Origin of the sequence: Paractinoplanes toevensis, from assembly GCF_018332695.1 — a bacterium.
GTDB classification, from domain to species: Bacteria; Actinomycetota; Actinomycetes; order Mycobacteriales; family Micromonosporaceae; genus Actinoplanes; species Actinoplanes toevensis.
In genome coordinates this window covers 1-99285 of record NZ_BOQN01000016.1, presented here as the reverse complement: position 1 = coordinate 99285, position 99285 = coordinate 1, and the positions used below count along the sequence as shown (strand labels likewise).

The 99285-nt window shown below is 70.0% G+C and carries 83 protein-coding genes and 1 pseudogene; 44 read left to right on the top strand and 40 right to left on the bottom strand.

The features are described 5' to 3' along the window. Positions 1-26 precede the first annotated feature (26 nt). The gene (locus Ato02nite_RS07115) at positions 27-5471 is read right to left on the bottom strand and encodes an ATP-binding protein (RefSeq protein WP_213005580.1); all 5445 of its coding nucleotides are present in this window, start codon (positions 5469-5471) and stop codon (positions 27-29) included. Between the two features lie 254 nt (positions 5472-5725). Between Ato02nite_RS07115 and Ato02nite_RS07110 the strand changes: the two genes are divergently transcribed. The 4 genes from Ato02nite_RS07110 to Ato02nite_RS07095 are packed head-to-tail and all read left to right on the top strand — an operon-like array spanning position 5726 to position 10163. Then, complete coding sequence (locus tag Ato02nite_RS07110) at positions 5726-6301, top strand: DUF4956 domain-containing protein (RefSeq protein WP_213005579.1); 576 nt, start codon at positions 5726-5728, stop codon at positions 6299-6301. After that, positions 6298-7038 (top strand): polyphosphate polymerase domain-containing protein, encoded by a 741-nt coding sequence (locus tag Ato02nite_RS07105; protein WP_246606223.1) that lies wholly within the window; start codon positions 6298-6300, stop codon positions 7036-7038. Before Ato02nite_RS07110 ends, Ato02nite_RS07105 begins: the two co-directional genes overlap by 4 nt. Then, positions 7023-8924: a CotH kinase family protein gene (locus tag Ato02nite_RS07100; protein ID WP_246606220.1), complete on the top strand. Its 1902-nt coding sequence runs from the start codon at positions 7023-7025 to the stop codon at positions 8922-8924. Before Ato02nite_RS07105 ends, Ato02nite_RS07100 begins: the two co-directional genes overlap by 16 nt. 45 nt (positions 8925-8969) lie before the next feature. Next, positions 8970-10163, top strand: a complete 1194-nt coding sequence (locus Ato02nite_RS07095) for an MFS transporter (protein ID WP_213005578.1) — start codon at positions 8970-8972, stop codon at positions 10161-10163. Between the two features lie 858 nt (positions 10164-11021). Here Ato02nite_RS07095 and Ato02nite_RS07090 read toward each other — a convergent pair. Together Ato02nite_RS07090 and Ato02nite_RS07085 are read right to left on the bottom strand one after the other, a co-directional pair. Beyond that, the gene (locus Ato02nite_RS07090) at positions 11022-13205 is read right to left on the bottom strand and encodes a M4 family metallopeptidase (protein WP_213005577.1); all 2184 of its coding nucleotides are present in this window, start codon (positions 13203-13205) and stop codon (positions 11022-11024) included. Positions 13206-13310: 105 nt separating this feature from the next. Next, positions 13311-14012: a GntR family transcriptional regulator gene (locus Ato02nite_RS07085; protein WP_213005576.1), complete on the bottom strand. Its 702-nt coding sequence runs from the start codon at positions 14010-14012 to the stop codon at positions 13311-13313. A gap of 58 nt (positions 14013-14070) precedes the next feature. On the opposite strand from Ato02nite_RS07085, the gene deoC reads away from it, so the two are divergent. Further along, the gene (gene deoC, locus Ato02nite_RS07080) at positions 14071-14772 is read left to right on the top strand and encodes a deoxyribose-phosphate aldolase (protein WP_213005575.1); all 702 of its coding nucleotides are present in this window, start codon (positions 14071-14073) and stop codon (positions 14770-14772) included. 34 nt (positions 14773-14806) lie between these two features. After that, positions 14807-17596, top strand: a complete 2790-nt coding sequence (locus Ato02nite_RS07075; protein WP_213005574.1) for an FAD-binding and (Fe-S)-binding domain-containing protein — start codon at positions 14807-14809, stop codon at positions 17594-17596. 116 nt (positions 17597-17712) lie between these two features. Here the strand turns inward: Ato02nite_RS07075 and Ato02nite_RS07070 are convergent, their stop codons facing one another. Then, positions 17713-17922: a hypothetical protein gene (locus Ato02nite_RS07070; protein ID WP_213005573.1), complete on the bottom strand. Its 210-nt coding sequence runs from the start codon at positions 17920-17922 to the stop codon at positions 17713-17715. Between the two features lie 690 nt (positions 17923-18612). On the opposite strand from Ato02nite_RS07070, the gene Ato02nite_RS07065 reads away from it, so the two are divergent. Further along, a complete protein-coding gene (locus Ato02nite_RS07065; protein WP_213005572.1) occupies positions 18613-19134 on the top strand; it encodes a hypothetical protein in 522 nt (173 codons plus the stop codon). Positions 19135-19241: 107 nt separating this feature from the next. On the opposite strand, the gene Ato02nite_RS07060 is transcribed toward Ato02nite_RS07065, so the two are convergent. Continuing rightward, complete coding sequence (locus Ato02nite_RS07060; RefSeq protein ID WP_246606217.1) at positions 19242-20915, bottom strand: 2-isopropylmalate synthase; 1674 nt, start codon at positions 20913-20915, stop codon at positions 19242-19244. 50 nt (positions 20916-20965) lie between these two features. On the opposite strand from Ato02nite_RS07060, the gene Ato02nite_RS07055 reads away from it, so the two are divergent. Then, positions 20966-21640, top strand: coding sequence for a FadR/GntR family transcriptional regulator (locus tag Ato02nite_RS07055; RefSeq protein WP_213005571.1), 675 nt, complete (start codon positions 20966-20968; stop codon positions 21638-21640). Between the two features lie 19 nt (positions 21641-21659). On the opposite strand, the gene Ato02nite_RS07050 is transcribed toward Ato02nite_RS07055, so the two are convergent. After that, on the bottom strand, positions 21660-22037 hold the full coding sequence (locus tag Ato02nite_RS07050; RefSeq protein WP_213005570.1) for a DUF1304 domain-containing protein: 378 nt from the start codon (positions 22035-22037) through the stop codon (positions 21660-21662). An 80-nt stretch (positions 22038-22117) separates the two neighbouring features. Between Ato02nite_RS07050 and Ato02nite_RS07045 the strand changes: the two genes are divergently transcribed. Both Ato02nite_RS07045 and Ato02nite_RS07040 read left to right on the top strand, forming a co-directional pair. Next, on the top strand, positions 22118-23902 hold the full coding sequence (locus Ato02nite_RS07045) for a Xaa-Pro dipeptidyl-peptidase (RefSeq protein WP_213005569.1): 1785 nt from the start codon (positions 22118-22120) through the stop codon (positions 23900-23902). 12 nt (positions 23903-23914) lie between these two features. Beyond that, the gene (locus Ato02nite_RS07040; RefSeq protein ID WP_213005568.1) at positions 23915-24382 is read left to right on the top strand and encodes a MaoC family dehydratase; all 468 of its coding nucleotides are present in this window, start codon (positions 23915-23917) and stop codon (positions 24380-24382) included. Positions 24383-24422: 40 nt separating this feature from the next. Here Ato02nite_RS07040 and Ato02nite_RS07035 read toward each other — a convergent pair whose 3' ends face one another. Continuing rightward, positions 24423-24977, bottom strand: coding sequence for a carboxymuconolactone decarboxylase family protein (locus Ato02nite_RS07035; protein ID WP_213005567.1), 555 nt, complete (start codon positions 24975-24977; stop codon positions 24423-24425). A 172-nt stretch (positions 24978-25149) separates the two neighbouring features. On the opposite strand from Ato02nite_RS07035, the gene Ato02nite_RS07030 reads away from it, so the two are divergent. After that, a complete protein-coding gene (locus Ato02nite_RS07030) occupies positions 25150-28647 on the top strand; it encodes a choice-of-anchor D domain-containing protein (RefSeq protein ID WP_213005566.1) in 3498 nt (1165 codons plus the stop codon). Between the two features lie 95 nt (positions 28648-28742). Here Ato02nite_RS07030 and Ato02nite_RS07025 read toward each other — a convergent pair whose 3' ends face one another. Next, positions 28743-29990, bottom strand: coding sequence for a DUF3500 domain-containing protein (locus tag Ato02nite_RS07025; protein WP_213005565.1), 1248 nt, complete (start codon positions 29988-29990; stop codon positions 28743-28745). Between the two features lie 2 nt (positions 29991-29992). Beyond that, positions 29993-30235, bottom strand: a complete 243-nt coding sequence (locus tag Ato02nite_RS07020) for a hypothetical protein (protein WP_438873022.1) — start codon at positions 30233-30235, stop codon at positions 29993-29995. Between Ato02nite_RS07020 and Ato02nite_RS07015 the strand changes: the two genes are divergently transcribed. Further along, entirely contained in the window at positions 30221-30391 is a 171-nt protein-coding gene (locus Ato02nite_RS07015; protein ID WP_213005563.1) for a hypothetical protein, read from the top strand. The genes Ato02nite_RS07020 and Ato02nite_RS07015 overlap by 15 nt on opposite strands. A gap of 237 nt (positions 30392-30628) precedes the next feature. On the opposite strand, the gene Ato02nite_RS07010 is transcribed toward Ato02nite_RS07015, so the two are convergent. Then, complete coding sequence (locus Ato02nite_RS07010; protein WP_213005562.1) at positions 30629-31633, bottom strand: metallophosphoesterase family protein; 1005 nt, start codon at positions 31631-31633, stop codon at positions 30629-30631. Positions 31634-31965: 332 nt separating this feature from the next. Here Ato02nite_RS07010 and Ato02nite_RS07005 point away from each other — a divergent pair, with 332 nt between their 5' ends. Further along, the gene (locus Ato02nite_RS07005) at positions 31966-35241 is read left to right on the top strand and encodes a hypothetical protein (protein WP_213005588.1); all 3276 of its coding nucleotides are present in this window, start codon (positions 31966-31968) and stop codon (positions 35239-35241) included. A 338-nt stretch (positions 35242-35579) separates the two neighbouring features. Here the strand turns inward: Ato02nite_RS07005 and Ato02nite_RS07000 are convergent, their stop codons facing one another. From Ato02nite_RS07000 to Ato02nite_RS06990, 3 genes are all read right to left on the bottom strand, one after another. Beyond that, entirely contained in the window at positions 35580-36044 is a 465-nt protein-coding gene (locus Ato02nite_RS07000) for a cytidine deaminase (RefSeq protein ID WP_213005561.1), read from the bottom strand. Positions 36045-36141: 97 nt separating this feature from the next. Next, positions 36142-36969: a hypothetical protein gene (locus Ato02nite_RS06995; protein ID WP_213005560.1), complete on the bottom strand. Its 828-nt coding sequence runs from the start codon at positions 36967-36969 to the stop codon at positions 36142-36144. Positions 36970-37091: 122 nt separating this feature from the next. Then, positions 37092-38090, bottom strand: a complete 999-nt coding sequence (locus tag Ato02nite_RS06990) for an AraC family transcriptional regulator (RefSeq protein ID WP_213005559.1) — start codon at positions 38088-38090, stop codon at positions 37092-37094. A 275-nt stretch (positions 38091-38365) separates the two neighbouring features. Here Ato02nite_RS06990 and Ato02nite_RS06985 point away from each other — a divergent pair, with 275 nt between their 5' ends. Next, positions 38366-38755, top strand: coding sequence for an FAD-dependent oxidoreductase (locus tag Ato02nite_RS06985; RefSeq protein ID WP_246606213.1), 390 nt, complete (start codon positions 38366-38368; stop codon positions 38753-38755). Between the two features lie 23 nt (positions 38756-38778). Here the strand turns inward: Ato02nite_RS06985 and Ato02nite_RS06980 are convergent, their stop codons facing one another. Then, positions 38779-41124, bottom strand: coding sequence for a putative bifunctional diguanylate cyclase/phosphodiesterase (locus tag Ato02nite_RS06980; protein ID WP_246606209.1), 2346 nt, complete (start codon positions 41122-41124; stop codon positions 38779-38781). A 451-nt stretch (positions 41125-41575) separates the two neighbouring features. Next, a complete protein-coding gene (locus tag Ato02nite_RS06975) occupies positions 41576-41803 on the bottom strand; it encodes a hypothetical protein (protein ID WP_213005558.1) in 228 nt (75 codons plus the stop codon). 252 nt (positions 41804-42055) lie between these two features. On the opposite strand from Ato02nite_RS06975, the gene Ato02nite_RS52820 reads away from it, so the two are divergent. From Ato02nite_RS52820 to Ato02nite_RS06950, 6 genes are all read left to right on the top strand, one after another. Continuing rightward, positions 42056-42682, top strand: a complete 627-nt coding sequence (locus Ato02nite_RS52820) for an MCP four helix bundle domain-containing protein (RefSeq protein WP_307853593.1) — start codon at positions 42056-42058, stop codon at positions 42680-42682. Beyond that, positions 42670-43611: a methyl-accepting chemotaxis protein gene (locus tag Ato02nite_RS52815; RefSeq protein WP_307853591.1), complete on the top strand. Its 942-nt coding sequence runs from the start codon at positions 42670-42672 to the stop codon at positions 43609-43611. Before Ato02nite_RS52820 ends, Ato02nite_RS52815 begins: the two co-directional genes overlap by 13 nt. A 226-nt stretch (positions 43612-43837) precedes the next feature. After that, entirely contained in the window at positions 43838-44164 is a 327-nt protein-coding gene (locus tag Ato02nite_RS06965; RefSeq protein WP_281419703.1) for an STAS domain-containing protein, read from the top strand. 518 nt (positions 44165-44682) lie between these two features. Continuing rightward, positions 44683-45384, top strand: coding sequence for a hypothetical protein (locus Ato02nite_RS06960; protein ID WP_213005556.1), 702 nt, complete (start codon positions 44683-44685; stop codon positions 45382-45384). Between the two features lie 393 nt (positions 45385-45777). Next, the gene (locus Ato02nite_RS06955; RefSeq protein WP_213005555.1) at positions 45778-46770 is read left to right on the top strand and encodes a hypothetical protein; all 993 of its coding nucleotides are present in this window, start codon (positions 45778-45780) and stop codon (positions 46768-46770) included. A gap of 365 nt (positions 46771-47135) precedes the next feature. Then, complete coding sequence (locus Ato02nite_RS06950) at positions 47136-47468, top strand: hypothetical protein (RefSeq protein WP_213005554.1); 333 nt, start codon at positions 47136-47138, stop codon at positions 47466-47468. Between the two features lie 726 nt (positions 47469-48194). Here Ato02nite_RS06950 and Ato02nite_RS06945 read toward each other — a convergent pair. Continuing rightward, positions 48195-48389 (bottom strand): hypothetical protein, encoded by a 195-nt coding sequence (locus tag Ato02nite_RS06945; protein ID WP_213005553.1) that lies wholly within the window; start codon positions 48387-48389, stop codon positions 48195-48197. 41 nt (positions 48390-48430) lie between these two features. On the opposite strand from Ato02nite_RS06945, the gene Ato02nite_RS06940 reads away from it, so the two are divergent. Together Ato02nite_RS06940 and Ato02nite_RS06935 are read left to right on the top strand one after the other, a co-directional pair. Further along, positions 48431-48781, top strand: a complete 351-nt coding sequence (locus tag Ato02nite_RS06940) for a MerR family DNA-binding protein (protein WP_438873021.1) — start codon at positions 48431-48433, stop codon at positions 48779-48781. A gap of 90 nt (positions 48782-48871) precedes the next feature. Then, positions 48872-50179 (top strand): LPXTG cell wall anchor domain-containing protein, encoded by a 1308-nt coding sequence (locus Ato02nite_RS06935; protein WP_213005552.1) that lies wholly within the window; start codon positions 48872-48874, stop codon positions 50177-50179. 150 nt (positions 50180-50329) lie between these two features. On the opposite strand, the gene Ato02nite_RS06930 is transcribed toward Ato02nite_RS06935, so the two are convergent. After that, positions 50330-51184 carry an aldo/keto reductase gene (locus Ato02nite_RS06930; RefSeq protein WP_213005551.1) on the bottom strand — a complete coding sequence of 285 codons (855 nt, stop codon included), beginning with the start codon at positions 51182-51184 and terminating at the stop codon, positions 50330-50332. Between the two features lie 159 nt (positions 51185-51343). Between Ato02nite_RS06930 and Ato02nite_RS06925 the strand changes: the two are divergent. After that, positions 51344-51634: pseudogene (locus Ato02nite_RS06925) on the top strand (MerR family transcriptional regulator); the annotation flags it as partial. On the opposite strand, the gene Ato02nite_RS06920 reads toward Ato02nite_RS06925, so the two are convergent. Both Ato02nite_RS06920 and Ato02nite_RS06915 read right to left on the bottom strand, forming a co-directional pair. After that, entirely contained in the window at positions 51564-51806 is a 243-nt protein-coding gene (locus Ato02nite_RS06920; protein ID WP_213005550.1) for a ZIP family metal transporter, read from the bottom strand. The pseudogene Ato02nite_RS06925 and the gene Ato02nite_RS06920 overlap by 71 nt on opposite strands. Continuing rightward, on the bottom strand, positions 51806-52282 hold the full coding sequence (locus Ato02nite_RS06915; RefSeq protein WP_213005549.1) for a ZIP family metal transporter: 477 nt from the start codon (positions 52280-52282) through the stop codon (positions 51806-51808). The genes Ato02nite_RS06920 and Ato02nite_RS06915 overlap by 1 nt, the downstream gene beginning before the upstream one ends. Before the next feature lie 234 nt (positions 52283-52516). Here Ato02nite_RS06915 and Ato02nite_RS06910 point away from each other — a divergent pair, with 234 nt between their 5' ends. Both Ato02nite_RS06910 and Ato02nite_RS06905 read left to right on the top strand, forming a co-directional pair. Next, the gene (locus tag Ato02nite_RS06910) at positions 52517-53272 is read left to right on the top strand and encodes an alpha/beta fold hydrolase (protein WP_281419702.1); all 756 of its coding nucleotides are present in this window, start codon (positions 52517-52519) and stop codon (positions 53270-53272) included. 89 nt (positions 53273-53361) lie between these two features. Then, positions 53362-53781: an SHOCT domain-containing protein gene (locus Ato02nite_RS06905; protein ID WP_213005547.1), complete on the top strand. Its 420-nt coding sequence runs from the start codon at positions 53362-53364 to the stop codon at positions 53779-53781. A gap of 223 nt (positions 53782-54004) precedes the next feature. On the opposite strand, the gene Ato02nite_RS06900 is transcribed toward Ato02nite_RS06905, so the two are convergent. Further along, positions 54005-54760: a SigB/SigF/SigG family RNA polymerase sigma factor gene (locus Ato02nite_RS06900; RefSeq protein ID WP_213005546.1), complete on the bottom strand. Its 756-nt coding sequence runs from the start codon at positions 54758-54760 to the stop codon at positions 54005-54007. A 209-nt stretch (positions 54761-54969) separates the two neighbouring features. On the opposite strand from Ato02nite_RS06900, the gene Ato02nite_RS06895 reads away from it, so the two are divergent. Both Ato02nite_RS06895 and Ato02nite_RS06890 read left to right on the top strand, forming a co-directional pair. After that, on the top strand, positions 54970-55281 hold the full coding sequence (locus tag Ato02nite_RS06895; protein WP_246606207.1) for a PadR family transcriptional regulator: 312 nt from the start codon (positions 54970-54972) through the stop codon (positions 55279-55281). A 135-nt stretch (positions 55282-55416) separates the two neighbouring features. Then, a complete protein-coding gene (locus Ato02nite_RS06890; protein ID WP_213005545.1) occupies positions 55417-55575 on the top strand; it encodes a hypothetical protein in 159 nt (52 codons plus the stop codon). 41 nt (positions 55576-55616) lie between these two features. On the opposite strand, the gene Ato02nite_RS06885 is transcribed toward Ato02nite_RS06890, so the two are convergent. Then, a complete protein-coding gene (locus Ato02nite_RS06885; protein ID WP_213005544.1) occupies positions 55617-56282 on the bottom strand; it encodes a siderophore-interacting protein in 666 nt (221 codons plus the stop codon). Positions 56283-56464: 182 nt separating this feature from the next. Between Ato02nite_RS06885 and Ato02nite_RS06880 the strand changes: the two genes are divergently transcribed. Next, on the top strand, positions 56465-57208 hold the full coding sequence (locus tag Ato02nite_RS06880) for a DinB family protein (RefSeq protein WP_213005543.1): 744 nt from the start codon (positions 56465-56467) through the stop codon (positions 57206-57208). Between the two features lie 22 nt (positions 57209-57230). Here Ato02nite_RS06880 and Ato02nite_RS06875 read toward each other — a convergent pair whose 3' ends face one another. Further along, positions 57231-57932: a hypothetical protein gene (locus Ato02nite_RS06875; protein WP_213005542.1), complete on the bottom strand. Its 702-nt coding sequence runs from the start codon at positions 57930-57932 to the stop codon at positions 57231-57233. A 226-nt stretch (positions 57933-58158) separates the two neighbouring features. On the opposite strand from Ato02nite_RS06875, the gene Ato02nite_RS06870 reads away from it, so the two are divergent. The 4 genes from Ato02nite_RS06870 to Ato02nite_RS06855 are packed head-to-tail and all read left to right on the top strand — an operon-like array spanning position 58159 to position 61967. Next, positions 58159-59067 carry an ATP-binding cassette domain-containing protein gene (locus Ato02nite_RS06870; protein WP_213005583.1) on the top strand — a complete coding sequence of 303 codons (909 nt, stop codon included), beginning with the start codon at positions 58159-58161 and terminating at the stop codon, positions 59065-59067. Further along, entirely contained in the window at positions 59064-59819 is a 756-nt protein-coding gene (locus tag Ato02nite_RS06865; protein ID WP_213005541.1) for an ABC transporter permease, read from the top strand. Before Ato02nite_RS06870 ends, Ato02nite_RS06865 begins: the two co-directional genes overlap by 4 nt. 13 nt (positions 59820-59832) lie before the next feature. Continuing rightward, on the top strand, positions 59833-60522 hold the full coding sequence (locus Ato02nite_RS06860) for a response regulator transcription factor (RefSeq protein WP_213005540.1): 690 nt from the start codon (positions 59833-59835) through the stop codon (positions 60520-60522). Further along, entirely contained in the window at positions 60519-61967 is a 1449-nt protein-coding gene (locus Ato02nite_RS06855; protein ID WP_213005539.1) for a sensor histidine kinase, read from the top strand. The genes Ato02nite_RS06860 and Ato02nite_RS06855 overlap by 4 nt, the downstream gene beginning before the upstream one ends. Before the next feature lie 67 nt (positions 61968-62034). Here Ato02nite_RS06855 and Ato02nite_RS06850 read toward each other — a convergent pair whose 3' ends face one another. Next, on the bottom strand, positions 62035-62604 hold the full coding sequence (locus Ato02nite_RS06850) for a CGNR zinc finger domain-containing protein (protein ID WP_213005538.1): 570 nt from the start codon (positions 62602-62604) through the stop codon (positions 62035-62037). A gap of 89 nt (positions 62605-62693) precedes the next feature. On the opposite strand from Ato02nite_RS06850, the gene Ato02nite_RS06845 reads away from it, so the two are divergent. Beyond that, positions 62694-63629, top strand: coding sequence for a LacI family DNA-binding transcriptional regulator (locus Ato02nite_RS06845; protein WP_307853596.1), 936 nt, complete (start codon positions 62694-62696; stop codon positions 63627-63629). A 17-nt stretch (positions 63630-63646) separates the two neighbouring features. On the opposite strand, the gene Ato02nite_RS06840 is transcribed toward Ato02nite_RS06845, so the two are convergent. Both Ato02nite_RS06840 and Ato02nite_RS06835 read right to left on the bottom strand, forming a co-directional pair. Then, entirely contained in the window at positions 63647-64720 is a 1074-nt protein-coding gene (locus Ato02nite_RS06840) for a carboxypeptidase-like regulatory domain-containing protein (protein ID WP_213005536.1), read from the bottom strand. 91 nt (positions 64721-64811) lie between these two features. Further along, the gene (locus Ato02nite_RS06835; RefSeq protein WP_213005535.1) at positions 64812-65438 is read right to left on the bottom strand and encodes an NAD(P)-dependent oxidoreductase; all 627 of its coding nucleotides are present in this window, start codon (positions 65436-65438) and stop codon (positions 64812-64814) included. 76 nt (positions 65439-65514) lie between these two features. Here Ato02nite_RS06835 and Ato02nite_RS06830 point away from each other — a divergent pair, with 76 nt between their 5' ends. Beyond that, positions 65515-66258 carry a TetR/AcrR family transcriptional regulator gene (locus tag Ato02nite_RS06830; protein WP_213005534.1) on the top strand — a complete coding sequence of 248 codons (744 nt, stop codon included), beginning with the start codon at positions 65515-65517 and terminating at the stop codon, positions 66256-66258. A gap of 7 nt (positions 66259-66265) precedes the next feature. On the opposite strand, the gene Ato02nite_RS06825 is transcribed toward Ato02nite_RS06830, so the two are convergent. From Ato02nite_RS06825 to Ato02nite_RS06815, 3 genes are all read right to left on the bottom strand, one after another. Continuing rightward, positions 66266-68383 (bottom strand): acyltransferase family protein, encoded by a 2118-nt coding sequence (locus Ato02nite_RS06825; protein ID WP_213005533.1) that lies wholly within the window; start codon positions 68381-68383, stop codon positions 66266-66268. A 93-nt stretch (positions 68384-68476) separates the two neighbouring features. Then, positions 68477-71611, bottom strand: coding sequence for an ATP-binding protein (locus tag Ato02nite_RS06820; protein WP_213005532.1), 3135 nt, complete (start codon positions 71609-71611; stop codon positions 68477-68479). Next, entirely contained in the window at positions 71608-72489 is an 882-nt protein-coding gene (locus Ato02nite_RS06815; protein ID WP_246606204.1) for a hypothetical protein, read from the bottom strand. The genes Ato02nite_RS06820 and Ato02nite_RS06815 overlap by 4 nt, the downstream gene beginning before the upstream one ends. 69 nt (positions 72490-72558) lie before the next feature. Between Ato02nite_RS06815 and Ato02nite_RS06810 the strand changes: the two genes are divergently transcribed. After that, the gene (locus Ato02nite_RS06810; RefSeq protein WP_246606202.1) at positions 72559-72882 is read left to right on the top strand and encodes a CU044_2847 family protein; all 324 of its coding nucleotides are present in this window, start codon (positions 72559-72561) and stop codon (positions 72880-72882) included. A gap of 10 nt (positions 72883-72892) precedes the next feature. Next, positions 72893-76930 carry an NACHT and WD repeat domain-containing protein gene (locus tag Ato02nite_RS06805; protein WP_213005531.1) on the top strand — a complete coding sequence of 1346 codons (4038 nt, stop codon included), beginning with the start codon at positions 72893-72895 and terminating at the stop codon, positions 76928-76930. On the opposite strand, the gene Ato02nite_RS06800 is transcribed toward Ato02nite_RS06805, so the two are convergent. The 5 genes from Ato02nite_RS06800 to Ato02nite_RS06780 are packed head-to-tail and all read right to left on the bottom strand — an operon-like array spanning position 76931 to position 81553. Further along, positions 76931-77758 (bottom strand): hypothetical protein, encoded by an 828-nt coding sequence (locus Ato02nite_RS06800; RefSeq protein WP_213005530.1) that lies wholly within the window; start codon positions 77756-77758, stop codon positions 76931-76933. Continuing rightward, positions 77755-78441 (bottom strand): FadR/GntR family transcriptional regulator, encoded by a 687-nt coding sequence (locus tag Ato02nite_RS06795; RefSeq protein WP_213005529.1) that lies wholly within the window; start codon positions 78439-78441, stop codon positions 77755-77757. The genes Ato02nite_RS06800 and Ato02nite_RS06795 overlap by 4 nt, the downstream gene beginning before the upstream one ends. A gap of 9 nt (positions 78442-78450) precedes the next feature. Next, positions 78451-79290 (bottom strand): amidohydrolase family protein, encoded by an 840-nt coding sequence (locus Ato02nite_RS06790; RefSeq protein ID WP_213005528.1) that lies wholly within the window; start codon positions 79288-79290, stop codon positions 78451-78453. Further along, positions 79287-80261: an aldo/keto reductase gene (locus Ato02nite_RS06785; RefSeq protein ID WP_213005527.1), complete on the bottom strand. Its 975-nt coding sequence runs from the start codon at positions 80259-80261 to the stop codon at positions 79287-79289. The genes Ato02nite_RS06790 and Ato02nite_RS06785 overlap by 4 nt, the downstream gene beginning before the upstream one ends. Beyond that, positions 80258-81553, bottom strand: coding sequence for an enolase C-terminal domain-like protein (locus Ato02nite_RS06780; protein WP_213005526.1), 1296 nt, complete (start codon positions 81551-81553; stop codon positions 80258-80260). Before Ato02nite_RS06780 ends, Ato02nite_RS06785 begins: the two co-directional genes overlap by 4 nt. 177 nt (positions 81554-81730) lie before the next feature. Here Ato02nite_RS06780 and Ato02nite_RS06775 point away from each other — a divergent pair, with 177 nt between their 5' ends. Continuing rightward, positions 81731-83080 (top strand): NAD(P)/FAD-dependent oxidoreductase, encoded by a 1350-nt coding sequence (locus Ato02nite_RS06775; protein WP_213005525.1) that lies wholly within the window; start codon positions 81731-81733, stop codon positions 83078-83080. Positions 83081-83445: 365 nt separating this feature from the next. Beyond that, entirely contained in the window at positions 83446-84834 is a 1389-nt protein-coding gene (locus Ato02nite_RS06770; RefSeq protein WP_438873020.1) for a glycoside hydrolase family 6 protein, read from the top strand. A gap of 124 nt (positions 84835-84958) precedes the next feature. Here Ato02nite_RS06770 and Ato02nite_RS06765 read toward each other — a convergent pair whose 3' ends face one another. Next, positions 84959-85825 carry an SMP-30/gluconolactonase/LRE family protein gene (locus tag Ato02nite_RS06765; protein WP_213005523.1) on the bottom strand — a complete coding sequence of 289 codons (867 nt, stop codon included), beginning with the start codon at positions 85823-85825 and terminating at the stop codon, positions 84959-84961. A gap of 129 nt (positions 85826-85954) precedes the next feature. On the opposite strand from Ato02nite_RS06765, the gene Ato02nite_RS06760 reads away from it, so the two are divergent. Then, positions 85955-86431, top strand: a complete 477-nt coding sequence (locus Ato02nite_RS06760; RefSeq protein WP_213005522.1) for a hypothetical protein — start codon at positions 85955-85957, stop codon at positions 86429-86431. Positions 86432-86474: 43 nt separating this feature from the next. Here the strand turns inward: Ato02nite_RS06760 and Ato02nite_RS06755 are convergent, their stop codons facing one another. The 5 genes from Ato02nite_RS06755 to Ato02nite_RS06735 are packed head-to-tail and all read right to left on the bottom strand — an operon-like array spanning position 86475 to position 92387. Continuing rightward, positions 86475-87875, bottom strand: a complete 1401-nt coding sequence (locus Ato02nite_RS06755) for an RICIN domain-containing protein (RefSeq protein ID WP_213005521.1) — start codon at positions 87873-87875, stop codon at positions 86475-86477. Beyond that, entirely contained in the window at positions 87872-89284 is a 1413-nt protein-coding gene (locus Ato02nite_RS06750) for a pectinesterase family protein (protein ID WP_213005520.1), read from the bottom strand. Before Ato02nite_RS06750 ends, Ato02nite_RS06755 begins: the two co-directional genes overlap by 4 nt. Before the next feature lie 52 nt (positions 89285-89336). After that, the gene (locus Ato02nite_RS06745; protein WP_213005519.1) at positions 89337-90209 is read right to left on the bottom strand and encodes a carbohydrate ABC transporter permease; all 873 of its coding nucleotides are present in this window, start codon (positions 90207-90209) and stop codon (positions 89337-89339) included. A gap of 7 nt (positions 90210-90216) precedes the next feature. After that, positions 90217-91083, bottom strand: a complete 867-nt coding sequence (locus tag Ato02nite_RS06740; protein ID WP_213005518.1) for a carbohydrate ABC transporter permease — start codon at positions 91081-91083, stop codon at positions 90217-90219. Then, a complete protein-coding gene (locus Ato02nite_RS06735) occupies positions 91080-92387 on the bottom strand; it encodes an ABC transporter substrate-binding protein (RefSeq protein WP_213005517.1) in 1308 nt (435 codons plus the stop codon). The genes Ato02nite_RS06740 and Ato02nite_RS06735 overlap by 4 nt, the downstream gene beginning before the upstream one ends. 146 nt (positions 92388-92533) lie before the next feature. Here Ato02nite_RS06735 and Ato02nite_RS06730 point away from each other — a divergent pair, with 146 nt between their 5' ends. From Ato02nite_RS06730 to Ato02nite_RS06710, 5 genes are read left to right on the top strand one after another with little or no spacing between them, the layout of a single operon-like run. Next, entirely contained in the window at positions 92534-93352 is an 819-nt protein-coding gene (locus tag Ato02nite_RS06730) for a DUF6807 domain-containing protein (protein WP_213005516.1), read from the top strand. Further along, positions 93349-94872, top strand: a complete 1524-nt coding sequence (locus tag Ato02nite_RS06725; RefSeq protein WP_213005515.1) for a glycoside hydrolase family 43 protein — start codon at positions 93349-93351, stop codon at positions 94870-94872. The genes Ato02nite_RS06730 and Ato02nite_RS06725 overlap by 4 nt, the downstream gene beginning before the upstream one ends. After that, entirely contained in the window at positions 94872-96602 is a 1731-nt protein-coding gene (locus tag Ato02nite_RS06720) for a pectinesterase family protein (protein WP_213005514.1), read from the top strand. Before Ato02nite_RS06725 ends, Ato02nite_RS06720 begins: the two co-directional genes overlap by 1 nt. Positions 96603-96647: 45 nt before the next feature. Further along, positions 96648-97469, top strand: coding sequence for a DUF6807 domain-containing protein (locus Ato02nite_RS06715; RefSeq protein ID WP_213005513.1), 822 nt, complete (start codon positions 96648-96650; stop codon positions 97467-97469). 17 nt (positions 97470-97486) lie between these two features. Further along, complete coding sequence (locus Ato02nite_RS06710; RefSeq protein ID WP_246606201.1) at positions 97487-98668, top strand: ROK family transcriptional regulator; 1182 nt, start codon at positions 97487-97489, stop codon at positions 98666-98668. Positions 98669-98672: 4 nt separating this feature from the next. Here Ato02nite_RS06710 and Ato02nite_RS06705 read toward each other — a convergent pair whose 3' ends face one another. Next, positions 98673-98894 (bottom strand): GNAT family N-acetyltransferase, encoded by a 222-nt coding sequence (locus Ato02nite_RS06705; RefSeq protein WP_213005511.1) that lies wholly within the window; start codon positions 98892-98894, stop codon positions 98673-98675. Between the last annotated feature and the right edge of the window lie 391 nt (positions 98895-99285).

The following is a 99285-nucleotide window of genomic DNA, read 5'->3' as shown; positions in this document are numbered from 1 at the left end:
TGGCGGGATGATCCGAGCCGGCGCGCTCAGCGCTTGCGCAGGTGGGTGTCGATCGCCTCGATGATGCGGGGGCGCAGCTCGGACGCCTTGATGACGGCGTCGACCGAGCCGACCTCCACGGCTCGCTGGATCGAGTGGATGCGGTCGAACTCCGCGGCCACCTCGTTCAGCTTTTCCGCGCGTACTGAAGCTCGCAGCTCGTCCAGCTCCGCGGCCAGCGCGCCCTTCTCCCGGCCGGACGCCGCGCCCACCCGGGCCTCGGCCGCGCGGACCCGCGGGTCGGCCGCCGTGCGGGCGTTGACGTCGCCGGCGAAGACGGCGGCCGCGGCGGGGGCGCCGCCCAGCACCGACGCGAACGAGCCCTCGATGGCCAGGACCGTCATGTTCGGGTTGAGGCGCTTGGAGAAGACCACGAACGCGCCGCCGTGGTAGCGGGAGATCACGCAGAAGACGATCGGGCCGTTGAAGTTGACGATGGCCCGGCCGATCTCGGCGCCGTACTCGAGCTGGATCTTTCGCATCGACTCGGGGGAGCCGTCGAAACCGGACAGGTTGGCCAGGACGACCAGGGGGCGGTTGTCGCTGGCCGCGTTGATCGCGCGGGCCGCCTTCTTCGACGAGCGGGGGAACAGCGTCCCGGCCGTGTAGGTGTCGGGGCCGTCGGTGGGCGGGAAACCGCGCCTCGGCACCGAGCGGGACTCGATGCCGAGCAGACACACGGGCACGCCGCCGAGGTGGACGTCCTGGACCACCGCGGTCTCGGCGTCGGCCATGCCGGCCCAGCGCTCCAGGACCGGGTGATCCTGGTCGGACAGCGCGCGCATCACCGTGCGGATGTCGAACGGCTTCTTGCGGTCCGGGTTGGCGGTGGACGAGAAGATCTCGCCGACCGTGGTGAAGTCGCTGCCCTCGATCTGGTGCGGGAAGCTGGAGACGTCGCGGTCGACCGGGTCGGTGGTGGCCGCGCGGCGGGGGGCGTTCTCGCCGGGGGCGATGTACGTGTGGTCGTAGTGCGACATGAGCACGTCGCGGGCCGCGGTCAGGTTCGGCGCCCAATATTGCGCCTGGCCGTTGGGGCCCATCACCCGGTCGTAGCCGCCGATGCCGAAGTTGTCCTCGGCCGACACGCCGCCGGAGAAGTCCAGGGCCTGCTTGCCGGTCAGCACCATGGCCGAGTCGGGCGTCATGACCAGGATGCCCTTGGTGTGCATGAGCATGGTGGCTTCGGCGTTCCAGTACGGCTGGGCGCCGACGTTGATGCCCGCGACGACGATGTTGATCTCGCCGCCGGCCTGGGTGAACTCGACGATCCGCTTGAGCGCCTCGGCGACCCAGTCCATGTTCTCGGTGCCGGACTCCATCGAGATCCGGGCGCCGGAGGACAGTGCGTACCACTCCAGCGGCACCCGCAGCTCGGTGGCCAGGTCGAGGGCGGCGATGACCCGGCGGCATTCGGGCTCGGACAGCGCGCCCAGCGACTTGGTCGGGTCGCCGAGCAGGACCACCCGGGTGACGCCCTCCGGATAGAGCGGGGTGGCCGTGGTGACCACGCCGGCGACCAGCGCCGCGGTGTTCTTGCCCTTGGGCCGGTCGACGGGCACCAGGGCCGTGTCGACCAGGTCGTACTCGACAAAACTTCCCAGCAGACCCGTCAACTCGTACGGATAGACGGTGTTGCGGGTCGCGGCCCGGAGCACCTTCTGCCGGTAGCCGTCGAGCGGCTCGACCGGGTCGGTGGACGGCTCGCCGATGGTCAGCGCGGTCTCGCCGGTGGCGTCCAGCGCGATCCGCACCGCGACCTTCTGCAGCCGGCCGTCCCGGTTCTGCCGGGCGATGAACAGGATCTCCTCGAGGCCGGCCCCGACCGCGGTCGGCGTGACCCGGCGGGCGATCGTCTCGATCTCGTCGCGGGTGACCGCGAACGCCGGCCACACGTAGACGACGATCCGGTTGGTGTTGAACCGCTTGTCGCTGGGCCGCTGCTGCTGGGCCCGGCGCAGCGAGTCGAGGCAGGTGGCGATGGTGTCCTCGGCGGTGGGCAGGGCGACCAACCGGCCGTCGTGCTCCCGCAGCTCGGTGAGGTCGCGCACCTGGGCGAACGCCACCAGGCGGTCGTCGGCCGGGTTTTCCCGGGCCACCGCGCGGAACAGGTAGATCTCCTCGTCCGAGGAGGGCACCCGGGTGAGGTCGAACTTGCGCAGGCGTTCCATCTGCATGCGCTGCGCGATGTACGGGTGCAGGCCGCGGATCAGCCGTTCCTCCATCATCCCGGTGGTGGCCGGGCGGAAGGTGAAGTGGTTGTGCACGACGGCACCGCCCCGGCCGGCGACCGCGACGGTGACCCGGCGGATCCGGTCGGGCAGCGGGTGCCGGCAGATGATCTCGTGCAGCTCGGCGGCCATCGCGTCGGGCGATGCCGGCTGGCCCTCCCAGGACAGGTAGATGTCGGCGTCGATCGACATGTCGCCGGTGGCCAGCGTGGCCAGACCGTCGAGCACGCTGCCGAGCTTGTCGAACTTCTCGGCGGCCGAAACCAGCCGCGCCCCGGCCTTCTCGGCGACCAGGAAGGAGCAGCCGTCGGCGTCCACGGTGCGTACCCCGGTGAGGCCCTTGTTGCCGTAGTAGCGGCGGGTCAGCACCTCCAGCATCACCGAGTTGTCCAGGTTGTCCCGGACGAGGCGCTGCCCGAGGAGGCGCATCAGCGGCTCGGTGCTGCGCACCATCTCGGCGATGCGCTCGCCGCGGTCCGGCGCGGACGGGTTGGTGTCCAGGTAGCGCAGGTGCTGGCGGACGCCGGCGTAGACGAGCGCCCGGTTGCGGCGCAGCAGCGGCTGGCCGAACCAGGCGAACACCACGCCGCGGGCCAGGTCGGCGACCGCCGGGAAGCGCACCTGGGTGGCCGCGACCAGGCGTTCGAGGGCGAGGCCGGTCGGCTCGCGCAGCGTCTCGTCCGGCGGCGGCTCGGCCAGCCAGGAGCGCAGCAGCGTGGCGATCAGGGTGGCGTCGGCGGCGGCCCGCTGCTGGGCCAGGAAGATGCGGAAGACGGCGGCCTCGAGCGCGGGCGTTCGTTCCACGCCGGTGACGCCGTAGTGGCCGAGGGACTTCTTCAGCTTGGCCTGGAACGACTCGGGCAGCCCGGCCCGCTCGACGTCGAGGCTCTGCAGGTAGGTGTGGAAGTACTCCCGCGCGCTGTGCACGTGGGTGTCCTTGCCGCCCTCCTCGCCGGCCGGCCGGTTGCGGCTCAGCTCGGCCAGGTCGGCGAAGACCTCGATCAGCTCGACCTCGCCGGCCAGCGGCCGGTGACCCGCCTCGGCGGCGGCGCGGCGGGCGGTCAGGTAGTCGGCCAGGACCCGGCGATTGTCGTGCGGGTCGGCGTCGAAGCCGAGCAGCAGGCTACGCAGGTCCTCCTGCCGTTCCCGGGCGGACACCTCGGTGCGTTCGACGGGCAGGTCGATCTCGACCGCCGCGACCTGCGCCGTGGCCGCCTCGGAGCCGTCGCCGATGGGCTCCAAGCGCAGCAACGCCGCCCCGGACTCCACCTTGCTGCCGACGGTGACCAGCACCTCCTTGACGCGGGCCCGGAACGGCGCCCGGAGCACGGCCTCCATCTTCATGGCTTCCAGCACCAGCACCGGCGCGCCCGCCTCGACCTCGGCACCGGCCTGCAGCGGGGTGGCGACCACCAGCGCGGGCATCGGGGAGCGCAGCACGCCGCCCTCGTCCCGGCTGATCCGGTGGGTGACGCCGTCCACCTCGACCAGGTGGATCACGCCGTGGCTGCCGATGAGCAGGCGGTGCCGCTCGCCGTTGACGGTGATCCGGCCGGAGTACTTGTCGTAGCGTTCCAGCTCGACGTCGGCGGTGCGGACGTCGTCGCCGGCCTCGACGCCGACCCGGAACCGGTGGGCGCCGACCCGGGCGACCCGCACCTTGTAGGTGGCGCCGCGCAGCTTCAGGTCGAGCGGGGTGCCGCTGCGGTGCTGCACCTGGGGGCGGCCGCCGAACGCGGTGGAGAGCAGCCGCTGACGTTCGGCGATCTCCTCCTCCTCGTACGCCTCGATGGCCGCGGCGGCCAGCGCGACCGCGCTGTGCCGGTGCGAGACCAGGCGGCCCTGCTCGCGGACCCGGTCGATCCAGCCGGTGTCGGCGCTGCCGTCGATCACCTCGGGCTGGTCGAGCAGGTCGAGAACGAAGCTCTTGTTGGTGGCGCCACCCTCGATGATCACGATGGTGTCGGCCATGGCCCGGCGGAGCCGGCCCAGCGCCTCGTCACGGTCCTTCCCGTACGCGATGATCTTGGCGATCATCGAGTCGAAGTCGCCGGGGATCGAGTCGCCCTCGCTGACGCCGGTGTCGACCCGGATGCCGGGGCCGGCCGGCAGGTCGAGGTAGGCGATGCGGCCGGGGGAGGGTGCGAAGTCGCGGTCCGGGTCTTCCGCGTTGAGCCGGGCCTCGATGGCGTGGCCGCGCTCGACCGGCGGGGTGCCCTCCAACCGGCCGCCCGATGCGACGTGCAGCTGGGCCTTGACCAGGTCGAAGCCGGTGGTCGACTCGGTGATCGGGTGCTCGACCTGCAGCCGGGTGTTGACCTCGAGGAAGGCCAGCAGGTCGTCACCGGGGTGGTAGAGGAACTCGACGGTGGCCGCGCCGCGGTAGCCGACCGCGACGGCGAGCCGCTCGGCCGACTCCTTGAGCTCGGTGACCCGGGCCGGCGGCAGGACCGGCGAGGCCGACTCCTCGATGACCTTCTGGTTGCGCCGCTGCACCGAGCAGTCGCGCACGCCGAGCGCCCACGCGGTGCCCTGCCCGTCCGCGATGACCTGCACCTCGACGTGCCGGGCGCCGGTGACCAGGCGCTCCAGGAACACGATGCCACTGCCGAACGCGCGGGCCGCTTCCTGGCTGGTGCGCTCGTAGGCGTCCTCCAGGGCCGCCGGGTCGCGGACCACCCGGATGCCGCGCCCGCCGCCGCCGGCGGTGGCCTTCAGCATCAGCGGGTACCCGATGTTCGCGGCGGCCGACAGGGCGGCCTCGAGGGTCTCGACCGGGCCGCGGCTCCACGGCGCGATCGGCACGCCGACCTCCTCGGCGATCAGCTTCGAGCCGATCTTGTCGCCGAGCTTGCGCATGGCCTCCGGGCTGGGGCCGATGAACGTGACGCCGGTGCGCTCGCACAGCTCGGCGAAGGCCGGGTCCTCGGCGACGAAGCCCCAGCCGACCCAGGCCGCGTCGGCCCCGGAGTCGATCAGGGCGCGTTCCAGCGTCTTGAGGTCGAGGTAGGGCCGGGCCGCGGCCGGACCCAGGTCGTAGGTGATGTCGGCCTCGCGCACGAACGTGGCGGTGCGGTCGACATCGGTGAAGAAGGCGACGGTCTCGATCGGTGTGCCGGTCTCCGCGGCCAGCTCACGGACGGCGTGGATGAGCCGCATGGCGGCCTCACCACGATTGACGATGGCGATACGTCTGAACACCGGTCGAGCCCCTGCCTCGCAAGAATCTTTGCCAGGAGCCTACTGGCGTCCTCCCCGAGGCTTAAGTCCCGGCAGATACGTGTCGGTAACTTCCACCTAGTTCCGAAAGTTTCGATGCCCTACGAGCTGGCAGTTCGAGGACGCTTTCGTGGTGGGATGCGCCATCCGCAATCGCAGACATTGACATCTATCGAAACCTGCTCTTAACCTGCGATTCAAGTTTCGGACTCCTTCCGTAAGTTGCGAGGTGCCGCATGCCCGAAATCGCCCTCCTCGGCGTCGAGGTGGTGGCCGTCACGATCCTGGTCGCCGGGCTCTACCTGCCCCGGCACCGCCGCCGCGACCTGGTCGTCGCGTACTTCGGCGTCAACATCGGGGTGCTCGCCGTCGCCGACGCGCTGCAGTCCAGCAAGGCCGGGGCCGCCGGGCTGGGCGTGGGCCTGGCCCTGTTCGGAGTGCTGTCGATCATCCGGCTGCGCTCCACCGAGTTGGATCAGCACGAGGTCGCGTACTTCTTCTCGGCCCTGGCCCTGGGTTTGCTCGGCGCCCTGGAGACGTCCTCGGTCTGGCGCAACGTGGGGCTGATGGCCCTGATCCTCGTCGTCATGGCGGTGGTCGACCATCCGCGGCTGCTGCGCCGCTTCGAGCACCAGATCGTGGTGCTCGACACCGCCCTCACCGACCGGCGCGAGCTGGTCCGGCGGCTGGAGGACCTGCTCGGCGGCACCGTGCACTCGGCCCGGCTGCAACGCGTCGACCTGATCAACGACTCGACCGTGGTGGACGTGCGCTACACCGAGGGCCGGGTTCTGGCCGGGGTGCTCCGGTGAACCCGGCGCTGTGGCGGCTCCCCGCGATCGGCCTCGCCGAGCTGGAGGAACGCGCCGCCCTCCGCACCCGGATCGACCGTAAATACCTGATGACCGAGGCCTCGGCCGATCGGATGCTCGATCTGCCCGAGGCTCGCGCGCTGGAGATCGACGGGGTTCGGCACTTCACCTACGAATCGCTCTACTTCGACACCCCCGAGCTGGCCAGCTATCTGCGCACCGCCTATCGGCACCGGCGCAGATTCAAGATCAGGACGCGGACGTACGTCGATTCCGGCGCGATCTGGCTGGAGGTCAAGGTGCCCGGCCCGCGGGGCAGCACGGTCAAGTACCGGGAGCCGCACGGCAGTCCCGACGACGGCCGGGCGTTCATCGACGAGGTGTTCGCCCGGCACGGCCTCGGCGTCCGGGACGATCTCACTCCCACACTGCGGACCGCGTATCTGCGGTTCACGCTGGTGCTCCCGGACGACAGCCGGGTCACCGTCGACACCGATCTGCACTGGACCGCCGGTGACCGGGAGCTGCGGCTGCCCGGCATGGCCATCGTCGAGACCAAGACCGGCTCGGCGGCCTGCGCGGCCGACCGCGGGCTGTGGCAGCGCGGCCACCGCCCGATCGCCATCTCCAAGTACGCCACCGGGTTGGCCGCCCTGCGTACCGACCTGCCGGCCGCGCCCTGGCGACGGGTGCTGCGCCGGCACTTCTCCGGGAGCGTGTCATGCGTAAGTTCCTAGCCGTACTCCTGTTGATCGTGGGTTTGATCTCGGTACCGACGGCCGCGATGGCGGCCGACGACATCACCTTCTCCACCCCGAGCGGCACCTTCCAGGGCTCGGTGAGCGTCGGCCTGGCCACCGCGATCAGCGGCGCCGAGATCCGCTACACCACCGACGGCAAGGCGCCGGCCGCGACGTCCGCCCGATACACCGCGCCGCTCACCCTCACCGGCACCACCCAGTTGCGGGTCCAGGCGTACGTGAACGGAGCCGCCACCGGCACCGGCGCGACCGGCCTCTACGTGGCCCGCAACTTCGACGCCCAGCACGACCTGCCGATGGTGCTGATCGACGACTACGGCAAGGGCAAGCCCGGCCGGGACTACGTCGACGCCGCCGCGATGGTCCTCAACGGCCGGCTGTCCAGCACGCCCGCCGTCGCCACCCGGGCCGGGATCCACCTGCGCGGGCAGTCCTCGGCCACCTTCGACAAGGCGCCCTACCGGCTCGAACTGCGGGACAGCACCGACGACGACACCGACGTCGAACTGCTCGGCATGCCGGCCGACTCGGACTGGGTGCTGCGCGGGCCGTTCAGCGACAAGTCCCTCGTACGCGAAGCTCTGGTCTTTGATCTGGGTCGCGAGATGGGTTCGTCGGTGCCGCGTCACCGGTTCGTCGAGCTCTACCTCAACACCGACTCCGGGCCGGTGGCGTCCGCCGACTACCAGGGCGTCTACATGCTCGAGGAGACCATCAAGAACAGCAAGGACCGGCTCGACCTCAAGCAGCTCAAGGAGACCGACACGACGCTGCCGAAGATCACCGGCGGGTACATCTTCGCCTTCGAGTGGCTGGCCGCCGAGGAGCCGATCATCCCCTGCACCGGCTCCAGCTGTTTCAACTACCTGGAGGTCAAGGACCCGTCGCCGCTGAATGCCGAGCAGAAGGCCTGGCTGACTTCCTATCTGCAGCAGTTCCACGACATGTTGCACAGACCGGACTTCGGCGCCAACTATCGGAACTGGATCGACACCCGCTCGTGGATCGACCTGATCATCCTGAACGAGCTCAGCCGGGAGATGGATTCATATCTCCGCAGCACGTACTTCTACAAGGATCGCGACGGGCTGATCACCGCCGGCCCGCTCTGGGACTACGACCTCACCTTCGGCACCGGTGGCTACTTCGGCAACGAGCAGACCAGCGGCTGGCAGTACCAGCAGACCCGCAGCCCGCAGGCCAACGACTGGTTCCAGATCCTGCTCACCGATCCGGCCTTCCAGCGCGACCTCAAGGCCCGCTGGACCGAGCTGCGCCAGGGCGTGCTGGCTCCCGCCGCGCTCAACTCCCGGGTCGACACGCTCACCGCGCCGCTGACCGCCGCGGCCGCCCGCAATTTCCAGCGCTGGCCCAACCTGCCGACCCGGATGATCGGCCCGTTCATCACCGACACGTCGCCCACCTGGGCCGGGCAGGTGCAGGTCATGCGCAACTGGATGACCCAGCGCGCGGCCTGGCTGGACACCCAGTGGGCCTCGTCCTCCCCGCCGACCTCTACGCCGCCCACCTCCGCGCCGCCGACCTCCCCGCCGCCGGCTTCCGCCGGCTGCTCGGCGACCTACTCCAAGGTGAGCGAGTGGGCCGGCGGCTTCCAAGCAGATGTACGGGTGACCGCCGGCTCGACCGCCACCCGGACCTGGGCCGTCACCTTGACCTTCGCCAACGGCCAGAAGATCAGCCAAGGGTGGAACGCGGTCCTGTCCACCAGCGGTACTGTGGTGACCGCCCGTAACGAGACCTACAACGGAGCGTTGGCCGCGTCGGCCAGCACCACGTTCGGTTTCATCGGCACCTGGGCCGGCACGAACGCCGCGCCGACCCTGTCCTGCACGGCAACTTGAACGTGAGGTCTTTTCAAGAACGGGCCGCCCCGACATGATTCGCTGATGCCGCACGAAAAATCAGCCGCACGGCGCGCCACGTGGATCGGCGCCGGTTACGCCGCGCAAGGCTTCGGTTACGCGGCGGTCGTCACGGCCCTGCCGGCCTTCAAGGACCGGCAGGGCATCGACGACGGTTTCGTCTCGATCATCCTGCTGCTGGTGTGCGTGGCGGCGGCCGGCGGCTCGGTCATCGCCGACAAGGTGGCGGCCCGGTGGGGGAGTCGCTTCGCGCTCGGCGGCGGCCTCCTCGCGGTCGCCCTGGGGCTAGGCCTGACCACCTTCCACACGCCGACCGCCCTGTTCACCGCGATCCTCATCGCGTACGGCGTCGGTCTCGGCGCCGTCGACGCCAGCCTGAGCATGCAGGGTGTTCTGGTGCAGGCCCGGATCGGCCGCAGCGTGATGAGCCGGCTGTTCGCCGCCTACACGGCGGCCGCGATTCTCGCGGCCCTGCTGATGTCCGGCTTCGCGGCCTCCGGCGGCGGCGCCGCCCTCGCGGTCGGTGCCGCCGCACTGATCGCCGCGCTGGTCGTGGCCGGCGGCTTCAATTCCTTCGAACCCGGGCGTACGGCGATGCCGGACCTGGCCGGCGACAAACGGCACGACGGCACCCGGCACGTGGTGTGGGTGTGCGGCGCGTTCATCTTCACCGCGTTCCTTGCCGACTCCGCGGTCAGCACGTGGAGCTCGGTCTACCTGGACGACTCCCTGTCGGCATCGGCCGCGGTGGTCCCCCTCGGCTACGCCGCCTACCAGGCCGCGGTGCTGCTGTCCCGGCTGGCCGGCGACCACGTCGTACCCCGCATCGGCCGCATCCCCTCCGCCGCCGCCTGCCTGCTGATCTGCGCGGCCGGCTGTGCCGCGGTGGTGGCCGTGCCGTCGATCCCGGTGGCCATCGCCGGTTTCGCCCTGACCGGCATCGGCGTCGGCGTCCTGGTCCCACTGGCGTTCAGCGCGGCCGGCGAGGCGGCCCCCGGCCACAGCGACGAGGTGATCGCCCGGGTGAACCTCTTCAACTACGGCGGCGCCCTGGTCGGCGCGGTCCTGCTGGGCGCACTGTCCGAGCCGATCGGCCTGCGCATAGCCTTCCTGATCCCGGTGCTGGGCCTGCTGGCCACCATCCCGGTAGTGCGCTCCCTGCGCCGCCTCACCACCACCCCGGCAACCATGTCGCCGCCGGCAACCGCCCCGCGCTGAGCGGCGCTGCCGCCACCCGTGATCATCGCCCGCTGAGCTGCACTGGCCGCCGCCCGCAACCGCTTCGCGCTGCGCTGCCGCCACCCGCAGGCGCTTCGCGCAGCTGCATCTGCCTCGCCCGCTGGCAGGGTGGGTCGCTCGCGACGCCCTACATAGTGGGGCGGACTCTCACATGCCGCGCTGGAGTCCCGGCCGGCGAGTTCGCCTTCCACCTATTGGGCAGCGCTTCCCGCCATGTGGTCCGCGGCCGCTTCGGGATCCGGCATGCCGAATATATCGCCCGCGATTGGCTCGGATCTTCGCAAGAGTGTCGAGTTAGCGCTCGCTCCGAGCGCAAATCCCACAAGATCTGGCCATGTCGCCGTCTCGAGGCTGCCGGACCGGGTGACATCTCGGATAAGTCGGTCAGCGGCGAGTGCGCCCATGCTGCGGGCGGGGCGGAATGGGCGCGGGCCGATGGCCGGGCGTGGGGAGCTGTGAGCTTACGGTGAGTCCGATTCGGTGGCCGGGCCGTGCGCTGAGTGCGGGCCGCAGAGGTCGGATGGACTCGGTGCGGAACCGGGCTTTGGGTCGGGCGTGAGCGCAGGGCGGGCCGGGCGTGGGCTGAGTGCAGGGCTGGGCGTGAGCGTAGGGCTGGCTGGACTGGTCGCGCGTGGGTTGAGCGCGAGCGAACCCGCACCGGCCTGCGCATCCTTGGGCCGGGCGTGAGCGCGGGGCCGACCGTGAGGGCCGCGCGCCGGCCGGGTGTGGGCTGAGCGCGGGGCCGGGCTTGGCTGAGCGTGGGCTGGGTGTGGGACGGCGGCGGGGGTGTGGGCTGTGGCCGCCCCTGGGTGGAGGGGCGGCCACAGCGTGCGGTTGCTAGAGGGAAAGGGTCCAGCTGTCGATTTTGCCGGTGTCGGCGCTTGCCGCGTCTCGGACGCTCAGGGTCCAGGTGCCGTTCGGGGGCTCGGCGGACAGGTTGACCGTGTAGGTCTGGTTGATGTTGTCGGTGCTGCCGCCGGCCCGGTTGTGCAGGACGTAGGACGTGCCGTCCTCGGCGATCAGGGTGACCACCAGGTCGCCGATGTAGGTGTGCACGATGTGCACCTCTACCGAGCTGGTCGTCGACGGGGCCGCGGCGGTGCAGTCGGCGATCGTCAGGGTGCTGGTCACCGTGGTGTTGTCGGGGATCGCCACGTCGGTGCCGTTGGTGCCGGTGCAGGCGGCCGCGCTGTTCACGCTGACCGTCAGGGCCGCCGTTCGGGTGATCGACTCCGCGGTCGCGGTGATCGTGACCGGTGCGCTGGAGCGGGACGTTCCCTCGGCCGCGGTCACCGTGACCGTGGTGGGTTCGCCCGCGGTGACCGTCTCCGGGTCGAAGGTGACGGTGACGCCGGCGGGTGTGACGCCGGCTGAGAAGGTGATTTGCTCGGGGTCGCCGTTGACCGCCGTGGTGGACAGGGTGACCGTGCTGGACGTGCCGGGGTCCAGGGCGACCGACGACGCGTCCAGGGTGAGGGCGAAGTCGTTGCCGGTCGAGCAGAAGTCGTCGCCGGCCACGTTCACCGCGGTCCACGACGCCTGCACCGCCTTGTACTCGGTGCCGCAGAAGCCGTACAGGTCGGTGGCCGCCGACAGGGTGTAGGCGCGGGCCTGGGCGTACGTCGTACTGGAGATGAAGTAGTTGTCCAGGGCCCGGAACCAGATCGCCGCGGCCTTGTCGCGGCCGATCCCGGTGACCGGGGCGGCCGAGCCGCACAGCGGCGAGGTGCCGTAGGCGGTGACGCCGGAACCCTCGGCCAGGTCGAAGAAGAAGTGGTTGGCCACGCCGGACGAGTAGTGCACGTCGACGTTCTTCGTGGTGGTGGACCAGCAACCGTGCGAGGAGCCGTCGAGTGTCGGGTTGTACATGTAGCGCAGCGGGGCGCCCGTACCCCGAATGTCGATCTTCTCGCCGATGTCGTAGTCGCCCGCGTCGGCGGTGCTGTTCGCGTAGAACTCGACCATGCTGCCGAAGATGTCGCTGGTGGCCTCGTTCAGGCCGCCGGACTCACCGGAGTAGGTCAGGCCGCCCGGCACCACGTTCTCGGTGACGCCGTGCGACATCTCGTGGCCGGCCACGTCCAGCGCGACCAGGGGCTTCGCGTTGCCGGTGCCGTCGCCGTAGGTCATCTGCGCGCCGTCCCAGAACGCGTTGACGTAGGCGCTGCCGTAGTGGACCCGCGACGGTACGCCGGTGCCGTTGCCGAAGATGCCGTTGCGGCCGTGCACGTTCGTGAAGTAGTCGAACGTGGTGGCCGCGCCGAAGTGGGCGTCGATGGCGGCGGAGGCACGGTCGGCGTTGGTGCCCGTACCCCAGGTGTTGTCGTCGTCGGTGAGTACCGCGCAGGTTCCGCTGGTGCGGTTGCCCATGTCGCAGGTGTAGCCGCCGCCGCGCACCGGGTCGGTGAGGCTGAAGTTGCTCTCGCCGGCCGTCGTGTCGACCGCGACCGGTCCGGAGTAGAGGCTGTTGCCGGTGCCGGTCACGCTTTCGATCTCGTCGAACTTGCCCACGAAGGAGCCGGTCCGGGCGTCGGTGATGACGTGCAGGCGGGACGGGGTCTGTCCGTCCGGGAGCCAGCCGTTCACCACCGTCTCCCAGGCCAGTCTGCCGGTGCCGGTGCTCGCGTCGACGAACAGTTCCGGCTTGCCGGTGCTGGTGACAGTGCCGGAGAAGGCGGCCGTGGACGACGCGGCAGCGCGTGCCGCGGTCACCGACGGTTCGGTCGACAGCGACAGCGGCGCTTTGAGGCCGACCGAGGTTCCGGTGACGCGGCCATGGCGAAGGCGGACGATCAGGTCGCCGCCATAAACGCGGAGCCCGTCGTACGTGCGGGTGTAGCGGACTGCCTCACCGTTGCGGCTGTAGACCTGGTAGTTGTCCTTGGCCGATCCCTTGACGGCCGCGGTACCGGCCTCGGCGATCGGACTCGGCTTCGGGGCGGCGGACGCGCGGTCAGCGGTCGCCGTCACCCCTCCGGCAGCCAGCGCGATGGTGGCGGCCAGCGCGATTGTGTTTCTCAACAGCTTCCTCCCACGATTAAGGAAGTGACATCAATTGATGTAGATCCTTCTATGTGGAGACAGTTGTCGATGTAACAGTCTTGTTTACAGATTCTCAGAGCGAGATCAGAGCGGCTCGACGCCGAACGCTACGTCCAGGCGGTAGCGGTCGCCGGGGTAGCGGGACTCGCTCAGCTCCAGCGGCGCGTCCCGGTCGTCGAGGATCAGCCGCTGCTCGACCAGTAGCGCCGAGCCCTCCGGAACCAGCAGCTCGCGGGCGTCCTCGGCGGTGGCCTGCTGCGCGGTGAGGGTTGCGGTGCCCTTGGTCGGCACCCGGCCGAGCGCGGCCAGCGCCTCGTGCACGGAACCGGCCAGATCCACCTTGAGCAGGGCGGACAGGCTTCCCGGGTACAGCGCACGCTCGTACGCGATCGGCTCGGAATCGGCCAGTCGCACCCGGTGGATGGCCACCACGTCGCCGCGCCGCAGGCGCAGGCGGGTCGCCTCCTGTTTGGTCGGCGGCCGCAGGTGCGCGAGGACCACCCGCGACGACGGCCGGCGGCCCTGCTTGCGGATCTCCTCGCTGAGCCGGACCAGGTTGTCGGCCCGGCGCGGGCCGGTCGGCACCGCCACGAACGTGCCCCGGCCGGGCGCCCGGTAGACCAGGCCGTCGTTGACGAGCTGGGTGACCGCGGCGCGGGCGGTCATCCGGCTGACGCCGTGCTCGCGGGCCAGCTCGGGCTCGGACGGCAGGGGGTCGTGCGGGCGGGACCGGGCGATCCGGGCTCGCAGCGCCTGCTCGATGCGGAAGTAGAGCGGCTCGGGCATGGATCACACCCTAACCTGTCTAGACAGTTGCCTGTATAGACAGCTACCGTGCGGTTCCATGGACTTCACCGTGGCGCAGATCGCGAAGATGATCGATCACTCCATCCTCCGGCCGGAGTTCACGGCCGAGGATGTCCGCGCCGGGTGCGCGATCGCCGCGAAGTACGAGGTGGCCGCGGTCTGCGTGCGGCCGTGCGACGTGTCGCTCGCGGTGCAGTTGTTGCGCAACAGCAGTGTCGAGGTCGGCACGGTGGTCGGCTTCCCGCACGGTGACACCCACACCGTGATCAAGGTGGCCGAGACCGAGCTGGCCATCGCGCAGGGTGCCACCGAGATCGACATGGTGATCAACGTCGGGTGGCTGCGCTCCGGGCACATCGACGCGGTGGAGCGCGAGATCGTCGCCGTCATCGCCGCCGCGGCCGGCGCCCCGGTCAAGGTGATCCTGGAGAACGCGTACCTCACCAACGAGCAGAAACTCGCCGCCTGCTGGGCCGCCGAGCGGGCCGGCGCGGCGTTCGTGAAGTCGTCGACCGGCTTCGCGCCGACCGGCGCGACCATCGACGACCTGGCCCTGATGCGGTCGGCGGTGTCGGCCAAGGTGCGGGTCAAGGCGTCCGGCGGGGTGCGCTCGCTGGACCAGCTGGTGGCGATGGCGGCGGTCGGCGTCACCCGGTTCGGCTCGTCGGCGACCGAGGAGATCCTGGAGGATCTGGCCCGCCGGACCCGGATCGAGTTGGCCCACCTGGAGGCCGCTTAGTCGGCCCCGGCCGCTACCTGGAAAAATCCGGCCCATGAGTGACGTGGGAGATCGGCTACGCCGGGCCGGGGTAGCCGAAGTGTTCGATGACGCGACGAACCGCGCGATGTACGCGTCCGACGCCTCTCTCTACCGCGTGGTCCCGCAGGCGGTGGTCCGCCCACGCGCCGAGGACGAGGTTCTCACCGTCCTGAACGTGTGCCGTGACCTGGGCGTTCCGATCACCGCCCGGGGCGCCGGCACCTCGGTGGCGGGCAACGCCATCGGCCCCGGCGTGGTTCTCGACTTCAGCCGGCACCTGAACCGGATCCTCGACGTGGACGCCGCCGCCCGCACCGCCACGGTGCAGGCCGGCACCGTGCAGTCGGTGCTGCAGGCCGCCGCGAAACCGCACGGCCTGCGGTTCGGCCCCGACCCGTCCACGCACACCCGCTGCACCATCGGCGGCATGATCGGCAACAACTCCTGTGGAGCCCGCACCCTCGGCTACGGCCGCACCTCGGACAACGTGGTCGCCCTGCGCGCGCTGACGATCGACGGCCGGTCGCTGTTCGACGACGCACCCCAGCCGGCCGCGTTGCAGACGCTGATCGAGGCCAACCTGGCCGTGGCCCGCACCGAGTTCGGCACCTTCGGCCGGCAGGTCTCCGGTTACGCCGTCGAGCACCTGCTGCCCGAGCGCGGCTTCAACCTCACCGAGTTCCTGGTCGGCAGCGAAGGCACCCTCGCGGTGGTCACCGAAGCCACCGTCAAGCTGGTCGCCGACCCTCTGCACCGGGTGCTCGTCGTCCTCGGCTACCCCGACTTCGGCACCGCCGGCGACATCATCCCGGCGATCCTCGAGTTCCGGCCGACCGCCTGCGAGGGCATCGACTCGCGCATCTGCGACGTGGTGCGCTCCCGGCGCGGCCCCGGTGCCGTTCCGCCGCTGCCCGGCGGCTCGGCCTGGCTCATGGTGGAGATCGCCGGCGACGACCTCGGCGAGGTGCGCGACCGGGTGGCCGGACTGGTCAAGGCGGCCGAGGCGGTCGACTCGCTGGTCGTCGAGGACCCGGTGGCGGCCGCGCCGCTGTGGCGCATCCGGGAGGACGGCGCCGGCCTGGCCGGTCGCGCGCCCTCCGGCCGGCCCGCGCACGCCGGGTGGGAGGACTCGGCGGTGCCGCCCGCGAAGATCGGCGCCTACCTGCGGGACTTCGACGCACTCTGCGATCAGCACGGGCTCAGCAACATGCCGTACGGGCATCTCGGCGACGGCTGTGTCCACGTACGCCTCGATTTTCCGTTGTCCTCGCCCGGCGGGCCGGCGAAGTTCCGGGCCTTCCTGGAGGACGCCGCCGACCTGGTGGTCAGCTACGGCGGTTCGCTCTCCGGCGAGCACGGCGACGGCCGGGCCCGCAGCGAACTGCTGGCCCGGATGTACTCGCCGGCCGCGATGACCCTGTTCGGCCAGATCAAGCACATCTTCGACCCGAACAATCTGCTCAACCCGGGCAACCTCGTCGACCCCGATCCGGTCGACGCGAACATCCGGGTGGCGCAGGCCCGGCCGGTCCGCACGAAACTCGCCCTGGCCTACCACCAAGATCACGGCGACTTCGACCAGGCCGTGCACCGCTGCACCGGCGTCGGCAAATGCCGCGCCGACACCACCGTCCTCGGCGGCGTGATGTGCCCGTCCTACCTGGCGACCCGCGAGGAGAAGGACTCGACCCGAGGTCGCGCCCGAGTGCTGCAGGAAATGCTCGATGGAGACCTGGCCCCCTCCTGGCGCAGCCCCGCGGTCCACGAGGCGCTCGACCTGTGTCTGTCCTGCAAGGGTTGCGCATCGGACTGCCCGACCGGCATCGACATGGCCGCCTACAAGTCGGAGGTCCTGCACCAGAGCTACCAGCGCCGCCTGCGCCCGCGCTCGCACTATTCGCTGGGCTGGCTGCCCCGCTGGTCCCGGCTGGCCGCCCGCATGCCCCGCCTGGCCAACCGGATGACGACGCTGCCCGGCATCCGCGGCCTGGCCCTGCGCCTGGCCGGCGTCGACTCCCGCCGATCCATCCCCGCGTTCGCCCCGCAGACGTTCCGGCAGTGGTTCGCCGCCCGGGAGAAACCGACGACCGGCACCCCGGTCCTGCTGTTCATCGACAGCTTCACCGATCACTTCTCGCCCGAGGTCGGCAAGGCCGCGGTCGAGGTGCTGACCGCCGCCGGCTACGCCCCGTCGATCACCACGAAGGAGGCGTGCTGCGGCCTCACCTGGATCTCCACCGGCCAGCTGGACGCCGCCCGCCGCATCCTCGGCAAAACGGCCGACCAGCTCGCCGACGCCGTCGACCGGGGCATGCCGGTGGTCGGACTGGAGCCGTCCTGCACCGGCGTCCTCCGCAGCGACATCAACGAGTTGCTGGACAACGAGAAGGCCCACAAGGTGAGCGCCGCGACCGTCACGGTGGCCGAGCTGCTGGCCCGCACCCCCGGCTACGCGCCGCCGTCCCTGGAAGGCGTGCGGGTGATCGCCCAGCCGCACTGCCACCACCACGCGGTGATGGGCTGGGAGGCCGACGCCAAGCTGCTGAAATCGGCCGGCGCCACGGTCAAACGCCTGGGCGGTTGCTGCGGCCTGGCCGGCAACTTCGGCGTCGAACAGGGCCACTACGAGGTGTCGGTCAAGGTCGCCGAGCAGCAGCTGCTCCCCGCCCTGGACCAGGCCGAACCGGGCGACATCCTGCTGGCCGACGGTTTCTCCTGCCGCACCCAGGCCGCCGACCTGGCCGACACGGCCGGCGTCCACCTGGTGCAACTGCTGGCCGAGGCCCAAAAACCCAAGCCCTAGAAAGGTACGGGCGGCACCGCCCCCGCCGAATCCACCCCGTCCCGCCGAGGCGGCCGGGCCGTAGCAAACCGGGCCGTCCCGGCCATCCGGCCGGGCGGCCACTCACCCCCGGCGGGTCAATCCGACGACGAATCGTGACCGGGCGCGCCCGGGCCGTAGGAGCCGCCACCGGCCGAGCCGATCCGGGCGCGCTGCTCCTCGTCGGTCAGCGTCGGGTCGGCACCGTCGCGCGGCAACCGGCCCGACGGCTGCTCGGTCGTCGCCGGCGGCACGTCGACGGTCTTACGCTGGGCGCCGCTGTCGGCCGGGCTCTTCTCCGCATCCACCCCAAGATCCTTACCCCGGATCGCCGGCTCTAGTGCAAACCGGAGAAACACGCACGGCAACCAACCGGTGCGGTGACCCGCCGCACCGGCGCCACCGAACTGGCGCGACATTTCCAGGGAGCTTTCGGCTGAAGGTCGCGGCGCCGGCGCCGGCGCCCGGGCCGGGGCCGGCGCCAGGGGGATCCCAGATCGCGGGCCTAGACTCCCGCGCTGCGGGCGATGCTCCCGCCTTCCGGCCTCGGCACCCCGATATGGCGTTTATATCCGGCACCGACCGGACGAAGCGCCGCGAACTTGTCGAGTTGGCACCCCCGCTGAGTGCTGCACTCTTTCAAGATCTGGCCGGGAAACGCGCGGGGGGTGAAGCCACACAACCACTCGCGTGCCCACCCAGCCCGGCGCCATTGCGGATCTTGAGGACTTGCCGATCTGTCCGCTCTGTCCGCACGGCAAGTCCACAAGGTGAGCCTGTTCGGGTTGGGGTTGGGGTTGGGGTTGGGGGCTTGGGTCGGGCCCGCCCGCAGCGGGCGCGCGGAGGGTGAGGTGCACCTGCCGGGACCGTGTGCCACGGGACTGAGCCGGCCCGTACGGAAAAGGTTTGACCGAAGGCGCACCGCAGCTGAGGCCGGGGTTTCGTCCTTTGCGGACATTGGCGAGACCCCTACCCGAAAAGATCTCTAGACTGTGGCTGTGCGTACCGTGACTGTGCAGGCCTCGGATGGTGTCGCCTGGCGGGTCCGGGTCGTCTGGGAACCGCGGTGGCGCGCGCTCGCCCGCCGCTTCGGTGGCTGGCGCCGCAAGCGCAAGGACCGGGACGGCGGCGGCGACTTCCCGGACCCGGGCCTCGACCTGCCGAGCGGCGGGCATCACTCCGGCGGGGGCGGGTTCATGTCCGATCTCGCCGACGACCTGGTGGTCGGCATCGCCATCATCATCGGGCTGATCGTCTTCGGCTTCCTCTTCTGGTGGCTGCTGCTGCCGCTGCTGCTCCTGGTCCTCGACATCATCGTGGTCGTCCTGCTGGTGATCGCCGGCGTGGTGGGCCGGGTGCTGTTCCGCCGCCCCTGGATCGTGGAGGCGACCGGCCCGCAGAAGGTGACGGCCGAGGTGGTCGGCTGGCGCGCGGCCCTGCGCACCCGCGACGAGATGGCCGAGAAACTCCGCCTGGGCTACCGGCCGGAGGACGTCGCCGCCGCTTACGCGTCACCCTGACCGGCGGTGTGCCCGGTCGGCCGTCGCGGGTCGTCGCCGCCGGCGCGGCGGTTTCGTCCAGGCCGCGTGCCGGTCGACGGACCGCCCCGGAACTCGTCGGCCGGGCTTCAGATCGCTGCGCGGATTACCGCGGCCAGGCTTGCGGCCAGGACCGAGCGGTCTCGGCCGGCGGCCCAGCGGGTGGTTCCGTTCGTGCGGTATTCCAGCAGCGTCAGGGCCTCGCTGTCGTTGCCGGTGCCGGTGCTCGTCTGGTGCAGGCTCACCACGTCGACCGGGTGGCCGTGGGCCGCGAGCGCGCCGGTCAGGGCCTCGACCGGGCCGACGCCCTCGTGCACGCTGGTGTGGTCGGTGCCGTCCACCCGTACGGTGATGGTGGTCCGGGAGTTTGACGTTTGGTAACCGCTCAGCGTGACCGTCGTGGCCGGCCTCAGGTAGGCCTGCTCGAAGAGTTTCCACAGCTGGGGTGCGGTTACCTCGTCGCCCGAGGCGTCGGTGTGCCGCTGCACGTGCCGGGCGAAGTCGATCTGCAGGCGGCGGGGGAGTTCGATGCCGAACTCGGTCTCCAGCAGGTAGGCGATGCCGCCCTTGCCGGACTGCGAGTTGACCCGGATCACCGCGTCGTAGCTGCGGCCGAGGTCGGCGGGGTCGATCGGCAGGTACGGCACCCGCCACTCGGCGTCCGCGGAAGAGGCGCGGGTGCGGTGCTCGGCGAAGCCCTTGCGGATCGCGTCCTGGTGGGTGCCGCTGAAGGCGGTGTGCACGAGGTCGCCGGCGTACGGATGCCGGGGGTGGATGTCGAGGCGGGTGGCGTGCTCGACGGTGCGGCGGATCTGGTCGATGTCCGAGAAGTCGATCATCGGATCGATGCCCTGGGCGTGCAGGTTCAGCGCGAGGGTGGCGATGTCGACGTTGCCGGTGCGCTCGCCGTTGCCGAAGATGCAGCCCTCGACGCGCTCGGCGCCGGCCAGCACCGCCAGCTCGGCGCACGCGATGCCGGTGCCGCGGTCGTTGTGCGGGTGCACCGAGAGGATCACGCTGTCCCGGCGTGCGAGGTGCCGGTGCATGTACTCGATCTGGTCGGCGTACACGTTGGGGGTGGCGATCTCGACGGTCGCGGGCAGGTTGAGGACGACCGGCCGTTGCGGGCAGGCCTCCCACAGCTCGGTCATCGCGTCGCAGATCTCGAGCGCGTAGTCCGGCTCGGTCAGGTTGAACACCTCGGGCGAGAACTGGAACCGCACGTTCGACAGGTCCCCGGCGAGCTTCAGGATGTCCCGGCCGCCGTCGAGGATCAGCTCCTTCAGCGTTTCCCGGTCGTGCCCGAGGACCACGCCGCGCCAGACCGGGGCGGTCGCCGTGTACATGTGGATGACGACGTCGTTGCGGATTCCCTGGATCGAGGCGACGGTGCGCTCGATGAGCTCGCGGCGGGCCGGGGTGAAGACGACGATCGTCACGTCGTCCGGCGCGATGCCCTGCTCGGCGATCAGCCGCACGAAGTCGTAGTCGGTCTGCGACGCCGACGGGTAGCCGACCTCGATCTCCTTGTAGCCCATCGTGACCATGAGCTCGAAGAAGCGGCGTTTGCGGTCCGGGTCCATCGGCTCGGCGAGGGCCTGGTTGCCGTCGCGCAGGTCGACCGGCACCCACAGCGGTGCCGCGGTGAGCCGGCGGGTGGGCCACTGCCGCTCGGTGAGCGGGACCGCGACACGGGAGTAGACATCGCGGTATTTGTGCGACGGCATCGCGGAGGGCCGCTGCCGGTTCCAGGCGGGCGTCATGCCCCGACCGTAGCAACACCTCAGACAAGTAGACAAGCTAGGATGATGGGATGGACCAGGTCCGCCGGGAGCCGCTCGCCGATCAGGCCGCCCGCCTGCTGCTGGAACGCATCCGGGCGGGGGAGTGGAGCCTCGGCGCGAAACTGCCCGGCGAGACCACGCTCGCGCCGCAGCTGGGAGTGGGCCGGTCCACCGTGCGCGAGGCGATCCGGCAGCTCGCCGGCCGTGGGGTGCTCGCCTCCCGGCAGGGCGCGGGGGTGTTCGTCACCGCGCTCGACGCACCCGAGGACTGGGACGCGGTCCTGCGCCGGGCCGACATCGTCACGGTGGTCGAGGCGCGCATCGCGATCGAGGTGGAGGCGGCCGCGCTGGCCGCCGAGCGCCGCACCCCGGCCGAGCTGCGGGCGATCCGGCGGGCGCTGGACCTCCGCGGCGAGCGGCGGGCGAACATCGAGGAGCACGTCGACGCCGACACCGTGTTCCACCGCGCGGTCGTGGTCGCCGCGCACAACCCGATCCTCACCGAGCTGTTCGACGGCTTCACCCCGCGCAGCCGCGCCTCGATGATCGACATGCTGCGCCTGCGCGGCGGCTTCGGCGGCGATGCCGACCACGATGTGCACGCCCGGGTGCTGACCGCGATCGCCGACGGGGACGGCCGGGCCGCGGCCGACCTGAGCCGCACCCACCTGCTCGCCATGAAGAGATGGCTGAGCGCACCGTGACGCGGGCGGCCACTCCTGGTCAGGCGACGATCAGCAGGACGATCGCGATCAGTGGGGCCGCGCCCTGGACCGCGGCGGCGCGGATCATCCGGCGGTTGGTGGCCAGCAGGACCAGGGCGGCGGCGATCATGCTGCCGCAGCCGGCGACCACCAGCGCGCGGCCGCCCTGGGCGGTGCCGGTGTGCAGCAGGATCAGGCCGACGACGGTGACGATGGCCAGGAAGAGGTTGTAGAAGCCCTGGTTGAAGGCCCACGGGCGGACCGCGGGGACGTCCGATTCGGGCACGCCGAAGGTCTTGTGGCCGGCCGGGCGGGGGAACAGCACCGCCTCCAGGACGAAGATGTAGATGTGGATCAGTGCCGCTATCAGGGCGAAGACCTGGCCGACTGCATTCATGATCGGGGATTCTGCCGGACCGGCGTCGCGGGCCGGTGGACGGGACCACGATCATCGATATCCACCGATAAGGTCGGGCGATGCGACTGATACGGCTGATGGCCGTCACCCTGTGTGCCCTCACCGCTTCCGCGGCGGCCGTCGCACCCGCCACCGCGGCTGCGAAAGGCCCCACCCAGCCCGAATACGACTACACCCAGGCCGTTCGTGAACGTGTTTGGGTGCAGACCCCGGTGGACAGCGACGCCGACGGGAAACCCGACCGGGTCGCGGTCCGCATCATCCGGCCCGCCACGACCACGCGGGTGCCGGTGATCTTCCAGGCCAGCCCGTACTACGCCGGCCTCAACGACGTGCCCAACCACGACGACGTCGACCGGGACGGGGCTGCCCTGCGCGGTGGCGCCGGACTGAACCGGGCCGCCGAGACCATCACGTTCAGCGGGTACCTGGACAACTACTTCGTGCCGCGCGGCTACGCGGTCGTCTTCGCCGACAGTCTCGGCACCGGTGGCTCGGACGGCTGTCCCACCTCGGGCGGACGCAACGAGACCCTCGGCATGAAGGCCGTGATCGACTGGCTCAACGGGCGGGCGCCCGGCTTCGACGAGTCCGGGGCGGCGGTCGATGCCGGGTGGTCCACCGGGCGTACCGGAATGATCGGGGTCTCCTACAACGGCACCCTGCCTAACGCGGTCGCCGCCACCGGCGTGCGCGGCCTGGAGACGATCGTGCCGATCGCGGCGATCTCCAGCTGGTACGACTACTACCGCGCCAACGGCGGGGTGGTCGCGCCGGGTGGCTTCCAGGGTGAGGACACCGACGTGCTGGCCAAGGCGGTGCTGACCCGTTCCCATCCTGAGGTGTGCGCCGATGTGATGGCGCAACTGGAGAAGGACCAGGACCGGGAGTCCGGGGACTACAACGCCTTCTGGGCCGAACGGAACTACGTGCCCGACGCCGGCAAGGTGCGGGCCAGCGTGTTCGTGGTGCACGGGCTGCACGACGACAACGTGCGCACCCAGCAGTTCGGGCAGTGGTGGAACGCGCTGCGGGTGCCGAAGAAGATCTGGCTGCACCAGGCCGCGCACGCCGACCCGTTCAACGTGCGCCGGGACGTGTGGCTGGAGACGCTGCACCGGTGGTTCGACTTCTGGCTCTACCGCATCGACACCGGCATCATGCGCGATCCGGTCGCCGACGTCGAAACCGCACCCAACCAATGGCGTACGGCGTCGGCCTGGCCGATCCGGGCCGCCCGCTCCGTCACCACGACGCTCGGTAAGGGTCCACGGCAGACCTTCGTGGACGCTCCCGCCCGTACGCCCGAGGAACTGGCCGCCGACGAGACCGCGACCGATCCGAACCGGCTGATCTATCTCGGACCGGCCCTGACGCGTGCAACGCGTCTTTCCGGCACCGTGAAGGTGACCCTGCGGGCCGACCTGGCCGGGAAGTCGCCGTATCTGACCGCGATGCTGGTCGACTACGGCACCGCCGACCGCTGGGCCGGCACCCGCACCCTGCCGGATCAGCTGGACTGCATCGGCCCCGGCATCACCGGCGACCCGGGCTGCTTCGCCCGGCGGGAGCACGTGGTGGCCTCGACCCCCTACGAGATCGTCACCCGGGGTTGGCTGGACGTGCGCAACCGCTTCTCGCCGGCGATCACGACGCCGATCAGAGCCGGTCAGCCGGACACCTTCCGGTGGAGCCTGCAGCCCGAGGACCACGTGTTCGCCGCGGGCCACCGCATCGGCCTGGTGGTCATCTCCACCGACCGCGATCACACCCTCCGCTACCCGGCCGGCACTGTTGTCGGCGTCCGCCCGGCCCAGTCGAGCGTGGTCCTGCCGCTGGCCTGAGATGCTCGGTGCATGGACTTCGCGGTAGGGATCGACGAACGGTATTTCGAGGACTACGTGCCCGGCTCGGTCCACGAGTTCGGGCACGTGGTCGTCGACGAGGCCGAGATGCTGGCGTTCGCCCGGCAGTTCGATCCGCAGCCGATCCACGTCGACGCGGCGTTCGCGGCGGCCGGACCGTTCGGCGGGCTCATCGCCAGCGGGTGGCACACCGCGGCGATTTTCATGCGGATGTTCGCCGACCACTACCTGTCCCGGGTGGCCAGCCTGGCCTCGCCGGGGGTGGACGAGCTGCGCTGGCCGGCGCCGGTGCGCGCGGGCGATCGGCTGCGCCTGCGGGTGACCGTTGTATCGGCGCGGCCGTCCCGCTCGAAGCCGGACCGCGGCGTCGTGCAGACCCGCGGCGAGCTGTTCAATCAGGACGACCAGGTGGTGCTGTCCCTGGTCGCCGTCAACATGCTGCTCCGGCGCGCGGTCTAGCCCCGGTCTAGCCCCGGTCTAGCCCCGGTCTAGCCCCGGTCTAGCCCGCCGGGCGGCTGAGGTAGCCGGACGTCACGATGCGGTGGACGCCGTGCTGGTAGGCGGCCGGGTCGTCGGGGGCCAGGGTGGCCAGGCCGTCGACGTACCGGTTGAACATGCTGAACGCGGCCGCGATCAGCACGGTGTCGTGGATCTCCAGGTCGGTGGCGCCTTCGGTGCGGGCGGCGGTGACCAACTCGGTGGTCACGTCGCGGCCGTCCCGGCGTACGGCCTCGGCCACGGCCAAAAGCGCACGCATCTTTCCGGAGAGTGCCGCCGTCGCGGGGTTTGCCCGCACCTCCTCGACCAGCCGCGCACCTTCGGGCAGCTGCGCCGCCGCGAACGCCGAGTGCGAGCCGGCGCAATAGGTGCACTCGTTGAGACCGGACACGTAGGCGGCGATCAGTTCGCGCTCGCCGGGGCTGAGGGTGTGCGGGCCGCGCAGTAGCACCTCGGCCAGTTCCATCAGCGGCTTCGCGGTCTCCGGCCGGTATTGCAGAAGGCCCTGGATGCCGGGGGAGCGGGACTCGTCCACCCCGAGATCGATGTGCGCCATGCAGTTTTCCTGTCTTCGATCCAAGTCTTGCAAAGTTCTGTTCCAATATTGCGTGGCTGTGTCGCAGAGGTTACGTTGCCCGATAGATCCTCAGCAATCCCCGCCGCGACATCCCCGGTCGCACCGTCCCCCGGTCGCTTCGTCCCCGGTCGCTTCGAAAGCGAGCACGCACATGTCCAGAAGAAGGCTCGGCGCCGCACTCACCGGCGCCGCCCTGCTCGGCACGACGCTCTTCTACGCCGCCCCCGCGCAGGCCGCCGCCACCGGAGGCAGTGGCGCCACCCTGCCCTATGTAGAAGTGCAGGCGGAGAGTTCTACAACGAACGGCACCCTGATCGGCCCGTCCGCGGCCTACAACACGCTCGCTGCCGAGGCGTCCTACCGCAAAGCGGTCACTCTCCAGGGCGCCGGGAAGTATGTCGAGTTCACCACCCCGGTCGCCACCAACTCGATCGTGTTCCGTTACAGCATCCCGGACACCGGCGGTGGCTCGGTCTACACCGCGCCGCTGAGCTTCTACGTCAACGGTACGAAGTCCACCGACTTCAGTCTGACCAACGCGTACAGCTGGTACTACGGCAGTTATCCGTTCACGAACTCGCCGGGTGGCAACGCCCACCACTTCTACGACGAGGCGCACCGGCTGTTCCCGACCACCTATCCGGCCGGCACCAAGTTCCGGCTGCAGGTCGACGCCGGCAACTCCGCCTCGTCGTACACCATCGATTTCGCCGATTTCGAATCGGTGGCCGGCGCGCTGTCGCAGCCGGCCGGTTCGGTGTCGGTGACCTCGCGCGGCGCGGACGCGACCGGTGCGGCCGACTCGACGGCCGCGTTCAACTCGGCCATCCAGGCGGCCGGCGCCGGCGGGACGGTGTGGATCCCCTCCGGAACCTTCAAGATCCCCGGTCACATCGCCGTCAACAACGTGACGATCAAGGGGGCCGGTACCTGGTACTCGACGGTGGTCGGCGCCGCGCCCGGCTTCTACGGCAACGACGCGCCCAACCCGAGCACCAACGTGCACCTGGCCGACTTCGCGATCTTCGGTGATGTGCAGGAGCGTAACGACTCCGCCCAGGTCAACGCGGTCGGCGGGGCGATGAGCAACTCGACCGTCGACCGGCTGTGGATCGAGCACCTCAAGGTCGGCGCGTGGATGGACGGGCCGATGGACAACCTGGTCTTCTCCGGCCTGCGGATCCGCAACGTCACGGCCGACGGCGTCAACTTCCACAAGGGCGTGACCAACTCGAAGGTCACCAACTCGGACATCCGCAACACCGGTGACGACGCCCTGGCGACCTGGGCCGAGTCGGTGGCCGACGCGAACAACTCGTTCGACCACAACACCGTGCAATACCCGATCCTCGCCAACGGCATCGCCATCTACGGCGGTCACGACAACTTCGTCACCGACAACCGGGTGATCGACTCCGGCCTCACCCAGGGTGGCGGCATCCACGTCGCGCAGCGGTTCGCCTCCACCACGCTGGGCCGCACCGACGTGCTGCGCAACACCATCATCCGGTCCGGCGGGCTCGACCCGAACTGGCAGTTCGGCGTCGGCGCGCTCTGGTTCGACGCCCGCGACGGCGCGATGACCGGCCTCACCAACGTCGACAACATCCTGATCCAGCAGAGCCCGTTCGAGGCGATCCAGTTCGTGTCCGGCTCGCAGATCTCGAACGTTAAGATCAACAACGCAACCATTCAGAACACCGGCTCGTACGTCGTTCAGGAGCAGGTCGGCGGCTCGGCGACGATCTCCAACAGCACCGCCACGGGTACCCTGGGCCCGGCCGCGGTCTACAACTGTGGCGTCGGCTTCACGCTTACCGACGGCGGCGGCAATTCCGGGATTTTCGGGTCTACCGCCTGCACTCAGGTAACAAATCCGACATTTCCCCCTTATCTCCCGGATAATGGCTCGCTGATCTCGATCAGCCCGTCGACGCTCGGCTTCGGGACCGTCGCTACCGGCTCGACCAGCGCCGCCCAGACGGTGACCGTGACCAACTCGGGCTCGGCCGCCGCCCCGGTCTCCGCCGTCTCTCTCACCGGCGACTTCGCGCAGACCAACACCTGCGGTTCGTCCATCGCGGCCGGCGGCTCGTGTGCCGTGACCGTCCGCTTCGCACCCACCGCGACCGGCTCCCGCACCGGCAACCTGACGGTCACCGCGGCCGGCATCACCAACACGATCCCGCTCTCCGGCACCGGCGTGGCCCCCGGCCCGATCCTGACCGCATCACCGTCGTCGCTGACCTTCGCCGGCACCGTGGTGGGCGCCGCCTCGGCCACTCAGACGGTCACCATCTCCAACAGCGGCACCACGGCCGCGACCATCTCCGGCGTGACCGCGACCGGTGACTTCACGCAGACCAACAACTGCTCCTCGATCGCGGTGGGCGCCTCCTGCGCGGTCACGGTGACCTTCCGCCCGACCACGTCCGGAACGCGAACCGGCACCCTCACCGCCGGCAGCGTCACGGTCGCGCTCACCGGCAATGGCGTCGGCTCGACCACCAACGTCGCGGCCGGCCGGCCCGCTACCGCCAGCAGCCAGGTCAACGCCACCCAGGCCGCCGGCGTATCGACGGACGGCGACGCCAACACCTACTGGGAGAGCAACAACAACGCCTTCCCGCAGTGGCTGCAGGTCGACCTGGGCGCCGCGTACAGCGTCGGCAAGGTCACCCTGAAGCTGCCGCCGGCCACCGCCTGGGCCACCCGCACCCAGACACTGTCCGTCCAGACCAGCACCGACGGCTCCACCTTCGGCACCGCGGTCGCCTCGGCGAGCTACACGTTCAACCCGGCCACCGGCAACACGGCGTCGATCACCGTCCCCGGCACCAGCGCCCGCTACGTCCGGGTCAGCATCACCGCCAACTCGGGCTGGCCGGCCGGCCAGATAGCGGAGTTCGAGGTCTACCCCAGCGGCGGCGGCAGCGGTGGCCCAGCCGTGGCGGCGACACCCTCCACGCTCACCTTCGGCACGCAGGCGCTGAACACGACGAGCAGCGGCCAGGCGGTAACGGTGACCAACAGTGGCACCGCCGCCGCCACCTCGTTGACGGCCGCGATCACCGGCGACTACGCCCAGTCGAACAACTGCGGCACGTCCCTGGCGGCCGGCGCCTCCTGCACGGCCACCGTGACCTTCCGCCCGACCGCCTCCGGAACCCGAACCGGCGCCCTGACCATCGGCGGCGCCACCGTCGCCCTCACCGGCACCGGGGCCGGCACCACCAGCACCAACCTGGCCGCCGGCAAGCCGACCAGCGAATCCAGCCACGCCGACGTCTACGGTTCGGGCAACGTGACCGACGCCGACCAGAACACCTACTGGGAGAGCGCCAACAACGCGTTCCCGCAGTGGGTGCAGGTCGACCTGGGTTCGGCGCAGAGCGCCGGCCGAGCGGTACTGCAGATCCCGGCGGCCTGGGGCGCCCGCACCGAAACGCTGTCGCTGCAGGCCAGCACCGACGGCACGAACTGGACGACGGTGAAGGCGTCGGCCGCCTACAACTTCACCCCGTCCGCGGGCAACGCGGTGACGATCACCTTCACGGCGACGACGCAGCGCTACTTCCGCCTGAACGTCACCGCGAACACGGGCTGGCCGGCGGGCCAGATCTCCGGCTTCCAGATCTGGAACAGCTGACCTAGGCAGTCGGCGGACAACATCAGTGACCTCTCCGCTGACACCGGAGAGGTCACTGGTTCGATCCCAGCCTCGCCCACCATCGTTTCACCAGCTCAGTGGCGGGCATCGCGCCACTGCCGGATCCAGGCGCGGCCGTAGTCGTTGCCGTGCGGGGTGTGCAGCACGGTGTGTATGTGGAACGGCTTCGGGCTGTCGTAGTTCAGGAAGACGCCGCAGTGGTGGTCGAGTTCGGCGATCAGGACCGGCGACTGCATGCGGTAGTAGAAGACCTGCCCGTCGGACCAGCCGCCGATCCAGCTGAACCATGTCTCGTCCAGGTGCTGCCGGATCTCGCGCATGCGCGCCGCGCGGGGACCAACCGGCAGGAGCTTGGCGAAGTCCTCGGCGATGGCCAGGGCGAGCCGTTGCGCGTCGGCAGGCATCTCGGCGACGCGTACGCCTTCGCAGCGGATCGTCCGGTTGTCCTGGAACGCGCCGCCGAGGTGCCGTTCGTCGCCGGCGTGGACGCGGCCGGGCGGCATGGCCGGGTCCACCATCCGCTCGTACACGATGGCCTGGCGCCGCAGCTCGTCCGGCAGGGAGGCCATCAGCTGGATGCCGAACCCGATGCGGTCGGCGAAGGGACGCGCCAGGCCGGCGTGCGGGCCTTCGTCGATCTCGTCGGGTTCGGCGCCCAGGAAGACCGGTGAGAGGACCATTCGCCCTTCGACGATCAGACAGTTGAGAGCGCAGTGGTGTCCGAACAGCTGCCATCCCCATGGCGCGTGTTCGTCGGGCTCGCCGTAGACGGCGATGTGGTAGCTGTATTCGTTGAGAATGGTGGGAAGCCCGACCACCTCCCCGAGGAATCCGTTGATCAGCATCATGGCGCGGGTGAGCCGGTAACCCTCGGGCGAGAGTGAGGCGCGTATCAGGGCGAGCGCCTTGTCCCGTACGTCCATGGGCTGGAATTCCAAGCGCAGTCCGGTGTCGAACTGCATGAACTCGGGGTTGGCCCAGGTCTGCCACTGTGGTGCGTCGACCGGGTAGGCGATCCGTGCGCGGGCCTGCGGGTCCAGGCTGCCGAGCAGGTCTCGTGCGGCCGCGACCATCGCGGCCACCGGCGCACGTTCCCCGGCGGCGGCGGGTGTGAGCCGGTGCAGGCCGGGCCGGAGCTCGCCGTTATCGGTGATGCCGGTGAACGGGTTGAGATAGAGCGGCCGCCGGCCCTCGACGAGATTCCCGGTGAAGGTTCCGGGTTCGGCGGGCTTGTCCCGATAGGCGTACGGGTCGAGACCCCGCACGCCGGCCAGGCGCGGATGGTTCTCCGGGAAAAGGAATTCGCGGAATGCGGCCGCCATGCTCAGATCCTTGTCGGTTGGGGGACGGTGCCGGCCAGCGCCGAGGCCAGAGCGGCGAGTGCCCGGTGCACGAATCCGGGCTCGCCGTCGGGCACGATCGTGTCGACGAGTCCGGCCCGGTGCAGGGCCGGGGCGTCGATGTGCTGGGTGCGGGCGAGGTCGGCGGCCCGGCCGGGATCGCCGTGCACGATGACGCTCGCTCCTTCCGGTGGCAGGGGAGACAGCCACGCGTGGCGGGCGGCGATGACCCGCCGGGTGGCGGCGAGCGCGAGGGCGACACCGCCGCCGCCCTCGCCAGCGATCTCGTCGGTGACCTGTCCGCTCGCCGCGCGCAGGTGACCGGCTCCACCAGCCGGGCGATCACGGCGGTGATGCGGTGGCCGAACTGTTCGGCTACGTGACACAGCTATGCAGCCGCACCCACGGCCGTGGCACCGTCACCAGCCGCCCGGCCGGTTACCGCCCCGCGGCGTAACGGACACGGCGGGCCTGGCATCATGCCGGGCCCGCCGCTTCCCCCGAGCCCAGGCCTTGGTCATCCTTAGCCCGCCTCGGGGCGCAGAGCATCTGTCCGGGGCCCGTCCGAACCACCTGAGGAACTCCGGCGCACCCATCCGCAACAGGTCTCGGCGAGTCAGTCAGTCGGGCAGTTCCGGGGCGACGTGCCCGAACGCGTTGGCCAGGTCGATGGTTCGGCGCGGTGTGGGGCACTTGCGGGCGAGGCCGGCCTGGTCGAGCCGGCCGCTGCGGGCTTGGAAGAGCACGGGGGCGGCGGGATGCTGTTGCATCTGGTCAGTGGTGAGTCGGCCGGCGACACGGTTCGCCTCGGCGACCAGTGCGGGAAGGAGATTGCGCAGGTCCGCGGCCCACTCGTCCAGCCTGTTCAGCCACGCCCGGACGGCGGCGTCAGCGTTGCGGGCGTACTGGCTGGTTGCCTGCGCCAGTTCGGCCCAGGTGTAGTTGAGCCACGGCCGGGTCTTCAGGACCGGTAGCTGCCATTCGCGTTTGACGATCGACCAATGGTCGGCGCGGGCCGGAACCTGGTGGATGGTGAAGCCGGGCAGGCACAGCGCGGTCAAGTTCCCGCCGTGGCAGGCACCGGTGTCCAGGCCGAAGATCCGCCGGTCGCGGATCAGTGGGTCCGGGCCGGTCACGTGGTGGCCGAAGACGACCGGCTTGGTGTCGGTGTAGTGGTCGGCCCACCAGCCGTCCGGGAACATCGCTGCGAGTTCCTTCTCGCCGCTGGTCGTACCGCAGAGGATCTCCTGCTTCTGCTCGGCCAGGGGGATCCCGGACAGCATCGCGGCGTGCACCACCCGGACGTCGGCGGTCTCGACGTAGTAGGGGAGTGTCCGCATCCAGTCGACCGCCTCGGCGTAGGTGTCGCCGAGCTGCAGGCGGGTGATCTCCTGGGCGTACGAAAAGATCCCGCGCACGTGTTTACGCTCGTGATTACCCATCACCGCGATTGAGTTCGGACGCTCCCGGAACAACCGGATCACCTCACCGGGCGCGGGACCACGGTCGACGAGATCCCCCGCGCCGACCAGCAGATCGTCCGGCCGCAGGTCGACCCGGTCGAGGAGTTGGGCGAGTTCGTCGAAGCAGCCATGAATGTCGCCGATGATGACGGTGCGTCGCACCTGGCCGACGCTAGGCATGTGCGGCGGCGTGCGCAAAAGATTATCCGCATTCCGCGGCGCAGGCCGGAGCCCGTTCGGCTCGCAAGGCGTGCGGCCGAAAAGGGCTACAGGTGCGCACGTGCGTCACCACCGAGGTGTGGCTCGCAGATGCTCGGGCCGTGCCGTTGCTGGTCCGGTCACGCACGTTCTGCGTTCTCCAGTCCAGGCCGAATACACAACGCAGCGGGAGATGGCCGAGCCGTTTCGTCTTCGCCGAGGTATCTCGTGAACGTGCGCCTGAGGCTGTCGAGCGAAACGAAATTCGATCTCGTTCGGGGGTGCGTGCGGGCACAATGAACGCCGTGCTCGCCGCGACCCGTGCCCTGCTGACATCGCTTGATCCGCTGCCGTACGGCGAGCGAATGAGTGGCCTCGCGGCGTGGGCGCGTACGGATGCCGATCGTGCTCGGGTTTGTGCTGATCTTCGAGATCAGGGGCCTTACGAGCGGCGTCTTGCGCTGGTCGCGGCGATGGTGACCCAGGACCGCGACGGTATCGCCGCCGCGATGCGCGATGCGCAGCCGTCGATCAGAGGGGCCGCGCTGGGCGCGGCGGTGCGGGCCGGTATCCCTGTCGGCGATCTTGTCGATCGTCCGGTGGCGGAGCGGCGGCAGGTCTATCGGGTGCTGCGCCGCCGGCATTCGCCGGCCGTCGCGGACGTCCTGATCATCGAGGTCCGGGCCGCGTTCGGCGATGAGGAGGCGGCCGCGCTGCTGCCGGCCTGCGGCGCCGATACGGTACGGGCATTGCTGCCCGACCTCGAGCACGCGCTAGATGCGGAGCGGCTCGTCCGGTGGCATTCCGGCCCGCTGCTCGATCGGGTCCGGGAGCGACTGGCGGCGGCTTCGGCCCAGGCGCGTGGCCGGATTTGGGGCGAGGTCGGTGGCGCGGTGCTGCGCTGCGATCCGGCGCAGGCGCTGGACCTGCTCGAACGGTACGCGCCGGCGGAGTCGTTGCCCGGTTCGCTCAGCGCGTACGGAATTCTCGCAGCACATGACGCGAGTCGCGTCATCCGCCTGCTCACCGCGCCCGGCCGCGCCGCGTGGTTGCGGCGGACCATGCTGCCGCCGGCCTTGCTGCGTCGCTTCCCGGCGCTGCCCGACGACGAACTGGTGCTGCTCGCTGTGCGGATCCGGGAGCACAGCCGGGCGTTGGCGGCGCTGCTCGACGCGGTCGCCCCGGCCCGCCGCGGCCGGCTGTACGACCAGGCCGTCGCCGAGGCCGACACGACGTCGCTGATTCCGGCCACCGAGATCATGGAGGTCCTGCCGGCCACTGTCCGGATCCGCGAGGCGACCCGGGTGCTGGAGCTGGCGAAAGTCCGCGAGCGGGAGGCCCAGGTGCTCGCCTGGAGCGCGTACCTGGCCTGGCCGGACGCGTCTGCGGCGCTGGAGGTCGCGCTGGCCTCAGGGGACGCCGAGGAGCGGGCGGCCGGCTACGTGCTGCTGGTGCAGGCCGCCCGCCGGGCGCGCGACCCCCGAGTGGTTGCGCAGGTGATCGCCCGGTTGGGCCGGCTGCGTAACGAGCAGGATCCGGTACGCGCGGCAGCGCTCACCGCGCTGGCCAAGGTGACACCGCTGCTCTCCGCGGATACCGCCGCCGGGCTCACCCAGCTGACCACCGACGCGGTGGACGCCCGGGACGCATCCGCCGCCACCACGACCGCGCTGAGCAGCCTCGCCGCCGACGTGCTGCAGCACCACGTCGACGTGCCCCCGCTACGGGACTGGGCGCTGCTGACCATCGACCTGGTGAGCACCGGAGCGAACGAGCCGGTGCTGCGCCGTTTCGACGCGGTGCTGCGCCGCGGGCAGGAGGCGATGGTCTTCGACCGGCTGCGCGGCTGGGTCGAGGCCGGCATCGATCGCGGCCGGTACGGCCCGCTGTTCGCGCTCACCCACGCGCTGGGCAAACGGGCCTGGCAGCTCCCCGCGCTGCAGAGCCTGCTGCACCGGGCGATCGGCCCGAAGACACTGTCCTGGGTGGCCCGCACCGCCATCACACTGTGGCTCGACGACCCGCGGACCCGGTCAGCCCGGGTCGCGGAGGTCCTCGGGGCCGACGCGACGGCGGTGACCGTCCCGCCGGTATGGACGATCCTTTGCGCATCCCGCACCGACCTGCTCGACCGGGTACTGGAGCAGACCCCGCGCGGCCGGTTCGTGGAACCGGGGACGCGCTGGGTGCCGGCCCGGGCGGTTCGGGCCGAGCGCTGGCTGCCGCGCCAGCAGGCCCGGTTCGTGGAGCTGCAGGATCTCATCATCACCGACCCCCACCAGGAGGTCTGGCGGCGCGCAGCGGCGATCCGGGCCGCTGCCGCCGTGCCCGGCGCGGCCGGCCACGCGCTGGTGCTGCGGCACCTCGACGCCACCGAGGTGCCGATCGCCGAGGCGGCGCTCGGCGCGCTGGCCTGGACGGACCGGCCGGATGAGGCACTGCCGGTGCTGCTGCGCTACGCCGGCGGAGACCGGGCGCGGGTCGCGCTGTACTCAGCCGGCCGGGCGGCCCGCTATGTCCCACCGTCCCGGCTGACCGAGGTGCTCGGCGCCGTACTGACCGGGCCGGCGAAAATCACCAGCCGGAAGGAAGCAGCCCGGCTGCTCGGCCGCTACGGGCCACCATCGGTAATGGGTTTGCTGCTCGAGGCGTACACGAACCCGGACGCGCACCGCGACCTACGCGCGGCGATCGTCTCCGCCGCCCGGCAACGGCTGCAGGCCGACACGAGCTGGACCATCCTGCGGACCGCGATCGCCGGCAGCCGGGAAGAACGCCGCGCGGTGCTCAGCGCGCACCCGTACACGATCCCGGAACGGCACCGTAGCGGATACGGCGCCCTCATCGTGGATGCCTGCCACGCTACTGACCGAGAGGTCCGCCGCGCCGCGTTCGCCCAGCTCCGCGGCTGGTCACCGTGGCTGGCCGGCCTCGCCGGCCTGGTCGTGGACCGGCTCACCGACCTCGGCGAGACAATGTCCCGCATGGAGGTCGCCAACCTGCTGGAGGCCGGCGGCGACACGACGCTCGGCGCAGCTCTGGCCCGGCTCGTGGAACGCGACGTGGATGACGACCGTCCCGGCGAGCCGACCGCGGACCGCCCGGCCCGGCGCCGCATCGAACTCCTTGCCCTCGGCGCGATGACTCTGTCCGGCCGGCGTCCGGCCGATACAGGCCGGGCCGGCCTGGCCGAGTCGGCGCGGTGGCTCGCCGGTCGGCCCGGCTTCCCAGCGACCGCGGTCCGGTTGCTGGTCGAGGTGGGCCGGCTGACCAACCTCGACGAAGTCGCCGACCTCTGTGCGGGTCGGCCCGTACTCGCCACCCGCGCCGCGGAGTACGTCGGTGCACGCCTGCGAAGCCTGCACGAGTGGCCTGACCCGGAGATCCTCGCCGGGGCCCTCACGCGCCTGGCCGCCCGGGGGGACCTGGCCGGCGGATTGTTCGCGGTCGCGCTGGTACGGCACGGCGCCGGGTTTGGCTGGAAGGCGCCATGGCGAGACCAGTTGATCGCGCTCCGCCGGCACCCGGACCTCGACGTGCGCGAAGAGGCCTACGCCATCGACATGACCTGAACACCACCGGCGCGGAAACAGCAACCAGGCGGTGGTACGACTCAGGCTTCGACTGGTCATCGTTGCAGGCCGCGCAGGGGGCAGGCATCGACGCCGTTCCCAAGATGATCAACCATGCTCTGATGGTGCTGGCCGACCTGCTGGAAGAAGCCAACCATGCGTGCTCGCGACCGGTTCGTTGATCGAGGGGGACGTCGCGGAGTCGGTGAACGTGCTGCTTCCTAACCTCTGTCGCGTCCAAAGGCTGGAGTGGGTGCCGCGCTGGCGCACGCTGGTCGATGACGCGCTGCCCGGACTGTTCCTGCCCACGGGGCAGTAGCCGATGAGAGCGCCACTGATCAGGTGGTCCAGCCAGCGTCTATCTCGTCGGGGAATGCCGTCATCCAGTAGTCGGGTAGGACGTCCTTGAGGGCCTTCCACACCACGACGGTCGGGTCGCGGCGATCTGCCACGGCCACCAGGACGCCCGGGCCGTAGACCGCGAGGCGTTCCCTGCACACGCCGCAAGGACTCAGAACGACGGTGCGACCGCTCGGCTGTCGATGCAGGCAGACGGACGCGACGACGCGCTGGTTCAGGCGGAAAGCCCCGCAATAGGGCTCGATCTCGTGGCAGACCTCGACGGAGGCATTCATGGCGTCCGGCGAGGTACCGGTGAGGATGGACCCGTCGGCGAGCAGCATCGCTGCGGCGCCACGATCTTCGTCATCAGGAAAGCGCGACTTGATCAAGTCTATGCACGCCGCCACGGTTGCAGCGAGGTCGGCGGGCGGCGGAAATCTCACGACGGGAGATGTCGGCATCGACGACTCACAACAGCTCTTCTTCGATCACGCCCGAAGCTTAGGTCTATGGCTGTGACGCCCGAGCGCCGATCTCGAGAGACCCTGTCGTGGTTCGTCAGGGTCGGTCGTGCAGGAACCAGGCATCGGTATGGGGCAGTGCCAGTGCGAGCAGCCACTGGTCCATTTGCAGGCTGGTGCCGACCTTCTTCAGCTGGCCGGCGAGTTCCCATGCCTGCTCGCCGGGCTCGGGTTGGCGGCTGGTGAGGAATTGCAGCATCGTGCCCCATGAGGCGACCAGTTCGGCGCCCCATTGATGGTGCCAGTGCTGCTCGACGGCTGAGAGCCAGGTGCTGTCCTGGGTGCCCCAGTAGTCGAACCAGTAGGGCGTAAGCCACGGTAGTGGCGTGGGCAGCAGGACTAGTTGCACCGATGGGGGGACGAACCAGTACTGGGTGCCGGTCATGGCGTCGACCTGCGTTTGGAACGCGGCGGCGAGGGCCGGGTCGGCCAGTAGCCGGTCGTAGATCCACCGGCCCAGCACGGGTTCGGTGGTCGGCATGGCCAGTTCGCTGGTAGCCGCCTCGATCAGATCGGCGGGAAATCCGTGTAGACGGCTGTCCAAGTCTCTTGCTGGGATGAGCGGCTCGTCGTCGTTGACCACTCGCCAGGGCGGCATCCAGGGGTTGATCTTGCGTGCGGCACGGTCCAGATCGTCGAAGTCTGACGGGTCTTCGCCGTCGAGAATCTCGTCCTCGGCTGTGATCATGACCGGCCATCGGCCGGTGACCGGCACCACGGATCGCGCTGCCTGCCACGCCTCGAGGAGTCCGGCTGGGTCGATGTCCGGCACCACCAGCGTCCCGCCAGGCCCGTCGTCTACAGCAAAGCCGGTCAGAACGGTCTGGCTCAGCGCCTCAGCCATGCCGTCCGCGTCTTCGATCATGAGACCAGTGTCGGCCGGCTCTTCCGCGGAGGGGACCAAACGCCCGCAGACACCGACCAGAAACAGGTCGGCGCGTTTCTCCGGTGGTGCTGAGCGGAGGCGGCTCAGAAGCAGATATCTGGTCAGTCGTCTGTGCGTAGGGTTTGGCTGGGTGGTTTGCCGTATTGGGTGCGGTAGGCGGCGGCGAAGCGGCCCAGGTGCAGGAATCCCCACTGGTTGGCGATTTCGGTGACGGTCCGGCCGCCGCTGTCCGGGCTGCGCAGGTCTTCGTGAGCTTTCGTGAGCCGTAGTCGCCGTAGGTAGGTCATGGGAGACATGCCGATATGCTGCTGGAAGCCCTCTTGTAGCGAGCGCACGCTCACGCCTGCTGTTCGCGCGAGGTCGTGGACGGTGATGGCTCGTCCGGGGTCGGCTTCCATGGCGTCGATGGCGAGCTTGACGTGGCGTGGCCGGCTCGCCGTCACCGAGCCGGCCAACTCAGCGCGGTACTGGTGGTCGGTGGCCAGCAGTACACCGGTCAGTACGCAGCTCCATAACCGGCTGGCGATCAGTGGCTGGTGGATGAGTCCGTTGCGGTTGTCCAGTTCGGCGTGCAGGAAGCGCAGCATGCGCATGAGGCTGCGGCCCGGGCCGGTCGTGAAGTCGTTGCCGAGCGGGATACGCAGCGGTCCTTGGATGGGGTGTCCGAGGAGTTCGGCCAGCGTGACCTCGAGTGCCGATGCGTCGATCTTCGTGGCGATCTGATGGCAGCCGCCGCTGATCAGGGGTTGGTCGACGGCGCCGGTGGGTCGGAACAGCGTCGCCCAGCCGGGGCCGGCAGCGGTCTGCGTGCCGTGTTGGCGGGCTTGGACGTGCCCGGCGAGGGGCAGGTTGAGCTGGTAGGCGTCCAGGTATCCCAGCCCGGTCGACACGTCGACGCCGTAGGCCAGGTCCCCGATCGTCAGCGGGCCGAGCTGGACGACGGTCAGATCGAACGAGAAGGCGTCGGCCGCGCCGCGGGGCTGGACGGTCAGCGGGCAGTAGGACCAGTCGAACATCGCGTTCGTCTCGTCGACGCTGGACGCGTGGTAGCGCACCGGTGCAGTGGACAACTCGCCGTGCCTTTCCCCGTCCACAGACATAGCGCGATTATGAAACAGGAACCGGGCTCCGGACTATCGCCGGATCTGGCACAGGCCGACGAAAGCTACCGGTGTCCCCCGAACGATGTCGCCGTCGTGCCGTTGCGGGATGAGCGGCCCTTCACTGCTGAGATCGCCTACGGGAGTAGTGCCGAGATTTCGGGACGCGTGAGTTGTGCATCGGCTGTTCGGGATTCGCGTCAGCGCTGTCGGTCGCGGTGGACGGCGGCGGGGCGGCGCTGTCCGGCCCACTCGATGTCCAGTGGGGGAGGGAAGTGACGCAGGCGGTGCCGAGGGCCGGCGATGGCCCACTGGTTCTTTTTGCGGACGGGCGACAGAAGACGTTCGATCTGGTGGTAGGCGCGGACGGCGCCTGGTCCCGGGTCCGGCCAGCAGTCTCGCCGGTGACACCGCACTACACCGGCGTCACCACGGTCGAGACCTCCCTCGACGACGTCGACGACAGCTACCCTGAACTTGGCCGACCGATCGGCGACGGTTCGGTGTCCGTCTACGGCGTGAACCGATCACTGAGCGCCCAGCGCAACAGCGGCGGTCACGTCAAGGTCTGCGCGCCACTGGACTGGAATGCCGGCCTGGACCTCGCCGACGTCGAAGCCACCCGATCGAGCCGTTCTCTCCTCGCTCGTTGGCAGAGGATCTAATGACAGTCCCCTCCGACGCGTCGTCATGGTCGGGTGTGCGCCTTGGTGAGCATTTTGGTCAGCTCGGTTGCGGCTAGTGGTTTGGCGAATAGGTAGCCTTGGCCGGTGTCGCAGCCGAGTTGTTTGAGTTCGGTTGCTTGTTGTGGTGTTTCGATGCCTTCGGCGACGGTGCTCAGGTGCAGGACTTGGGCGAGCCGGATGATGGCTTCGGTGACCGAGGCGCCTTCGGGGGTGCCGTTGAGTTCGGCGACGAAGCTGCGGTCGATCTTCAGGATGTCGACCGGTAGGCGGGTGAGGTATTGCAGGGATGAATAGCCGGTGCCGAAGTCGTCGATCGCGATGCGGATGCCGTGTTCGCGCAGGGCTCGTAGGGCGGCGATGCCGCTGGTTTCGTCGACCAGAGCTGACTCGGTGACCTCCAGGACCAGGTGTCGCGGGTCGGTGCCGGTGCGTTCGAGGATGGCCAGGACGTCGTGGACGATCGTGGGTTCCTGCAGTTGTCGCGGTGAGAGGTTGACGCTGACGTGCATCGGCCGGCTGGCAGGTGCATGGCTTTGGAAGATCTGCAGTTGCTGGAGGGCTTGTTCCAGGACCCATAGCCCGATGCGGGTGATGGCCCCGGAGCGTTCGGCGATGGGGATGAACTGCGTGGGTGACAAGAGCCCCTTGGTTGGATGCTGCCAGCGGATCAGGGCTTCCGCGGCGGTGGGATACTCGTCGCTGAGGTCGACGAGGGGCTGATACAGCACGTGCAGTTCACCACGGTCCAGGGCGCCGTCGAGGCTGCCGGACAGGGCGGCGTCTTCACCACGGCGATCGACCATGGTGGGGTCGTACACGGTGTAGGCGTGGGTGCCGGCGCGTTTGCTGTGATACACGGCCACATCGGCGCGGCGCATCAGTGTGTCGGCGGTGTCGCCGGGCTGGGCGACCGCGATGCCGATGCTGATGCGGATGGGCACGAGGTCGTTGTCGAGCCGTACGGGGTTTGCGGCCGCGGCGGACACGATCCGCCGGGCGGCGGTGGTGGCGTTCTCGACGGTGCTGTCGGTGAGCACAACGGCGAACTCGTCGCCGCCGAGGCGCGCTGGTGTGTGGCCGGCACGAACGGCTGAGCGCAGGTGATGGGCGAACTCGGTCAGGACGATGTCGCCGGCGCCGTGGCCGTAGGCGTCGTTGATCAGTTTGAACCCGTCGACGTCGATGAGCAGTAAGGCAACGGGCCTAGCGCGTTTGAGGGCGCGGTCGACCGCCCATTCGAGGCCGGTCCGGCTGGCCAGCCCGGTCAGGGGATCGTGGACGAGCAGGTTGCGGCTCTCGCGCAGCGACATCATCTGCCGGGCGGCGACGGCGCCGGTCATCACGATGAGGCCGCCGACGAGGCCACCCCACGGCCTCATCTGATGCTCGATCACCGCGACCGTCATCATCAGCGTGCAGGCGACCGCCATCGCCGTGGTCGACAGATGCTCTGCCCACGCCGGCGGAGTACTGCGTCGTGGTCTACTCGGCCGGCTCGGGCGGTGGACCACCAGCATCGGGGCGAGGGTCAGCACCAGGCAGGCCGTCACGACGCTCACGGTGGCGAACAGCGAGGTCGCTGCCTGTTCGCCGTTGACGCCGGCAGTCGCCCAGGTCATGTCGGAGACCAGGTAACAGACCAGTCCGGCGGTCAACACGATGGCGGGAACGCCGAAACGGATCTCGGCGTTGCGCAGCAGCACGGTGGCGACCGCCGCGATGAGTAACAGATCGCCCAGCGGGATGCCGATCGTGGAGGTCCACACGTAGGACGGACGCTGGTTGTTGACGATCGGTTCCAGCACGAAGTACCAGATGAGCATGAACCCGGCGGCCAGGACGGTAACGGCCTCCGCGAGTACGGCGCGCCGGATGGGGTCACGCAGGTATTGCGTCGCGGCGAGCAGAACACCGGACGCGAGCAGCACGTACATCGACAACTGAGCCAGCGTTCCGATCCACCACCACCCCGTCACGCCGCTGAGCGCGGCGGCGGTCAACCCCACATTGGCGATCCCGGAGGCGGCCCGTCCGAAGGCGACCAGCCGCCACGGCGTCGCCTTGGCGACCGCCAGGCGGGCTGCCTTCCGGCTGTAGATGAAGCCCAGCACATCCAGCAGCAGTACGGAGGCGGCCAGAATCAACGGTCGCGTGTGCGGGGCGAGCACGGAGGTCGTCTGCCCCGCGGCGACCAGCACGACCACCGTCACCATCGGCCACACACGATGTGGTGACCCAGCGGGCACCACTGGCCCGGCCGTCCCCGGCTCCACGCCCATCAGCTCTACCCCTACAACGATGCGAGGTGGCCCAAGGTCCACCAGTGTCCTATCGGCGTCACGGCTCACCTGCTGAGCCGCGACACCGGCAGATCGTGCACACTGCGGGTGATTCGCGGCGACTACGAGCGCCGAACATCGGTCGGTTCGAGCGCCACGCAACAAGGTCAATATCGCTGAGTTCGAGCGCCACTGGACATCGACGGCAGCCAGGTGAGCTGCTAGGACGCGGGTGACCTGAACCTCAGTAGCACCATGCCGGGTCGGCGCGGGCTGCCGCCGGTGGTCAGCGACAGGTGGCTCTCGGTCTCACCGACAAGACCAGCGCGTGCCGTAGGACACTGAGGCTGAACGCCGGCCCCGTCCGTGCCACCTGCGCGCAACGACGGCTCGGTCTGTCCGCTGCAGGCGCCCGGCGGTCGGCTGAGGGGTAGTGAGCAGGGCCTGGGTACAGGCAGCCGGAGGCGATTCTTCTAAATGGAGTATTCCGAGACGCAACTGTTGTCGGTCGACAAGCGAGTCAGCATCGGGGCGGTGGCCCGGATTGCAAGGCGCGCCAGGTTTCGCGGGTGGCTGCCTCGAGTTGGTCAGCTGCGGCATCCACCCGCACGGCGCAACCGGCAGACGCTCCGTGCGCTTTAAGTCGCGCGGCGAGGTCCCGCAAGAGGACCACCTGCAGGTCGGCGAACGCCGCTGACGTTCTGGCCTGCAGGAATATCAGGGCATGCTCCTGTTTGGTGACCACCACGCCTTCACGGTAGGCGCGTCCTCTGACGGTCATGAGCGTTTCCCCGGACGGGTGCGGTGGAATCGATCGAAACGGGACACATCAGCTGCCAGATGCTCGGATAGTGAGGTGCGGTAAGAGGACGCCCGGCGGGGGCAGAAACTCTGGCTTGAGTCGAAAAGAGGGACTGTTATGGCAGCGATGACTCTTTCTGCACAGGCCGAGACCGAGGCAGGTTCACGGCGGCGATCTTTTGCTGATCTGAGTGTCAGCGTGAAGGTTGTCGCTGCGGTCGGCACCGCCGCGCTGGTCGCGTTGATCGTCGGGATCGTCGGCCTGTTGGCGTTGCGCGATGCCAGCAACTCGGCTCAGCTGATCTCGAACAGCACCGTCCCCAGCATCAAAGCCGTGGGGCAGCTGAAGGCGGTCGTGTTGCAGGCCCGGGTGGATGCCGCGAATCAGGCGTTGTCGGTGGATGCGGCCTCCACCGAGAAGTATGCCGAGTCCTTCACCGCCGACCTGCAGAATTTCACCACGGCGATGGCTGCTTACCGGGCCAGCCAGCCGGCGTCGGACGCCGCCCTGACCGACAAGCTGCAGACCGACTGGGACGCCTACGCCGACATCTCGACCACCAAACTCCTGCCGGCCGGCGCCCGCAACGCGCTGGTCGAGTGGGCCAGGATCCGCGACACCGAAGCCCTGCCGCTCGTGACAAGCCTCTTCGACACCCTCGCCACGGTGGACGGCGTCGAAACCGCGGACGCGGTGAAAAAGGCCGACGCCGCGAAGTCCGGGTATGAATCCAGCCTGACCACCTCGATCATCACCCTGACCGTCGGCTCGTTCTCGCACTGGCGATCGGTGTCATCGTCGCCCGCAAGATCGTGCAGTCGCTGAACAAGGTCACCTACGTGTGTGACGGGCTCGCCGACGGGGACCTGACCCGCCACACCGGCCTGGACACCCGCGACGAGCCCGGCCAGATGGGCCGTGCCCTCGACGGCGCGCTGAGCCGGCTGCGGCAGACGATCACCACGATCGAGGGGTCAGCTACCTCGCTGGCCGGGGCGTCCGAGCAGATGAGTAGCACCGCGGCGAACATCGCCGCGTCGGCGGAGCAAACCTCGGCGCAGGCCCTCGCGGTCTCGGCTGCCGCGGAAGAAGTTTCCCGTAGCGTCGAGACAGTGTCCTCGGGCAGTGAGCAGATGGGTGCCTCGATCCGGGAGATCTCCCAGAACGCCGCGGAAGCTGCCCGGGTCGCCTCGGAGGCGGTCACGATCACCGCGAACACGTCGGCCACGATGAACAAACTCGGTGATTCGTCCGCGGAGATCGGCAACGTCATCAAGGTGATCACCGCGATCGCCGAGCAGACGAACCTTCTCGCGCTCAACGCCACCATCGAAGCGGCTCGTGCCGGGGAGATGGGTAAAGGCTTCGCGGTAGTGGCGTCCGAGGTCAAGGATTTGGCGCAGGAGACCGCCCGGGCCACCGAAGACATCTCCCGCCGGGTCCAGGCGATCCAGCAAGATACCAGCGGCGCGGTGGCCGCGATCGATGAGATCTCGGTGGTGATCGAGCGGATCAGCGAGTTCCAGACCACGATCGCCTCGGCTGTGGAGGAACAGACGGCTACCACCGCGGAGATGAACCGCAGCGTCAGCGAAGCGGCCGGCGGGGCGGGGGAGATCGCCCAGAACATCACCGGGGTGGCCGAGGCCGCCCGGATGACCAGCCAGGGCGTCACCGAAACCCAGCAGGCCACCACCGAACTCGCTCGCATGTCCACCGAACTCAGCGGCCTGGTCGCCACCTTCCGCATCTGATCGAGAGTTTCCTGGTCTTGTTCCGGGCCGCTATCGCCTGGACGGCCCGGCTGCCAGCACCGGGAAAGCGGATCGCGGAGGGCAGGCACATTTCTGACCTGTTACGGCACCGTGGCTGGCGTCCCTCGGTCGGGTCGAGGCGATACCTTTTCGCCCACCGAGGCGATGCATTCCATATCCTCAACACCTATTCGGCATGCCGCCCACCACGTCGATGGGGAGATGAATGCTGACTATCAGCGCCCCAGTTCTCCATGACCGATTGATCAGCGTGACGGTTGTGGGCGAGATCGACATCGCCACTGTCGAGCCGCTGGACGCCGCCATGTACGAGGCGGTAACCCGCGACGGGGTCACCGCGGTCGTCGTCGATTTCCACGACGTGGCGTTCTGCGATCATTCCGGGCTTGACGCACTAGAACGCGCCCACGCCGCCGCGCATGCTCGCGGTGTGGCGTTCCAGCTCATCAACGTCGCTCCACCCGTGCGTCGGGTACTCGAGATCGTCGGCATGCTCGACCTGCTGCGCCCGCCAACACCTGGCACGTCCTGATTCGCCAAGCGAATCCTGGGGTGCCGACTACTGCCCGGTGGCGAGTCCAGCTTGCCTGCCTCGTATCTCGCCAGCCCAGGCCCTTGAACACCGGCGCCACGTGCCCCTCGCTCTGGTCTCGGACGGCGCGCCGACTGCTGCTCAGCGGCTTTTACCGGGACTATCAAGAAAACGGCTCTGGCGCAGAAACGGTGTCGTGTTGACCGGGCTATGCGAGCAGGATTCGTTGGCGTAGGAGAGCGAAGCCGGCGCGACCGTACATTTGTTCACCATTGAGTCGCCGCCGTCCTTCAGGTAGACGTAGACCCGGGTGGGCGCCGTGCCCGTCCGTGCGGGGCCGGGTGGGTGGTCACGGGAACAGCCCGTTAACCGGCAGTTGACGGTGAGTCGGTCGCAAGGCCGCAGTCCTCGCCAAGTGTGAGGATGTCGCGTTTGGCCGGCATTGGGTGGATGGGTGAGGGCGCAAAGCCGTTGGATTGGTCGACCGGCAGGTCGGGCGGCCCGGCTAGCCTGAAGTGGTGCGCGATGATCTGGACGCGGCCGTTGCCGGACTTTTCCAGGCGTTCCAGGACGCTCGGTTGAGCGAACATGTCGACTACTGCGATCACTGCGTCGACGCGGAGCAGGTCGACGCCTTGCGAGTTACTCCGTTGCGGCAGCTGACGCCGGAGCAGCTCGGGCCATTCTTGTTCAATGCTGTCACTACCTGGGGTGACGTGGCCTACTTCAGACACTTCCTTCCTCGACTGCTGGAGCTGGTGGCGAGTGGCGCCATGGAGGATTGGAGCTACAGCTCATTCCTGCCGGGTCCCTTGGCGCGGTGCTGGACCGATGGAACGGAGGAAGAGCGAGGCGCCCTGAGCCGCTTCCTGTCGGCATGGTGGTCAGCGACCGTCTCGCATCGGGACAGTCCATGCCGCCCGCAGGACGTCCTGGAGGTGATCGATGGCTGCGGGATGCCTGCGAAGCTCTACCTCGACGCGTGGTCAAATAACGCGGGAGCCGCCGCCGTTCGGCATATGGCGGACTTCATCGAGGACTGGATGCTCGGCAGTTCGGGGTCCGCTCGGTTTACGGCCGAAGTCGACCAATGGCTACGAAACGATGCATCCTCCGTCATTCGCGATCGCGTCACTAACCCGGCATTGTTTGACGAACTGGCCGAAGTGAGGGATTTGTTGTCCTTCCATCGAGATACACCAATGACAGAATTTCCATGATGTGCCTGTGACGGCTGAAGTCGGCGCGCTACCGGATCGAACTCATGCGCCGTGCTGGTTCAGGTTGTTAAGACGCCATCGAGGGCCTCAAGTACTACTTGCATCCGCGACGGGCACGCTGGTTGTGGCGCGTGAAGCGTCTGCTGGTTCGGCCCTGGACCTGGTTCTGAATCACGGGCGCGACGGCGTAGCACGTGCTAAGAGTCAGCTCGCTGCATCAGTTCGACACCGGGTTGTACCCGCTGATATCGGCACCGTGCGATAACCGGCCATCGGGTGGGCTGATCGGCTGATAATGGTGCGATGACGGTGACTACGCCGTGATCGAGCGGTGGACGTAAGTCCGGGATGAGCGTGGGAGCGCGAGTCTCTAGATGGCTGTGGCTGTTCCTGGTGGCCGCGCTGGTCCAGGTCGCACAGCTTCTGCAGGGCTGGGAGGCCGTCCCGTACGTCGGCACGCTGGCCCTCGTCGCGTTGCTCGGCCACGTCGTTTCCGGGGGTAGCGGGGTCTTGAACCCGCTTCCGGGCTTTGGTGAGCCGCAACTGGTCGGGCTCGGCGGCCTGGCGTTCCTCATGACAGCGGCGGCTGTGCTCGACCACCGTAACGGTGGTTACGGCTGGCCGGTCGCCTTCGGCCCCGCCGCGGGGGCGGAGGCGACCGTGCCGGCGGTGTGTGCTGCCGTACTGTTGCCGGTCTCGGTCATCGGCGCGATCCAGGGCGCCGTGGGTATGGCATCCGTACCGCGCCAGTTACCGCGTCCGGCGAAGGCCGCTGTCTGGTCCGGGTTTGTGCTCGCCGTCGGCCTGATCGGTGCGGCTGCCGGTATACCGATGCGAACCGCGGAAGCCCCTGTCGTGGTGTGCGTTTCGACGCGTACGCCGTGCGCCGTGCCCCCGTTGGCGGTGCTCGTTACCGGCCCCGCGCGGCCGGAGCCCCGGATGGACGACAGCTTGCGGCAGTTCGTCGCCACCGGCGACCGTACGAGGTTGTTGGATGACATGCGCTCGTTCGCCGAGCGAGCGGGAGGCAGCGAACGTCTGCGGGCGGCGGTCACCCGTTTCCTCGAAACCCCGGAGGGTCCGCCGCTGACCAGAAGCGGCGTCAAGGAGATCCTCCGCGCCATGGACGACGTGAGCGGCGAACTCGATATCCCGACGTCAAGCATGTGGAACGTTGACCTTTCCGTACCGTTCCTAACCGGGGATCGCTTCCCCGTCTGGACGTGGGCCGCCCCCGTCCCGGACTCGGCCGCCGTCTTCGACCTCAAAGTCACCTCGTACCTGTCCGCCGAAACCGTGTCGCTGGCCCGCGTCTCGGCCGGCCTCGAGGCCGCGCTCCTGCTGGTAGGGCTGGGAGCGGTCGTCAGGCGGGTCTTCCCCGCGTGAGCAGTGCCCCCCTTCTCGCGGCTACCGACGCCTGATGGTCATCACGCGCGGCCCGCCACGGCACATCCAGACTTGTCGCATCAAGGGCGTTGGCGCTCTTGGCGACAGTGACGCACCGTGAGTTATGACTAGCGAGCAGGGCACTGAGGTCGCAGCCACGGTGGTGTCGATGGAGCCGGGCAACCAGCAGACATTGACGTTTATCAGTAGAGTCGGGTTCTGTGACCCGACTGACGATCTCATCGGCCGTATGCGCGGTCGCCCTCGCGCTCCTCAGCGGGTGCTCCTCGGACGAATCCACCGAAGCGGGCACGGCCACGCCCGCAGCGTCCGCCGTGCCCAGCTCCGCCCCTACTGGTGGGCCTGTGGCGTCGGCTTCGGCCGCCGCGAAGGGAGGTGACGCGGCGCTGTGCGAGAAGGTGGCCGCAGCGAAAAGGGCATTGAATGAGGAGCTCAGACGGGTAGCCGGTCCCGACGGGAAAGTGCCGCCGGCCGAGGGAAAGAGGGTGATGACCGCCCTCGCCTCCGCGTTAAGCGATCTCGCCGCCTCCGGCGACGGCGAGCTACGCGACGCGCTCGACGCACTCGCGGCCGAGGCTTCGAAGGCAGCCAAGGCCGCCGACCCGGTGCGGGCAGCGACGAGTACCTCCTTCGACTCAGCGGGTCAGGAACTCGACAACGCCTGTACCAATGCCTGACCGAAGTCCCGACGCCCGTGCGCCATGTGGCACGCCGGGTCCGTCACCTCCGGCGGCCGCGGGAACCAGCGCAACCACCGTCGCAAAATGTCGACATCCATCCATCCGCGGTGAATCCAACTCATCTGCCCAGGCGCAGATCGAATCGCCATTCAAATCACGTGCACTGATCTGCCGCTGATAACGCGCGGTCGGATACCTGCTCGGCGAGGGGCGCAGGAACACACCGTCAGGGCGTAGGCGCGGTTCCGTCCAAGAGCACACCCGTTCGCCCGCATACCGAACATCTCTGCGCACCCCACCAAGCAGTGTCTTCGCCTTGGTCGACGTAGCAAGCGTCCTGGAAGTCGGCTCCGCACGAACATTCGGTGCCGCTCGGGCCTCGATGGAGGTGATGATCGAGGTGTCCTGGCCGGTCCTGCGTGAGCGGCTGATGCCGGCGCTTGATGAGCTCGTTGGCCCGCGCGTGAGCGCGGGCAGCCATCGACTCTTCCCAGGTGCCGCCCATCGCGCCACCGTAGCGTGCGGTTCACGAGGAGGCCGTGCACGGATCTGCCGCCGGCCTGCGGAGGGTGGTCACACGGCTTCATGCCCAAGGTGGGTTGCCGGCTGCGCACGCTGTAGCGATGAGAGGGAGGGCCATCGCTCCCGTTTAGCTCATCCTGTCCTCGATCGTGGCACCGCAGTCCCCGCTCAACATGCTCAGGCACGGTTGAGTACGGCGGCTCACGCGGCAGGCGATGGCCGGTTCATAGGTTGGTGCCTATGACTTCGACAGTTGAGCTCGAGCGCCTGGTCCAGCCGTCCGATCTGCGGGATCGCCAGGGTCGCCACAGCCGCGCCGGACGCTTCGGTCGTCGCCGCGGGCGGTTCGGCGCGTTCGCTGGTGCGGTCGTCGCCGCGATCTCTGTCCTTGTTCATCGATCCGAGAGTCATCGACTCGGTGGGCTAGTGAACAGTGGGTGAACCGTGCTGCCCGTCGCTTGTTGATCCGCTCGGCGAAGATCCGGTCGATCTGTCCGGCCGGGTCACCCGATCAGGGTGGCGACCACGATCTTGTCGCGGGACGTGCCGAGCTGCCGGAGAGCCGCACGCCGACGGAGGGGGACCGGGCCCGGTTGTCCGCGCACTGGCGGCACAAGCTTGACGAACGGATCGCGCTGACGGAGCGGTTGCGTGATCAGCTGACGGGCTGCATCGGCTGTGGCTGCCTGTCGCTCCAGCGTTGCAGGCTGATCAACCCGTCCGACCGGCTGGCGGGTCGTGGCGCGGGTGCCCGGATGATCACCAATCCTCCACCCGGGGCAGCCTGATTCGCGATCCCTCGATATGGTCTCGCAGCCACGAATCGGGGGGTTTGGATGAGGCTGTTTGTGCGTGTGCTCGGCGCCGCAATTCTTACGATGGGCGTGCTCGCGGTGCCATCGGTGGCCCACGCCGCCGCGGACACCGCCAAGCTGACGGCGCTGAACGAGCGGGACGCCGCCGGGCACCCCGTCAACTATCCGATCCATCAGGGCGAGACCGCGCCCCTGACATTCGGCGTGGTCAACCGGGGCACCGAGCCGGTCGACGGCGTGGTGCTCGAAGCCTTTGTCGGAAGACACCTCAGCCTGCCCAAAGAGTTCGCCAACTGCCGTTACACCAGCTATGGCGGGGCCGCCAGTCTGGCGTGGTGCGAGTTCGACCGGACGCTGGCGCCCGGCGAGACCTACGCGGTGGATTCGTTCCACGTGACCGCCAGCGCGGACGCCGCTTACCCAACCTTGGAGCCGCTGAGGATCCGGTGGTACTCGAAGGCCTGGGCGGACGCCCAAGGGGGCTTTGACGCGATCACCAAGGGGGACGAGCCCGGCGGTCCCGGCACCGTGTCTCTGGTGGCGAAGCAGCTCCCGGCTCCGTATGAAAACTCCTGGGGCGACGTCGGGCTGGACCTGATCGCGCCGCCCGACAACCTGCCACTCGTTCCGCTCGGCAAACTCGACGCCCAGGGCGATCCGGCGGTTATCCGCGTGCCGGCGTCGGAGATCGGTGAGTGGCGGCCCGTCGTGGTTGGCGTGGTCAACACGGGGTCGACCACGATCTCGAAGGCCGTCGTGCACGTCGAGGTGCGTGGCGGCAGAGGACGACTGTCCTCGAGCCCCTCGAAGAACTGTGTCTCCTACGAGAACACGTCACGGTGGTCGGGCGCCTGGTGCGAGATCAATGAGCCGATCCTGCCGAACAAGACCTACGCGATCGAGCCGTTGAAGCTAGCCGGATACGCCTCCACCGAGGCGACCAGCTTCACGGTGACGTGGCACGATCCGCACTGGACGGACTGGAGTGGAGGGCTGGAGACCCTCGCCCGCCCGTCGCGCGGCCCCGGCACCGCGGCGGGGCGGGGCGATGGATCCGGGCCGGATGTCCACCTCGTCGCCACCAGCCTGCCGACGCCGCGCGACCCCAAGCGGTCCTTCGTGACGACCATCGAGTTGGGGGAGGACGACGGGAGCTCGAGCCCGTCTCCGTCCGGCAGCGCGTCGCCGTCCCCGACCACGTCGATGCCCGCCGGTGACGACGGCAGCGGCGGCGAGGGTGGCACCGGCGGCGGTCTCCCGATCACCGGGCCCTCCGCCCTGTCGATCGGGGCCATCGGCGGCGGCCTGCTGCTCGCCGGCATGCTCGCTATCGTCCTGACCCGCCGGCGGCGGGCCGGCTCCGCCGCCTGATCACCTCGCCACGACGCCCCGCGGGCCCACATTCGTGCGGGACCGCGGGGCTCTGCTGGGTGGTCCGCCGGATAGGCCTGGTCAATCCGGGCGGTTCGGCCAGGTCGGAACGTTCAAGAAATTGGTCGGCCGGCCAAAGCGAGGCGATGGTCAGCTCTTGGCGCCGTAGTTCATGGTGTCCGGATTTGCTCCCGTACGTCCCTTGTCGCCGCGGTCGAGGGCGGTGATGCTGCCCATTGCGCCGCCGTCGAGCTCGAAGTCGAAGATCTCGAAGTTCTCGCGTACCCGCTCGGCCGTCTTCGACTTCGGGAAGATGATGTCGCCGCGCTGGATGTGCCAGCGCAGGACGACCTGCGCCGGAGTCTTGCCCGCCTGGCGGGCGATCTCGGTGATCACCGGGTCGGTGAGGACCTCGCCCTGGGCGATCGGGGAGTACGCCTCCGTCGCGATCTCGTTGTCCGCGTTGTAGGCACGCAGAGCGTCGTTGGTCAGGTACGGGTGCACCTCGATCTGGTTGACCGCCGGGCGGACCTGGGTTTCGGCGCGCAGCCGGCCCAGGTGGTGCTGGGTGAAGTTCGAGACGCCGATCGAGCGGGCCCGGCCCTCGCGGTAGAACTCCTCGAGGGTGTTCCAGGTTTGCACGAAGTCACCGCCGTAGCTGGCCGGCATCGGCCAGTGGATCAGGAACAGGTCGACGTAGTCGGTGCCGAGCGCCTTGAGGGTGTCGTCGAACGCGCTGCGGGCGTCGTCGGGCTCGTGGAAGCCGTTGTTGAGTTTGCTGGTGATGAAGAACTCGCTGCGGTCCAGGCCGGAGTTGTTCACGGCCTCGCCCACGCCGGCCTCGTTGCCGTACATCTGGGCGGTGTCGATATGCCGGTAACCGATCTCGATGGCCGTCTCGACCGCCGCACGGGTCTCCTCCGGCGGCACCTGGAAGACGCCGAAGCCCAGCTGCGGGATGGTACGGCCGTCGTTGAGCGAGATGGTCGGGATCGTGGAACTCATGGTTCTCCTCGTGCTCGGCAGGGGTGCCCTACCCGAGCCATACCCGCTGAGCGGGCCGATCCACCGGTTCGGCCGGATGCGTTGCTGTGATCGGCGAGACCCGGGAGATCCGCCGGCGGGTGCTGCCGCGGATCGCCGACGTGGCCCGGGGTCAACCGGCAAACCCTGCGCTACTACGAGTGCCGGGGCCTGCTGGCGGAACCGGACCGTAGCTTCGGCGGTCACCGGCTCTATCCGCCCGAAGCGGTGACGGTGCTGAAGGTGATCAAAGCAGCGCAGCGGCTCGGGTTCACTCTCGACGAGGTGGTCACCTGCGCCGGTCAGTCATGCTGGCGGCCGGGCGGCGTGAGGCGGGCCGTGCTTCCGTTCACGAGACCGGTCACGCCGCCAGTGGCAGGGAAGACAGCCACAGCGAGGTGGCGAAACCGGCCACCACCAACGGACCGGTGAGCGGCCCCTCCACCTCGTACGCCTCCGGCAGCAGTGTGTTGGAGAGCATGGCGAGCAGGGCGCCCGCCGCAAACGCCTGAACCAGCGCGCCGGTGCGGTCGTGGGCCGGGTCCAGCAGCGAATAGCCGGCGACGGCGGCCACCCCGGACACGACGATCACCACGAACCACATCAGCAGAACCCGACGTTCCCGCCATTTCGCAGCGCGGAGACCGCTGGAAGACGCCATACCTTCCGGGAAGTTGGAAAGCACGATCCCGGCCAGCAACGCGACGCTGAGCTGACCCTGCATGATGGTGAGGCCGAGCACGAACGACTCGGAATGCCGTCCAGCACGGAGCCGAGCACGATCGCCAGGGGCGAACCCGCCGCCTGCGCGCCGTCGCCGGCGCCACGGCGGCTCAGCAGCCAGTCGCCGACGGCGAAGACGCCCGCGCCGATCAGCACCAGCAGGCTGACTGCCGCCACCGTACGCGTGTTCAGCGCCTCGTCGATCAGCTCGAAGGAAACCGAGCCGAGGAGCAGACCGGTGCCGAACGCCATCGCCGACGCGATCAGCCGGCGTCCGGGGCGCAGCTGATACGCGACGATGGCACCCGCCAAAAGCGCCGAGGCGCTGACGGCACCCCAGAGGAACGCCTCTACCACGGAGCGGGCCCCGCACGTCGTCTCACCGTCAGATCCACGCCTACCAAGGTGCGCGGCGCGGGCGCGTACCGGCATCACCTGTCGCGGATGACGCGGTGCGTCCGCCGGCGCCGGTGTGCCGGTCGACGCCTGTCATCCGTACGGGATGGGTGCCGCACGCGGCGCCGGCAGGACGATGGCGAGGTGGTGCAGACGGGCTGGCGTGAGCTCCGGATAGCCGTCCAGGGACGTCCGGTGTTCGTCCGCATGGGTCCCGACGTGCCCGGCTCGATACCACTGGTACACGTGCACGGATTCGCGGTGTCCGGCCACTATCTGCTGCCGACCGCCAGGGCACTGGCCGCTCGCGCGACCACGGTGGTGCCGGACCTGCCGGGTTACGGCCGGAGCGCGGCCTGGGGACATGCACTCGGGATCCCGTCGCTGGCCTGGGCGCTGCTCGACGTTCTCGACGCTCTCGGTCTCGATCGGGTGTATCTGATCGGCAACTCGATGGGCGGACCGGTGTCGCTCGAAGTGGCGCACCGCGCGCCCGAGCGAGTGGCGGGAGTCGTCCTCACCTCGCCCGCTGGAGGCATGCACAACCAGCCGCTGTCGCGGGCTCTCGTGCAGCTCGCTCGCGACGTGCGCCGGGAGAGCCGTCACATGATTCCCGTCGTGCTTCCGGACTACGTACGCTTCGGGCCGATCAACGGCCTGCACCTGTTCGGTGAGCTCGTGCGGTTTCCGTCGCTCGAACGTCTGCTGCGCACGCCGGTGCCCACGCTCGCCGTGATCGGCGGCCGCGACCCGTTGATGCCGCCTCCGTGGCGGGTGCGGGAGCTCGAGCGGCTGGGGCCGTCGCATCTGACGGTCGCGGTGATCGACGGCGCTGCGCACGCGATGAACTACAGCCATCCGGCCGAACTCGCCCAGGTGATCGGCCGCTGGCTCGATGGCGAGGTCACCACCGGAGACCCGGACCAGCCGGGCGTCGTACCGGCTCAGTAACCCGTTGCGGATGAGGTCGGAAAGGCCGGCCCGCGATGTACTCACATCAAATGCCGTTGACATCGACCGCAGTCTGGAAGGACGTTCCCATGTTCGACGACAACGGGTCATTCCTCTTGGCGGTTTTCGAGTTCTTCATCTTCTGCGCCTGGTTCATGTGCCTTTTCTGGATCTTCGGGGATCTGTTCCGCAGCAGGGACATCGGTGGCTGGGGCAAGACGTTGTGGACAATTTTCCTGGTCTTTCTGCCGTTGCTCGGCATGCTCATCTACCTGATCGCGCGGGGATCCGGTATGAACGAGCGCGCCGCGGCCTCGGCGGCCGGCATGCAGAAGCGGCAGGAGGCCTACATACGCTCGGTCGCGGCGCCGAGCAACGGCAGGCGCACGCCCACCGAGGAGATCGCCTCGGCCAAGACGCTGCTCGACTCCGGTGCGATCAACGCCGCGGAGTTCGAGCGGTTGAAGGCCGACGCCTTGACATCCGGCGCAGCGTCGCCGGTCGCATAGCGACGCAGAGGTCGCCGACTTCGAGGCGAACAGCGTCAGTCCGAGCCGGTGGGAGAGCAGCCAGGCTGCCCGCTGACCCTTGACGCTGTTGCCGGACTCGCCGGAGGACCCTTGCCAGGCGAGACGACGAGGCCATCGCCGATGTCGCTCTTGCCCGGCATGCTGCGCCTCCGTCCAGCACACACCCACGCCGTTCGGGGCGCCGGTGTGGGCACCGCGACGGTCAGTCCGCCTCGAGCATGAAGTGGCGCAGCCGGCCCAGCGCGCCGGACAGCAGCCGGGACACCTGCATCTGGGAGGTGCCGAGGCGTACGCCGATCTGCCGTTGGGTGAGGTTTTCGTCAAAACGCAGGTGCAGGACGAACCGATCGCGCTCGCCGAGGCGGTCGAGGCTGTCACGCAGCGCCATGCGGAGCTCGACAAGCTCGTAGCCGCGATCGCAGGCGGCCAGAGCCTCACCGAATTCGAAGTCACGGCACCGGTCGGTCGGCGGGGACAGGCTGATCGCGCGGTAGGCGTGTGCGCTCAGCAAGCCCTGCCGTACATCGTCCTCACTCACCTGCAGCCGGGAGGCGATGTCCGGCAGGCGCGGCGATCGGGCGAGGTCCTGGGTGAGGGCGTCGTTGGTGGACAGGATCATCAGCCACAGCTCCTGCTGGCGCCGGGGGACACGGACCGCCCAGCAGCGGTCGCGGAAGTGTCTTTTGATCTCGCCCAGGACGGTCGGGATCGCGTAGGACGCGAACTCGGTGCCGCGGGCGGGCTCGAATCGGTCGACCGACTCGATCAGGCCCGCGATGGCAACCTGCGTGAGGTCATCGGGGTTCTCGCCCCGCCGGCGGTAGCGCCGGGCCAGATTCCGGGCGAGCGGCAGCCAGGCCGTGATGGCCCGTTCCCGCAGGGCCGGGCGGCCGGGATCGTCCGGCGGGCAGGCGGCGAGCGTGGTGACGAGCTGTTCCGGAGAAAGAGCGGCGATCATGCCTCGACGCTCCAGGTTCCGGGCGGCAGCGGCGTCATCCGCCGGGAATGAGCGACCGGTGCGGCGCACCGGAGCCCGCGGCGGGAGCTTCCGGCGCTGGCCGCAGCGGCCCCCGCTGCTTGGCTGAGGAGGCACCGCCTCGTTGACGGTGTGACAATAAGTGCCGGCGATTGACTTGATACGCCCTCAAGATCGCTTAGTCTCGATGGATGGCCGCGATACCCCGGATGACGGCACCGATGCAGGCAGTGCTGCGTGTCCTGCTCGATGCCTACCGGGTGGACCCGGCTCGGGAGGTCTATGGGCTTCAGCTGTGCGAACGGCTCGGTCTGGGGTTCGGGACCGTCTATCGCATTCTGGCCCGGCTGCACGACCAGGCTGGTTGGGTGAACAAGCGGGTCGAGACCCCGGACGCGGCCGGTGCCGGCCGGGCAACGCGAATCTATTACCGGCTCACCGACGAGGGAGCCGAATCCGCCCGGCTGGCTCTGGCCGAGGCAGCGGCCAGCCCTGCCGGTTGAGATAGCCGCTGTCCATGACGCGCTCGGCTTGCACCTTCGAGAGTCCGCTGGAGATGAGGATGCCCGGCTCGGGTTGTCAGCGGTAAGACGCAGGGCCTTCGGCCCTGACATACTCCGTCCGGATTCGAATGGAGGGTGCGTGTACGAGTCGGAAACCCGATGGTCCGCGGCGTCCGCCGGGTGCTGGAAGACATCGCCAAGGACCCGAGGCTGGAGGCGACCGCCCTGCAGACGGTGGGTTCGAAGGGCTGGAACGGCCTGGTGATCATCCGTCGCGTCCGGCAACCCGGATAAGCCCGGCCGTCGTTCACTGCCGCATCGTCGGCTTCGGCGGCTCAGTCGAGGCCGGTGCGGCCCTCGGCCCAATATGCCTTGCCCGTCACCCGGCGGGGGCTTCGCTCCCACCCCCGGTTGTCTCGCCGGACCGCGTGCACCGTCGCCGCATCACCGGTGACCAAGAGGGTGTACGGCGTCGGCGCAGCATCGTGACGGGCCTGGCGGAGCAGGTCGGCACGGTCGGTGGACTTCGCGACCACCGTGACCCGTTCGGCGATCCCCAACTGGGCGAGGACGCCGGTGAGTCCGGCCGGATCGCGCGCCTCGAAGACGTACGCCACGTCATCGGTGATGCCGTGCAGCGCGCAGGCGAGCGCAACGCTGGACTCGTCCCCGATGAAGAGCACCGGACCGGTGGCCTCGCGCAGGTCGATCGAGCGGCGCGGCCCGAAGACCTCGCACGCCTGGCCTTCGGTGACCTGCTCGAACCACTGCGCGGCCGGACCGGTCCCATGCGTGTACGCGATGAGTTCCGTCGCGCCCCGGCCGGCATCCCAGCTGATGGGCGTATAGGTGCGCAGACTCAATGAGCCGCGTCGTGGCCGGAGCTGCAATTTGGCCCCGGGCACCCACGTCGGCTTCCGGAACGCCTCGGCCGACAGCTCCAGCCGGACGAACTGGCGCGAGAGGCGGTCGCACCCGGTGACGCCGACAGTGTCGAACATTACGCCGCCGGCAAAGTCGGCCAGCCGTTCGGATAGTCCGGTAATTGTCTGACTCCAGGTTCTTCAGCCATAGCGTGCCGCTAACACCCTGATCTTTGTGCTTCCACCGGCCGGACGCCACCGCTCAACCGCCGACGGATACCGATAACCCGCCACGCCGAAGGCACCGTCACCATGGAGCGATGACGACCTATTCCGGCACGCAGGAGTTCGAAGGCGCGACCTTCGTCAAGGCCAGCTTCAAGGGTGCCACTCTGCGATTCTCCGATGTCAGTGGTGTCACGATGCGCGGTGTCGATGTGGACGGACTCGACATCGACAGCCACGACCTGCTCTTCGGCAGCCTCCTCGTCAACGGGGTCGACGTGGTGCCCCTGGTGGAAGCCGAGCTCAACCGGCAGTTCCCGGGCCGCGAGCTGCGGAAGGCGCGGACGCCCGAGGGGCTGCGCGGGGGCTGGGTGGCCGTGCAGACCGCGTGGCAGACGACGGTGGCGGGCACGCCGCCGGACCTGGTGGACGCTCACGTCGAGGACGAGTGGTCCTTGGCCCAGACCCTGCGGCACCTCATCCTGGCGACCGACGCCTGGCTTCGCGGCGCGATCCTGCGAACACAACAGCCGTTTCACGAGATCGGCCAGATCTTCACCGGTGCCGACGAGATGGGCTTCGACATGTCGATCTTCCGCGTGGACCCACCGGATTACGCCGAGATTCTCGCGGTGCGTGCCGAGCGGCAGCGGCTGGTGACCGACTTCCTGGCCACGGCCACGACGGAGCTGCTCGCCGAGGAACGCGAGAACCCGTGGGGCGGTGACTGGCGCCCCAGCGTCGGTGATTGCATTCGGGTGATCCTGGAGGAGGAATGGGCCCACCTGCGCTACATCCGACGGGATCTCGATCGTATGCGCGACGCGGGAACACGCTGAGGAATTCGCCAGGCGCCGCGCGTCAGGCCAGGAGTATTTCGCGCAACTCCCGGCCGGGGTTGATGCCGCCGACGATCCGGTGCGCGTCCGGTGCGTACACGTCAATGGTGTTGTTGCGGCGCATCAGCTCGCGGACCGGAGGCGGGAGGGGTGGCTCCTTGCTCATCGTCGTGCGCAGGTCGCGGGCGGTGCTGATCAGCAGGCCGGCCAGCGCCGCGCCGTCGGTGTCGACCCGGACCGAGCCGAACTCCCAGCCCGCGATGGTCAGATCGAGGATCTCGAAGAGATGGTCGTGCAGCCGATTCTGGTCGGTCGTGGACTTCACTTGGGCGCTGATCGCCTGGACGGCCCCGGCGACGTGGATGTAGGGGAACAACCCGCAGGGCAGGTCGAACAGCGGCCACCGCAGATCCGGCGTGGCCTCCCGCCACATCGGCCGGTAGTTGGCGCGGTCCACCACGAACTGGTAGCGGACCTGGCGGGAGAGCTCGGCGGCCAGCCGCTGAATCTCCGCATGCGCCGAATCGGCGAACTCGTGCACGATGCCGGCCGCCGCCGCGACGCCGTCCGGGCCGGTCAGCGCCTCGGCGACCGCAGCCGCCTGCTGGTGGAACGATCCCGGCCGACCGACACCGAAGCGCTGCCGGACGTCGTCGATCATCACCCGCCGGGCCACGTCCTGCTGGCCGAGCCGCTCGTCACGTGTCCGCCGGAACCATCGCATGTCGCCTCGTCTCGCTGTTGCCACAAACGCGGCCATGTTAGGCGATATCTGGCCGTCGCATGCATCCGCATCTACCGCGATCCGCGCGGCACTGCCGTTCGGTCGTCGCTGAGAGTTCCCGGTGAGGGCCGGCCGCCGGAGTGATCCGACCGGCGGATCTCACAGAGTTCTCCCAGAAGCTCTGCGAAACCGGCCAGCCCGGGCGACCAGCATCACCGGCATGGCAATGATTGATGTACGCGGACTGACCAAACGGTACGGGCCCGCCACCGTGGTGGACGACCTGTCGTTCACCGTCGAGGCCGGGCAGGTCACCGGCTTTCTCGGGCCGAACGGTGCCGGGAAGACCACCACCATGCGGATGATCGTCGGGCTGGCCGCGCCGGACCGGGGCTCGGTCACCGTCGACGGCCGCCGCTACGCCGACTTCCCGGTGCCGCTGACCGAGGTGGGCGCGCTCCTCGACGCCGGCGCGGTGCATCCCGGGCGGACGGCGTACGACCATCTTCGCGCGCTTGCCGCCAGCAACGGCCTGCCGCGCCGCCGGGTCGGCGAGGTCCTCGCCCGTACGGGAATGGATGCGGTTGCGGGCAAGCGGGCCGGTGGGTTCTCGCTCGGCATGCGGCAACGGCTCGGCATCGCGGCGACCCTGCTCGGCGATCCCCGGGTGCTGATCTTCGACGAGCCGGTGAACGGCCTCGACCCGGAGGGTATCCGCTGGGCGCGGGAGCTCATGCGCTCGCTGGCCGCCGAGGGCCGTGCGGTGCTGGTCTCCAGCCACCTGATGAGCGAGATGGCGCAGACCGCCGATCGCCTGGTCGTCGTCGGCCGCGGCCGGCTCATCGCCGACACGTCGGTGAGCGAGCTCATGCGGGCCGCGGGCGAAGGCTCGGTGCAGGTCCGGGCGGGCGATCCGGTCACCCTCGCGCTTCGGCTTTCCACCGCCGGAGCCACCGTACGGGAAGGGCTCGAGTCTTCCCTTCTGGTCTCCGGCATGACCGCCGAGGACATCGGCAAACTCGCCGCCTATCACGGTCTGGCGCTGAGCGAACTCACCCCGCAGCGGGCGTCACTGGAGGACGCCTTCATGGCACTGACCAAAGACAGCGTCGAGTATCAGGGGGTGGCCGCATGAGCCGGGCGTTGCTGGCCGAGTGGATCAAACTTCGCAGCCTGCGGTCCACCTGGTACGCGCTGGGCTGCCTCTTCTTCGTCGGACTGGGCATCACCGCCCTGTCCTCGAACGCGGCCCAGCAGGCGTACGCGGACGCCGGTGACGCGTGGGATCCGACCGCGCACAGCCTGACCACGTACATCGTCGCGCAGTTGATTGTCGGGGTTTTGGGCATCCTGGTGGTGACGTCGGAGTTCGCGACCGGACTGATCCGGACGACCTTGACCGCTACGCCGCGGCGGCATCGCGTGCTGGCGGCCAAGGTGGTGCTCGCCGCGGGTGTCGCCGTGGTGGCCGGGCAGGCGCTGATGTTCGCGGCGTTCCTCATCGGGCAGCCGCTGCTGGCCCGGCAAGGGGTGCCGAATGCCGGGCTCGGCGACCCCGGCGTGCTCCGCGCGGTGTTCGGCGGCGGGTTGTACCTCGCCCTCATCGCGCTGCTGTCGGTCGGTCTCGGCACCATCATGCGGGCCACCGCGGGTGCGCTCGCCACCCTGGTCGGCATTGTCTTCCTGGTGCCCGCGCTGGCCGGCCTCTTCCCGTCGTGGATGCGGGGTCTGTTCGATTTCTGGCCGACGCTCGGCGCCGCGGCCGCTCTCGGGACGGTCCCGGACCCGGACTTCCCGCACCCGTGGTGGAACCTGGCCGGCCTGGCCGTCGGGGTCGCCGCGGTGCTGGCCGCCGCGTTCGTGGTCCTGCGCCGGCGCGACGTGTGATTGGGTGGTGACCATGACAGGCCGGGACGACGCGGAGCGGCTCCTGGTGGTGGACGACGAGGCCACCGTGCGGGAGTTGCTCGCGGCGACGCTGCGGTTCGCCGGCTTCCGGGTGACCTCGGCGGCCACCGCCGGCGAGGCGATCGCGTCGGCCACCGCCGACCCGCCCGACCTGGTGCTGCTCGACGTCATGCTGCCGGACATGGACGGCTTCGAGGTGGTCCGGCAACTGCGCGGGCAGCGGACGCCGGTCCTGTTCCTCACCGCCCGCGACCGGCCGGCCGACAAGGTCACCGGGCTGTCGCTCGGCGCCGACGACTACGTGACGAAGCCCTTCGACCTGGAGGAGCTGATCGCCCGCATCCGGGCGATCCTCCGCCGCACCGGAGGGCACCACGCCGACGTGCTGACCGTCGGCGTGCTCGCCCTGGACGTCGAGGGACACCAGGTGACCCGGCGCGGCCGGCCGGTGCGGGTGTCGGCCACCGAGTTCCGGCTGCTTCGCCATCTCATGGAGAACGCCGGGCGGGTGGTGACCAAGGCGCAGATCCTCGACCGGGTGTGGCACTACGACTTCGGCGGGGACGCCAGCATCGTCGACACGTACATCTCGTACCTGCGGCGCAAGGTCGACGTCGAGGAGCCGAAGCTGATCCACACCGTCCACGGCGTGGGGTACGTGATGCGCGAGCCGCGGCGATGAGCCTGCGCGTCCGGCTGCTCCTGATCACGGCGGCCCTCCTGCTGGCCGGGCTGGGCCTAGTCGGCACGGTCGTCTCCGATCGCGTGGAGCACTACCAGGTCGACCGGCTGGACAGCCAGTTGCGGTCGCTGACCGAGCTGATCTCGAGCCTGCCGGTCAGCGGGCCGCGTGACGCCGCCACCACCGCCCCCCGTCCCGAGCTGCTCGACCCCGCCCTCGACCTGGTCGGGGCGCCCTACCTGGTCTATCTGGACGCGAACGGCACGGTCGCCGAGGGCGTGCTCTCCTCGCGGATGAGTGCCGCGACCCTGCCGCCGGGGGACGGGCTGCGGACGGTCCCCACCGACGGGTCCGGGGTCTTCCTGCACGCCGCCGACGACTCGGGACGGTGGCGGGCCGTCGCCCGCCGGACCACCGGCTGGAACGGTACGGTGATCGCCGCGGCGCCGATGAACACGGCCGACGACACCCTCGCCCAGCTGCGGACGACCAGCCTGATCAGCGGGGGAGTGCTGCTGGTCATCCTGACCGCGGTGGGCTGGCTCGCGCTCGGCCGGGGCCTGCGCCCGTTGCGCCGGATCGACCAGACCGCGGCCGCGATCGCCGCCGGCGACCTGACCCGGCGGGTGCCCGGCCTGGCCCCGCCGGGCACCGAGATCGGTGACCTCGCGGCGTCCCTCAACACCATGCTCGGCCAGCTCGAACGGGCCTTCGCCGACCGGGCCGCCTCGGAGGCGAGGATGCGCACGTTCGTGTCGGACGTGAGCCACGAGCTGCGTACGCCGCTCTTCGTCATCAAGGGCTCGACCGACCTGCACCGGATGGGCGCGCTGGCCGGCCCGGCCGACGTCGACGACGCGATGCGCCGGATCGAACGCGAGGCGACCCGGCTGACCGCGCTCACCGAGGACCTGCTGCTGCTGGCCGAACTGGACGACGCGCCCGAGGGCCAGCTCGACCGGGCCCCGATGGACCTGCGCACGCTGGCCACCGACGCCCGGCACGACCTGCACGCCCTCGACCCGGCCCGCCCGGTCGAGCTGACCGGTCCCGGCGGGATCGGCCCGCCCGGCCCGGCCCCCGTCGACGCCGACGAGGCCCGGCTGCGGCAGGTCGTCACCAACCTGGTCGGCAACGCGGTCGCGCACACTCCGGCGGGCACCGGCGTACGCATCGGGGTCGGCACGGCGGACGGCCGCGCCGTGCTGGAGGTCGCCGACCGGGGCCCGGGGTTGACGGCCGAGCAGGCCGGCCGGGTCTTCGACCGCTTCTATCGCACCGATCGCTCCCGGACCCGCGCGGGCGGCGCGAACGCCGGGCTCGGGCTGGCGATCGCGCTGTCGCTCGCCCGCGCGCACGGCGGCGACCTCGAACTGGAGACGTCACCCGGCGCGGGCGCCTGCTTCCGGCTCGCACTGCCCCTGCTCGACCCGGCGCGGGCCTGACCGTACCCGGGGTCCGGCTACGGTTCCGTCGGCGCGGGAGGCGGGGCCGGAGTGCCGACCGCATCATTCACGGCTGGTCACCAACGGGCGCCACCGCGGCTTTCCGCCGTGCGCGGCGCGTCTTGATGACGCTGCCGCACGTGGCCATGGTGCACCAGCGGCGGGCCTGGTTGCGGGAAGCGTCGTAGTAGGCCCACCGGCAGGTGTCGCGGTCGCACGCTTTGAGCCGGCCCCAGATCCCGTCCTCCGTGCATTGCCGGATTGCCTCGATCAGGCCGGCCAGAGCCCGGTCGAGCGGCTGGTCGCCGGCCGGGACCAGTTGCGGGCGGCCCGCGGCGAAACTGAGCCGCACCGGGACCACGGCCAGGACTTCTTCGAGACGCTGGAGTGGTTCCGGGTCGGTGGGGTGGCTTGCGTGGCCGAGCAGCACCGCGCGCAATCCCTCACGGAAAGCGATGGCGACGGCCAGATCCGCCGCCTTCAACCGCGCTCCGGCCCGCAGCAATCCCCGCTCGGCGAACCAGTGCGCCAGCGAGTTCGCAGAGGTCAAGGACTCTTCATCGATTTGCGGCTCGTACGTGTTGACGAAGTCGCGCACCAGCAGCGCGGCGGCTGGAACCGCTATCTCGTCACTCACCGTCAATCTCCCCTGTCCGACCCTGAGCGTATCGCCTTGACACCGGTCAAGCCGTTTGAGAGTGTCGTGTCACCACCGAAGACCTTTTGATGGTGACACGCCTTCGATCTCACGGACGTGCCATGACTGCCAGGCTGAAGGATGTGGCCGAGCTCGCTCAGGTTTCGATACGTACGGTGTCCAATGTCGTGAACGACTACCCCCACGTCAGCGATCACGTGCGGCGCCGGGTCACCGAGGCGATCCAGCAACTCGATTACCGGCCCAACCTCGCGGCCCGCGCGCTGAGAAGCGGTCGCAGCGGACTGCTCGCCCTGGTGGCGCCTTTCCCGCCCGGCCTGGCCGAGCACGTCATCAGTCAGGCCGCCTCACGAAAAATGCGGGTCGTCATCGTTCCGCAATTCCTCGCGCTTCCGATCGACGCCGCTCTGCTGTGCGCCGACGTGCTGCCGGCCGGAACGCTCGACGCGTACCTGGCCTCCGGAACCCCGCTGGTCCTGCTCGGCGAGGCGCCGGACCGGCGCTGTGACCACGTAGCCTTCGCCCCGGCCGGCGCCGCCGTCGCGCATCTGCTCAGCATCGGCCGCCAGCGCATCGCCGCCGTAGGCGCCCACCCGGGAGAATCCCTGCACCGAGCCGGCTGGAGCGTGTCCGCCGAATATGTGAGAACCACGGCCGGGCGCCGGCCGGTGGAGGGCTACCAGGCGGCCCGCGCGTTGCTCGAGCACCGTCCTGATGCGATCTTCTGCGATGACGACCGGCTGGCACTGGGCGTCATCAGGGCCGTCACGGACGCCGGGCTACGTGTGCCGGATGATGTGGCCGTCGTCGGTGTCGGCGACAGCGACGAAGGCCGCTACGCACGGCCGTCGTTGACGACGGTGGCCGCCGATCCGGCCGACATCGCCCGGCAGGCCCTCGATCTGACCGAGGCTCGCCTGGCACGCCCCTCCGCGGAGCCCGCCCGCGTTGTCGTCCCGCACGTGGTCCTGCCGCGCGAGAGCACTCGAGGGTCAGCTCGATGACGGTGCCGGAACCGCCGTCAGCCTCGGTAGCCGTTCCGCGGGATGTCGCCCGGTAGGACCGGTCCGTACGGATCGGGGAGGCCGCGCGCCGCCGGCACGGTACGCAGTACCGCGGTCGGAGCGTCGGCCACGCTTCCACCGGCCGCCGCCGTCTCGTCCGATGCGTTCCTCCGGCGCATCACCACCAGCGCGAGCGCCCCCAGGCCGGCGGCGATCAGCAGGCCGCCCAGGATGAACGACAGGTGTGAGCTGCTGCCCTCATCGCCGACGGTCTTGAGGGTCGGCGGTGCCGCCTCGGGGGTGCCGTCCGCGGCGACAGGGCTTTCCGCCGCCGCGGGTGACGGCGACGGCGGCGTCGTGGCCGGCGCGGCCACGGCCGACAGGGTCAGCCGGACGGTCGCGGTGGAACCGGCCTTGCCCCGTACGGTCGTGCGAGCGGTGCGGTAACCGTCCATGGTGGCGGCGACCGTGATGGGGCCCGCGGCGATCGTCCTGCCGGCGCTCGGCGTGATCGAGAACTGGCCGCCGCGGTCACTGGTCGCCCGGAATTCGTGCCCGGCGCTGTCCCGGATGGCCAGGGCCACACCGCCGATCGCCTTTCCTCCGGTGTCGCGGACCCGGCCGGAAACGCGGCTCACCCCGGCCGCCGGCTTGTCCTCGCCGGGCGACGACGTGCCCGGGCCGTGGACGTAGACCATCTTGTAGTCGAAGCTGTTCTGCTCGCCGAGCCGTACGCCGATCGAGATGTTGAGGCCGGTGGTCTCACCCGGGTGTGCGTCGGGGGCGACGAGCGCCGCGTCGAAGGTCTGGCTCTGACCCGGTCCGAGGTTCGGCTCGGCCCGGCATCCGGTGGTGCATCGCAGGCCACCGCCGACCACCACGATGGCCGTTTCGGCCCCGCTCCCGTTGTTCGTGACGCGGAACCGCACGCGCACCGTCTCGCCGGGCTTCACGTTCTCCGCCGACACGCTCAGGATGCGGACGGTCTGCGGGGCGGCCGTCGCGGGTGCCGCCGACACCGCGAGCGTCCCCCCGGCCAGCGCGATCAATGCGGCGGCCCGGGCCCATCGGCCACGTAAGCGCGTCGTCATTTCCAACCACCTTCTCCGAGGGCGAACAGCACCGGTCGATGGACCGCGGGCCACTATGCCCTGTCCGGTACGGGTTGCGCGACCCGTCCGGTTATTCGGCGAGGCTGGGTGCCTGGCGGGACCAGCGGTGCGCGTCGAGCTCTTCGACGATGAAGCCTGCGACGTCGGTGCGCGTGATGCGCCAGCCGCCCGGGGGTGTGCTGTTGTCGGTGGCGCGGTAGCCGCCGGTGGGTTCGCGGTCCTGGAGGTAGGTGGGTCGCACGAAGGTCCAGTCGAGGTCGCTGGCACGCACGATGTGCTCCATCCGGGCCATGTCGGCGTACAGGTCCGCGCCGATGGGGCGGATCAGACCGCGGTACCACCAGGCGTGGTGGGGATCGTCGGGCCGGACGCCGACGGAGGTGATGGCCAGCAGCCGCTTCACCCCGGTGGCCTGCATCGCCGACACGGTGGCGCGGGCGCCGTCGGAGTAGAGGTTGCCGGCCTTGCGGCCGGAGGCACCGATGGCGGAGACGACAGCGTCGTGACCTCGGATCACGGCGCGCAAGCTGTCCGCGTCGCGGACGTCGGCCCGTTCCACGCGCAGGCCCGGGGCCGCCGGGACACTTGCCGGGTCACGGACGGCGGCGGTGACCTGGTGTCCGCCGCGCAAAGCCGCCGCGACGATCAGGCGTCCGGTGCGGCCGGCGGCCCCGAGAACTACGACGTTGAGGCTCATGCTGCTGCGTTCCTTTCAGGGTCGCTACGAACTATGTTCGTGGCGAACGGTGTTCGTCAAGGGGTAGGCTGATGCGGTGACTGACAGCACCGCCCGGCTCCGAGACACCCCGCGGACCCGCCCGGCCAAAGCGCCGCTGAGCCGCCAGGCCGTCGTAACAGCCGCACTGCAACTGGTCGACGAGGTCGGCTGCACCGCGGTGACCATGCGCCGCGTCGCCCAGGCCCTGGACACCGGCCCGGCGTCGCTCTACGTCTACGTGGCCGACCGGGACGAGTTGATGGCCGAGGTCTACGACCTTGCGCTGGCCGGTGTCCACCTGCCCGGCCCGGCCGACGGGGACTGGCGGGCCCGCCTGGAACTGCTCATCAGCCGGGCCATCACCACCCTCGCCGGCCACGACGACATCGCCTCGGTCGCGATCACCCGAGTGCCGACCGGGCCGCACGCGCTGCGCATCCTCGAAGCGACGCTGACCCTGCTACGCGCCGGCGGCATCGACGACAACCTCTGCCCGTGGGCAGCCGACCTGCTCGACCAGTTCGTGACCTCGTCGGCCCTGGAACTCGCCGCCCGGCTGCGTGACCAGCGCGCCCTGACCGCGGCCGAGGGTGCGGCCGGGGCCACCGAGGAAGCCATGTCCGAAGCCGCCGGATCCGAACTCGACGCCGTCTACGGCGACCTGCCGGCGGACACCTACCCGACCATCCACGCCCTGCGCCCGGCCATGACCACCGCCGGCCGCGACAGCCACGCGTACGCCAACTGGAAACTCAGCGTCATCATCGACGGACTGCTGAGCCATCGCGGACCGTCGTAGACGGGGCTCAGGGTCCTGCTATCGCTGCCATCAGGGCTGGTCGTAGGTACGGGATCAGGGTGTGGACGTACGTCGCGGTGAGGTGCGAGTCGTCCTGCCGGACCCGGACACCGCCCACCACGGCGTCGCACACCTCGGGGCCGCAGATGTGGTTGTTGAGGTCGACCGACGTGATTTTCGGGGAGCCGATCCGGCTCACGGCGTCCAGGGCGGGGTCGTGGTATTCCCAGTCGGACCTGGGCGCGGAGCACGCCTCGTAGTTCTCGCGGTTGTCGTTGAGGCAGCCGATCGGGTCGGCGTTCGGGTACTGGGGGAGTTCGAGCTTGTTCCCGCCCGACGGCGAAGGGGTGTCGTTGATGACGACGGTCCGGATGCCGGCGTCGCGCAGTCGCTGGTAGGTGACGGTGTACGCGTCGGCGAGCTGCTGGCGGCCCATGTCCACGGTGAACCAGTTGGCGTACCGATTCTCGTAGCTGAGGTTGGAGGTGACCATCATGGCCGGCTTCAGCTCGATGATGCTGTTCAGGACTCCCTGCTGCCAGTCGGCGCAGTGGACCGTGGCGGGCTGGAACACCGTCCGGGGTATGTCGGTGAGAGGGCAACCGGTGGCGTAGTAGGTGACGAGGTGCCAGCGCTCCGCCTCGGCGATGTTGGACACCGCTTCGAGCCACTGGAATGCGTGGGAGTTACCGGCCAGCACCACCGTCGTCGGTGACGACAGTTCGCCGGCGTCGCAGCGGACGACCGGCCACTGGTCACCGACGCTGTTGCACTTCTGGCCGTCGAGTCCCGGTTGGTCGGCGTAGATGGCGCCGACCTGCCAGGTGGAGGTTTGCGGGTAGTACGGCCCCTGGAGGGAACGGCCGCAGTCCAGGCCGGGATCGAGGGCACCGGCTCCGAAGCAGCGGTCCCCTCGCGCGACCGCCTCGGTCAGATGACGCTGGTAGACGTCCTGCCGGCGGTTCTCCGCGCCACTCCAGGTGGCGGCGAGGGCGATCACGATCACCATTCCGGCCGCGCCCAGCGCGTACGTCCGCACCAGCGGACGCCACCACGCCAGCATCCGTACGGGATCCTCGAGGTAACGCTTGGTCAGCGCCGCCAGTCCCAGCGTGGCCAGGACGATCCCCGCGTTGTCCGCCCATCCCCTGGACGTGTTGTCGAAGACGGCCGGCTCGATCAGCAGCAGCGGCCAGTGCCAGAGATAGATCGAGTAGGAGTGGTCCCCGAGCCACTGCAGCACCCGAGCGGGGTACCAGACGAGGTGCGCGTTCGTCGCGATCACCATCGTCGCTCCGGCGACCGGCACGAGCGCGTGCCAGCCCGGGATCGGGGTGTCGGCGCTGAATCGCAGCACCGCGAAACCCATCAACAACCAGCCCGCGTACGCCGTGGCGATCCGGATCCGTTTGCCCCTGGTCCGCGATCGCGACCGGGCCCGCACCAGTGCCGGATAGACGACGGCCAGCAGGCTGCCGGCGCCCAACTCCCAGATCCGGGTGGTGGACACGAAATACGCGGCCGACGGAGTGGTGTCGGTGTACCGGATCGACCACCACAGCGAGGCGCCGGCCACCACGAGCAGACCGGTGAAGTAGAGCTTTCGCCGATCCCGCAGCCGCCACCCGAGCCAGGTCAGCGCCAGCAGGAACAGCGGCCACACCAGGTAGAACTGCTCCTCCACGGCGAGCGACCAGTAATGCTGCACCGGAGATTCCGGCGTCCCGGCCGCGAAGTAGTCGACCGAGTCGCCGGCGAGCTGCCAGTTGATCCAATAGGTGGCCGCCGCCCGGATCTGCCGGGCAGTCTGCGCCCACTGCGATTCCGGAAGCCACACCCACCCGGCCACGGCGGTGACCGCCAGCACGGCCAGCGAAGCCGGCAGCAGCCGGCGCACCCGCCGGCCCCAGAAGTCCAGCAGCCCGCGAAAGTCCGGCCGGACGTGCTCCATCAGGTGCGAGGTGATCAGGAAGCCGGAGATGACGAAGAAGACGTCGACCCCGACGAACCCGCCCGGCAGCCATCCGCGCGGCCACAGGTGGGCGCACACGACCGTAGCCACGGCGAACGCCCGCAACGCCTGAATATCGAACCGGACGGCCCGATCACGGACGGGACCAGACATCCGTGATTACTCCCCGGTCGGACGGCAGGCGGAATGGGCCGAGCCAATTTACCTCAGCACGGCCAGCGTCGATCAGGTCAGCACCCGGTGAGCTCAGACCCGGCTATCGCCCTCGCGTACGGCTCGCTCCAGCACTTCCTCGGTGGACAGCGGGCTTCGCGGGTGATGGGTCAGGCACAGCGGCGCCTGTAGCTTCACGAACGGGCCGCCCTCCACCGTCGTGTAGAACTGACCGGTCCGCAGGCGGCCCACATCGTCGATCCCGCTGCCCTTGGCCCGCGCCATCTCCTGGGCCGCCGCGATCTGCGTCGGACTGTTGAGCAGGCCGAACATTTGGGTGGCCGCGTTGCCGGGGATCCGGTTGTGCAGCGCCTTCGGTGCCTGGGTGGCGAACACCAGGCCAAGACCGTATTTCCGGGCCTGCGAGGCGAGGGCGAGCGTGCTGTGCGTACACGCGGTCATCGCGCCGGACGGCGCGAGCGTCTGCGCCTCGTCCATCACGAACAGCCCGCCGAGCGGGCGGTCGCCGGCCGGGTTCCGCTTGATCCAGGCGAACAGCGCGATCTGCACCTGGTTGACGAAGTTCTGCCGCTGCTGGTCGTCGGGCAGACCGACGAAGCTGATCACCGACACCCGGGCGCGATAACCGGCCGCCGGGGTGAGCAGCTCACCCGGATCGACCGGTGCGCCGTTGCCACCGAACATCGGGTCGTTGACCATGGCGGCCTTCAGTAGCTGAGCCATGCTGGTGGCGAGCTTGGTGGCGTCGTCGAGCAGGCTGACGCCCTCCGGCAGCGCGTTGAGCAGGTTGACGAAGCCGCGCAGATCGTTGCCGCCGCTGCGGGCGAAGCTGAGCATGGCCTCGCGCAGGACCGCGCGGCCGAGGACGGCCTTGTCGGTCTTGCCGTCGGCCTTGGCGTGCGGCGCCAGCGCGGCCACGGCGGCGTCGATGCCCGCGGTGAAGGCGTCCGGGTCGTCGAGGATGCCGGCGAAGTCGGGGATGGGCTGGAAGCTGAGCGGCCGGCCGCTCTCCCGGTTGGGCGTCCAGACGACGACTTCGGTGGTGCGGAGATATTCGGCGGCCCGGTCTGGGTCGTCGCCGGTCCAGGCCCCCGGTGGGTCGGGCCAGGCATCGCCGAGCCGGGCCAGGTCGTTGTTGGGGTCGAGCACGATGGCGGAGACACCTCGCAGCGCACACTCCTCCACCAGGCGCCGGATGAGCACGGTCTTGCCGGAGCCGGATCCGGCGAAGATCGCGGTGTGCCGCCGCAGTGCCTCGAGGTCGATCGTCACCGGACCACTGCCGTCCAGCGCCAGGCCGAGCGGCACGCCCCGGGACTCCGGTGGCTCGGCAGCCGACGGTGGTGGCGCGGTGGCCGCGCGCAGTGCGTGTCGCAGAAGGCCGATCGAGGCGGTGGGCCGCCGCTCGCGGAACCACCCGAGCAGCTGTTCCGCGCCGTAGTCCGCGATCAGCCTCGACAGCGCCATGAGCCGGCGGATGTCGTCATCGGTGAAGGGCAGTGTCTCGCCGTCGGCGTCGCCGAAGTCGCGGATCACCTCCTGGGTGCGGGTGCCCTTCGACCACGGATTCGTCTCGACGTTGCGCAGCAGGAACAGCCGCCGCTTGGTGATGCCCTTGGTCAGCCCGGCCGTGGTCACCGCGTTCTTGATGCGGTTCAGCACGGCGATGTGGTGCGCAGCGCCGATCGCCCGGAAGGCCCAGTGCTCCTCGTCCTCGCCCCGGACGTCATCGGCGTCATCGCTGCCGAGACTCCGGCGTAGCCGGGCGTGCAGGGCCGGTTTGCCGCCCGCCTGCGGGTCGATGCTGAACGCCTCGCCCGCCGCGCCCTGTTCGGCGATCCACGCCGTGAGGCCGGCCGCGAGCAGGACGGGAACCTCGGTGTCCTCGCGCCCGTGGTCGAGCGCCGGGCCAGGATCGGCGTCACCCACCAGCTTGGCGAAGAGGGCGTCCATGTCGCGGAGCTGGTCGTCGGCGGGCGGCCGGGCGGGAACCGCCGCGGCGTCGGTCGGGCCGGTGGACGCGGGGCCGAGATGGGTGAGCTCGGCGACGGTGCCGCTCGCCAGGCAGGCCCGGACATGATTGTCGATGATCTTCAGGAGTTCCCGCGGGGTGAAATCGACCGCCTGCGCGAACGCCGCCGGCCGGATCGGCCAGGTCGGGTAGGGCGGCGTGAAGTCGTCGTCGAACAGCGACGCGAACCGCCGCTCCACCAACTCCCGGGCGATCGCCGCGGTCGGCAGCCGCCGCAACGGTTCCGCCTTGTGAAAACGATCCGGCACCGTGTCGGTGGCCTCGGTGGCGATGTCGTTCCAGGTCTTCGGCAGGCACGTCACCACCGACAGGGACCGGCGTGTCGTTTCCCGCAGCGCCATGAGTCCACCGGCGATCTGCTCCAGCAGCAACGCCTGCTGCCAGTCGTTCTCCTGACCGTGCCGGGGATCGGAGGCCTTCGCCGACTGGGCGATGAGCAGGTCGATCTGGTCGACGGCGATCAGCGTCGGCCCGGTGAGAGCGAGCAGCCGGGAGATGTCCCGGACCACCTCCTGCGCGGACCGCTTGCCGCGGCGCATCCCCCAGGCGGCGCGGTCGCCGGGCTCCTCCTCGTCGTTGGAACAGAGGAAGTGGTAGCCGATGTACGACACCCGCGACTCCTCGGCGGCGTACAGGGCGAGCGCCCGGGCGGTGTCCTGGCACTCCATACCGACCTGACGGTGGTGCTTGCGGATGAGGTCGACGAACGCGTCGACGGCGGGCCGGGTCAACTCGGTCTCGCCGGCGATCGCCCGGCGCACCGTCCGGGGTGCCTTGACGAGGTCGCCGATCCGCCGCAGGAACGTGGTGAGCTGGGTGCCGCCGTCGGCCGACCGCCGGGCCAGGCCGTCGAGCACCGACAGCGCGGTGCTCTGCCAGAAGGCCTTGGTCTCCAGCAGGCTGACGAGGAAGAAATATCCACCCTCGGCCTGCACCTTCTCGCGTACCGCGCCGAGCAGGTGGGTCTTGCCGGTTCCGCGCTGGCCGAGGATGGCCACCCCGATCGGGCTGGACTCGGTGCTCCGGGCCGCCTCGCGCACACCGTCCAGCACGGTTTGCACCACGTTGCGGTGCAGGCCCTCCACATGGAACGGGCTGGGCTGCCACACGTCGTCCGGGGTGGGTGCCCAGTTGAAGCGCAGGGCGGCAAGCGCGCGCCGCTCCTCGTCCCTCATCCCGGCGAGATGGCGACGAGATGCATGTCCTGGTTGCCGATGCGAATTGCCGCGGCACGCTGGCCCGGCGTCAGGACCTTCTGGTTGGACTCCGGGATCAGGTGGGCGGCGGACGTGCGGTCCAGCCGGAGCAGGGCGGCGTCGACACTCGGCCGGTCGGCTCGAGGCAGGGCGGCGCGCAGATCCTCGAGCATCAGGTACGCCCCCGGCTCGGCGGCCAGGTCGGCGTACGCCTTCCGAATTTGATCTTCTATGGTGCCGTCGGGAATTGTCGCCTTCGGGGCGGCCGACGCGAAGAACTCACCCGCCGACAATTCGTGTCGTTCGAGATAATCGCGAAGGAAACCGAGCAGTAGATAGAGCACCCCGCCCAGGGAGCCGGCGCGGGGTGGAACCTCCGCCCGGAACTCCTTGATCGATTCCGCCCAGCCCTGTTCGGTGAGTTCGAGGGTCATCGGTTTCCCGGCGACTGTGATCAGTTTCAGGTCGACCAGTTCGTTGCGTTTATCCGGCTTGAGGCTGATCTTCACCTCGTTGGACAGGACCGCGAGCGGCGTCGGGCCGGCCTTGACCATGAGGGCGAGCAGCGTCGCGCGCTGCACTGAGGTGAGTGCCTTTGCCGGCATGTGGATGCCTCTTTCCGGCGCGTGAATGCGCCGATGCCCAGGAAATTCGATCATGAAAGGTGAGTTCTCGGGCCGATTCTGCCGACGCTTCCGAAGGGGCGCAAGAGCCCGCGAGTTGCCGCAAAAACCCGACAAAGCACAATTCTGATCTTCGACTCCGCAGCTCGGCGGCCATATTTCCGCAGACCCGCCAGGTGTCTCGAATTGATCAGCCGATGGGCCATTGCGCATTACCGGATCGCCGGGAAGCATGTCCCGAGGCGAGGCGGCTGTGCGGCCCGCCGTCTTTCGTGTGCGTCCGGCGCGGCTCGATGGAGGTTGATGACGGTGCCGTCCGAGGTCGTGCGTTACCAGGTGGACGAGAAGACCGTGGCGGCTTTCGAGTTCGACCCGCTGCCCGGCTTCCAGCCGGCCGGCGTCGGCGACGTCGCGGGGTGGGTCCGGGAGGCCGCTGGGCCGTCGATCGAGGCGGCCCGCGCCGTGCTCGACGACGTGAAGCGGCTGGCTCCCGACACCGTGCAGGTCAAGTTCGGTCTCAAGGTCACCGGCGCGGCGAACTGGGTCGTGGCCAAGGCCGCCAGCGAGGCGAGCTTCGAGGTCACGCTGACCTGGCAGCCCGACACCGCGTCGCATCCCGCGAGCTGAGGGCGGCGGCGTGACCGGCTCACCGCCGGAAACCTGGGCGGTCGCACTGCATGCGACGCCCACCGATGAGGAACCGGTGGGCGCGGGCCTGGTCGTCGCCGACACCCTGGTTCTCGCCTGCCACCATGTCGCGTTCCCGGCCGGCACGCTCCGCGAGCTGTGGGTCGCCTTCCCGCGCGATTTCCACGTGCCGCCCGGAGTGCGCCGGCGGGTCCGCGCGTGTCGTTTCGACGGCCACGACGAACAGGGCCTCGACGTCGTCCTGCTGGATCTGGACGAACCGGTGCCACCGTCGGTCGTCCCGGCCCGGCTGCGCCGCCCGCCGGGGCCGGACCTGGTCGGCCTGCCTTGGCGTGCCTACGGTTTCCCGCGGTACGGCGACGGCGGTCGCCCCGCCGCCGGAGTAATCGGTGACGAGGGCAGTTACGGCTGCGTGCGGCTCACCGCCGACGTCCGGGAAGGTGTCGCGCAGGGTTTCAGCGGCGCCGCGCTGTGGTCGCCCGACTACGACGCCGTCGTCGGAATCATCGTCAAGGCCGATGCCAACACCGGCTCCGGGCTCGCGCTCACCCTGGCCTATGCCGATGAGCACCTGCCCGGCCTGAAACTCTCGACTCTCGACACCTGGCGGGTGGGTGACGCCGACGAGCCGACCCACGCCGCCTGGGGCTGGACGCTGGCCACCGACGACGAGGCGCACCGGCACTGGCTGCCCCGCGCCCGCGGGGTCGCGTCGAGCGCCGAGACCGGCTCCCGGTTCCGCGGCCGGGTCGCTGCCCTGCGGCGGTTGCGCCAGTTCCTCGACCGGGCCGAGCCGGCCGGACGGCCGATGATCGTCACCGGCTCGCCGGGCGTGGGAAAATCCGCCGTGCTGGGCCGGATCGTGACCACCGCCGACCCGGAGATCAGTGCGGCCCTGCCGCCGGACGACGTCGCCGAGCGAGCCACCGTCGGCTCGGTGGCGTGTGCGGTCCACGTCAAGGGCAAGACCGCGCTCGAGGTCGCCACCGAGATCGCCCGTGGTGCCGGGGTGGGCCTGCCCAAGGCCACCGTCGACCTCATGCCGGCCCTGCGTGACCGGCTCACGTCCCGGCCGGCCCGCTTCAACCTCGTGGTCGACGCCCTCGACGAGGCCGCCGGTCCCGACCAGACCCGCGCCCTGATCGACGACGTCCTGGTCCCGCTCGCCCGCACCTGTGCCACCCTGGGCGTGCAGGTCGTCGTCGGCACCCGGCGTACGGACGATCTCGGTGACCTGCTCGGAACCTTCGGATCGGACGCGAGCACTATCGACCTGGACTCGCCGGAGTTCTTCTCGCCGGAGGACCTTGCCGACTACGCACAGGCGACGCTCCAGCTCGGCGGGCCGCGCGGTCCCGGGGCGTACTCGGATCCGGCCGTCGCCGCACCGGTGGCCGCGAGCATCGCCGCCCTCGCCGACCGGAACTTCCTCATTGCCGGCCTGGTGGCCCGCACCCGTGCCCTGCGCGACCTGGAGCCGGCCGACCCCCGGCACGTCTCGTTCACGCCGACCGTCGGCGACACGCTCAACGACTACCTTCAGTACCTTCCCGACGCCGGCACCGCACCGGCCCGGCTCGTGCTGACCGCGCTCGCCTACGCCGAGACACCGGGACTGCCCATCTCGCTGTGGCAGGGGGCGATCCAGGCGCTCGGCGTCCTCGTCACCGGCGAGCAGCTGGACGACTTCGCGCGTTCATCGGCCGCCAACTTCCTGGTAGAGACCGGTGACCCGGCCCGCCCGACGTACCGGCTCTTCCATCAGGCCCTCAACGACGCCCTGCTCGCGCACCGCCGGGAGCTCGGCCGTCGCGAGACGGACGAGCAACGACTGGTGACCGCCTGGATCCAGCATGGCCGGAGCGTCGGCTGGGGCGCGGCACCCGACTACCTGCTGCGCTCCCTCTCCCCGCACGCCGCCCGGGTCGGCGCGGTCGACGATCTGCTCAACGACGACGGCTATCTGCTGCACGCTCACCTCGACCGGCTGCTACCGGTCGCCGACACCGCCCGGACCGCATCCGGACGGGCCCGCCGGCTACTTCTCCAGCGGACGCCGCGGGCGGTGGGCGCGGAACCGGCCGAACGGGCCGCGATGTTCTCGGTGGTCGACCGGATCGACGGCCTGAGTGCCGGCATCGACGCCTCCACAGGGCCGTATCAGGCCCGATGGGCACACACTCCGCCCCGGCTGGAACGCACCGTCTTCGAGGGGCACTCGCTCGGCGTCTACGACGTGTGTCCGATCGCGGTCGACGGGCGAAACCTGCTCGCCTCGGCCGGCGAGGACGGCACCGTACGCCTCTGGGATCCGCTCACCAACCAGACCGTCCGCGTGTTCAGCTGCCACGACGACTGCATCCGCGGCGTCTGCGCGGTCGTCGCAGGCGGCCGCACGCTGCTCGCCACCGCCGGCCACGACGGCACGATCGGCATCTGGGATCCCAGATCCGGCGTTCAGCTGCACAGTTTCACCGGACACCACGACTGGGTCCGCAACATCTGCGCCGTTCCGATGGGCCCCGGCGGCGATCTGCTGGTCTCGGCGGGCGACGACCGGACGGTGCGGGTGTGGGACGTGACCGGTGGCACCCTGCTGCACACCCTGACCGGCCACTCCGGCTGGGTCACCGCGGTCACCCACGTCCCGGTCGGGCCGTACGGGCTGATCGCGTCGACCGGTTACGACGGATACATCCGCCTGTGGGATCCCGTCCACGGCGTTCGCCGAGGTGTCCTGCGCGGACACAACGGATGGGTGACCACCCTGTACGCCCTGCGGGCCGGCGGCCGAGTGCTGCTCGCGTCCGGCGGCTACGACGGAACCGTCCGCCTGTGGGACCCGGTCGCCGGCGAGGCGGTCCGTTGCCTCGACACCGGCGGCGGACCGATCACCGACCTGTGCACCGTACGGACCCGCGACGGCGACCTCCTCGCATCGACCGGCGAGGACGGCACGATCCGGCTGTGGGAGACCGAGACCGGGACCGAACGACAGGTCCTGCGCGGCCAGGCCAGCTGGATCCGGGCCGTCTGCGAACTGCCGCTGCCCGGCCGGCACATGCTCGCGACCGCCGGCGACGACGGCACCGTGCGGCTGTGGGATCCGGCTGGAGAGCGGCCCCAGGCCTTCGCCGAGAGCGTGCTGCCCGGCTCGATCGGCGCCGTCTGCGCCGTCGCGGGAGAGGCGGGACCGCTCGTGGCGACCGGCGGAAACGACGGTGCCGTACGGCTCTGGGACCTGACGACCGGCGCTGCCCGCACGGAACTGCGAGCCGGCGCCAGCCCGGTGAACGCGATCTGCGTCATCGAGGACGAAGAGCCCGCGCTGCTGGCGACCGCGGGTGCCGACGCGATGGTGCATCTCTGGGACTCGGCCGACCCGAGCCCGATCCGTGAGTTTCGCGAGCACCTGGAGCCGGTCAACGCGGTCGCCGTCCTGCGGACCACCGGCGGCCTCGTGGTGGCCTCGGCCGGCGACGACGAGACGGTGCGCCTGTGGCGCCCGCACAATGCCGAGGTGATCGGGCGTCTCGTCGGGCACCGCGCCTGGGTCACCTCCCTCGTGGTGGTCGACCGGGACGGGACCGAGGCGCTGGCGTCCGCCGACAAGAGCGGTGTGGTTCGGTTCTGGGCCGCCGACGGCACGCTGCTCTGGGAACGACTCGGCCACCAGAGCGCCGTGAACGCGCTGAGCACGGCAACCGTCGACGGCCGGCCGACGCTGATCTCCGCCGGCGCCGACCGGACGATCCGGCTGTGGGAACCACCGGACGGCCGCCCGATCCGGGTGCTCTCCGGCCACACCGCCGAGGTCACCGGTCTGGCGCCCGGCGTTGTCGGCGACCGGCAGGTCCTCGCGTCCGCGAGCCTGGACCGGACGATCCGGCTGTGGGATCCGCGTACCGGCCGCCGGCTGCGCACCATTCACGTCCACCACCGTGCCCGGACGTGCCGATGGATCGGCGGATACCTGGTGATCGGCCTGGATCAGGGTCTGCTCACCCTGACCGTCGACCGGCTCTGATCAGGTCAGCTCGCGGTAGGCGCGCAGCACCGCCTCGGTGCGCTCGGCGAGTTCGGACCCGGCGTCCGTCTCGTTCGCCGGCCCGGTCGAGGTCAGCCGGGCCAGGGTTTCGTCGGCCTCCCGGGCCAGCGCGGCGATCTCCTGGTCGCGGATCAGTTCCTCGCCGGCCACCGCCACCGTGTCCAATGTCGCGAGGCGCCGGCTCACCTCGTCGTCCAGCTCGGCCAGCGCCGCGGTGGCCCGGATCGTCCGCGCTGCCAGCTCGAACGCGCCGTCGTGCTCGGTCAGCTCGGCGTGCAGCTCCCGCAGTTCCTGCCGCCGCTCCAGTGCTCCGGCCAGATCGAAGAGGGCGTGCGCCAACTGCCGCTCCGCGATCGGGACGTCGATGAGGGCCCCGAGCGCCGGCCACGTCTCCGACGCTCGCTGGCACACGTCGATGGCGTCCGAGAACACCTTCCGGTCCCGCTCGTCGATGAGCACATGGTGCTGCTCGCGGTCACCGGACAGGCGCGGTGCCGAGATCACGCCCGGCCGCTGCCGATAGCGGTGCAGCGCCGGCCCACCACCGGTGGCCATCCCGGCCAGGACCAGCAGGCCGCCCCCGAGCGCACCGCCCACCACCAGCAGCACGCCGGCCAGGCCGAGGATGAACCCGAGACCGTAGAGCACGCCGGTCAGCGGCCCGGGATCACCGGGCCGGTCCGCCGGGGTGATCTCGACGACGCTGCCCCAGCGGAACGAGAGCCCCCGCCCGCCGACCACCCCGAGCGGCAGCCGGGACGCGATGACCAGCCTGTCGTCGTGCGCCACGTACAGCGCCGGCGTCACGGCCGGCCGGCCTGGAGGGCGAGGCGTAGCCAGTCCTCGACGCCGGCCACGTGCACCGTCGCCCAGGAGCGGGCCAGCTCGGGCCGCCGGTTGGCGACGGCGTCGAGGATGGCGGCGTGCTGTTCGCGAGTCTTCTCCACCGCTCCCGCCTGGGTGAGCCCGCGCCAGATGCGGGCCCTGGTCGTCGGGCCGGACAGACTGTCGATCAGGGAGCAGAGCAGGCCGTTGCCGGCGCCGGCGGCGATGCGGTGGTGGAACTCCAGGTCGTTGGCGACCAGTTCGTCGATCGTGGCGTCCTCGGGGAGGCTGGTGAGGACCTTGCGCAGCTCCTCGATCCGGTCGTCGGGCATGCGCTGGGCGGCCAGCGCCGTCGCGGCCGGTTCCAGGATGCGGCGCACCTCGAAGAATTCCAGCACCGTGTCGTCGCGGTGGAAGTCGACGATGAAGTTCAGGGCGTCCAGCAACAGTTGCGGTGCGAGGCTGGTGACGAAGGTGCCGTCGCCCTGCCGCACGTCCAGCACCCGGATCAGCGACAGCGCCTTCACCGCCTCGCGCAGCGAATTGCGGGACAGCCCGAGGCGTTCGGCCAGGTCGGCCTCCCGGGGCAGGCGGTCGCCGGGCCGCAGCTCACCGGCGACGATCATCGCCTTGATCTTCTCGATCGCCTCGTCGGTGACGGCCACGCGGTCTCCCTACTCCCGGCCCAGATCGTAGGTGCGAGCCGCCACCGGCCCGAACACCGCACCGTCGGGCAGGCACTCGCGCAGCGCGGACACCCACCTGCGGTAGCCGCCGGCCAGTTCGCAGACCGGCCAGTCCGACCCGAACATCAACCGGTCGACCCCAAAAAGATCAACGGCCTTGCTGATGTACGGGCTGAGCACGCCGACCGTCCACGACTCCCAGTCGGCCTCGGTGACCAGCCCGGACACCTTGGCCGTCACGTTCGGGCAGGCGGCCAGTTCGGCCAGGCCGGCCGCCCAGCGGGTGATGTCGCCGGACCGGATCGGCGGCTTGCCCAGGTGATCCAGCGCGAACCGGACGGACGGCAGCGCCCGCGCGCACCGGGCCGCGGCGGGCAACTGGTCGGCCCGGATGACCAGGTCGAAGGCCAGCCCGAGCGACCCGACGACCCGCAGGCCGTGCCGGACCGACGGCCGGTCCAGGTAGAGCGGGTCCGGTTCGGACTGGACCTGGGACCGGATCCCGACCAGGAGGTGTCCGCCCGGCAATCGGCGATAGCCCGCGATCGTCTCGGCCAGCGCGGGATCCTCGGGATCGGCCCAGGCGACCACCCCGGCGATCTCCGGTGTCGCGGCGGCGTGGCTCAGCAGCACGGCCGCCTCGCCGGGATCGCATCGGCCGCCCTCGACCAGGATCGAGCGGTCGACGCCGTTGGCCGCTAGCTGCGAGCGCAGGTCGGCCGGGGTGAAGGTGCGCCGGATCGGGGTCAGCGCCGGATCGTCGAGCCAGGTGTACCCGTCGTCCACCCGCCACAGGTGCTGGTGGGCGTCGATGATCGGCGCGGTCATGCGGCACCGGGCGGGGTCGGGGCGTCCGGGCGCAGCAGGCCGTTGCGGATCAGGTCGGCCCAGAGGGCGGCCGGCGGTGGCGGTCCGAAGGCCAGGGCGGCGTTCCGGCTCGCCTGCTCCGGGCCCTGGGCGCCGGCCACGACCGTACTGATGGCGGGATTGCCGGCGGCGAAATGCAGAGCGGCGGCCGGCAGCGTGGTGCCGTGCCGCTCGCAGACGGCGGCCATGGCCGAAGCGAGTTCCAGGACCGTGTCGGGAGAGTTCTGATAGTTGTAGCGGAGGGTTCCGTGCGGGCGGTCCTCGGCGAGCAGTCCGCCGTTGAACACCGCCGCGTTCAGCACCGTGATGCCCCGCCGCGAACACAGCGGCAGCAGCGTGTCGAGGGCCGGCTGGTCCAGAAGGGTGTATCGGCCCGCTGACATCACCACGTCGATGTCGGTGTCGGCGGCGAAGCGGGTGAGCACGCCGACGTCCATCGAGCCGACCCCGATCGCGCGCACCACCCCGTCGGCCCGCAGCCGTTCGAGCGCCGGGTAGGCGGTGTCCAGCGCCTCGTCCGCGTGCCCCTCCGGATCGTGGATCAGCACCAGGTCGACCCGGTCCAGACCGAGCCGCTCCAGGCTGTCGGCGAGCGACCGGCGGACCCCGTCGGCACTGAAGTCCCACACCCGCCGCAGCGTGTCCGGCACGTCGAAGAGCTCGTCGTCGTGGCCGGTGGGGGAGGGGTTCGGCACCAGGAGGCGGCCCACCTTGGTGCTCACGACGTACTCATCGCGGTGGTGTTCTCGCAGGGCGGCGCCCAGCCGCCGCTCGGAGAGCCCGAGCCCGTAGTGCGGGGCGGTGTCGAAGTATCGGACGCCGGCCGTCCACGCGGCCTCGACCGTGGCGGTGGCCTCGTCGTCATCGATCGCCTGATAGAGGTTGCCGAGCTGCGCGCACCCGAGCCCGAGCCGGCCGAAGGGAAGCGTCATGGCAGCTCGATGTGCGAGTACGCGGCCAGAGACGCCGGCAGCATGGTGGAACTGAACCCGGGAGCGGTCGGCGCCCGATACCGCCCGCCGCGCACGACCGCCGGATCGGCGAAATGTTCGTGCAGGTGATCGACGTACTCGATGGTGCGGTCCTGCTGGGATCTGGAAACCGCGACGTAGTCGAACATGGACAGATGCTGGACCAGCTCGCACAGGCCGACCCCACCGGCGTGCGGGCAGACCGGCACCCCGAACTTCGCCGCGAGCAGCAGGATGGCGATGTTCTCGTTGACCCCGGCGACCCGCGCCGCGTCGATCTGCAGGAACGAGAGCCCGCCGAGCTGGAGCAGTTGCTTGAACACGATGCGATTCTGCACGTGTTCGCCGGTGGCGACCCGGATCGGCGCGATCGCTTTCGCGATCGCCGCATGGCCGAGGACGTCGTCCGGGCTGGTCGGTTCCTCCACCCACCAGATTTCGTACGGGCTGAGCGCACCGACCCAGGCGATCGCGTCGGGCACGTCCCACCGCTGGTTGGCGTCGACCGCGATGCGGATGTCCGGGCCGCACTCGTCCCGGGCGATCCGCAGCCGCCGCCGGTCGTCGTCGAGATCGGCCCCGACCTTGAGCTTGATCTGCGTGAACCCGTCGTCGACCGCTTCCCGGCAGAGCCGCCGCAGCTTGTCGTCGTCGTAGCCGAGCCACCCCGGCGAGGTCGTGTAGGCCGGGTAGCCGTCGCGCAGGATCTCGGCCTCGCGTTCCGCGCGCCCCGGCACACCCTGCCGCAGGATCTCCAGCGCCTCGTCCCGGGTGAGCGCGTCGGTCAGGTACCGGAAGTCGACCAGGTCGACGAGTTCCTCCGGCGACATGCGGGACAGCAGGCGCCACAGCGGCAGGCCGGCCCGTTTCGCGGCCAGGTCCCACAGCGCGTTGACGACCGCGCCGATCGCCATGTGCATGACGCCCTTCTCCGGCCCGAGCCACCGCAGCTGCGAGTCGTGCACGAGCTCCCGCCACAGGCCGCCCAGGTCGGCGAGGGTCGCGGAGACCGGCCGCCCGATCAGGTACGGCCGCAGCGCCCCGATCGCCGCGGTCTGCACGTCGTTGCCGCGCCCGATGGTGAACGCGAACCCGTGCCCCTCGTGACCGTCCGGGTCGTCGGTGCGCAGCACGACGTAGGCGGCCGAGTAGTCGGGGTCGGGGTTCATCGCGTCGGACCCGTCGAGCTCCCGCGAGGTGGGGAACCGGATGTCATGGGTGTCGACCGCTGTGATGCTCGACCACCCCGTCATGATCGGATGTATCCGTCGATTGACACGGTACGGGGCATCGGAGTGCGCTGTTTCAGCCTCATACATCGGATGTCTACCAGCGTCGATCGCCGGTGACAAGAGCCACCCCGGCTGGGAGCTGTGTCACAGCCCGGGACGTGGTTGTCACGAACCGGTGGGCCGGCCTGTCCTTATTGCATGACTGAGCATCGTGTCGTGGTCGTCGGCGCCGGGTTCGGTGGGCTCTTCGCCACCAGGACGCTGCGCCACGTGCCCGCGAAAGTTACCCTGATCAACGGAACCACCTACCACCTGTTCGAGCCGCTGCTCTACCAGGTCGCGACCGGCATCCTGTCCGAGGGCGAGGTCGCACCGCCCATCCGGGAGATCTTCAAGGGCCGCCGCGACCTCGACATCCAGCTCGGCTGGGCCACCGACGTCGACGTCGAGGCCCGCGAGGTCGTCGTGAACGGGGCCGACGGGCGGGTGCGGCGGGTGCCGTACGACTCGCTGATCGTGGCGGCCGGCGCGCAGAACTCGTATTTCGGCAACGACAAGTTCGCCGAGCACGCGCCCTCGCTGAAGAACATCGACGACGCGCTCGAGGTGCGCAGCCGGATCTTCCACGCCTTCGAGATGGCCGAACTCGCCGACGACCCGGAGGAGCGGAACCGCTGGCTGACCTTCGTCATCGTCGGGGCCGGCCCGACCGGCGTGGAGCTGGCCGGGCAGATCGCCGAGCTGGCGCTGCGGTCGCTCAAGGGCCAGTACCACCACGCCGACCTCGACCGGACCCAGATCGTGCTGATGGATGCGGTCGACCGGGTGCTGCCCGCGTTCGACGAGCCGCTCTCGGTCAGCGCCTTGAAAACCCTGAAGAAACTGCATGTCGACGTACGGCTGGGAACGCGTGTCGTGGACGTCGACGCGTCCGGCGTGACCGTCGCGGGTGGCGAGCGCGTGGAGGCGTACACCAAGATCTGGGCTGCCGGTGTTGCGGCGCCGGGCCTGGCCCAGCGCCTCGCCGAGAGCACCGGCGCACCCACCGACCGGGCCGGCCGGATCGTCGTCGAGCCGGACTGCACCGTCCCCGGCCACCCCGAGATCTTCGTGGTCGGTGACATGGCCGCGCAGAACCTGCCCGGCGTCGCCCAGGTCGCCATGCAGGGCGGCCGTTACGCCGCCCAGGTGATCAAGGGACGGCTGGCCGGGAAGCCGGTGACCAAGCCGTTCAAGTACTTCGACAAGGGCAACATGGCGACCATCTCGCGGTTCTCGGCCGTCGCGAACGTCGGCAAGCTGCATCTCTCCGGGCTGCTCGGCTGGTTCGCCTGGCTCGGCGTGCACCTGTTCTACCTGATCGGGTTCAAGAACAAGGTGACCACGCTGATGCACTGGACGGTCAGCTTCCTAGGGCGAGGGCGTTCCGAGCGGATCGCCACGACGCAGCAGATCAACGCCCGGAACGCCTTGCACCACCTCTCAACGGACGACCATCACCGGGCAGCCGGCGCGGTGCAGCAACTGCAGAACGGTCGACCCGAGTAGGGCCGCGGCCACGCGGCAGCCCAGCCGGCGCAGGCGTTTGTCGGCCTTGGGTGCCGCCGAGCCGGCCAGCGGCTTGTCCATCCGGCTGCAGAACGCGGCCGCGGCCAGGCCCGCCGGCGGGGGCGAGTGGTCGAGATATTCACGCAGGCCGGCGCCGGTGTGCTTGGCACCCAGGATTCGTAGACGACGAGCGCTTTCATTCTCGGCCTCCTCGGGTTCCAGCCTTCCGCTGCCCGAGGCGCCGGGTCAGGGCCGAACGGCCCTGGCGTACGGGACCTGTGTTGCCCTCCCGTTCCCGGCGGGTTACCTTCTGGGAGCGCTCCCATTGACGGATGTCTCTCTCCCTCTCCCCGGAAGGAAATTCCGTGTCCCCCACATCCCCCCGACGGCGGCTGACCACCGCCGTTCTCGCCACCGCCTGCGCCACCGCAGCGGCCGGCGCCTGGGCTCTGGCCGGCGGAACCGCCTCCGCCGGCACCATCAGCGGTGCCCTCTACCGCGACCCCGACACCGCCGTCGCCCGCTGGGTGGCGGCCAACCCCAACGATTCCCGTACGGCCGTCATCCGCGACAAGGTCGCCAGCCAGCCGTCCTCGCGGTGGTTGTCGAACTTCAACGTCGGCACCGTCCAGGCCGAGGTCGCCGGTTACGTCGGCGCGGCCAACGCGGTCGGGCAGATCCCGCAGCTCACCCTGTACGGCATTCCCAACCGGGACTGCGGCGGTGCCAGCGCGGGCGGCGCGCCCGACCTGGCCACCTATCAGACCTGGATCGGCAACATCGCCCGCGGGCTGGGCGGCTCGACCGTGCTGATCCTGCTGGAACCCGACTCCCTCGCGCTGCAGACCTGCCTGAGCAGCAGTGAACGGTCGGCCCGCGACGCCGCCCTGCGCACCGCCACCCAGACCCTCAAGGGCGCGAACCCGAACGCCAAGGTCTACCTCGACGCCGGTCACTCGGCCTGGAACACGGCCGGCGACCAGGCCGGCCGGCTCGTCGCGGCCGGGGTGGCCGTCGCCGACGGCTTCTACACCAACGTCTCGAACTTCCAGCCGACCTCGAGCGAGGCCGCCTACGGCCGGTCGATCCTGTCGGCGCTGTCCGGCCAGGGCGTGTCCGGCAAGCACCAGATCATCGACACCAGCCGCAACGGCGGGGCGGCCGGCGACTGGTGCGGCGACGACAACACCGACCGGCGGATCGGGGCCTACCCGACGACCGCGACCAACGACGCCAACATCGACGCGTACCTGTGGGTGAAGCCCCCGGGTGAGGCCGACGGCTGCGCCTACGCCGCCGGATCGTTCCAGCCGAACCTGGCCTACAGCCTGGCCAGTTCGGCCCCGAACCCGCCGACCACCACCCCGCCGACGACGGTGCCCACCACGGCTCCGACGACGGCTCCGACGACCCCGCCGACCACCGCCCCCACGACGGCGCCGACCACCCCGCCGGCGACGGCCGGGTGCACCGCGACCTACCAGACCACCAGTACGTGGTCCGGCGGCTTCCAGGGCCAGGTCACGGTCAAGGCCGGCAGCAGCGCGATCGCGGGCTGGACCGCCACCTGGACGCTCGGCAGCGGCCAGACCATCACCCAGGTGTGGAACGGCGAACTGTCGACCAGCGGCTCGGCGGTAACCGTCCGCAACGTGTCCTGGAACGGCGCCCTCGCCGCCGGCGGCACCGCCCAGTTCGGCTTCCTGGCCAACGGCAACGCCACCACCCCGTCCCTCACCTGCACCACCCGCTGACCGGTTCGGGCCCGGTCGCGCGGCCGGGCCCGGACCCCAGCGCAGAACTACGCAGTCCCTGCGGAGGCCTCTGCCCGAGCGGCGCTGCCGGCGACCTCCCGCATAGTGGCCGTCGGGGCGGAGCCTAGGTGGGGATGGCGATTATTCGGCCCTCGGTGGCGGCTCGGCGGGCGTGTTCGAAGAAGTCGGGGGCGGCGCAGGCGAACAGCGTCCGGCCGGTGGGGCCGCCCAGCGCGCAGGCGTAGACCGGGGTGCCGGGATGCACCTCGCCGGCGATCTCGCCGTCCACCAGGCGCAGCAGGCGGGCGCCGATCGCGTCGGCTATCCACAGGGCGCCGTCGGGGGCCAGGCAGGCGCCGTCCGGGGCCACCACCAGTTGCGGCATGACCTTCTCGAACTCGCGCTCGGTCGGGACCGGGCCGAACTCGGCCCACACCCGGCGGTTCGTCAGGTCGCCGGCTGGGGTCACGTCGAAGGCGGTCACCCGGTTGCCGAAGGTCTCGTTCACCAGCAGGACGTTGTCGTCGGTGATGACTACCCCGTTGGGGAACCACAGGTCCGCGGCCACCTCGGTGACCGTGCCGTCCGGGTCGACCCGGTGCAGGGCGGCCGCGGCCATCGGGGCGCCGGCCATCAGGTCGTAGCCGAAGTTGCCGGCGTACGCCCGGCCGGCCGCGTCGACGACCATGTCGTTGAGGTGGCCGGTGGCGTGTTCGCCCAGGTCGGCGTGGACGACCAGGGAGCCGTCCGGCTCGCGGCGGAGGATCTTCCGGTCGCGCATCGACACGACCAGCAGGCGGCCGTCGGGCAGCCAGCCCAGGCCGGACGGCTGCTCCGGAACCGTGGCCTCGACCCGCAGGTCGGAACCGTCGGCGCGGGCCGAGCGGACCACGCCGGCGTAGAAGTCGGAGAACCAGAGACGATCTTCGTGCCAGCGTGGGGCCTCGGCGAAGTGCAGCTCGGAGATGACGGTTGACGGATCCGCGACCATGGAGATCCTCCTCATAAGTGAACGCATAGTCACCAGCTGCGGGCCCGGCTGTCAAGGTTATGGGGCGGCGAGACATCGACCGGCGCGGCTATGCTGCCCGCCGAAAGATCCACCCACGGGGGAGTTGAAGTGTCTCGACGTTTTCGCGGCTTCCTGCCGCTTGCTTTGATAACCGTCACCGCACTGGCCGCCGGCTGCGATGACCAGGCCACGCCGACGGCGGCCGCCCCGGCGACCAGCGCCACCACCGCGGCGGCGCCGGCCACGTCGGCCACGCCGGCCGGGCCGACCAGGAACGAGGTCTGCACCGAGGTCACCAAGGTGGTGATCGACGGCAGCGTGCAGATCGCCGACAACGCGGTGAAGTCGATCGATGAGCGCTGGAGCACCAAGGAGGTCAACGACCACCTGCGCACGAGCTTCGGCGACATGGCCAAGAAGGTGCGGGCGCAGGCCGAGGCGGTGGCCGACCCCGAGCTGAAGGCGGCCGTCGAGAAGACCGCCGCCGAGCTGGCGCAGGGCGCCAAGAGCAGCAAGCCGGACGACTTCCTGGCGAAGGACTTCCAGACCCTCAGCAAGGATCTGGACAAGGCCTGCGGGGCCTGAGAAAAGGGGCCGGCCGGAGCCGTTCGGCTCCGGCCGGCGCCGGTCAGGAAATGCCGGCCTGCGGGCCGGAGTAGGTCTTGACTACCGACGGTACGGCGGAGGCCGCGTCCAAGGTGTACGAGTAGAAACTGCTCGGCGTGAACGCGGAACCGAGCGTCTCCTGTCTGCCGCTGCAGCCCGTCAGAACGCTGCCGCTCTGCTTGAGCTGGGCCGTCGAGTCGGGGTAGTAGGGGTTCACCACGTTCTCGAAGTAGCTGTTCTCGATGACCATCTTGGTGCTGCCACGCGCGTAGTTGCCGTATGACGTGACGTTCTGCAGGTAGTTGTTGTAGAGATGCGCGTACAACAGATTGTCAGCACTGGGATTGCGCTGGTTGCTGTTGTAGATCCAGTTGTGGTGGATGGTCATCCGGGCGATCACGTTCTCGGTCCAGCCGATGCCGAACGTCTTGTTGTGGTTGCCCATCTGGTTCCACGAGACGGTGACGTAGTTGGTGTCCTTGCGACTGTCGATGTAACCGTCGTTGATGTTCGTGAAGGTGTTGTGGTCGATCCACACGTGGTCGGCGGTGTCCATCTGGATGCCGTCGTAGTCGAAGTCCTTGTCATCGGGGTCGTCCGAGGCCACCGCGGTGTCACCGATGGTCAGGTTCCGGATGATGACGTTCTTGACCCCGGCGCCGAGGAAGAATCCGCCGGCCTTGATCCGCCCGGTCGTGCCGATCCCGATGATGGTCTTGTTCGACGTGACCGGGATTTCGTAGCCGTAGGTCGGGACGGTGATGGTTCCGCTGACCTTGACGACGTACGCGGAGCTTGATGTCGCGTATTTCAAGAGGTCGGCATAGGTCGTGACGGTGACCGTCGTGCCGCCCGCACCACCGGTGGTTCCGGTGGCGAAGCCGTCGGCCGTGTTGGACCAGGTGCGGCCGCCGGACAGAGCGGTGAACGCCCACTGCTTGTTGGTGTTGGCCGTGCAGGTCTCCTGGATGATCGCCGTGCCCGAGGTGGTCGAGGCGTCCTTGTCGCTGATGCAGAGCCCGCTGTTGACGTTGACGATCTGGTAGGTGCCGGAGCCGCTGGCCACCAGTTTCCAGTTCTGGTTGGCCTGCGAGGCGACGCAGGTGTACTGCTGCAGCTGGACGCCGGAGGTGGTGGACCAGTCCGGCACGTCGACACACTTGCCGCTGTTGACGTTGACGAGCAGGTAGTTCGAGCCGCTCGCGGTCAGCGTGAACTGCTGCCACTTCGCGTTGTCGGTGCAGCCCCACTGCTGGAGAAGTGCGCCGTTGGCGGTCGAGGCACCGGGGACGTCGACGCACATCCCGCTCTTGGTGACCTTCAGTTGATAGGCCGCGCCGGTGGCGGGTGCGGCGTACGCCGTGGTGGAACTGCCGACCAGGACAGCGGCCGCCAGGAGCACGAGTACCAGAATTTTCCTCATAGCGGGTTCCATCCGTCCGTGCCGGCGAGGTACTTCTGCGGGGTGTAGTTGGTGGCGGTCGAGTCGGACATCTGCGGCCGGTTGCTGTTGGTGGTCGCGCCCGAGCCGGTGTTCTTGTATTCGTAGAAGCGGGCGTTCTTCCACGAGTTGCTGGACATGTCGGTCCACGGCTGCGCGGTCGCGATCGTCGCGCTCAGCGAGGACTCGCGGTAGAGGACCTGGGCGTCGGCGCCCCACGGCCGGCCCAGCTGGGTGGTGTTGTTGGTGGCGCCGGTGATCGTGCACTTGGCGAACAGGAAACCGTAGGTGACGCCGGCGTCGGTCTTCGCGGCGGTGATCGGCCCGCCGGTCGAGCGCTTCTGGTAGATCGAGGAGGTGTTGAAGACCGCGGTGCCGCCGCCGAAGATGAAGTCGACGGTGCCCTCGACGTACGAGTTGACGTAGTAGGAGCGGTAGGCGTTGACCAGCAGGGTGTCCTGCGCGCCGAGGAAGCGGACGTTGGTGAAGACCGACCGGTCGGCGTTGACGTTGACCGCGACGGCCTGGCTGCCTTCGCCGTAGTCGTTGGACAGGGTGATGTTGGTGGCGGCGAAGTCGTGGCCGTTGACGAAGACGGTCGCGCTGCCCGACGTGCCGTAACCGCCGGCCGAGCTGTGGTTGTTCACGATCACCGTCTGCGACGCCGAGGAGCCGAGACCCTGCAGCGTGACGTAGGGCTTGGTCGACGGGATCGTCACGATCTCGCGGTAGGTGCCGGCCTTGACGGTGATGGTCCGCCGGGTGGTGTTGCCGGCCGGGACGGCGTCGATCGCGGCCTGGATGGTCGTGTACTGACCGGTGCCGTCGGAAGCGACGACCGCACCGGTGCTGGAGCCGGCCGTGGCGAACGCCCACTGCTTGTTGGTGTTGGCCGTGCAGGTCTCCTGGATGATCGCCGTGCCCGAGGTGGTCGAGGCGTCCTTGTCGCTGATGCAGAGCCCGCTGTTGACGTTGACGATCTGGTAGGTGCCGGAGCCGCTGGCCACCAGTTTCCAGTTCTGGTTGGCCTGCGAGGCGACGCAGGTGTACTGCTGCAGCTGGACGCCGGAGGTGGTGGACCAGTCCGGCACGTCGACACACTTGCCGCTGTTCGCGTTGACGAGCAGGTAGTTCGAGCCGCTCGCGGTCAGCGTGAACTGCTGCCACTTCGAATCGGCCGTGCAGCCCCATTGCTGCAGCAGCGCACCGTTGGCGGTGGAGGCACCGGGGACGTCGATGCACATGCCGCTCTTGGTGACCTTCAGTTGATACGCGGTACCTGTGGCGGGGGCGGCGGCTGCCGGGGAGGACAGCGCGATTGCGGCACCGGGAATGACCAGTGCCAGGATCGCCAGAAGCAACCCTTGCCTTTTGAGACTCAGCCTTCCCATGAGAGGGGTCCTTTCGTTCGAGCCGCCCGGTGGCAGGCGGCCGACGCGTGAGTCACCGGAGTCCGGTCGTGGCGATGCCCTTCACCAGGTACTTCTGACCGGCGATGAAGAAGCCGATCACCGGGGCGAGGGAGACGAACGACATCGCGAACATCTCGCCCCACTGGCTCTGGCCCTCGGAGTCCATGAACTGCCGCAGGGCCAGCGGCACCGTGTAGAGCTGCGGGTCGGTGAGGTAGAGCAGCGGTTCGAAGAATTCGTTCCACACCGCGATGAAGGTGAAGATGGCGGTGGTGGCGAACGCGGGCAGGCACAGCGGCATGATCACTTTCCAGAAGGTGCGGAACGGGCCGCAGCCGTCGATCCGGGCCGCGTCGTCCAGTTCGGTCGGCAGCGACCGCATGAACTGCACCATCAGGAAGATGTAGAACCCGTTGGTGGCCAGGAAGTGCGGCACCAGCAGCGGGTAGTACGTGTTGAGCCAGCCCAGCTTGTCGAACAGCACGTACCGGGGAATGGTCAGCACGTGCCCGGGCAGCATCATCGTGCCCAGCATCAGCGCGAAGAACAGCCGGCGGCCGGTGAACCTCAACCGGGCGAAGGCGTACGCGGCGAGGGAGCAGGACATCAGATTGCCGGCGATGCTCAGCGTCACGATGATCAGCGAGTTGATCAGGTAGACGTCGAACGACTCCGGCAGCGACGTCCAGCCGCGCGGGTAGTTGCCGGGCGCCCAGGCGTGCGGCCACAGCCCCTCGTCGGTGAAGACCGTGTTGCTGGACTTCAGCGAGCTGGAGACCAGCCAGATCAGCGGGTACATCATCAGCGCACCGACCGCGGTCAGCCCGAGATGGCGCAGCCACCGCACCCGGCGCGGCAGTTTCTCCCGCCGCGCGGCAACCAAACGGCTCAACGTCAGCGTCATGGCAGTCCTAGTTCTCGTAGAAGACCCAGTAGCGGGCGGCCAGGAAGTTGACGGCCGTGAAGCCGGCGATGATGATCAGCAGCAGCCAGGCCAGGGACGACGCGTAGCCCATGTCCAGCTCCCCGAACCCCTTTTGATAGAGGTAGAGGTTGGAGAACAGGGTCGACTCGGCCGGGCCGCCGGTGCCGCCACTCATCACGTAGCCCTGGGTGAAGGTCTGGAACGACGCGATCATCGACTGCACCAGGTTGAAGAAGATGATCGGGCTGAGCAGCGGCAACGTGACCGACCGGAACTGCCGCCACCCGGACGCGCCGTCCATCGCGGCGGCCTCGTAATACATCGCCGGGATCTGCTTCAGCCCGGCCAGGAAGATCACCATCGGCGCGCCGAACGTCCACACGTGCAGCAGGATCAGCGTGCTCAGCGCGAAGTGCGGATCGGACGTCCAGCCCGGCCCCTGGATGCCGAGCCGGCCGAGGAACTGGTTGACCACGCCCTGGTAGCCGAACAGGTAGCGCCACAGCATGACGATGGCGACGCTGCTGCCCAGCAGCGACGGCAGGTAGTAGATGCTGCGGTAGACGGCCAGTCCCCGTACGCCCCGGTGCAGGACCATCGCGACCGCGAGGGCCGCACCCAGCGAGAGTGGCACCGAGACCAGCGTGTAGATGAAGGTGACCTTCAGCGACTGATGCAGGTGGACGTCGCCGATCATCTCCCGGACGTTGGCCAGACCGGACCAGTGCGGGGGAGTGAGCAGGTTGTAGTCGGTGAAGGCGAGGTACAGCGAGACGACGAACGGGCCGACCGTGAAGAGGATGCCGACCAGCCACGGCAGCAGGAAGAGGTAGGCGGCCCGGTCCTTCCTCACGCCGACAGAGCCTTCTGGCCCGCGTCGACGAACTCGGCTGCCCCGGCCGCCGGGGTCTTGCGGCCGAACTCCACCTCCGTACTGATCGACTTGAGGATGTTGGTGAGTTTGGAGGCGCCGATCGGATACGAGTACGACGGCGGCAGCTTCTCGTTCTGCAACTCCGCCAGGTACGCCGAGGCCCGCTGATCGTCGGTCTCCAGCCCGGGGGTGATCGCGGTCGCCACCGGCCGGCTGGCCGGAACGCCCCGCGTCGTGCCCGCCGCCTTCGCCCCGGCCACGTCGTTGACCAGGAAGTTCAGCAGGGTGAGCGTCTCGGCCGGGTGCTTCGACTTCGCCGCCACCGACCACAGCGCGGGCGTGTCGATCGACTGGCCGCGCCGCGCGCCCTGCGTCTCGCCGGGGATCCGCAGCAGCTGCAACTGCCCGCCGCAGACCTTGTCGAAGGTGAGGAAGTTGTTGGTCGGGATGATCTGCGACGCGATCGCCTTCTTGGCGATGTAGGACTGGGCGGCCGACGCGCCGCCGTTCGGGTCGATGAAGCCGGCCGGTGGGAAGGCCTTGTCGGCCCGCATCTTCTGCACCATCGCCAGCCAGCCGGTCATCGTGGCAGCGGTGATCCCGAGCTTGCCGTCGGCGGTGTAGAAATCCTCGCCGTGCTGGCGGGTCCAGACGATGAGGTTGGCGATCGTCCAGACCTCGAAGTTCGTGCCGTAGACCTTGCCGCCGCTGGCCGTCGTGACCTGCTTGGCGAACGTGGCCAGGTCCTCCCAGGACCAGGTGTCGCCGTCCGGGATCTGCACCCCGAACTTGTCGGTCAGCGCCTTGTCGACGACGAAGCCGATGGCGTTCAGACCGGACGGCACCCCGAAGTTCTGCCGGCCGACCACGCCCAGGCCGCGGGCGGAATCGGTCAGGCCGGACAGGTCGAGCTTGCCGCCCTGCTGGGCGAGATCCAGCAGGGCGCCGCGGTTCGCGTACTCGCGGAGGCTGTCGGTGCGCATCGCCATCAGATCCGGCGGATCGCCGGCGGCGAACCGGGTGACCAGCTTGTCCTTGTACGGCGAGGAGTCCTGGTACTCGGTGCGCACCCGGATGCCGGGATTGGCGGTGTGGAACAGGTCGAGGGCTTTCTGGGTCTTCTCGGCCCGCGCGGCGTCACCCCACCAGACCATGTTCAGCTCGACCGCGTCACCCTTCTGGTCGCCGCCCCCGCCGAACCCACGCCCACAGGCGGGGAGGGTGGCGGCCAACCCGGCCAGGCCGGCGAGCTTCAGCGCCCCGCGCCGGTCAACAGTGTTCACGATCGATCCCTTCGTCAATTTGTTTCAGTGTTTTATCTATCGAGTGCCGTCCATGTCAACAGCTCTCCCACCTGGACGTATTCAGGTAATGCGAATTTGTTACAGACATTGACGTAACTCTCTCGACGCGGGTAGCTTGACCGACCATGTCGTCCGTGAACCTGACCTGCGCCGGGCGCGTGGTTGCCCGCTACGTGTGGGATCCGGACCTGCCGGCCGCCGTCTCGCCCCGGCCCTACCTGCATCCGGTGACGACCCTGGCCGGCACCACCGTCACCGGCTTCATGCCCGCCGACCACCGGCACCACCTGGGCGCGAGCGTGGCCATCCCGGTGCTCAACCAGGCCAACTTCTGGGGCGGAAGCACCTATGTGGCCGGTCGCGGCCCGGTGCGCCTGGACAACCACGGCCGCCAGCAGCACGCGCGCTGGCTGCACCGCTCCGGGGACCGCCTGGTGCAGGAGATCTGCTGGGTCGGGCGCGACGGTGCGCCACTGGCCCGCGAGGTGCGGTCACTGTCGGTGCGGGCGGTCGGTGACACCTCGTGGCGGCTGCGGGTCGGGTATGCGCTGAGCGGGATCGACGGCGAGACCCTGGTGATCGACAGCCCCGGTGCCCGGGGCCGGCCCGGCGCGGGGTACGGCGGGTTCTTCTGGCGCGCTCCGGCCGGGCTCGCGCAGGTCCGGGCGTACGGGTCGGCCGGCGACCCGCACGGCAGCCGCGAACCGTGGGTCGTCCTGACCGGCAGCGAGTCGCAGGCCGCCGCGTGGACCCTCGTCTTCCGGACCGGCGCGCACGCCGACCCGTGGTTCGTGCGGGCCTCCGACTACGCCGGGGTGTGCTCGGCGATCGCCTGGGACCGCCCGGTGACCGTTGCGGCGGGCGGCGTCCTGACCCGGCGCCTGTCCGTCCTGGTCGCCGACGGGCCGCCCACCGACCACATCCTTGAGGCGGCCGCCCGATGACCGAGGTGTGGAGCGCCGACACCGGGGACGGGTGTTACCGCAACCCGGTGCTGTTCGGCGACTGGTCGGACCCCGACGTCGCACGGGCCGGGCGGGACTTCTACCTGATCGCGTCCAGCTTCAACCGGGTGCCGGGGCTGCCCGTGCTGCACTCCACCGACCTGGTGAACTGGCGGTTCGTCGGGCACGCCCTGCAACGGCTCGTGCCGGAGGCCGTCTATGCCACGCCCCGGCACGGGTGCGGGGTGTGGGCGCCGGCGCTGCGGTATCACGCCGGGCGGTTCTGGATCGTCTACCCCGATCCCGATCACGGCATCTACGTCACGACGGCGGCCGATCCGCGCGGACCGTGGACGCCGCCCCGCCTGATCCTGGCCGGTAGGGGGCTCATCGACCCGTGCCCGCTGTGGGACGACGACGGGAACGCCTACCTCGTGCACGCCTGGGCCAAGAGCCGATGCGGATTCAACAACCGGCTCACCGCGTACCGGATGACGCCGGACCTGACCCGCCCGCTCGACACCGGCATGGTCCTGGTGGACGGCGACGCCGTCCCCGGGTGCTACACCCTCGAGGGCCCCAAGTGGTACCGGCGCGACGGCTGGTACTGGATCTTCGCCCCGGCCGGCGGCGTCGCGAACGGCTGGCAGTACGCGATGCGCTCGCGCAGCGTCCTCGGCCACTACGAGCCGCGGGTCGTCCTGGCCCAGGGCGACACCGAGATCAACGGCCCGCACCAGGGCGCCTGGGTGGACGACTGGTTCGTTCACTTCCAGGACCGTGGCGCCTACGGCCGGGTGGTGCACCTGCAGCCGGTGACCACCGACGACGAGGGCTGGCCGGTGATCGGGGATCGGGGGGTCCCGGTCATCCGGCACCGCAAGCCGCTGCAGGGCGGCCCGGTGTGCGCCCCGCCGAGCGGCGACCGCTTCGTCGGCGGCCGGCCCGGCCCACAGTGGACCTGGCCGGCCAATCCCCAGCCGGGCTGGCTGCTGCCGCCCGGGGATGACGGGCTCCGGATGGCCTGCGTGCCCTGGCCGTCGGCGGATCTGCGGGACGTGCCCACCGTGCTCGGCCAGCGGCTGCCGGGGCCGCGCTTCCGGGCGGAGACCACGCTGCGCCTCGACGCGCCGGCCGGCTCCCGCGCCGGGATGGTGGTGCGCGGCAAGGCGTACGCCTGGATCGGGCTGGACCACCGGCCCGGCGGAACCGTTCTCGTCTGCCGCACCGCCGACGCCCCCGGCGGGCCGGAACGGGATCTGGTGACGCCGGTCCCGGTCGCCGCCGACGCCGAGGTCCGCCTCACCGTGACCGTTACCGACGGCGCCGTCGTCCACCTCGAAGCCGAGGGGATCGAAGCATCCTTCGCCGCCGTCCCGGGCGGTTGGATCGGCGCCACCCTCGGCCTGTTCGCCACCGCCCGGCCCGGGGCCGGTGGCGGACGGGCCGAGTTCGAACCGTTCCGCGTCGCCGGACCCGGCGATGCGGAACTCCTGCCGTTGCGTTCCCGGGAGGCCTGATGAAACTTCTGGCACTCATCCTCGCCGCGTCCGGTCTCGTGGCGCCGGCCCACCACCCGGCCGCCGAGGTCTGGGCCGATCAGGCCGTCGGCTTCGCCGCCGGAACCACCGGCGGGAGCGGGGGAGCGGTGGTGCGGGCCACCACGCTCGCCGAGCTGCGGGCGTACGCGGCGGCTGCCGAACCGCTGACCATCCGGGTCGCCGGGAGCATCCTTGTCGACCCGTTCGGCGACATGATCCGGGTGGGGTCGGACAAGACCATCACCGGTGAGGGCGCGGGTGCGGAACTCGTCGGGGGCGGGCTGTTCCTCGATGGAACCCACAACGTGATCATCCGGAACCTGACCATCCGGGACTCCTACATCCCCGGCGACTTCGACGGCAAGACCGCCGACAACGACAACGACGGCATCCGCCTCGACACCGCCGACCACGTCTGGATCGACCACACCCTCATCGAGCGGGTCGGTGACGGCGGCATCGACATCCGCAAGGACTCCGACCACATCACGCTGTCCTGGAACATCATCAGCGACATCAACAAGGCTCTCGGCGTCGGCTGGACCGCCAACGTGGTCACCCGGCTCACCGCGCACCACAACTGGATCCGCAACACGGTGCAGCGCAACTGGAGTCTCGACAACACGCTCGCCGCGCACCTCTACGACAACTACCTGAGCGATGTCGCCCAATACGGCACGATGGCCCGCAACTACGCCCGGGTGGTCGTGGAGGACAGCACGTTCGAGCACGTCAACGATCCCCTGGTGGTGCTGTCCCCGACGGCCGGGCTGGTGCAGCGGGGCAATCGCTTCAGCGCGACCTCCGGTCGCACCGACTCCGGGGGCGCGGCGTTCGATCCGGCGAGCTATTACCCGTACGCGTCGGAGCCGGCCGATGTCGCCGCGCGGAACACGCGGCAGTTCGCCGGACCACACCGCCGGGCCGCGGTCACACCCCGCCGGATCACCGTGGCCCTGGACGGGTCGGGCGACTACGGCAGCCTGCTCGCGGCCCTGGGTGCGGTGCGGGACGCCACCGGGCCGGTGACCATCGCGGTCGGACCGGGCGTCTTCCGGGAGATCGTGCGGGTGTGGCCGGCCCGGGTGCCGGTGACCGTGACCGGCACCGCGGAAACGGTGCTCACCTACGACCTGAGCCCGGACGGGACCAAGTTCTACGGCGGCACCTGGGGAGCCGGCGGCGCCGCGACGCTCGGGCTGCTCGGCGACGGCAACACCGTGCGCGGGCTGACCGTGGCCGGCAGCGTGGCCGTGCGCACCGCCGGCGACCGGGCCGTCCTCGACCGGGTCCGGATCGACGGCGGCTACCAGGCCGACGGTGGCCGCACCCATCTTCGCGACTGCACCCTGGCCGGCCGGGCCGCCGGTGCCGCCGTCGCCGTCCTCGACCGGTGCACCGTGCTGACCGACACGCCCGGCACGATCGCCGCGCCCACCACCCCGGCCCGCGAGCGCTACGGATTCCTGTTCAGCCGCTGCGTCTTCGACGGTGCCGCCCCCGCCGGAACGGTTCACCTCGGCGAGTCCGGCCAGATCGTCGTGCGTGACTCGGTGCTCGGCGCACAGATCGCCGCCGCGCCCTGGACCGGCTCCGGACGCTTCGCCGAGTACCGCAACCGCGGGCCCGGCGTCGGAACCGGCCCCGACCGGCCGCAACTGACCGCCGCGCGGGCGACGGCCTTCACCGTCGCCGCCTACCTGCGATAGGTGGCTATCCTGCTGGCGTACGGATCCCCTGGCCCGGAGGCACGCGTGACCGGTGACGCCCCAGCTGTCCTGCGTGTCGCCGACCGGACCGTCGCCGAGTACGCCTGGCAGCCCGACCTGCCCGTCGGGCTCTCCCCCCGGCCCTACCTGCACCCCGTCCGCACGCTGGGCGGCGCGGTCGTCACCGAGCTGATGCCGCCGTCGCACCGGCACCACCTCGGCGTCAGCGTCGCGGTCGCCGAGGTCGACGGCGGCAACTTCTGGGGCGGCCGCACCTTCACCCCCGAGCACGGGCCCGCCTGGCTCGACAACCAGGGCACCCAGCGGCACGTGCGCTGGCTGCGGCGCAGCGACACGGCACTGGCCGAGGCGCTGCGCTGGGACACCATCGACGGCGCGTCGCTGCTCGCCGAACGGCGAACCATCGAGGCCCGCCCGCTGGACGACACCGCCTGGGCCCTCGACTTCGCGTTCACCCTGGCCAACGTGGCCGAACGGGACCTGCCGATCCGCAGCCCGGCCATCCACGGCCGGGCCGGCGCCGGCTACGGCGGGTTCTTCTGGCGAGCGCCGTCGGCCGGGCCGTCCCGGCTCTCCGCCGACGTGCACGGCCGCTCCGCGCCCTGGATGTCGATCGAGTCGGCCGGCTGGACGCTGGTGTTCGTCGCCGGGGACGCCGCCACCCGGGCCGACCGGTGGTTCGTGCGCACCCGCGACTACCTGGGCGTCGGCTCGGCGCTGGCCTGGGACGCGCCGCTCGTGCTCGCGCCCGGTGCGTCGCTGACCCGGCGGGTGGTCACCGTGGTCGCGGACGGTGCGCTGTCCGGGGCGCGGGCCGCCGCGTACGCCGGGCAGCTGGTTTCATGACAAGGCCGGTGCATCGCGTGGCGCCGGCCACGGACACCCCCGTACGGCAGGAAAGCCTGCGGGCCCACAACCTCTCCCTGACGTTCCGGCAGATCGTCGGCGCGCCCGCGCCGATCTCCCGGATCGAGCTCGCCGTCGCGACCGGCCTGACCCGGCCGACCATCACCCGCATCGTCGACGAGTTGCTGGCCGGCGGCCTGATCGTCGAGGCCGGCCCGGCCCGCTCCGGCAACAGCGGCCGCCCCCGCGTCGGGCTCAGCCTCGCCCCGACCGGCCCGGCCGGGCTCGGCCTGGACATCCGCGTCGACGCCCTGTCGGCCTGCGTGGTCGACCTGACCGGAACCGTGCGGCACCTGGCCTTCGCCCCACGGCCGCCGGCCGCGGCCGACACGCTGGCCCGGCTGGCCGACATGGGCCGCGCGGCGATGGCGGCGGCCGCCGCCGAAAAACTGACCGTCGTGGGTACGACCCTCGCCGCGCCCGGCCCGGTCGAGAACGCCGGCGTCGTCCGGTTCGCACCGGTGCTGGGCTGGCGGGACGTCGACGCCGCGGCGGCACTGCGGCACGCGCTCGGCGAGGTCATGGTGGACAACGACGCCGGCCTGGCCGCACTCGGCGAGCTGTACGCGAGCGCGCCGGCGCTGCGCAACTTCGTCTGCGTCAGCGGAGAGTTCGACATCGGCGCCGGGATAGTTCTGGAAGGCGCCCTGCTGCGGGGCGCCCGCGGCTGGAGCGGTTCACTCGGGCACGTCGCGGTGACCGCCGACGGCCCGGTGTGCGCGTGCGGCGCCACCGGGTGCCTGCAGCACTACGCCGGCCTGCAACAGATCCTCGCCCCCGCTGCACCGGCGGCCGCCCCCGCTCCGGCCGTCGCCATCGACATCCTGGCCTCCTCGGGTGACCGCGACACCCTGGCCGCTCTGGACCGGGCCGGCACGGCGCTGGGCGTGGCCCTCTCCGCCCTGATCAACATCATCGACGTCGACACGGTCCTGCTGGGCGGCAGCTACTCACTGCTGGCATCCTGGCTGACCGAGGGCGTAGAACGCGAACTGAACCGCCGCGTCCTGACCGCGAGCTGGGCCCCGGTGTCGGTGCGCCCGGCCCCGCTGGGCCCGGACGCGGCGGTGATCGGCGCCGCCCTGAGCGCGATCGACCGAGTCCGCCAGGACCCGAACTCCTGGCTGGCCCGCGCCTGATTCCTCAGCGGTCGGCCGGTTCCCAGAGCAGGATCTGGCGGTGGTGGCGGAAGCCGTTGCGCAGGTAGAACTCGACCGCGCGGCGGCCGGAGTGGACGGTCACGTGCAACAGGTCCCGGGCGCCGGCCTCGGCCAGGATCGCGGCCATCAGTGCGGCGCCGATGCCCCGATTGCGGTACTCCTCGCGGACCATGACCGACTGGACGTCGCCGTATCGCCGGTCCATCGACTCGTCTCCGGGCACCCGTTCCGCGACGAGGAGCCAGGCCGCGCGCTTTCGGTACGCGCCGGCTCGCTCTCGTGGCACGCGGTCCCGGCAGGTGCAACTCACCCTCCGCGCGCTCGCTGCGGGCGGGCCCGGCTCAAGCTCGCAACCCCGACCCGCCCACCGGCCCGCCGGCGGGAACAGTCCCGGGCGGCAGCCGTCGGCTCCTGCAGGGTGGTCGTTTCTCTCGGATACTGGGTCGTCGTCCCGGATCCCGGGCATAGTCCCGCCTGATGAGCAGTGCTTCCACGCTCTGGGTCACCGAGCGGTCAGAAAGACATGACATATCGCCTATGTCCGATGCTGCCGGCTCGGTCGGACGTGATCTTGTGGACTTAGCGTGCGGACAGAG

What these genes read in the sequence shown, in the direction of transcription:
- Ato02nite_RS07110 (WP_213005579.1), top strand. Translation starts at nt 5,726, where the DNA reads ATGCCCGAAATCGCCCTCCTCGGCGTCGAGGTGGTGGCCGTCACGATC.
- Ato02nite_RS07100 (WP_246606220.1), top strand. Translation starts at nt 7,023, where the DNA reads ATGCGTAAGTTCCTAGCCGTACTCCTGTTGATCGTGGGTTTGATCTCG.
- Ato02nite_RS07095 (WP_213005578.1), top strand. Translation starts at nt 8,970, where the DNA reads ATGCCGCACGAAAAATCAGCCGCACGGCGCGCCACGTGGATCGGCGCC.
- Ato02nite_RS07085 (WP_213005576.1), bottom strand. Translation starts at nt 14,012, where the DNA reads ATGCCCGAGCCGCTCTACTTCCGCATCGAGCAGGCGCTGCGAGCCCGG.
- deoC (WP_213005575.1), top strand. Translation starts at nt 14,071, where the DNA reads ATGGACTTCACCGTGGCGCAGATCGCGAAGATGATCGATCACTCCATC.
- Ato02nite_RS07075 (WP_213005574.1), top strand. Translation starts at nt 14,807, where the DNA reads ATGAGTGACGTGGGAGATCGGCTACGCCGGGCCGGGGTAGCCGAAGTG.
- Ato02nite_RS07060 (WP_246606217.1), bottom strand. Translation starts at nt 20,915, where the DNA reads ATGACGCCCGCCTGGAACCGGCAGCGGCCCTCCGCGATGCCGTCGCAC.
- Ato02nite_RS07055 (WP_213005571.1), top strand. Translation starts at nt 20,966, where the DNA reads ATGGACCAGGTCCGCCGGGAGCCGCTCGCCGATCAGGCCGCCCGCCTG.
- Ato02nite_RS07050 (WP_213005570.1), bottom strand. Translation starts at nt 22,037, where the DNA reads ATGAATGCAGTCGGCCAGGTCTTCGCCCTGATAGCGGCACTGATCCAC.
- Ato02nite_RS07045 (WP_213005569.1), top strand. Translation starts at nt 22,118, where the DNA reads ATGCGACTGATACGGCTGATGGCCGTCACCCTGTGTGCCCTCACCGCT.
- Ato02nite_RS07040 (WP_213005568.1), top strand. Translation starts at nt 23,915, where the DNA reads ATGGACTTCGCGGTAGGGATCGACGAACGGTATTTCGAGGACTACGTG.
- Ato02nite_RS07035 (WP_213005567.1), bottom strand. Translation starts at nt 24,977, where the DNA reads ATGGCGCACATCGATCTCGGGGTGGACGAGTCCCGCTCCCCCGGCATC.
- Ato02nite_RS07030 (WP_213005566.1), top strand. Translation starts at nt 25,150, where the DNA reads ATGTCCAGAAGAAGGCTCGGCGCCGCACTCACCGGCGCCGCCCTGCTC.
- Ato02nite_RS07025 (WP_213005565.1), bottom strand. Translation starts at nt 29,990, where the DNA reads ATGGCGGCCGCATTCCGCGAATTCCTTTTCCCGGAGAACCATCCGCGC.
- Ato02nite_RS07005 (WP_213005588.1), top strand. Translation starts at nt 31,966, where the DNA reads ATGAACGCCGTGCTCGCCGCGACCCGTGCCCTGCTGACATCGCTTGAT.
- Ato02nite_RS07000 (WP_213005561.1), bottom strand. Translation starts at nt 36,044, where the DNA reads ATGCCGACATCTCCCGTCGTGAGATTTCCGCCGCCCGCCGACCTCGCT.
- Ato02nite_RS06995 (WP_213005560.1), bottom strand. Translation starts at nt 36,969, where the DNA reads ATGATCGAAGACGCGGACGGCATGGCTGAGGCGCTGAGCCAGACCGTT.
- Ato02nite_RS06990 (WP_213005559.1), bottom strand. Translation starts at nt 38,090, where the DNA reads ATGTCTGTGGACGGGGAAAGGCACGGCGAGTTGTCCACTGCACCGGTG.
- Ato02nite_RS06965 (WP_281419703.1), top strand. Translation starts at nt 43,838, where the DNA reads ATGCTGACTATCAGCGCCCCAGTTCTCCATGACCGATTGATCAGCGTG.
- Ato02nite_RS06945 (WP_213005553.1), bottom strand. Translation starts at nt 48,389, where the DNA reads ATGAACAAGGACAGAGATCGCGGCGACGACCGCACCAGCGAACGCGCC.
- Ato02nite_RS06935 (WP_213005552.1), top strand. Translation starts at nt 48,872, where the DNA reads ATGGGCGTGCTCGCGGTGCCATCGGTGGCCCACGCCGCCGCGGACACC.
- Ato02nite_RS06930 (WP_213005551.1), bottom strand. Translation starts at nt 51,184, where the DNA reads ATGAGTTCCACGATCCCGACCATCTCGCTCAACGACGGCCGTACCATC.
- Ato02nite_RS06920 (WP_213005550.1), bottom strand. Translation starts at nt 51,806, where the DNA reads ATGTGGTTCGTGGTGATCGTCGTGTCCGGGGTGGCCGCCGTCGCCGGC.
- Ato02nite_RS06905 (WP_213005547.1), top strand. Translation starts at nt 53,362, where the DNA reads ATGTTCGACGACAACGGGTCATTCCTCTTGGCGGTTTTCGAGTTCTTC.
- Ato02nite_RS06900 (WP_213005546.1), bottom strand. Translation starts at nt 54,760, where the DNA reads ATGATCGCCGCTCTTTCTCCGGAACAGCTCGTCACCACGCTCGCCGCC.
- Ato02nite_RS06895 (WP_246606207.1), top strand. Translation starts at nt 54,970, where the DNA reads ATGGCCGCGATACCCCGGATGACGGCACCGATGCAGGCAGTGCTGCGT.
- Ato02nite_RS06885 (WP_213005544.1), bottom strand. Translation starts at nt 56,282, where the DNA reads ATGTTCGACACTGTCGGCGTCACCGGGTGCGACCGCCTCTCGCGCCAG.
- Ato02nite_RS06880 (WP_213005543.1), top strand. Translation starts at nt 56,465, where the DNA reads ATGACGACCTATTCCGGCACGCAGGAGTTCGAAGGCGCGACCTTCGTC.
- Ato02nite_RS06875 (WP_213005542.1), bottom strand. Translation starts at nt 57,932, where the DNA reads ATGCGATGGTTCCGGCGGACACGTGACGAGCGGCTCGGCCAGCAGGAC.
- Ato02nite_RS06870 (WP_213005583.1), top strand. Translation starts at nt 58,159, where the DNA reads ATGATTGATGTACGCGGACTGACCAAACGGTACGGGCCCGCCACCGTG.
- Ato02nite_RS06865 (WP_213005541.1), top strand. Translation starts at nt 59,064, where the DNA reads ATGAGCCGGGCGTTGCTGGCCGAGTGGATCAAACTTCGCAGCCTGCGG.
- Ato02nite_RS06860 (WP_213005540.1), top strand. Translation starts at nt 59,833, where the DNA reads ATGACAGGCCGGGACGACGCGGAGCGGCTCCTGGTGGTGGACGACGAG.
- Ato02nite_RS06855 (WP_213005539.1), top strand. Translation starts at nt 60,519, where the DNA reads ATGAGCCTGCGCGTCCGGCTGCTCCTGATCACGGCGGCCCTCCTGCTG.
- Ato02nite_RS06845 (WP_307853596.1), top strand. Translation starts at nt 62,694, where the DNA reads ATGGTGACACGCCTTCGATCTCACGGACGTGCCATGACTGCCAGGCTG.
- Ato02nite_RS06840 (WP_213005536.1), bottom strand. Translation starts at nt 64,720, where the DNA reads ATGACGACGCGCTTACGTGGCCGATGGGCCCGGGCCGCCGCATTGATC.
- Ato02nite_RS06835 (WP_213005535.1), bottom strand. Translation starts at nt 65,438, where the DNA reads ATGAGCCTCAACGTCGTAGTTCTCGGGGCCGCCGGCCGCACCGGACGC.
- Ato02nite_RS06825 (WP_213005533.1), bottom strand. Translation starts at nt 68,383, where the DNA reads ATGTCTGGTCCCGTCCGTGATCGGGCCGTCCGGTTCGATATTCAGGCG.
- Ato02nite_RS06820 (WP_213005532.1), bottom strand. Translation starts at nt 71,611, where the DNA reads ATGAGGGACGAGGAGCGGCGCGCGCTTGCCGCCCTGCGCTTCAACTGG.
- Ato02nite_RS06815 (WP_246606204.1), bottom strand. Translation starts at nt 72,489, where the DNA reads ATGCTTCCCGGCGATCCGGTAATGCGCAATGGCCCATCGGCTGATCAA.
- Ato02nite_RS06810 (WP_246606202.1), top strand. Translation starts at nt 72,559, where the DNA reads ATGACGGTGCCGTCCGAGGTCGTGCGTTACCAGGTGGACGAGAAGACC.
- Ato02nite_RS06790 (WP_213005528.1), bottom strand. Translation starts at nt 79,290, where the DNA reads ATGACCGCGCCGATCATCGACGCCCACCAGCACCTGTGGCGGGTGGAC.
- Ato02nite_RS06785 (WP_213005527.1), bottom strand. Translation starts at nt 80,261, where the DNA reads ATGACGCTTCCCTTCGGCCGGCTCGGGCTCGGGTGCGCGCAGCTCGGC.
- Ato02nite_RS06780 (WP_213005526.1), bottom strand. Translation starts at nt 81,553, where the DNA reads ATGACGGGGTGGTCGAGCATCACAGCGGTCGACACCCATGACATCCGG.
- Ato02nite_RS06775 (WP_213005525.1), top strand. Translation starts at nt 81,731, where the DNA reads ATGACTGAGCATCGTGTCGTGGTCGTCGGCGCCGGGTTCGGTGGGCTC.
- Ato02nite_RS06765 (WP_213005523.1), bottom strand. Translation starts at nt 85,825, where the DNA reads ATGGTCGCGGATCCGTCAACCGTCATCTCCGAGCTGCACTTCGCCGAG.
- Ato02nite_RS06755 (WP_213005521.1), bottom strand. Translation starts at nt 87,875, where the DNA reads ATGAGGAAAATTCTGGTACTCGTGCTCCTGGCGGCCGCTGTCCTGGTC.
- Ato02nite_RS06750 (WP_213005520.1), bottom strand. Translation starts at nt 89,284, where the DNA reads ATGGGAAGGCTGAGTCTCAAAAGGCAAGGGTTGCTTCTGGCGATCCTG.
- Ato02nite_RS06745 (WP_213005519.1), bottom strand. Translation starts at nt 90,209, where the DNA reads ATGACGCTGACGTTGAGCCGTTTGGTTGCCGCGCGGCGGGAGAAACTG.
- Ato02nite_RS06730 (WP_213005516.1), top strand. Translation starts at nt 92,534, where the DNA reads ATGTCGTCCGTGAACCTGACCTGCGCCGGGCGCGTGGTTGCCCGCTAC.
- Ato02nite_RS06725 (WP_213005515.1), top strand. Translation starts at nt 93,349, where the DNA reads ATGACCGAGGTGTGGAGCGCCGACACCGGGGACGGGTGTTACCGCAAC.
- Ato02nite_RS06720 (WP_213005514.1), top strand. Translation starts at nt 94,872, where the DNA reads ATGAAACTTCTGGCACTCATCCTCGCCGCGTCCGGTCTCGTGGCGCCG.
- Ato02nite_RS06705 (WP_213005511.1), bottom strand. Translation starts at nt 98,894, where the DNA reads ATGGACCGGCGATACGGCGACGTCCAGTCGGTCATGGTCCGCGAGGAG.